This window comes from Herbaspirillum sp., from assembly GCF_017744395.1.
GTDB lineage: Bacteria > Pseudomonadota > Gammaproteobacteria > Burkholderiales > Burkholderiaceae_D > Herbaspirillum.
The window spans coordinates 57672-173014 of record NZ_JAGIBI010000004.1; the positions used below are offsets into that span (position 1 = coordinate 57672).

Below are 115343 nucleotides of genomic sequence, written 5' to 3' on the forward strand. Positions count from 1 at the left end.
TTGCCGGCGCCGGTCACGCCCTTGAGCGACACGTAGTACGAGAAGCCGCTGCTGACCTTGGCCACCTGGCGGATGCGTTCCTCGGTCGAGGTCGGCGCCAGCAGGAAGATCGGGTCCATGCCGTTGGACTGCATCTTCTGGGCGAAGTCTTCGCATTCCTCGGGCGGATAGTCGACCACGATGGTGCCGTCCACCCCCGCCTCTTTCGCCGCGGCGATGAAGGCATCGACGCCGAAGCGTTCGATTGGGTTGGCGTAGCCCATCAGCACCACCGGGGTGTGGCTGTTGGTCTTGCGGAATTCGCGCACGTAGCCCAGCACGTCGCGGGTGCTGACATTGAACTTGAGCGCGCGCTCGCAGGCGCGCTGGATCACCGGGCCTTCGGCCATCGGGTCGGAGAACGGCACGCCCAGTTCGAGGATATCGACGCCGCCGGCCACCAGCGCGTGCATCAGCGGCACGGTCAGTTCCGGCGCCGGGTCGCCGGCGGTGATGAAGGTGATCAGGGCCTTGCGTTTGTGCTCGGCCAGTTTGGAGAAAGTCGGTTGGATGCGGGACATGTTCTGTTCTTTCGTATGGATGGATTGCCTACGTCTCAGCCCTGGCGCTGCTGCACGGTATGCATATCCTTGTCCCCACGGCCGGACAGGTTGGCCAGCACGATCTTGTCCTTGGGCAGCGTGGCCGCCAGCTTGGCGGCGTAGGCCAGCGCGTGGCTGGACTCCAGCGCCGGGATGATCCCTTCGATGCGGCAGCAGGTATTGAACGCCGCCAGCGCCTCTTCGTCGGTGATGCATTCGTAGGTGGCGCGGCCGCTGTCCTTGAGCCATGCGTGTTCCGGCCCCACGCCCGGGTAGTCGAGGCCGGCCGAGACCGAATGGGTCTCGATGATCTGGCCGTTCTCATCCTGCAGCAGGTAGGTGCGGTTGCCGTGCAAGACGCCCGGCGAACCCAGCGTCAGCGAGGCCGAATGGCGGCCGGTATCGAGGCCGTCGCCGGCCGCTTCCACGCCGACCAGCTTGACGTCCTGGTAATCGATATAGGGGTAGAAGATGCCCATGGCGTTGGAGCCGCCGCCCACCGCCGCCACTACGTAGTCGGGCTGGCGCGAGGCGATCTCTGGCATCTGCACGATGCACTCGTTGCCGATCACCGACTGGAAGTCGCGCACCATCATCGGGTACGGATGCGGGCCGGCCACGGTGCCGATGATGTAGAAGGTCGACTCGACGTTGGTGACCCAGTCGCGCATGGCTTCGTTCAAGGCATCCTTGAGCGTCTTGGAGCCCGACTCCACCGGCACCACCTTGGCGCCCAGCAGGTTCATGCGGTACACGTTCTGCAACTGGCGCTTCACGTCCTCGCTGCCCATGTAGACGATGCACTCCATGCCGAAGCGCGCGCAGATGGTGGCGGTGGCCACGCCGTGCTGGCCGGCGCCGGTCTCGGCGATGATGCGCTTCTTGCCCATGCGCTTGGCCAGCAAGGCCTGGCCGATCACGTTGTTGATCTTGTGGGCGCCGGTGTGGTTCAGGTCTTCGCGCTTGAAGTAGATCTGCGCGCCGCCGGCCAGTTCGGACCAGCGCTTGGCGTGGTAGACCGGGCTCGGGCGGCCGACGAAATGCTTCAGTTCGGTATGGAATTCAGCCAGGAACTGCTCGTCGTGCTGGTAGCGCGCATAGGCGTCGCGCAGCTCATGCAGGGCATGGGTCAGCGTCTCGGCCGCGAAGCTGCCGCCGTAGGGACCGAAGTGGCCGCGCGCGTCCGGCAGGTTGTAAGGCGCCGACTGGTGCAGGGCAGCGGGGGAAATGGCTTGACGCTCGGCGAAGTTGCCGAGCGGATTCAGTTCTTTCATGGAAATCCTCGATTCGGGTTACTGGCTACTTGGGGGTAGCATCCGCCAGACGAACGGCATTGATGAAGGCCTCTATCTTGGCGGCATCCTTGATGCCCTTGGCGGCTTCGACGCCACTGCTGATGTCGACTGCGTAAGGGCGAACGCGCAGCACCGCCTCAGTGGCGTTGTGTACGCTCAAGCCACCACTCAAAACGGCCTGAGGCGCGAGTTCTTCTGGAATGAGAGACCAATCGAAAACCTTTCCGCTGCCGCCGTACTGTTCAACCAGGGTGTCGAGCAGCAGCCCGTTGAACAACGGGCTGGCAGAGCGATATTGAAGCGCATATTCTAGCAAATCCGCGGGCTGTGTAGCGCTGCCGATGCGCGCGGCGCGCATGAAGGGGCGCATCACCGCGGCGGCGATCCCGGCGCATTGCTGCGGCGTCTCGTCGCCGTGGAATTGCAACAACGTCAACGGCACCTGCGCCAGCACTTCCCTCACCTCCTCCACGCTCGGGTTGACGAACAGCCCCACCGTGCTGACGAACGGCGGCACCGTCGCGGCCAACGCGGCGGCCTGCTGCGCCGTCACATAGCGCGGGCTCTTGGGATAAAACACGAAGCCGACGGCGTCGGCCCCGCTGGCGACGGCGGCGGCGACGTCTTCCTTGCGGGTCAGGCCGCAGATCTTGATTCGGGTACGGTGGGTCATGGCAATGCCTATTGCATTAATGTCTCAGAGCCAGGGCCAGGAGCGAATCTCCTGCGGCAAGGCCCAAATATCAGGATAGTCGACCCGCGCCAGGTACAGGCCGTCCGGCATGAAGGTCGGCGCCGCCCGGCTGCGGTCGCGCTGCGCCAGCACCTCGGCGATCCACTCCGGCGGCTTGCCGCCGTTGCCGACGAAGATCAGCGAACCGACGATGTTGCGCACCATGTGGTGCAGGAAAGCGTTAGCTTTCAGGGTGAACACGATCATGTCGCCGTGGCGGCGCACCGTGATGCTTTCCATCCGCCGCACCGGCGACTTGGCCTGGCATTCGACCGCGCGGAAGCTGGTGAAGTCGTGCTCGCCGATCAGGTGCTGCGCGGCCTGGTGCATGCGTTCGGCATCCAGCGGGCGGAACGTCCAGCCGGCTTTGCCGGCCAGCAGCGGCGAGCGCACCGGATGGTTGTACAGCGCGTAATGGTAGGTGCGCGCCACCGCCGAAAAGCGCGAATGGAAACCGAATTGCGTCGGCGCATGCCCCCGATCGGCGCCATGCACTTCGGCCGCCTGCCCGGCGGAGGCGGCAATAGCCGCGTCGTCCACGTACGGCAGTTCGCAGGCCCAGCGCACGGCGATGGCCGGCGGCAGGAAGGCGTTGGTGCCGCGCACCCACGAGAACAGGTCGCGCGCGATGGCGGTGTCGAAATGCACCACTTGCTCCAGCGCATGCACGCCGGCATCGGTGCGGCCGGCGCAGGTGGTGGCGATGCGCTGCAGGGTGAAGCGCTCCAGCGCGGCTTCCAACTGGTCCTGCACCGTCATGCGGTGCGGCTGGGTCTGCCAGCCCTGCCATTGCGAGCCGTCGTACTGCACGCCCAGCACCACGCGACGCAGGCCTGCGCCTTGCTGTGCCGCTGTGCCCGATTGTCCTGATGTATCTGTCATTGCCTTGGTCGGTACTGCGCGCATGCCCCCGCGCGGCAGGGTTGCATGGCTGCAAAAAACAAACGGGCACCTCATCGAGGCGCCCGCGAGATGGAGCTATTGTAATTTGTAATCGGCGGGCCGATCAGCCCAGTTGCGACAACATGTCCTTGGCCCGCGCCACCTGCGCGTCGTTGCCGCCGCGCGTGACTTCTTCCAGCAGCTCGCGCGCGCCTTCCTTGTCGCCGATCTCCTGGTAGGCGGCCGCCAGGTCCAGCTTGGTGGTCATCTCCGCCTCGAACGCCGATTCCTCATCCTCTTCCAGCAGGTTCTCCGACGGCTTGGGCTGCGCCGGCGTTTCCGACGGCAGGTCCAGGTCGAGGTCGGACAGGCTCATGGCCGGCTTGTCCGGAACGCTGTCCAGCAAGGCCGAGGCGGAAGCTGCGGCCGGCAGGATCGGTTCGCCGTCATCCGGCTTGGCGCCGTTTTCCAGGTCCAGGTCGAAATCGATATCCTTGCCCAGGTCCACCGCCGGCATCGCCGCCGAAGGCTGGATCTCGGCGCCCTTGAAGTCGCTGAGGTCGAACTCCATCCCCTGCTCCTGCGGCTCGGGCGCGGCCGGTTCCTCCGGCGTGCCGCCATACAGCGGATTGGTCGGATCCAACTCGAGCCCCAGGCTGGCCGCCTTGGCCCATGCCTCGTTCAGGCCGCCGCTCAACTGGTGCAGGTCGAGGGCGACCTTGTTGAAGTTGTCCACGTCCTGGCGCTTGGCGTAGATCTCCAGCAGCTTGGAATGCAGCGCCTGGCGCTCAGGCTGCGTCTGCAAGGCCAGCTTGAGGATATCCTCGGCCTGCTCGTCGCGGCCGTAGGCGATGTACATGTCGGCCTCGGCGATCGGATCGACCGGGCTTTCCTCCTCGGCAGGGGCGGCGGCTTCCGCTGCCGGCGCCTCTTCTACGGCTGCCGGCTCCGGTTCGCTGACAGCCTCGGCAACCGCTGCGGCCGGGGCTGCCGGCGCAGGTTCAGGGGCATCGGGCTCGGGAGCAGGCTCAGGCTCCGCGGCCGCTTCGGCCACAGGTTCATCGGCCTTCTTCTTGCGGCGGCGCACGGCAACCACGCCCAGCGCCGCCACCAGCAGTGCAACTGCCCCGCCGACGCCCGGGAGGGTGTAGGGATTGGCCAATGCGCGGTCGATGAAACTGGGGGTGACGGCCGACTTGATCGCCTCCGGGGACGGGGGCGCGACCGGAGCGGCAGGCGCAGGGGCCGGGGTCGCCGCCGGTTCGGCCGGTTTCTCTTCAGGCTTGGCCGCGGCTTCCGGCGCCGGGGCGGGTGCCGGGGCTGCCTTGGCGGCATCGGCCGCCTTCTGCTGCTCGCCCAGGTCGGCGAGGGTCTTGTTCTTCATCTCCAGCAGTTTCTGGAGATCGCTGACGTTCTTCTCAAGCTCCTTGACGCGGTCATTGGCCTCGGACAAGGCGCGGTCGGCCGCCGCCTTGTCTTCCTCGGCCGCGCCCGCATTGCCGGTGCTGCCCTTGCGGCCGTTGGCGCGCGACAGCTCCAGCCGGTCCTTCGCCGCTGCCGCGCCGGAACGTTCCTCGACGCGGGTGGTGATCTTGCCGCCGCCACTGCGGCGCTCGGCGCCGGGCTTACCGGCCGGCGCGCTCGCGACCTGCGAGGCCAGCTTGTTGCGGTAGGCGTTGAAGTCCTGGGCCTGCGCCACCACCATGCCGTGCGCTTCATTCTGGTCGACCGCCGACGCCGTCGGCTGGTCGGGAATGGCCAGGATCCGACCGGCGCGCAGGCGGTTGATGTTGTTGCCCATGAACGCATCGGGGTTGGCCCGGTACAGCGCGATCAGCATCTGGTCCAGCGAGACATTGGCCGGCTTGTTGCGCGCGGCGATGCCGGCCAGGGTATCCCCTTGCTTGACGCGGTAATCCGCCGCCTTGCCGCCCGCGTTTGCCGCAGCCGCGCCAGGACGCGCCACTTCGCCCGATGCGGTCTGACCTGCCGCGGCAGGAGGCGCGGCCTCGGGGCTGGCCGATGCCGGCGTGGCTTCCGGAGAAGCCTGCTGGCGACGGATCAATTCCTCGGCCAAGGCTGATGGCGCCGGACGCTGGACAATGGTGGTCGCCGGCTCTTCGCCGCTGACCGGAATCGGTGCTCCCGCAGCCGGGGCCGGCGCTGCGGCTGGCGCTGGTGCTGCTGCCGGGGCCGCTGCTGCGGGCGCCGGAGCAGGCGTTGCCGCCGGTGCCGGCGATGGCGCCTCGGCCTTCGCCGCTTCGCCCTTTGCGGACACTTCGCTCTTCGCCGCCGGCGCGCTTGGGGTCAGCGGCGCCACTTGCGCGTTACGCGGCGCCTTGCTGTCGGCCGGATCGAGCAGGAAAGTGTATTCGCGCACCACTCTCGACGTGCCGGCGGAAAGCTCCAGCAACAGGTCGACGAACGGGTCGCTGACCGGCTGGGAAGAACTGATGCGGATGAAATGGCGCCCCTGGCGCTGTTCGACGGCGAAACTCAGCGACGACAGGATGGCGTTGTAATCGACGTTGGCGCGGCTGAAGGCATCGGCCGAGGCCAGCCTGGCGGAAAGCTTGCCCGCCTCTTCGGCGCTCACCGCGGTGACCTCGATCTCGGCCCGCAACGGCTGGCCCAGGGAGGACAGCACCGTCAGCTTGCCCAGACTGGCGGCGTGCGCGCCCAGCGGGATGGCCAGGGCGAGCGCCAGTACGGCGCTGAGTTTCTTGATCTGGGGCAGGGGAAGCTTCGTGTTCGTGTTCACAGGCATGTTTTATATGGCGTAGAAAAACGTTACGCGACAAACCCGTCACGCTTTTATTGCGTTTCCAATCAATCACCATTGGAAACCGTGTTGGGGCATATCCAGCGCCGCGCCAGGCAGACATGAAAACCTTTTGTTGGCTTTCATGAAATGAATTAGACGCTTGACTTTTATCATCAAGCACTTACACCCGCAAGTGTAACCAAGTTCTCAAGATGAGAAAAACCCGCCGGCAGCCACATGAATGACTGCCGGCGGGTTATTGTTGCAGACTGACAACGGTGTAGGCAAGCCTTATTCGTTCAAGGCCCGCCCCACCTCATCAGTTCAGGTTGCCCAGGATGATGCGCAGCATGCGGCGCAGCGGTTCGGCCGCACCCCACAGCAACTGGTCGCCGATCACGAAGGCCGAGATGTATTCCGGGCCCTGGTTCAGCTTGCGCACGCGGCCCACGCCGATTTCCAGGCCGCCGGTGATGGCCGCCGGAGTCAGCTCCTTGACCGTGACCGGACGCTCGTTCGGCACCCATTTCACCCACTGGTTGCCGGCGCGGATGATGGACTCGATCTCCGACAACGGCAGGTCGCGCTTCAGCTTGATGGTCAGCGCCAGGCTGTGGCAGCGCATCGCGCCGATACGCACGCACAGGCCGTCGACCGGAACGATCTTCTCGTTGCCGAGGATCTTGTTGACTTCGGCCTGGCCCTTCCACTCTTCCTTGGACTGGCCGTTTTCCAGCTGCGCGTCGATCCAGGGGATCAGGCCGCCCGCCAGCGGCGCGCCGAAGAACTCGGTCGGCACGTCTTCGCGGATGGTCTTGGCTACCTTGCGGTCGATGTCCAGGATGGCCGACGAGGGCGTCGCCAGTTCATCGGCCACGGCCGCGTTGATCACGCCCATGCCCTTCAACAGCTCGCGCATGTGGTTGGCGCCGCCGCCGGAAGCGGCCTGGTAGGTCATGGAGCTAACCCACTCGACCAGGCCTTCCTTGAACAGGCCGCCCACGCCCATCAGCAGGATGGAGTTGGTGCAGTTGCCGCCGATGTAGTTCTTCACACCCTTGGCCAGCGCGTCCTTGATGACGTTGTTGTTGACCGGGTCCAGCACGATCACCGCGTCATCCTTCATGCGCAGGGTCGACGCCGCATCGATCCAGTAGCCGTCCCAGCCCGCTGCGCGCAGCTTGGGGAAGATCTCGGTGGTGTAGTCGCCGCCCTGCGCGGTAATAATGATGTCGCATTTTTTCAGCTCATCAATGCTGTTGGCGTCTTTCAGCGTCGTTGCCGTTTTGGCGAACGACGGCGCTTTGCCGCCTGCATTCGAGGTCGAGAAAAATACCGGTTCGATGTGATCGAAATCACCCTCGTCCTGCATGCGCTGCATCAGGACCGAACCCACCATTCCACGCCAGCCAACTAAACCAACCAGTTTCATCATCTTTCCCTATTTAGAACTTCCATGGTGATCAACATGAATTGAACATGATGCCGGAATACCCGGCCCCCGGACCCGTTCGCCCCCGCGCTGCGGAGGCCGGGGAGGTCCTTACCCCAAAGCCTTGACCACGGCGTCGCCCATCTGGACGGTGCTTACCTTGGTGGTGCCCGCTTCATAAATATCGGCGGTGCGCAGGCCTTGCGCAAGCACTTTCTTCACCGCGTTCTCGATACGGTCGGCCTGCTCGGCACGGTTCAAGGAGAAACGCAGCATCATCGCGGCCGACAGGATGGTCGCCAGCGGATTGGCGATGCCCTTGCCGGCGATGTCCGGCGCCGAGCCGTGCGAAGGTTCGTACAGGCCCTTGTTGTTGGCGTCCAGCGAGGCCGACGGCAGCATGCCGATCGAGCCGGTCAGCATCGCGGCGGCGTCGGACAGGATGTCGCCGAACATGTTGCCGGTGACGATCACGTCGAAGTTCTTCGGCGCCTTGACCAGTTGCATCGCGGCATTGTCCACGTACATGTGCGACAGCTCGACCTCCGGGTATTCCTTGCCGACTTCGGTCACGATGTCTTTCCAGAACTGGAAGGTTTCCAGCACGTTGGCCTTGTCCACGCTGCACAGGCGCTTGCCGCGCTTGGCCGCGGCCTGGAAGGCGACGTGGGCGATACGGCGGATTTCCGGTTCCGAATAGCGCATTGTATCGAATCCTTCACGGGCGCCCTTGAACGGGCCGTCCGGCGCTTCGCGCATGCCGCGCGGCTGGCCGAAATAGATGTCGCCGTTGAGTTCGCGCACGATCAGGATGTCGAGGTTGGCGACCAGCTCGGGCTTGAGCGAGGAAGCGCCGGTCAGTTCCGGATAGCAGATCGCCGGACGGAAGTTGGCGAACAGCTGCAGGTGCTTGCGCAGGCCCAGGATCGCCTGCTCGGGGCGCAATGCGCGCTCCAGCTTGTCGTACTTCCAGTCGCCCACGGCGCCGAACAGGATGGCGTCGGCTTCCTTGGCCAGCTTGAGCGTGCCGTCCGGCAGCGGGTGGCCGTGCGCCTCATAGCCGGCGCCGCCGACGGGCGCGGTTTCCATCTCGAACTTTTCACCCAGCGAATTCAGGACGCGCACAGCCTGGTCGACGATTTCGGGACCGATGCCGTCACCCGGCAGGATTGCAATCTTCATGGCACTCTCTCTTTCAGGGATGTTCAGGATTATTCAGGGTTATTTGTCCGGGGCATCAACAACAAGGGCGGTCATCTGACCGCCCTTTGCTGGTTGCCACGATCCTCAGATCGTGTTGCTCAGCCAGGGCTGTTCGTGCAGGCGTTTCTCTTCGTAGGCACGAATGGTATCCGCTTTGCGTAGGGTCAGGCCGATGTCGTCGAAACCGTTCAGCAGGCAGTATTTGCGGAATTCGCTGATGTCGAACGGGAAAGCCTGGCTGCCGTTGGTGGTGGTGACGACCTGCTTTTCCAGGTCGATGACCAGGCGATAGCCGGGGAAAGCCTTCACTTCATTGAACAGGTGGTCGATCTGCTGTTCCGACAGCACGATCGGCAACAAGCCGTTCTTGTAGCAGTTGTTGAAGAAGATATCGGCGAAGCTGGGCGCGATCACGGCGCGGAAGCCGTATTGGTCCAGCGCCCATGGCGCGTGTTCGCGCGAGGAGCCGCAGCCGAAGTTCTTGCGCGCCAGCAGGATCGAGGCGCCCTGGTAGCGTTCCTGGTTCAGCACGAAGTCCGGGTTCAGCGGGCGCTTGGAATTGTCCATGCCCGGCTCGCCGTGGTCGAGATAGCGCCATTCGTCGAACAGGTTGGGGCCGAAGCCGCTGCGCTTGATCGACTTCAGGAACTGCTTCGGGATGATCGCATCGGTGTCGACGTTGGCGCGATCCAGGGGCGCAACCAAACCTTCGTGGACGATAAATTTATTCATGGCCTTGAGTCGGCGCGGTAAACGATAAACCGCCGCGCCCTTCCTATTTCCTGTTCGAAAACTGCCGGTCGGCCATCACGGCCGGACCGGTTTCCTGATTACTTCTTGCTGGCGTCCTGCATCTTTTCGCCGACATGCTGCACATCCTTGCCGAAGCCGTCGATGGTATTGCAACCGGCCAGCGAACCCAGCGCGGCGACCAGCAGGAACAGAGTGGAGATTTTTTTCATGGTTTTTTCTCTCAATGACAAGATTACAGGGAACGCACATCCACGAAGTGCCCCGCGATGCCGGCCGCGGCAGCCATCGCCGGACTCACCAGATGGGTACGGCCGCCGGCGCCCTGGCGGCCTTCGAAGTTGCGGTTCGAGGTCGAGGCGCAGCGCTCGCCCGGTTCCAGGCGGTCGGCGTTCATGGCCAGGCACATCGAGCAGCCCGGTTCGCGCCATTCGAAGCCGGCGTCCTTGAAAATCTTGTCCAGGCCTTCGCGCTCGGCCTGCTCCTTGACCAGGCCGGAGCCCGGTACCACCATCGCCAGCTTGACGTTGGAAGCACGGAACTTGCCGCGCACCACCGATGCCGCCTCGCGCAGGTCTTCGATGCGCGAGTTGGTGCAGGAGCCGATGAACACCTTGTCGATGCGGATATCTTCGATCGGCGTGTTGGGCTTCAAGGCCATGTAGGCCAGCGCCTTTTCCATGCCGTCGCGCTTGGTCGGGTCCTTTTCCTTGTCGGGATCCGGCACGCGCGCATCGATCGACACCACCATCTCGGGCGAGGTACCCCAGGTGACTTGCGGCTTGATGTCGGCGGCGTTGAGCTGGACCACCATGTCAAACTTCGCGCCCGGATCGGAATGCAGCGAGCGCCAGTAGGAGACGGCGCGTTCCCAGTGCGGGCCGGCGGGCGAATACGGACGGCCCTTCAGGTAGTTCATCGTGGTGTCGTCGAAGGCCACCATGCCGGCGCGCGCGCCCGCTTCGATGGCCATGTTGCACACCGTCATGCGGCCTTCCATCGACAGCGAGCGGATGGTCGAGCCGGCGAATTCGATGGCGTAGCCGGTGCCGCCGGCGGTGCCGATCTTGCCGATCACGGCCAGCACGATGTCCTTGGCGGTGACGCCGGCCGGCAGCGCGCCGTCGACCTGCACCAGCATGGACTTGGACTTGCGCGCCAGCAGCGTCTGCGTGGCCAGCACGTGCTCCACCTCGGAGGTGCCGATGCCGTGCGCCAGCGCGGCGAAGGCGCCGTGGGTCGAGGTGTGCGAGTCGCCGCAGACCACCGTCATGCCCGGCAGCGTGGCGCCCTGTTCAGGGCCGATCACGTGCACGATGCCCTGGCGCTTGTCGTTCATGCCGAAATACGTCAGGTTGTATTCCTTGGCGTTGCCGTCCAGGGTCTCGACCTGCAGGCGCGAGATGGGGTCGGCAATGCCGTGCGCCCGGTCGGAGGTCGGGACATTGTGGTCCGCCACCATCAGGTTGGCCGAATTACGCCAGGGCTGGCGGCCGGCCAGCTTCAATCCTTCGAAGGCTTGCGGGCTGGTCACCTCGTGAAGCAGATGGCGGTCGATATACAGGATGGCGGTGCCGTCATCTTCCGTATGAACGACATGCGACTCCCAGAGTTTGTCGTAAAGCGTCTTGAGCATGTTGCAGTCCTGCAAAGGGCACTGATCGTTGAAAATAGCATTTGATTATGCCATAAAGCGATAGGTCTTACCCTTCCCCCGGTATTTTTCGGTGCGTCGCAACAACGGCTAATTATGCTACGAAGCAGCAATAAAAACGCAGAAGAAACGGTACCAGTCCGATTTTTTAGTGACTAAGGGCATACGCGGCACAATCGCTCAACGCCCCTTGCGAGCCTGCTGATACAGAGGATCGACGCGTTGCGCGTACACCGTCAGGTCGGCGATGCGATCAGCGCTGGAGGGGTGGGTCGACATGAACTTCATCGGCTCCTCTCCGCCCAGTTTCGACATCTTCTGCCACAGGGTCACCGCCGCCTTGGGATCGTAACCGGCGCGCGCGGCCAGCTCGACGCCGATGCGGTCGGCCTCGGTTTCATTGGCGCGCGAATTGGGCAGCCCCATCAAACCCATATAGGCATATTGGGCGCCCTGCTGGCCGACATCGCCGATGCCCAGCAAGGCCGCGCCGATGGAGATGGCCGAATTGGCCACCGCCTGCTGCGAAGCGCGCTCGCGCGCATGCTCGCGCAAGGCGTGGGCGATCTCGTGCCCCATGACCGCCGCCAGTTCGTCATCGGTGATCTTGAGCTGCTCGATCAGGCCGCTATAGACCGCGATCTTCCCGCCCGGCATGCACCAGGCGTTGGTCTCGTCCGAAGTCAACACGTTGACTTCCCATTTCCATTGCAAGGCATCCGGGCGGAACACGCCGGTCTGCGGAATCAGGCGATTGGCGATGGTTTTCACCCGCTGCGTCTGCGCGGCATTGCGGTTGAGCAGCCCCTTGGCCTTGGCTTGCGCCAGCACCTGCGCGTATTCCTTGCTGGCCGACGCGTCCATTTCCTGCGCCGACACCAGCATCTGCTGCTTGCGGTCGATGCCGACGGCGCCGCCCTGGGTGGTCTGCACCGTTTCGCACGCCACCAGCCCTGCCAGCGCCACGGCCAGCAGACTGTTTTTCAATATTGGTTTGATGAGCGCCATACCCGCCTCCATGAGATTCGATTTTTTGATATCGGCAAGCGATTCACGCCGCGATGATACCGCTTTACCTGAGATTTCAGACGCGCGGTTCGACTGGATGCATGCGCAAATGGTTCGCGCAAAACAAAGCCGGCGGTCGCATGGCGACGGCCGGCTTGTTTCCGCTAAAAAACGCTCAGCGCAATTGCGGCGTATCGACCTTGACGTCGCCGCATTGCGCGCGATGGCGCAGCGCGTGGTCCATCAGCACCAGCGCCAGCATGGCCTCGGCAATGGGCGTGGCGCGGATGCCCACGCAGGGATCGTGGCGGCCGAAGGTTTCTACCGCGATCGGGTTGCCCGTCTTGTCGATCGACGGGCGCGGGGTGCGGATGCTGGAAGTCGGCTTGATGGCGATCGAAGCCGTGATGTCCTGGCCGGTGGAAATGCCGCCCAGCACGCCGCCGGAATTATTGCCGACGAAGCCTTGCGGCGTGAGCGCGTCGCCATGCTCGGAGCCCTTCTGCGCCACCGAACGGAAACCGGCGCCGATCTCCACGCCCTTGACCGCGTTGATGCCCATCAGCGCATAGGCGATCTCGGCATCGAGCTTGTCGTACAGCGGTTCGCCCAGGCCGACCGGCACGTTCTGCGCCACCACGTCGATGCGCGCGCCAATGGAGTCGCCCTCCTTGCGCAAGGCGTCCATGTACTCTTCCAGCTTCGGCACGATGCCGGCATTGGCGGCGAAAAATGCGTTGTTGGGCACATGCTCCCAGGATTCGAACGGGATCGCGATCTCGCCCAGCTGGCTCATGCAGCCCTTGAAGGTAGTGCCGTATTTCTCGAACAGCCACTTCTTGGCGATGGCCGCCGCGCCCACCACCGGCGCCGTCAGGCGCGCCGACGAGCGGCCGCCGCCGCGCGGGTCGCGGATGCCGTACTTGTGCCAGTAGGTGTAGTCGGCGTGGCCGGGGCGGAAGGTATCGAGGATATTGCCGTAGTCCTTGCTGCGCTGGTCCTGGTTGCGGATCAGCAGCGCGATCGGCGTGCCGGTGGTCTTGCCCTCGAACACGCCGGACAGGATCTCGACCGTATCCGGCTCCTGGCGCTGCGTCACATGGCGCGAGGTGCCCGGGCGGCGGCGATCCAGCTCGGGCTGGATGTCGGCCTCGGACAGCGCCATCCCCGGCGGGCAGCCATCGATCACGCAGCCGATGGCCGGGCCGTGGGATTCGCCGAAAGTGGTAACCGTGAAGAGAGTGCCGAAGGTATTGCCGGACATGATGGGATTCGCGCTAGGACTGGGAAAAAGGCGATTTTACCAGTCCGGCGCGCACCTGTTCCTATTTCCACTCGCCGCGCAGCTGCCGCACCTTCTCCTGCAGCAACTCCGGCGTCGCCTGCTCCGCCGGCACCGCCTCGCCCACCACCAGTTCCAGCCGCGAGTACAGCCCGCGCTTGAAGGAGCGCGCGAAGGGATTGCTGGTATCGCGCGAGAGCAAGCTGCCCCACAAGCCGCGCAAAGCCATCGGCAACACCGGCACCGGGGTGCGGGCGAGGATCTTCTGCACGCCGCCGCGGAAGGGATTGATCTCGCCGTCGCTGGTCAGCTTGCCTTCCGGGAAGATGCAGACCAGTTCGCCCTCGTGCAGCGCCTGGGCGATATCCACGAAGGCCTTCTCGGTCAGCCACGGATCCTCCTTGACCGGCGCGATCGGGATCGCGCGGGCGGTACGGAACACCCAGGACAAGACCGGGATCTTGAAGATGCGGTGGTCCATCACGAAACGGATCGGGCGCGGGCTGGCCGCCATAATGACGATGGCGTCGACGTAGCTGACGTGGTTGCATACGATCACGCCGGCGCCTTGTTCGGTGATGGCGTGGCCGTTGGCGATGCGCACGCGGTAGAAGGTATGGATCAGCAGCCAGGCCAAAAAGCGCATCAGGAATTCCGGCACCAGCGAGAAGATATAGATCGCCACCAGCGCATTCAGGACCGCGGTGGCGAGGAATATCTCGGGAATCGTCAGGCCCGCTTTCAGCAGCGCCATCGCCACCAGTGCCGCCACCACCATGAACAGCGCGTTCATGATGTTCATGCCGGCGATGGTGCGAGAAACGTGGGCCGGGTCGCAGCGGGTCTGGATCAGCGCGAACAGCGGCACGATGTAGAGGCCGCCGAAGACGCCGATGCCCAGGCAATCGGCCAGGATGCGCCAGCTCCCGCCCTGCGCCAGGAACCCGGCGACATCAACCGCCGCGCCCGGCGCCGCATAGCCGCGGCTGGCCAGGTATAGCTCCACGCCGAACACCGACAGGCCGATGGAGCCGAACGGCACCAGGCCGATTTCCACCTTGTGGCCGGACAAGCGTTCGCACAGCAGCGAACCGGCGCCGATGCCGACCGAGAACACCGCCAGCAGCAGCACGAACACGCTGTGGTCGCCATGCAGGTAATTCTTGGCGTAGAGCGGGAACTGCGCCAGCACGATGGCGCCGTAGAACCAGAACCAGGAATTGCCCAGCAACGACAGGAATACCGGACGGTTGCGGCGCGAAAAACCGAGGTTGCGCACGGTCTCGGTGAACGGATTCCAGTTGACCTTGAGTTCCGGCGCCGGCGCCGGCGAATGCGGAATGCCCAGGCTGGCCAGCCAGCCGAGCACGGCGATGCCCAGCGTCACCCCGGCCACCAGTTGCAGCCCCCAGGGCTTGTGCACGACCAGCACCGCGCCCAGGATTTCGCCCAGCAGGATGCCGACGAAGGTGCCCATTTCGATCACGCCGTTGCCGCCGATCAGCTCCTCGCGCTTCAACTGCTGCGGCAGGTAAGCGTACTTGACCGGCCCGAAAATGGTCGAGTGGATGCCCATGCCGACCACCGCCGCCACCAGCAGCCAGAGGTGATGGGTCATCCAGCCGTACGCGGCCACGGCCATGATCGCGATTTCCAGCAGCTTGACGAAGCGCGCCACGCGCCCCTTCTCCAGCTTGTCGGCCAACTGCCCGGCGGTGGCCGAGAACAGGAAGAACGGCAGGATGAACAGGCCCGGGATCAGGTTGTTGAGCAGGCCGGTATCCATCCCGGTCCACGACAACGCGTCGTAGGTCAGGATGGTCAGCAGCGCGGTCTTGAAGACGTTGTCGTTGAGCGCCCCCAGGAACTGGGTCCAGAAGAACGGGGCGAAACGCCGCTGGGCCAACAAGGCGAACTGGTTATTCTTTTGCATGGACAAATCGGTGCGTTGATCGGATGGAATGCCGCGGACAATAAAAAAACCGCTCCCGGAGGAACGGTCTTCATGCGGCGCGATGGCCCTGCGCTGCAGGCATCAGTTCTCTTCGTGCTCTGCCGGCCAGTCGCGGATGTAGGCCTTCAGCATCTTGTTCTCGAAGCCTTGCGCATCCAGCACCGCCTTGGCCACGTCGTAGAAGGACATCACGCCCAGCAAGGTGCGCGCTTCCATCACCGGCACATAGCGCGCGTGCTTTTCCAGCATGATGCGGCGCACTTCGTTGAGGTCGGTGTCGGGCGTGACGGTAATGGGCGCATCGTTCATGTGCTTGCGCACGGTCGACGAACCGAGCGAACCGCCGCCTTGGTGCAGCGTCAGCAATACCTCGCGGAAGGTCAGCATGCCGACCAGGTCGCCGTATTCCATCACCACCAGGGAACCGATGTCTTTCTCAGCCATCGCGGCGACCGCCTCCTGAATCGGGGTGTCGGGCGTAACGGTGAACAGGATGTTGCCTTTGACCTTAAGGATTTCAGAGACTTTCATGGTGTCATCCTAAATTTATAGTGTGCTGTTTTGACTGTAGCCGATGGTGCCTGAAAAATCCAATTCATCCAGGCAACATGCAAATGGCTGTGCACGCCCGTGGCGTAATTGACATGGTACGGGCAAGGGCGCGGTTTCGGCAACCGGCAATCGCGCTGCTTTGCAACTATTTCATTGAATCCCGGAGACGCGCTGGCTAAGCTGAAAGCATCGGGACTTAGGGAGATGAACGTGTCCACTGCACTGCCCAAACGGGAATATGCCAGCTTCGCCGATTTCTATCCGACATACCTGAGCGAACACTCGCATCGAGTCAACCGCCAACTGCACTTCCTCGGATCGACGCTGGCCCTGCTGAGTCTGATGCTGCTGCTGGTCACCCACCAATGGTGGTGGCTGCCGGTCGCCGTCCTGTGCGGCTACGGCTTCGCCTGGATCGGCCATTTCATGGTCGAGAAAAACCAGCCGGCCACCTTCCGCCACCCGCTCTACTCGTTCCTCGGCGACTGGACCATGTACTGGCAAATGCTGACCGGGCAGATCTCGTTCTGAACCGTTCAGCGCTCCCACATCTTGCGCCGCTGCTCCAGCGGCACTGGAGCATAGGGCTCGGACGCGACGGCCGCCGCGCGCTCTTGCCGCCCCGCTTCCGGTGCATTGCAATATTCCTCCAGCGACTGGTCGAGCGCGGCATCGGCCGCCGCTTCCACCCGGGATGCCAGCACACCCTCCTCGCCGGTATGGATCAGCACCGACGAGTCGAAGACGAACAGGCGGTACACCTGCGCCAGCTTCAGCACGGCCGGATTGGCGACCAGCGCCCAGCGGTCCATGCCGTCGATGATGCGCTTGTTCCATGAAGCCTTGCGGGAGACTTCCGGCCGGATCGACGCCACCCAGCCCGCTTCTTCCATCTTGCGCAGCAAGTCCTGCAATTCGCCCAGGCCCAGCCGGGTGGCGCGCCTGACTTCGCCCATGTCAACCACGGCGGTCTCTTCGCCCGTACGGGCGAGATACAGGAACTTGAGGATCTTGACCGCATCGATGAATTCCGCCCCCGGCGAGGACACATGCCACCAGCGCTCATAGCGCACCACCGGCAGCGCCGCCGTCAGCAGCGCCCCCAGCAGCGTGATCATCCACATCATGTAGATCCACAGCAGGAAGATCGGCAGCACCGCCACCGCGCCGTACACCATGGTGTAGGTCGGGAACTTGAGGATATACACCGCGAACAGCCGCTTGGCGATTTCCACGCCGATCGCCGCCACCAGGCCGCCGGCCAGCGCGTCGCGCCAGTCCACGGTGCGGTTGGGCACCGTGCTGTAGAGCAGCGTATAGGCCACCGTCGACAGCAGCAGCGACACCAGCGTATAGAAGCTCGCGCCCAGCCAGGGCAGGCTCTTGACCGCGCCGCCGGTGGCGGTGGAGAGGTACGACGTGACGCTGATCGAGACCCCGATCAGCAGCGGCCCCAGCGTGATGATGGCCCAGTACACCAGCACCCGCTGCACCAGCGGGCGCGACTTCTTGACGCGCCAGATCTGGTTGAACACGCTTTCGATGGTCGACATGGTCATGACCGAAGTCAGGATCAGCGCTACCGCGCCCAGCGCCGACAGGCGCGCCGACTTCGAGGCGAACTGGTTGAGGTAGCCGAGGATGGTGTTGGCCACGCCCTTGGGCATCAGGTGTTCGACGAAGTAGGCTTCCAGCGCGGCGCGGAAGGTGGAAAACAGCGGGAAAGCGGTAAACAGCGCCAGCGCGATCGTCAGCATCGGCACTAGCGAGAGGATGGTGGTGAAGGTCAGGCTGCCGGCCACTTGCGGCAGGCGATCCTCGCCCAGCCGGCGGGCGGCGAAGCGGAACAGGTTGAGCAATTGCTGACGGGTCAGGCCACGCATACGGGACAAGGAAAAACGCAAGGGAGACATCAAATCAATTCACTTCAAATGCAAGGAGCGCAAGGAGACCCCGGCGCATGCCTTCTGGTTCCTCCGCTGCCGCATCCCGCCAACCGCGCATGGACAGCGGCTGCCGGGCCGTGCGGGAAGGCACCGAAATTCCGATTATCCCCAATATTTCTTCATTTTCCGAACTTTTAGTGAAAAGTTTTCAGCAGATGGCGCGTCGCATGTTCGACGCGCACACTTTCCACCAGAGCTTGAACGACCGGGAAACGCCACCTCCTCCAGGATGGCAAGCGAAACAAACGGAAATATAATAAGCCGCATGAACACCGCCCATTCCTCCGCCGCTCCCGCCTCTTCCGCCAACGCCACCGTCCTGGTGCTGTACTACTCGCGCCACGGCGCCACCCGCAAACTGGCCGAGCTGATCGCCCAGGGCGTGGAAAGCGTGCCGGGCTGCGATGCGCGCCTGCGCACGGTGCCGGCGGTATCGACGGTGGCCGAAGCGGTGGAGCCGGATGTGCCCGCCAGCGGCGCGCCCTACGTGGAAGCCGCCGACCTGGAACAGTGCGACGGCCTGGCGCTGGGTTCGCCCACGCGTTTCGGCAACATGGCCTCGGCCATGAAATACTTCTGGGACGGCACCGCGCCGCAATGGCTTTCCGGCACGCTGTCGGGCAAGCCGGCCGCGGTCTTCACCTCCACCGGCAGCATGCACGGCGGCCAGGAATCGACCCTGCTGTCGATGATGATTCCCTTGCTGCACCACGGCATGCTGATCCTCGGCCTGCCCTATACGCACCCCGAACTGATGAACACCAAAAGCGGCGGCACCCCTTACGGCGCCAGCCACTGGGCCGGCGTCAACGGCAACCAGCCGCTGTCGGACGACTCGCGCGCCCTGGCCATCGCGCTGGGCAAACGGCTGGCCGAAACCGCCAAACAATTACGGAGACCATCATGAGCAGCCCGCAGGCACCCTATGCACGCTATTTCCATGCTGGCGCCATCGCCAGCCTGATTGCCCTGATCCTGCTGTGCGTGGCGTGGGAACTGGTGCTGGCGCCGCTGCGTCCGGGCGGCTCCTGGATGGTGCTCAAGGTGATCCCCCTGCTGCTGCCGCTACGCGGCGTGCTCAAACGCGACGTCTACACCATGCAATGGTCGTCGATGCTGATCCTGGTCTACCTGGCCGAGGGCCTGGTGCGCGCCACCAGCGACGCCGCGCACATGTCGGTGCTGCTGGGATGGGCCGAAGCCGGACTGTCGTGCGCCTACTTCCTGTGCGCCCTGCTCTACCTGCGCCCGTTCAAAAAGGCCGCCCGGGAAATCGCCCGCCAGGCGATCCGGAAGGCATCCCAATAAGCCACGTCCGCCCGTTTTCCCGCGCCGCCATCGGGCGCGGATTCCATTTGCCCGCACCGCGCCATGAATGAATTCCTGCAAGCCTGCCGCGCCGCCATCGGCGCGGCGCATGTCCTCACCGAAAGCGGCGACACCGCCGGCTACCTGACCGACCAGCGCGGCCGTTTCACCGGCCGCGCGGTAGCGGTATTGCGTCCGGCGAACACCTCCGAGGTGGCCGCCGTCGTCAAGCTGTGCGAGCAATATCGCGTGCCGCTGGTGCCGCAAGGCGGCAACACCGGCCTGGTGCTGGGCAGCGTGCCCGACCAGCAAGGCAACGCCGCGGTGCTGTCATTGAAGCGCCTGAACCGCGTGCGCGCCGTCGATCCGGTCAACAACACCATGACGGTCGAGGCCGGCTGCATCCTGCAGCACGTGCAGCAGGAAGCGGCCGCAGCCGGCCGGCTGTTCCCGCTGTCGCTGGCCGCCGAAGGCAGCTGCACTATCGGCGGCAACCTCTCCACCAACGCCGGCGGCACCGGCGTGCTGCGCTATGGCAATACGCGCGAGCTGTGCCTGGGACTGGAAGTGGTCACGGCGCAAGGCGAGGTGATGAGCAGCCTGCGCGGCCTGCGCAAGGACAACACCGGCTACGACCTGCGCGACCTGTTCATCGGCGCCGAGGGAACGCTGGGCGTGATCACGGCGGCGGTACTCAAGCTGTTCCCGCAGCCGCGCGCGCAAGTCACCGCGCTGGCGGCGCTGAAGACGCCGGCCCAGGCGCTGCAATTGCTGAACCTGGCGCAATCGCAGTGCGGAGCGGCGCTGACCGGCTTCGAGCTGATGTCGGACTTTTGCCTGCAACTGGTGTGCAAGCACTTCCCCGACCAGCGCCTGCCCTTCAGCCAGCGCCACGCCCAATACGTGCTGCTGGAATTGTCGGACAGCGAATCGGAAGAACACGCCCGCGCCATGTTCGAAGCGGTCATCGGCAGCGCGCTGGAACAGGAATTGATCGACGATGCCGTCATCGCCTCATCGATCGCGCAATCGAAAGCGCTGTGGCAATTGCGTGAAAACATTTCGATGGCCCAGGCCCATGAAGGCAAGAACATCAAGCACGACATCTCGGTGCCGATCTCGCGCATCGCCGAATTCATCGATGTCACCGACAGGCTGCTGCAGCAGGCTTCGCCCGCCTGCCGCATGGTGACCTTCGGCCATCTCGGCGACGGCAACCTGCATTACAACGTCTCGCCGCCGGCCGGCATGGCCGATACCGACTTCATCCTGCAACAGCAGGCCATCAACCTGGTGGTGCATGACAGCGTCGACCGCTTCGGCGGCTCCATCTCGGCCGAACACGGGCTGGGCGCGCTCAAGCGCGAAGAAATCACGCGCTACAAGTCGCCGGTCGAACTTAAGCTGATGCGCGCCATCAAAACCGCGCTGGATCCGCACAACCTGATGAATCCGGGCAAGGTCATCTGACCGGCCGCGGCAAGACGACCGGGAGCGGCAGGGAAACAGGCGCGCGCCATCCGTGGCGCGCATTTCCCTTGCTTGCCGCATGCCGCTCCCGATCGGCCTTCCCATGCCCTTGCATCGCTCCCGCCTTTCGCCCACCTTCGCCGCATCGGTAGCGGCGCTGCTGCTGGCCTGCTTCGCGCCGGCCACAGCGGCTGCCATCTACAAATGCACTGATGCCGCCGGCCATTCCGCCTACAGCGACCAGCCTTGCGCCGATGCGCAGGAACTCAAGCCGCCGCCGCTGCCGCTTGTTCCCGCGCTAAAACCGGCGCCGCCTAATTCCAGACAGGCCGAGCAACACACGGTGCCAACGCGCGAACGCCAACAGCCGCGCGCCGAAGCCGCGCAAAAGAAGGCCTGCGCCAAGCTGGCCTTGCGCCGCCGCTGGGCCGAACAGGACCTGCAGCAAGCGCGCAGCCTGCCCCTGCGGCCCAATGACAAGCGGCTGGAAAACGCCCAGCGCAAAGCCCGGCGCGCCGACGAACAATACCGGCTCGAATGCGGCGGCCATGATCCTGACACGGACCTGCCGCGATAAAAATAAAGGGCGGAGGCCAATCCGGCCATCCGCCCCAAGTTCCCCCTCCGGAATTCGTGCGTATGCCTGCGGCGTGCGGCGCTACGGCAACCGCGCCTGTGCGGGCGTGACGTCGATGACATGAGGCGCGGCCTGGATTCTCGAAGCCGCTTCGCCCCGCAGGTTGAATACGCTGACCAGTTGCGACAGCTTGGCAGCCTGCTCCTGCATCGACTGCGCAGCCGCCGCGGCCTGTTCCACCAGGGCGGCATTCTGCTGGGTGTTCTCATCCATTTGCGTAATGGCGCGATTGACTTCCTCGATGCCGGTGCTCTGCTCCTGGCTGGCCGCGGTGATCTCGGCCATCACATCGGTCACGCGGCGCACGCTGGCGACGACTTCGTCCATGGTCTGCCCGGCTTGCGCCACCAGCTGGCTGCCCGTGCCCACCTTCTCCACCGAATCGTCGATCAGGCCCTTGATCTCCTTGGCCGCCGCCGCCGAACGCTGGGCCAGCGAGCGCACTTCCGACGCCACTACCGCGAAGCCGCGGCCCTGTTCGCCGGCGCGCGCCGCTTCCACCGCCGCGTTCAGCGCCAGGATATTGGTCTGGAACGCGATGCCGTCGATCACGCTGATGATGTCGACGATCTTGCGCGAGGAGTCGTTGATCGAAGCCATCGTCTGCACCACCTGGTTGACCACCACGCCGCCCTGCTCGGCCACCTGCGAAGCCGACGCCGCCAGCTGGTTGGCCTGGCGCGCGTTGTCGGCGTTCTGCTTGACGGTGGAAGTCAGCTCTTCCATCGCCGAGGCGGTTTCCTCCAGCGAGCCGGCCTGCTGCTCGGTACGCGCCGACAGGTCGAGGTTGCCGTTGGCGATTTCGGAAGAGGCGGTATTGATCGTCTCGGTGCCGATGCGCACGTTGCTGACGATATTGCGCAAGCTGGAATTCATATCCTGCAGGGCTTGCAGCAACTGGCCGGCCTCATCCTTGCTCTTGACGACGATCTCGGCCGACAAGTCGCCCTGTGCCACCTGGCGCGACACCGTCACGGCGGTATTGAGCGGGCGCGTGATGCCGACCGTCAGGAACCAGGCGCAAGCCACGCCGAAAGCCAGCACCAGCGCCTCCAGCACACCCAGCAATACCGCGCTCTGCTGGGCGATACGTTCATTGCGGACCGCCAGCTCGTCGAGCGCCTTGCGCTGCAGGTTCATCAGCGCCTCCACCCCTTCCTGGTAGGCCTTGGCCGCCGGCAGGTAATCCTTTTCCAGGGCGTTCTTGATCATTTCCTGGTCCGGATTGTCCTTGGCCTTTTCCTTGTAGATCACGTCGCGCGTGGAGAGATATTGCTTGCGCAGGGTGCCGGTGATTTTGGCGAGCAGTTGCTTTTCCTCTTCGCTCGTCACCAGTGCTTCGACCTTCTTCTGCAGTTCGGTGGAGACGCGCGTGGCTTCATCGGTCTCCGGCTTGAAGAACGCCGACAGCGAAGGGTCGCTGCTCTTGGCCACCGCGGTGGCGCGGCGGATGCCGCTGTAGGTATTGCGGTACCAGTCCGAGATGTAGCGTTCCTTGGCGATGGGCTTGTCCATCATCAGCTGGGTCGCATCGGCCAGGGTCTGCAGGCGCCAGATGCCGATGCCGGTGATGGCCACCGACAGGCCGAGGATGATTGCGAAACCCAGCGCCAGGCGCTTGCCTATTTTCATATTGCCGATGATATTCATGGTCTCCTCCATCCTTGGCCGGTAGTTGGTAGTTGCCGGCACGCATCGTTTTCCGTTCTTGCAGCCGCCCGCATGGGCGCAGGCAATCCCGTCCCGGCAAGCGCGGGACTCTCGATGCCATCTTGCATCAAGCCCGTCAAAGCGATCGCTGGAATAACCGGCCGTGCACCCGCCAATTTGGCGGATGCAAAACCCCGCGCGGCAGCGCGGGCTGCGGGGTTGAGGAGTTACATATGGAAGCGGTGGGAAATGCGCTCAGGCCTGGCGCGCGGCAGGCGGCTCCGGCCGGATTGCCTGCAGGAATTGTTCGGGCGGCACCGGGCGCCCCATGAGGTAGCCCTGCAGCGCATCGCACCCGACCGAGGTGAGGAATTCCTGCTGCAGCTCGGTTTCCACCCCTTCGGCCACAATGCGCAAATTCAGCGTGCGGCCCAGCGCCACGATGGCCGAGACGATCGCGGCATCCTCGGTGCCTGCCGACAGGTCGCGTACGAAGCCGCGGTCGATCTTGAGCTCGTTGGCCGGCAGGCGCTTGAGGTACAGCAGGCTGGAATAACCGGTGCCGAAATCGTCGATCGAGATATCCACGCCCAGGTCGGCGATCTTCTGCAGCGTCAGCATGCTCGACGCCGTGTCGTACATGGCGGTCGATTCGGTCACTTCCAGCGTGAGGCAATGCGGCGGCAACTGGTGCTTCTCCAGCACCGAGCGCACCATGTCGACCAGGTGCGGATCGTTGAACTGCAACGATGACAGGTTCACCGACATCTTCCAGTCCAGGTAGCCGAGCGCGCGCCACTCGCTCATCTGGCGGCAGGCTTCGTCGAGCACCCAGGCGCCGATCGGGATGATCAGGCCCGAACGCTCGGCCAGCGCGATGAACTCATCCGGGCTGACCATGCCATGCACCGGATGCTGCCAGCGCAGCAGCGCTTCGGCGCCGATCACGGGGCCATGCGGCGACATGAACTTGGGCTGGTACACCAGGCGGAACTGCTGGCGTTCCAGCGCCACGCGCAAGTCCTGCAGCCATTGCAACTGGTTGTGCGCGTTGGCGTTCATCGACGGTTCGAAGAAGTTGTAGCCGTTACGGCCGCTGCGCTTGGTGTGGTACATCGCGGCATCGGCGTTGATCACCAGGTCATGGCGCGTGTTGCCGTCGTCCGGGTAGATGGCGATGCCGATGCTGGCCGAGACACGCAGCTCGTGCTTTTCCACCATAAAGGGCAGGTTCACCGCCTCGACCAGCTTTTCCGCGACCGGCATGGCGTCGTCCGGCTTGTTCAGCTCCGCCAGGATCACGAATTCGTCGCCGCCCAGGCGCGCCACCGTGTCCTGCGCGCGCACGACGCCGCTCAGGCGTTGCGCCACCTCGACCAGCAGGCGGTCGCCGATATGGTGGCCGAGCGAATCGTTGATGGACTTGAAGCCGTCCAGGTCCATGAACATCAGCGCAAAGCGTCCCTTGTTGCGCGAGGCCTTGTGGATGGCCTGGGTCAGCCGGTCTTCCAGCAGCGTGCGGTTGGGCAGCTTGGTGAGGTGGTCGTGCAGCACCATCTGGGTCAGTTCCTCGTTGGCCTCGGCCAGCGAGCGCGCCAGCTTGGCGGTGCGCGATTCCAGGCGGGCATCCAGCACCGAGGTCAAGAGCGCGATGGTCAGGACCGCCAGCGTCACCACGATGATCAGGATCGCCAGCCAGCCCGGACTGACGCCTTCGCGCGCGGCCAGGCAGACCGAGCCGGCACGGAAGTTGGCGGCGGCCATGCCGGTGTAGTGCATGCCGACGATGGCGATCCCCATGACGACCGAGGCGGCGGCGCGCGCCGCCTTCACATGCGGCGTGTTGCGGCGCAGGCTGAAGGCGATCCACAATGCCGCCCCCGACGCCGCGATGGCGATGGCGAGGGAGGCGATGAACAGCAGCGGATCGTAGTCGATGCCGGGGTTCATGCGCATGGCCGCCATGCCGGTGTAATGCATGCTGGCGATGCCGGTTCCCATGAACAGCGCGCTGCGCAACAGCCGGCGCCACGGCAACTGTGGCCGTGTGGCGATCCACAGCGCGTAGCCGGACACGACGATGGCGATCGCCAGCGACAAGGCGGTAATCCACGGATCGTAGCCGAGCGCGATGGGCAAGCGGAACGCCAGCATGCCAATGAAGTGCATCGACCAGATGCCCAGGCCCATCGCCACGGCGCCGCCGGCCAGCCACAGACGCGCGGCCATGGACTGCAGGCTGTTGGTGGTGTTGATGCGTTCGGCCATATCCAGCGCCGTATATGAGGCGAGGATGGCGACGAACAGCGAAACGGCAACCAGAAGGCTGTCGTAGGATGCGCTTAACATGGCAGTAGGGCGATACGTATCGGAATGTCTGGTTTTCGGGATAACGGCGGCGCCGCCGGCGCCCGGTTTTTCCATCCCGCTGGGGAAGAACCTCCTGCATCACAACAAATCCGGACAAATGCGACGAAAAAGCCTGTACATCGCGTCATTCTGACAAACGCAGGCAATCCCTCCGGAAGATTGCCATTTTAGCAATTTATGGCAATCCGTATATCACCATCAAGCCATCACTGTTCTTTTAACGACAGATATCGCAAGAAACTTTATTCAGGACAACATGCGCTGCCGCCGCTTATGCCACCGGCGTGCGCATCGTCACGAACTCTTCGGCAGAGGTCGGATGGATGCCGATCGTCATGTCGAACTGGGCCTTGGTGGCGCCGCATTGCAAGGCCACGGCAAACCCCTGGATGATCTCGCCGGCTTCGTCGCCGACCATATGCACGCCCAGCACGCGGTCGCTCGCGGCGTCCACCACCAGTTTCATGAAGGTGCGTCCGGTATTGCGCGAGAGCGTGTTTTTCAGCGGCTTGAAGTCGGTCTTGAAGATCTTCACCGCGCCCGCCTGCTTGCGCGCCTGCTCCTCGCTCAGGCCGACGGTGCCGATATTGGGATGGCTGAACACCGCGGTCGGGATATTGCGGTACGACATCACCCGCTCCCCCTGGCCGAACAGGCGCGCTACCACCGCCATCGCCTCGGCCAGCGCCACCGGCGTCAATGCCACGCGGTCGATCACGTCGCCCACGGCGAGGATCGACGGCACGCTGCTCTCGAAATCGTCGTTGACCTTGATGGCGCCGTTCTTCTCCAGCGCCACGCCAACCTTCTCCAGGCCCAGTTTCGCGGTATTGGGCTTGCGCCCGGTGGCGAACAGCACGCATTCGGCCTCCAGCGACTCGCCGTTGGACAGGCGCACGGCCTTGACCGCATGCTCGCCGGCCTGCGCTGCCTGGATGGCGTCGATGTTGGCGTTGAACACCAGCTTGACGCCCTTCTTGGCCATCTCCTCGGCGAGGAAAGCGCCGAGGTCGGCATCCATCGTGCGCAGCAAGCGCTCGCCGCGGTAGACCAGCGTGACCTCGCTGCCCAGGCCATTGAGGATCGAAGCCAGTTCCACCGCGATATAGCCGCCGCCCAGCACCACCGCCCGCTTGGGCAAGGCTTGCAGATGGAAGAAATCATCGGAGGTGATGCCGAACTCCTTGCCCGGGATGTCCGGGCGTTCGGGGTGGCCGCCGGTGGCCACCAGGATATGTTTGGCGGTGAAGCGTCGGCCGTCGACATTGACCGTATGCGCATCCTCCACGGTGGCGAAGCCGCGGTGCAGCGTCACGTTGGCGCCGTCCAGCAGGCGCTTGTAGATATCGTTCAGGTGCGCGATCTCGCGGTCCTTGTTGGCGATCAGCGTGGCCCAGTCGAAGCCGAGCCGGCCATCCAGGCTCCAGCCGTAGCCGGCGGCGTCGGCGAAATCGCCGTGGTAATGCGCGCTGTAGGACATCAGCTTCTTGGGGATGCAGCCGACATTGACGCAGGTGCCGCCCAGGTCGCGGCTCTCGGCAAGGCCCACGCGGGCGCCCGCCTGCCCGGCGAAACGCGCGGCGCGCACGCCGCCGGAACCGCCGCCGATGGTGAACAGGTCGTAATCGTATTGGCTCATTGTTTCTCCATTCGCATGGTTTGCCGGTTGTATTGGCTGCCCCTGAGATGATGCGGGCGGCGCCCACGATTGCAAGGGATCAGTTCCTGCGCGCATCCAGCGCGCGCATCACCAGCAGCACCGGCGCCAGTCCCACGGCCACGATGGACAATGCCGGCAGCGCCGCCTCGCCCAGCCGCTCGTCGCGCGCCAGGTTGTGGGCGATGACGGCCAGCGTATCGGTATCGAAAGGCCGCAGCAACAAGGTCGCCGGCAATTCCTTGACCACATCGACAAACACCATCAGCGCCGCCGTCGCCAGCGAACGCCACAGCAGCGGCACGTGCAGGCGCCAGGCGATAGCGCCGCGGCCGCTGCCCAGGGTGCGCGCCGCCTCGTCCACGCTGGCCGGAATGCGCGTATAGCCGGCTTCCACCGACTGCACCGCGACCGCCGTGAAGCGTACCAGATACGCGTAGACCACGCCCAGCGAAGTGGCGGTCAGCAGCACGCCCATGCCGGACGCCGGCCACAGCGCCTGCAGCCAGGCCACCGGCAGCAGGATGCCGACCGCGATCACCGAACCGGGAATGGCGTAACCCATAGCCGCCAGCCGCGCCACGCCGCGCAGCAGCCATCCCGTGACGCGGGACAAGCCGCCGGCGCGCTGCGCGAAGCCAAGCGACAGCGCCAGTGCGACGGCCGCCAGCGCCGCCACGCCGCCGAAGCGGAAACTGTTCCACACCCAGCCGGCATAACGGGAAAAACTGAACAGCGATGCCGCGCCATCCTCAAAGCCTGTCGCCGCCGTGCGCCCCAGTTCGCCCCACCACAATTGCAGCAGGATCAGCACCGGCAGCACGAAACCGAGCAGCACCGGCAAACCACACACCAGCCAGGCCGCCACCGCCCTGGCGCCATGCAGCTTCGGCAAACGCGCTTCGGCGCCGTCATCGCCGCGCTGCCCGCGGGTACTGGCAAAGCGCATGCGCCGCTGCTCGCGCCGCTCCAGCCACAACAGCACCGCCACGAACAACAGCAGCATCGAGGCGTACTGGGCGGCGGCGATGCGGTCGTCCAGCACCATCCAGGCCTTGTAGATGCCGGTGGTGAACGTGGTCAGGCCGAAGTAGGCGGAAACGCCGTAATCGGCCAGCGTCTCCATCAGCGCCAGCGCGGCGCCGGCCATCAGCGCCGGGCGCGCCAGCGGCAGCGCCACCCGCACGATGCGCTCGCGCAGCGGCGTGCCCAGCATGCGCGCCGCTTCCATCAGGTGCGTGCCGCGCTCGGACAAGGCATTGCGGGCCAGCAGGTAGGCATAGGGATAGAGCGTGAAGACGAACAGGAAGACGGCGCCGGGCAAGCCGCGCACATCGAAGCGCAATCCCGGGAACCAGCCCCGCAGCGTGGTCTGCACCAGGCCGGCGTACTGCAGGAAATCGGTATAGGCATACGCGCAGACATAGGCCGGCATGGCCATCGGCAGCAGCAGCGCCCATGAGAAGAAACGCTTGCCGCGGAACTCGAACAGGCCGACCGCCACCGCCGCCGCCCCGCCCACCAGCACCACGCCCAGCGTCACCATCAGCGCCAGCCAGCCCGAGGTAATGAGATAGCCCGGCAACACGGTCTGCATCTGCTGGCGCAGGCTGTCGATTCCGGCCGCATCCAGGCCGAACCAGGCGCCGAGGATACCGAGGATGGGCAAAGCGATCAGGACTGCTAGCAAACCGATGATGTGCATGGGCCAAGAGGATCAGAAAAGAACTAAAGACAACCGGGAAATACGGCAAAGGATGCATGCCGGCATGCTTCGGCGGAAATTTTTCCGGCCCATGCGCTACACTGCAAGCAAATGCGAATTGTAACCATTTAAGCGAACAAGCCCATGTTTCTGGAAGTCGATCAGGTCTGCATCCGTTATCCGCGCACCCCGGCGCCGGCGGTCGATGCCGTTTCGCTGCAACTGCAGCCGGGCCAACTGGGCGTGTTGCTCGGCCCTTCCGGTAGCGGCAAGACCAGCCTGCTGCGCGCCATCGCCGGTCTGGAGCAGCCGCAATCCGGCAGCATCCGCCTGGACGGCCGCCTGCTGGACGGCCCCGGCCTGCGCATCCCGGCCGAGGAGCGCCGCATCGGCATGGTGTTCCAGGATTTCGCCCTGTTCCCGCACCTGGACATCGCCACCAACGTCGGCTTCGGCCTGCGCGGCATGGCGCGCGCGCAGCGCACGGCGGTAGTCGGCGACATGCTGGCGCTGGTCGGCCTGCCGGATGCGCATAAAAAATTTCCGCACCAGCTCTCCGGCGGCCAGCAGCAGCGCATCGCCCTGGCGCGCGCGCTGGCGCCGCAGCCGCGCTTGCTGCTGCTGGACGAGCCGTTTTCAAGCCTGGATGTGGAATTGCGGGAAAGGCTGGCGCATGATGTGCGCGACATCCTCAAACGTACGCACACTACCGCCCTGATGGTCACGCACGACCAGATGGAAGCTTTCGCCGTGGGCGACGTGGTCGGCGTCATGCAGCACGGCCGCCTTGAGCAATGGGACACGCCCTACTCGCTCTACCACCGTCCCGCCACGCGCTTCGTGGCCGACTTCATCGGCCACGGCGTGCTGATGCAGGGCCGCCTGCGCCGATCCGGGACGGACGGCGGCGTTGAAGTGGAAACCGCAGCCGGATTGCTGCGTTACCAGGATGATCCGTCGGCCAACCCGCCCGGCTCAACCGGCATGGAAACCGCGAACGCCATCGCCCCCGGGCCGGCGGCCATCGATGTATTGCTGCGCGCCGACGATGTGATGCATGACGATGCATCGCCCTTCAAGGCGCAGGTATTGCGCAAATCATTTCGCGGCGCGGAATTCCTCTACACGCTGCAACTGGAGAACGGCCAGCAATTACTGTCGCTGGTGCCCTCGCACCATGACCACGGCATCGGCGAGTGGATCGGCATCCGCCTCGATGTCAGGCACCTGGTCGCCTTCCCGGCCGGCGCCTGATCCAGCGCCAGGGTGACGGCTGGCCGCCAAACCGGTCATGGCGGCAACGACGACGGCGCGGCCGCCATCGTCCATCACCAGCCAGTCGAGCGCGCGGCGCATCAGCCGCGTGCCTTGGACAGCACCAGCAGCCAGCGGCGGAACAGCAGGATTTCAACATGGCCGGGCTCGATGCCGGCGCTGCATTCGATGACGGGATTGACGCGATAACGCCGCACATAGGTGTCGCGGCAGGCGAAGATTTCGCGGCGGCCGATGCGCAGGCTGAACGACGACGGTGTGGAGGAAGCGACGGCGAAGCGTGCGTCTGAAGCAAGATCGAAGTGTGTCATGGCAGTGAGTCCCCTTCTTGTCTGTAAGAGACTTCACTGTAGCACAATTACTGTATAAATACACAGTATTTTTCATACAGTGGTTTTGGCGCGACGGCCCACTATACAACAAAGCCGCCCGCAGGCGGCTTTGACCCGGAGGAACGTGGTTTTCAGGCCACGCCATGCTCCAGGCGCGAGCGCACGAAACCGATATGCTCGCGCAGCACATAGAACTGGTCGGCGAAGGCCAGCGGCATCTTCATGCGGTTGACCGCCGCCTCGATCTCGTCGAGGCGTTTGAGCATCTCGGCCTGCTGCTCCTGCGTCTCGCGTGAAATGCCGCGCTCCAGCGCGATCAGTTCGCCATACCAGTGGTAGATGCGCGAACGGATGCGCCAGCCGTACAGCATCGGCACCAGGCGGATGCCGGGAATCAGCAGCAGGATCACCGGCAGCAGGATCACCACCGCGCGGTCGACCAGGCTGGCCAGCCAGAACGGCAGCGTGCGGTAGAAGAAGGTCTTGCCCGACTTGTAGTAACGCGCGGCGTCGCTGCTGATCGCATATTCATGCTCCAGAGGCGCCGGGAACTCGCCCGCCTTCTGCATCACGTTGGCCTTGCCGTGCACCTCGTGCGCCGCCTCGATCAGCAGGTCGGACAAGGCCGGATGCAGGTCGTCGCGCGCCACCAGCTCGGCCGTCGGCGCCACCAGCTGGGTATCGCGCGCGGGCAGGTTGTGCGCCAGGTCGAACACGCCCATCGGCATCTTCAGCAGATTGAGGTAACGGAAGCGCCGCACATAGGCCTCGGCCTGCGAGAAATCCATCAGCCGGATGCCGGGCGCGCGCAGCAGCTTGCCCAGGGTTCCCACCGACACCGAATCCCCCATCAGGAAAGCCGCGTCGATCTTGCCGGAAGTCAGCGCCTGGGCCGCTTCGTCGCCGCCGATGTACAGCAGCTCGGTACTGCCGCCCGGCTCCACGCCGTTGGCCTTGAGCAGCGTCGTGGCCAGCACGCTGGAACCGCTGCCCTGGCCGCCGATGGCGATGCGCTTGCCGGCCAGTTCCGACAGCTGGCGCAACGGCGGCGCCGGCCTACCGTCCTCGCGCGGCGGCGGGTTGCGGTAATAAATGGTGACCGGCACATAGGAAATGCTGCCCAGCGACACCAGCGACGCCAGCTCATCGGCGCTCACCGCGCTGGCCAGGCCGCCCTGGACGAATCCCACGTCCACATCCTGCGACGGATCGGCCAGCCGCTTGAGGTTGTCCATCGAACCGCCGGTCTCCACCAGCTTGAGCTTGATGCCGTCGCGCGCCAGGATGTCGCGGTAGCGTTCGGCCACGCGCCAGAAGTTGCTGTCCCTGGGTCCGGCCGCGATGCTGATGTCGGACGGCGGCGCCGGCCTGATCAGCCAGATCACCAGCCAGGCGCCGATCAGGATCAGCAGGAGGAAGGGACCGAAACTGACGGCCAGGTCGCGCCAGGAGATGGCGACGAAGCGCGCCCGGATGCGTGTGGCGGAGGGCTTGTAGGCGGAGAGTTTTTTGTCTTTGAGCATGCGCCCTATTTTAGGGCCTCTTTGGTGGGAATTGCCACGTACAAGTGCGCATCCGCCCTGGCGCCATGCCGCTCAATACGTCTTGTACGGCAAAAACTTACCCGACAGCACCACATTGACACGGTCGCCGTTGGGGTCGGCCTGGCGCTGGATATCCATCTTGAAGTCGATCGCGCTCATGATGCCGTCGCCGAATTCCTCATGGATCAGCTCCTTGATGGTGCTGCCGTAGACGCTGACGATCTCGTACCAGCGGTAGATCAGCGGATCGGTCGGCACCGGCGTGGGCAGCGAGCCCTTGTACGGCACCACCTGCAGCCACAGGGTTTCCTCGTCGGTCAGCGCGAACAGTTCCTGCGCGACGGCCGCCTGCCTGGCCGTCAACGTCATCTGGCCGAGCATGGCGGCGGTCGTCCATTCCTTGCTCTGGCCGATGCTCTCGGCGATCTGGGCCCAGCTCATCTTGTTGTTGACCTTGGCGGCGATGATCTTCTGGGTGACTTGGTGGCGGTCCATACTCTCTCTCCTCAAGTTGGATGACGAAAAATAACGGGCAACGACACAGGCGCCCCGGTTCGTCATTGAGCAAGGGATATGCCAAGCCGGATGCAAAAAGGGCTGCCCGCAGGCAGCCCCTTCCTTACCGGGTGCAAGCCATCATCACGGCATGTACTGCCCGCCGTTGACCTCGATGATCTGCCCCGTCACATAGCCCGACATCTGCTCCGAAGCCAGGTACAGGAAAGCCCCGCTGCATTCGTCCGGATCGCCGATGCGGCCCATGGGAATGGTCTTGCGGAAGGCTTCCAGCTGTTCCGGCGTGGTGAAGCGCTCCTGGAACGGCGTCATGATCACGCCCGGCGCCACCGCGTTGACGCGGATCTTGTCGGCCAGCAGTTCCTTGGCCATGCCGCGCGTGATGGTGCTGACGAAGCCCTTGGAGGCCGCATAGATCAGCGCGCCCGGGCCGCCGCCGTGGCGCGCCGCGACCGAGGTGACGTTGATGATGTTGCCGCCGCCCTGGCGCCGCATGACCGGGATCACGGCGCGCGTGAAGGCCACCACCGAGCGGGCGTTAATGTTGACGATGTCGTCGAACAATTCGTCGGTCACCTTTTCCAGCGGCTCGCGCTTGACCAGGCTGCCGGCATTGTTGATCAGCACATCGATGCGGCCAAGCTGTTCGACCGCGCTGGCCACCGCCTTGTTGATGGCATTGCTGTCACGCACGTCGGCGCCAATGGTGATGGCTTTGCTGCCGGTTTCGCGCACGTCGGCGGCGACCAGTTCGGCCTCCTGGGCCGAGCTGTTGTAATGGACCACGACGTGGGCGCCGCGGGCGCCGAAGGCGCGGGCTGCGGCAGCGCCGATACCGGTGCTTGCGCCGCTGATGAAAACGACTTTTCCTGCCAGATCCAGCATGATGTTCTCCTGTATGTATGAAACGCTATCGGTCGTTCATGCTCCGGCTCGATAGTGGGCGGCCCTGCGCCCTGCCGGTATCGCTTGTTCTGTGGTCTTGCGGGCATGCGGCAAGCCTGCCGCCATGGCACTGCCGCGCCGCCATTGTGGAGTGCCGCCCGAAGGCGGCAATGGCGGCGCTTCAAGCATCGGTCAGTCGTGCACCGATTCGTCCTTCTTCAACGCGGCGCCGCGATAGGCATCGCGCACACGCAGCAGGTGGTTGCGCATGGCATCGGCCGCCTTTTGCGGGTCGCGCGCCTTGAGCGCATCGAGGATCGCGCGATGGTCCTGCAGGCTGCGCTCCAGCGTGGCCGGAATGCGCGAGGTGATGGTGCGGCTTTTCTTGCCCAGCATGTAGAGGCTGCCGGCGATGCTTTGCAGGAAAGGGTTGTCGCAGGCTTCGATGATGGCTTCGTGGAACTCCACATCGGCGGCGGCGAAGGCGGCCGGGTCGGACAACAGGCGCGCCTCATCCTCGACGTTGCCCACCAGGCGCGCCAGCTCTGCCTCGCCGATATGGGTGGCGGCCAGTGCGGCCACGCCGGTTTCAATGATCAGACGCGCGTCGAACAGCGCTTCCAGCGTGCCGGGGTTGAGGTCGATGATCATTTCCAGCGGTTCCAGCAGCTCGCGCGTTTCCAGCGAACTGACGAAGGTGCCCTCGCCCTGGCGGATGCGCAGCAGGCCCAGCAGCGCCAGGCCGCGGATCGCCTCGCGCACGGCCGGCCGGCCCACGCCCAGCATGGCTGCCAGCTCGCGCTCGGGCGGCAGTTGCTGGTCGGGTTTCAGCAGGCCGCTGCGGATCATGGTCAGCAAGCGCTGCGCGACTTGCTCGGAAATCGATTTCTGGACGATGGGATCGAATGACATGCTGTCGGAATAAAGGTAAGACCAATGGCTGTGGAGGATAGGTACCCGGCGATGAAGTGTCAAGCGATGGGAATGGCTGCTGCGATGCGGGAAGCCGGCGAGATCGGGCACAGGCTCTTAAAAAACGAAACGGGCCCTCCGGCCCGTTTCTTCAAAAGCGCTGCAAAAGCCTATCCGTATGCGCCCCTTCAGCCGCCATGGCTGGCCTTGGCCATACCGGCATGCTGGCGCGTCTGGCGGCTCAGCATCAGCGTCACCACCGCCGAGACCGCCAGCGTGGCCGCCACTACATACAGGCCGGCGGTGTAGCCGCCGGTCGCGTTCTTGAGCCAGCCGATGGCGAACGGCCCGACGAAACCGCCCAGGTTGCCCAGCGAATTGATCATCGCGATCCCCGCCGCCGCGCCGGCGCCGGAGAGGAAGGTGCTCGGCATCGCCCACAGCGGCGCCTTGGCCGAGCTGATGCCGATGTTGACCACCACCAGCGATAGCACCACGAACAGCGCACTGGTCGCATTGCCGGCCAGCAGGAAGCCGACGCAAGCCAGCGCGCACGGAATCACCACGTGCCAGGTGCGTTCGCCGCTGCGGTCGGAATGGCGCGCCCACAGCACCATGGCGACCACCGCCACCACGCTGGGCACGCCCGCCAGCAAACCGGTTTGGAACGGCGTGAAACCAAATTCGCGGATCATCAGCGGCGCCCACAAACCCAGTGTATACAGACCTGCCGAGGTGCCGAAGTAGATCAATGCCAGCGCCAGCACGCGCATATCCTTCAGCGCGCTCAAGGCGCTGGCGGTATGGCCGTGGCCGCCCTTCTTCGCATCTGCTTCGGCCTTCAGCCGCGCCACCAGCCAAGCGCGCTCATCGTCGGCCAACCATTGGGCCTGCTCTGGTTTGTCGGTCAGGAATTTCAGCACCACGAAGCCCAGTACCACAGCCGGCGCGGCTTCGATGATGTAGAGCATCTGCCAGTCGGCCAGTCCGAACACAGACGGCAACTGCATGATCGCGCCCGACAGCGGCGAACCCAGCGCCACCGAGATCGGCGCCGCGGCCATGAACCAGGCGGCCGCTACCGCGCGCTGCTTGGTCGGGAACCACAGCGAGAGATACAGGATGATGCCGGGGAAGAAACCGGCCTCGGCCACGCCCAGCAAAAAGCGCAGCACATAGAAGCTGGTGGGGCCGACGGCGAACGCGGAGACTGCCGAGATGATGCCCCAGGTGACCATCACGCGGGCGATCCAGATGCGCACGCCGACCTTGTGCAAGATCAGGTTGGACGGCACTTCGAACAGGAAGTAGCCGATGAAGAACAGCCCGCCGCCCAGGCCGAAGGCGGTCGGCGACAGGCCCAACGCCTTGTTCATGGTGATCGCCGCGAAGCCGACATTGACGCGGTCGAGGAAGCTGATGAAGTACAGCAGCATCACGAACGGGATGATGCGCCACATGAGTTTGCGGGATACGCGTGTTTCGATATCGATGTGATCGGTGTTCATTGTCTCCTCCTTGGAGAGGTTGGGTCCGGGTTGTAAAACAGGTGTCTTATGGCTGGCCGCGTCGGTCGCTGCCAATTTTTCTTTTCCGGTACTGCGGAATATCGTTCGCGGCATTCCCCTCAGGCGATCTGCGCCAGTTGCAGCAGGTTGGTGGTGCCGGGCGTGCCGAAGGGCATGCCGGCCGAGATCACCACGGTCTGGCCGCTCTTGCCGAAGCCTTCCGCACTGACCGTGCGGCAAGCCAGCCCGCCGATTTCGGCGGCGTCCACCACTTCATGGCACAGCACCGGATGCACGCCCCAGGCCAGCGCCAGGCGACGCGCGATGGCGCGGCTGGGCGTCATGCCGAGAATGGGCAGGCCGGGCCGCTCGCGCGCCATGCGCAGCGCCGAATAGCCGGAGGTGGTGTAGGCCACGGTGGCGGCCGCGTCCAGCAAACCGGCGACATGGCGCATGGCGTAGCCGATGGCGTCGGAAAATTCCGCGCGCGGGGCCGAGTGCGAAGCGGCGATGGTTTCGCGGTAATACGGATCGCTTTCGGTACGGCCGATGATCAGGTCCATGGTGCGTACCGCCTCCACCGGCCAGGCGCCGCTGGCCGACTCGGCCGACAGCATCACGGCATCGGCGCCGTCGTAGACGGCAGTGGCGACGTCCGACGCTTCGGCCCGAGTGGGCACTGGCGCCGTGACCATCGATTCCAGCATCTGCGTGGCCACGATCACCGGCTTGCCGGCGCGGCGACAGGCGCGCACGATGCGCTTTTGCAGCGCCGGCACCTGCTCGGCCGGCAGCTCCACGCCAAGGTCGCCGCGCGCCACCATGACGGCGTCGGATTCGGCCACGATCTCATCGAGCAGGCCGATCGCGGCCGGCTTCTCCAGCTTGGCCACGATGGCCGCGCGCGGGCCGGCGATGGCGCGCACTTCGCGGATATCTTCCGGGCGCTGCACGAAGGACAGCGCCACCCAGTCCACGCCCAGTTCCAGCCCGAACTCCAGGTCGCGCCTGTCCTTGTCGGTCATGGCCGACACCGGCAGCACCACGTCGGGCACGTTCACGCCCTTGCGTTCGGACAGCAGGCCGCCGATCTCCACCATGGTCTCGGCGAAATCGGGGCCGCAGCGTTGCACCTTCAGGCGGATGCGGCCGTCGTCCAGCAGCAGGCAGGTATCGGGCTTGAGCGCCGCGAAGATTTCCGGATGCGGCAGCGCCACGCGCCGGACATCGCCCGGCGTGGCGCTATCGAGGTCGAGGCGGAAGGCGGCGCCTTCCTCCAGCCGCACCGGCCCGGCGGCGAAGGTGGCGATGCGCAGCTTGGGGCCTTGCAGGTCGAGCAGCACGCCGATCGGGCGCTGCGCCTGTTCTTCGATGTCGCGGATCAGTTGCAGGCGGCGGCGATGGTCTTCGTGGCTGCCGTGGCTGAAGTTCAGGCGAAACACATCCACTCCGGCCGCGAACAAGGCGGCGATGGTGGCGCGCTCGCTGCTGGCGGGGCCCAGCGTGGCGACTATCTTGGCGTTACGGTGTCGGCGCATGCGGCGCTCCTTGTTGTTGTGACGGAGGGAACGGCGCGCCGATGTAGACGGCGCGAAAATCGTTGACATTGGTCAGCGTGGGGCCGGTGACGACCGAGTCCCCCAACACCTGGAAAAAGCCGTGGGCGTCGTTGTTCTCCAGGCAGGTCTGCGGCGGCCGGCCGACGCCGCGGGCGCGCGCCAGCGTATCGGGATGCAGCAGCGCGCCGGCGATTTCCTCGCGGCCGTCGACGCCGTCGGTATCGCCCGCCAAGGCATGCACGCGCGCTTCGCCATTGAGGGCGATGCCCATGGACAGCAGGAATTCGACATTGCGCCCGCCGCGGCCGCTGCCGCGCACGGTCACCGTGGTCTCCCCGCCCGACAGCAGCACGCAGGGCGCGGTGAACGGCTGGCCGCCGCGCGCTACCTGGCGGGCGACGGCAGCCATCACCTTGCCGACCTCACGCGCCTCGCCTTCGATGGCGTCCGACAGGATGTGGGCCGCCACACCGTGCCGCGCGGCGAAAGCGGCGGCGGCTTCCAGCGCCATTTGCGGCGTAGCGATCAGGTGCGTCTCCACCCGCGCCAGGCGCGGATCGCCGGCCTTGGACGATTCGGCGCTGCCGTCGGCCAGCATGGCGCGCGCCTGCGGCGGCAAGGCGATACCGTAGCGCTCGACGATGGCCAGCGCGTCGGCGCAGGTCGTCGGGTCGGCCACGGTCGGGCCGGAAGCGATGTCGTGCAGGCCATCGGCCGGCACGTCGGAAATCAGCAGGTTCAGCACGCGCGCCGGATGGCAGGCCGCGGCCAGGCGGCCGCCCTTGATGGCCGACAGGTGGCGGCGCACGCAATTCATTTCGGAGATGGAGGCGCCACTGTCGAGCAGCGCCTGGTTGATGCCTTGCTTGTCGGCCAGCGTCAGGCCGGCGATCGGCAAGGGCAGCAAGGCCGAGCCGCCGCCCGAGACCAGGCACACCACCAGGTCGTCCGGCGTAAGGCCGCCGACCAATTGCAGCATGCGCCCGGCGGCGGCCAGGCCGTTCTGGTCGGGCACCGGATGCGCGGCTTCGATAATCTCGATGCGCTCGCATGGCACGGCATAACCATAGCGCGTCACCACCAGGCCCTCCAGCGGACCCGGCCAGTGCTGTTCAAACGCGCGCGCCATCGCGGCCGAAGCCTTGCCGGCGCCGATCACGACCAGGCGTCCGCGCGGCGGCGCGGGTAGGAATTGGGGAATGCGCACAGCCGGCTGGGCGATGGCGATGGCGGCGTCGAACATGCCTTTCAACAGGCGGTCGATGCCATCGCGACCGGACAGGTCGGCGCACTGTGCGGGGGCAGCAGGCATGGGGTCTCCGGCAGGTGGCGGGGTCATGGCCCCGTCTTGGATGTCTTGTCTTGAATACGGCAAAAAACCTCCCCCGCGGCGCCGTTCGTACCGGCGCCGGTGGTCTTCTGCCAGCGGGGAAAGATGACGGCCGGACAAGGCCCGGCCGCCAAGTCAGGCTCAGGCCGCCTTTTGCACTTGCGCAGCCTTGGCGACGAAGGCACACACGGCCTCGGTCACCTGCGCGGTAGTCGCACGGCCGCCCAGGTCGCCTGTATGCAGCGCCGGATCGGCGGTGACCGCCTCGACTGCGCGCATCACTTGCGCGGCGGCTTCATGCTCGCCCAGGTGTTCCAGCATCATCACCACCGACCAGAAGGTGCCGACCGGATTGGCCAGTCCCTTGCCCATGATGTCGAAGGCCGAACCGTGGATCGGCTCGAACATCGACGGATAGCGGCGCTCGGGATCGATGTTGCCGGTGGGCGCGATGCCCAGGCTGCCGGCCAGCGCCGCGGCCAGGTCGGACAGGATGTCGGCGTGCAGGTTGGTGGCGACGATGGTGTCCAGCGTGGCGGGACGGTTGACCATGCGCGCGGTGGCGGCGTCGACCAGCTCCTTGTCCCACTTCACGTCCGGGAACTCCTTGGAGATCTGCACGGCGATCTCGTCCCACATCACCATCGCGTGGCGCTGGGCGTTGCTCTTGGTGATCACGGTCAGCAGCTTGCGCGGACGCGACTGCGCCAGCCTGAAGGCGAAGCGCATGATGCGCTCGACGCCGGCGCGGGTCATCATCGAGACGTCGGTCGCGGCTTCGATCGGATGGCCCTGGTGCACGCGGCCGCCGACGCCGGCGTATTCGCCTTCGGAGTTCTCGCGCACGATGACCCAGTTCAGGTCTTCCAGCTGGCAGCGCTTCAGCGGCGCGTCGATGCCCGGCAGGATGCGCGTCGGGCGCACGTTGGCGTACTGGTCGAAGCCCTGGCAGATCTTCAGGCGCAGGCCCCACAGCGTGATGTGGTCGGGAATGTGCGGGTCGCCGGCCGAGCCGAACAGGATGGCATCCTTGTTGCGCAGCGCGTCCAGGCCGTCGGCCGGCATCATGGCGCCGGTCTTGCGGTAGTAGTCGCCGCCCCAGTCGAAGTCTTCGAACTCGAAGGCGAACTTGCTGGTGGTGGCGGCCAGCGCCTCCAGCAGCTTGCGGCCTGCGGGAACCACTTCCTTGCCGATGCCGTCGCCCGGGATGGTTGCGATGCGGTATGTCTTCATGTCGTCTCCAGCCTTTCGGTAAATGTGTTGGTGAGCGCACTCTACCGATGTTTTCCGACAAGAACCGGTGCTAAACTCAAAGCATCATTAACTTTAAATTAAAGATGACGCCATGCAGGACACCGTCCTCCCCGCCGACCTGCGCTTCTTCTCGGTGCTGGCAATGGCCGGCAGCCTGTCGGCCGCGGCGCGCGAACTGGGGCTGACCACGGCGGCCGTCAGCAAGCACCTGGCGCAGATGGAAAGCCGCGCCGGCGTGCCGCTGGTCAACCGCACCACGCGCCGCATGACCTTGACGCCCGAGGGCGAGCTTTACCTGGAGCATGCGCGCCGCATCCTCGACGAGATCGATGAATTGTCGGAATTGCTGGGCAGTTCCAAGCGCCGCCCGGAAGGCCTGCTGCGCGTCAACGCCACGCTCGGCTTCGGACGCAGCCATGTGGCGCCGGTGATCTCCAGATTCGTCAGCGAATACCCGCAGGTATCGGTGCAATTGCAGCTGTCGGTGATGCCGCCGCCGCTGACCGACGACAGCTTCGACGTCTGCATCCGCTTCGGCGAACCGCCCGACACGCGCGTGGTGGCCCGCCGGCTGGCGGCCAATGCGCGCCTGTTGTGTGCCGCGCCGGGCTACCTCATGAAACGCGGCACGCCGGTCACCCCGCACGATTTGGCCAAGCACAATTGCGTGGGCATCCGCCAGGGCGACGAAGCCTATGGCGTATGGCGGCTGTCGACCGGCACGGGAGCCGCGCACAAGACCGAGACGGTGAAGATCCGCGGCAACCTCACCACCAACGACGGCGAAATCGCCGTGAAATGGGCATTGGACGGCCACGGCATCCTGATGCGCGCCGAGTGGGACATCCGCCCCTATCTCGACGACGGGCGGCTGGTGCAGGTGCTGCCGGGATGGCAGACGCCCAATGCCGATATCTTCGCGGTGTATTCGCAGCGGCACCAGATGTCGAACCGGATTCGGAGTTTTGTTGATTTCATTGCGCGGGAGCTGGCTGGGATTTCACCGAAATGATGAAATAGTGCACATCCGACTTAATGGCTTTCAACTTCGATGTGGAAGGAGCCCATGCGTATAACAGTCACAATCGATGATGACCTCTACAAAGAGGCTCTTGAACTGGCAAATCCTTCGACCAGTAAAAGTGAACTCGTCCGCGAAGCTATCAAAACCTTCGTACGCATTCAAACCGAAAAACGTTTAATCGCCTTGGGCAAAACGATACCCGGCATGCAAGATATTCCGCGCCGTCGCGGATAATGCCATTCGGTTAAGCAGATATCTATCTCCGTCGCCCTGACGAAAGTCAGGGTCCAGTGTCGTTCAACGGACATTGAGACGCTGCGAAAGACACTGGTTTCCGGCTTTCGCCGGAACGACGATTTTCGGATTTATAGGTTGGCTGAACGACATTACACTGCAGCAGGTAGTCTCATTGATCGTTTTTTCTCCTCACCCCTCATTCTGCTTCATTCCCTAGGCGCAAAGAACCTGTGATTTTCCTGCTGCAATATCTGTTCAAGCCACACGTCTTTTATACTTGCACCCTGGCAGCGATGAATGCCGCAGCCCCTCACACAAACACCCTCCCGCACTAATGGAAATCGTCTTCACCGTTTTAATCCTACTGCTCGCCGTCGCCGTCTCCGGCGTGGCCGCGCGCCTGGTTCCATTCAAATTGCCGCTGCCGTTGTTCCAGATCGGGCTGGGCGCGGTGCTGGCCTTGCCGCTGTTCGGACTGAAAATCAGTTTCGATCCGGAACTGTTCCTGCTGCTGTTCATCCCGCCGCTGCTGTTTACCGACGGCTGGCGCATGCCCAAGCGCGAATTCTTCCGGCTGAGCCAACCGATCCTGGCGCTGGCGCTGGGACTGGTGCTGTTTACCGTGATCGGCGTGGGCTATTTCATCCACTGGATGATCCCGGTCATTTCCCTGCCCTCGGCCTTCGCGCTGGCGGCGGTGCTCTCGCCCACCGATGCGGTGGCGGTATCGTCGATCATTGGCAAGGGACGCCTGCCGGCTTCGATGCAGCACGTGCTGGAAGGCGAGGCGCTGATGAACGACGCGTCCGGCCTGGTGGCGTTCAAGTTCGCCGTCGCCGCGGTGATGACCGGCACCTTCTCGCTGCTGGACGCCAGCCTGAGTTTCGTCCTGATCTCGGTGGGCGGCATCGCCGTCGGCCTGATCGTCGCCTGGGGCTTCGGCCTGGTACGCCGCAAGATCATCGAATGGGCCGGCGACGAGCCCGGCATCCAGGTCGTGCTGCTGATGCTGATCCCGTTCACGTCCTACATCTTCGCCGAACACTTCGGCCTGTCCGGCATCCTCGGCGCGGTCGCGGCCGGCATGCTGATGCCCTATATCGAAACCGCCGGCGGCGAGTCGGCCGCGACCCGCATGCAGGGGCGCAGCATCATGACCATGCTGGAATTCGTCTTCAACGGCATGTCGTTCCTGCTGCTGGGACTGCAGTTGCCCGGCATCGTCAGCCTGGCCCATGCCGACGCCAAGACCGCCGGCAACGTGCCGGTGTGGTACCTGTTCGCCTACATCCTCGCCATCACCGTGGCGCTGATCGTGCTGCGCTTCCTCTGGGTGTGGATCAACCTGCGCATGCGCCGCTTCGCCGACGCGGTGCGCGGCCAGAGCGGGCGCAATCGCAAGTTCGACCTGCGCCTGATCGGCATCACCGCGCTGTCGGGCGTGCGCGGCGCGATCACGCTAGCCGGCGTGATGTCGCTCCCGCTGCTGCTCAAGGAACACACGCCCTTTCCGGCGCGCGACCTGCTGATCTTCCTGGCCACCGGCGTGATCGTCTGCTCGCTGCTGTTCGGCAGCTTCCTGCTGCCGTGGATGCTGAAGGACCTGCAGCTGGATGCCGAAGCCAAGCGCCGCCGCACGGAAGAAATGAACGCGCGCATGCGCCTGTCGGAAGCGGCGGTGCGCCGCATCGAAGAGGCCCAGGAACGCATCGGCCATGGCCTGGACGAGGCCGACCTGGCGCTGCTGACCGAAGTCAGCGGCAGCCTGCTGGCGACCTACCGCATGCGCATGAATGCCGAGAGCGATTCGGAAGAAACCCATCGCGCCGCCAACCGCTTCAAGCAGTTCGAACGCGAACTGCGGCTGGAAGCGATCCGCGCCGAACGCCTGGAAGTGCACTACCTGCGCGCCGAGCAGCGCATCAACGACGAAACCTTCCTGATGCTGATCAACCAGATCGACATGGCCGAGACCTGGCTGCTGGGTTCGCTCAACGCGTCGAACTGAGGCACTCGGCCGCCTCAAATGCAAAAGCCCGCGACGGCATCGCCGTGCGGGCTTTGTTCATTCAGGATAAGCGAATAGGTTCAGGCTACCGTATTGACCGTGGTGCCGATGATCTCGCCGTTGGAGTTGCGCGAGATCTGTTCGCGGCGGTTGCGCTGTTCGAGTTCGGCCTCGGCGCGTTTCTGGTCGGCCTGGATTTGTTCCTGGCGCTGCTGCTCGGCCTTTTGCGCCATGCGCGCCTCATCGGCCTTGCGCACCGCCGCCGGGTCGGTGACCGGCGAGGTGGTGGATGTGGTGGTGCCGGAACTGGGTACGATGGAAAGATCGACGGACACGTTAGCCTCCTGTTGCTGTCGCCAATGTTCGGTACAGGCCATCATGGTACGCCCATTGCCGGGCGCTGCCACACGGGAAATGCACACGCCGTCAAAAAAACCGCGATAGCGACACAGCCTGTTATACGGGAAGCAAGCAAATCGGGGCGAAAGATGCCAAAAGGCAAAAAGATCTTGCCGCGCAGGCAAGTATGGCCAGGCCGAGGACTCAGTGGCAATCCGGCACGTTCTGATCCAGATACACCTCGAAGGCCACATTGCCGGCCCATTTTTTCCGAACAGCGGCCCAGAAGGCATCGTCCCAGCGCCCTGCCGCCCGCCTGAGCGCAGCCAGATCGACGGCATCGGCGCCGCGTACCTTCAGCACCAGTGCCTGGCGGCTCACCGGAGCCAACTGCGCCGAGAATTTCTTCCATTCGGGCAGCTTCAGCAATTCCTTCATCATGCTGTCGTCATGCACGGCCGCATCGCATTGGCCGGTGCGCACCGCCAGCAGCGAATCGGCTGGCGCGCGCATCACCTTCTCGACGGCGCCATAGCGCGCGGCCAGCGTGCCGGTGTACGGGGAACCTTCGGAGACGCATACGCTGCGCCCCTTGAGGTCTTCCCATTTGCGGATGGTGGTGTCGGTGCGCATGATGGCCATGCCGCCGGCGCGGTAGCCGGTAGGAATGACGATGCTGTCGGCATCGCCGGCCTGCCCTTCATCGGCCAGCGCCAGCACCACATCGGCGCGGATGCCGGAAGCGTTTTTCAGGTAAGCGGATTTGAGCTTGAACTGCGCGGCGAGATCGTCGGCCAGCACGGTATCGACGCTCTCGGGTGTGCGGAACTTCATGCCGCCCTTATAGGCCGGCGGCACATAATCCAGCCCCACGCGCAGGGCGCCACCCTGCCTGGCCGCATCGAGCACGCCCGCCTGCGTGCTGCCGCAAGCCAGCAGTAGGAGCGGAAGGAACAGGCGAACGAGCTTCATGGTTTCAGGTTCAGACGTATTGGTAGCGCAGCAGGCGATGCTTCAGCTTTTCCAGGATCACTTGGTCGATCAGCGCGGCGAGAATGGCGATGGTCAGGATATTGGCCATCACGCCGACCATGTCCGCGGTCTCGCCGGAATACGCCAGCGTGCGGCCCAGCCCCTTGCCGAAGCCGACCAGCATCTCAGCCGAGATCAGCGCGCGCCAGGCATTTCCGAAGGCAAGCTGGGCGCCGGTGATCAGTTCCGGCATCACCGCCGGCAGGTAGACCCGGCGCAGCATGCCCAGGCGCGAAGCTCCCATCACGCGCGCGGCCGACACGTGCACCTGCTGCACGCTCTCGGTGGCGTTCATCACCGACAGCGCGGCCGGGAAGAAGGCGGCGATCGCCACCACCACCACCATCGGCAGATTGCCGAAACCCATCAGGATCAAAAACAGCGGCACCCAAGCAATCGACGGGATCGACTGCAGGATCACGATGGCCGACTTCAGCACCTCGCGGAAGAAGAACAGCACCGCGCCCAGCAGGCCGAAACCGATGCCGAACAGCAGCGCCGAGCCATAGCCAAGCCCCAGCCGGTACAGGCTGCCGTACAACGCCAGCCGGAAATTATTGGACTGCACCTCTTCCCACAAGCGCGCCACCACCGACGGCACGCCCGGCATCAGGAACGACGGCAGCGACCACGCGGCGATCTGCCACATCAACAGGATGAAAGCGATCGCCAGCACCATGGCGAGTTTCTTGCGGAGACCGGTAACGCGACGCTGAGAGCTCATAACGACTTGGAAAAGACGATGGCCGGAAACCTCCGGCCAAGGAAAATTGAAACCTGGATGATACGCGGCGATGTCGCCACCGCCGCGCGAGACATTACAGCTTGCGGGCGTTCTGCCACGACAGGTCGGTAATGGTATTGACGTCGAACGGCTTGCCGTCGCGCGTCTTCAAGGCGCCCTGTTCCTGCAGGATGTTGGAGATTTCCTGCATGCGGTCCTGGTCCTTCTTGGAAATCTTGGGGGTGAAGGTCTGGCTCTTGATGGCGTCGCGGATCACGTCTTCGCGCAGCATTTCGCCGTGCTTGAGCGTCTTCAGGGTCGGCTCGGCGATGAAATAGCCGGCGATCAGCTTGGAGGCTTCGGCGGGCTTCTTCTGCAGCAGCGTGATGGCGTCGCGCTGGGCATCGAGCGACTTCCAGACGGCATCGCGCCGCTTCTTCAGCGTCTCGCCCGAGGTGATCACCACCATGCAGGGGAACGGCCAGACTTCGCCGATCTCATAGATCTGCTTGACCGGCGCGATCAGCTGCGCGATGCGCGCCTGCGGCTCGAACAGGAAGGCGGCGTCGACGCGCTTGCCCACCAGCGACTGCACCGCCACCTGCGGCGACACGCCCATCACGTTGACGTCGTCCGGCTTGACGCCGGCATCCTTGAGCACCACGCCCTTCAACACGGTGTCGGCGGTGCTGCCTTCGGCTTGCGAGGCCAGGGTCTTGCCCTTCAAGTCCGCGACCTTCTTGATGCCCGAATCTTCACGCGCCACCAGCGCGTGGTAGCCCAGCTGCGCGCCGCCCACCACCTTCAGGTCGGCGCCCTTGGAGGCCCAGGCCACGGCGTTGGAGAAGCCGAACACGCCGCTGTCCAACTGGCCGCCGACGATGGCCTTGACCAGGTCGGTGCCGGACTTGAACTCGATCAGTTCCACATCCAGGCCGTACTTCTTGTACAGGCCGGCTTCATAGGCGGCCATCGCCTGCGCGTCGTCCATCACGCGCAAGTAGCCGATCTTGAATTTTTCCAGCGCCAGGGCGTTGTTGGCGAATGCCAGCGCGGCCAGCGCAGGTACCAGGATGCGTGCGAGTTTCATACTCCAACCCCTTCCAGTGTTTTTGAAAAATCGTCCTGTTCGGCATGGATACCGAGCAGGCAAAGGATCTCGCGGCGGATGGCCGCGAATTCGGACAGGTCGTGCGTCTTTTCGTGATGCACGAGATTGAATTCCTTGAGCACCTTGGCCGGGCGCGGGCTGAACACGAAGATGCGGTCGGCCAGGAACAGCGCCTCGTCGACATCATGGGTGACCAGCAGCACGGTCGGGCCTTGCTGGCGGATCAGGTCGCGCAGCGCGTCCTGCAGGGTCATGCGGGTGAGCGCGTCGAGCGCGCCGAACGGTTCGTCCAGCAGCAGGGCCTTGGGTTGCGAGATGAAGGCGCGCGCCAGGGCCGCGCGCTGGCGCATGCCGCCCGAGACCTGGTGCGGGTAATACGACTCGAAGCCCTTGAGCTTGACGTTCTCCAGCCACACGCGCGCCTGCTCGGCCGCCTTTTTCTTGTCGACCTGCTGGAACTCCAGCGCCAGCGCCACGTTCTGCTCCAGTGTGAGCCACGGATACAGGGCGTTTTCCTGGAACATCAGGGTACGTTCCGGATGCGGCGCCTTGATCTCCCGGCCGTCGCCGGTGACCGAGCCGGAACTGGCCTTTTCCAGTCCGGCGGCGATGTGCAGCAAGGTCGACTTGCCGCAACCGGACGGACCGACCAGCGCGACCAGTTCGCCCGAGGCGATCTCGCGGCTGAATTCCTCGATCACATGCAGGTCGCCGAAACGCTTGGCGACGTTGTTGAAAGATAGCTTCATGTCGTCCGGCGGCAGCAAAGGCCGCCCGTTGTGGATTTGGGTAGGAGAAAGGAGGAAGGCTGGCGATGGCCTGTGCCGGTATGGATGCGCTTGCGGCCTGTTGCCGTCTTGTCTTGCGCGCGGGCAAATCCTCCCTTTTATTTCTGCTTGGCACTCTACTGTTGCCCGCAATACAAGACAACTACTTTAAATTCTTATGCTTATTCGATTTTTGAATAAGAAAGCACCTCAAATTGCATAAAGAAGAAGAGATGATTCAAAGCAACTTTCCCCGCACTTCCGCCAGCAGGGCATGGACATCCGGATAACGCAGCCGCACACCCAGTTCCTGCTTGAGCCTGCGGTTGTCCAACCGGCGCGACTCCGACATGAACGACAGCATCATCGGCGAGACGCTGCGTTCCAGCTCGGCGCGCGGCAGGCGCGGCGGGCGCGCCAGGCCGAGCGCGTCGGCGGCGGCGTCGAAGTAGTCGGCCATCTTCAGTTCGGTATCGTCCACCGCGTGGTAAATGCGGTTGGGAGAACCACGCAGCAGCGCCGCCACGGCCGCGCGCGCCAGGTCTTCGGCGTGGATATGGTTGGTGTAGACGTCATCGGCCGCGGCCAGCGCCGGGGTGCCCTTTTGCAGGCGCTCGGCCGGCAGCCGGTCGGCCGCATAGATGCCGGGCACGCGCAGGATGGACAGGCGCGAACCGCTGCGCCGGGCCCAGGCGCGCAGCACGTTTTCCGCATCCGCGCGGCGCGCCGCGCGCGCGTTCTGCGGATGGCGGCGACGCGTCTCGTCGAAACGCGCCCCGCCGCAATCGCCGTAGACGCCGGTGGTGCTGATATAAACCAGGCGCGCGCGCTCGGGTAAAATGGCGGCCAAATTGCGGGTACGGCGGTCTTTGCGGCCTTCCGACTGCGGTGGCGCCAGGTGCACGATGGCCGGCGCCAGGCGCGCCAGACGGCCCAGCGTATGCGGCCGGTCGAGGTCGGCCACGACGGGAATGGCGCCGGCGGCGCGCAGTTCGGCGCAGCGCTGCGGGTTGCTGGTGACCGCCAGCACGCGGTAACGCGGCAGCAGCAGCGGCAGCATGCGCAGCCCGACGTCACCGCAACCCAGCAGCAGTACCCGCGGCAAGCCCAGTTTTTTCACGGTATTCAACCTTTATCAGTCCAGAACAGAAGCGCAATTGTATGAGTTTCCAAGTCACAGTCCAGCCAAGCGGCCGCCAATTCACCTGCGATGAAGGCGAAACCATCCTCAACGCGGCCATCCGCGCAGGCGTCGGCCTGCCCTACGGCTGCAAGAACGGCGCCTGCAGTTCCTGCAAGGGCAAGCTGGTTGCCGGCCAGGTCGAGCACGGCCCGCACCAGGAGCGCGCGCTGTCGGCCAATGATGAAAGGCTGGGCTTTTCGCTGTTCTGCTGCGCCAAGCCGCAGTCCGATGTGACCATCGAGGCGCGCGAAGTGGCCGGTGTGGGCGAGTTCCCGATCCGCAAGCTGCCGGTGCGCGTGGCCGCGCTGGAAAAGAAGGCCGACGACGTCATCGTGCTGTCGCTGCAATTGCCGGCCAACGACCGCCTGCAATACAAGGCCGGGCAGTACGTCGAATTCCTGCTGCGCGACGGCAAGCGCCGCAGCTACAGCATGGCCAACGCGCCGCACAAGGATGAGCACATGAGCCTGCACATCCGCCACCTGCCGGGCGGCCTGTTCACCGACCAGGTGTTTTCCACGATGAAGGAACGCGACATCCTGCGCATCGAAGGCCCGCTGGGCACCTTCTTCTTGCGCGAGGATTCCGACAAGCCCATCGTGCTGCTGGCCTCGGGCACCGGCTTCGCGCCGATCAAGGCGATCGTCGAGCAACTGGAGCACGCCGGCTCGCAGCGCCCGGTCACGCTGTACTGGGGCGGTCGCCGCCCGCAGGACCTGTACATGAATGAGCTGTGCGAAGCATGGGCGCGCTCCCTGCCCGCCTTCTCCTATGTGCCGGTGGTCTCCGACGCGCAGCCGGAAGACAACTGGAACGGCCGTACCGGCTTCGTCCACCAGTCGGTCATGGCCGACTTCCCGGACCTGTCCGGCCACCAGGTCTACGCCTGCGGCGCCCCGATCGTGGTGGAATCGGCCAAGCGCGATTTCGTGGCCCAGTGCAAGCTGCCGGAAGACGAGTTCTATGCCGACTCCTTCACTTCCGAAGCCGACCTGGCCAGCAGCGCGCCCGCTGCCGTCTAAGTAAGCAGGGGTGTCACGCCGCCGTCATGCGCATTTGCGATCATGGCGACAGTCGGTGCAGTGCAAGAAGTCGCGGCAGGCGGCGCAAATGCAACGCTTGCCGGATTCAGGCAAAATGACGGGCAATTCTTTTTGACGCTGTGCGCAAAACGTCCTAATATTGACCGCATGATCGCCAACGCCACATTTTTACGACGTCGCAGCCAACCGCAAAGAGGTTTGCTGCTGTGCGCGTGAAATGAAACGACTCGCGAAGCCACAGGCGAACCCTGTGGCTTTTTTTTATCCGCCATTCCGGGTTGCTGTGCGCTTTTCACCGTTCCTTTCAGGCCGGTCTGTCCCGCACCATCCCTATCCACCCATACTTGCAGGAGCCCTTTGATGGAATACAAAGATTTCGACAGCAACAAGCTGATGTACGTCACCAACCGTCCCGACCTGGTCTTCACCGAAGGTAACGGCATGTGGCTGACCGACCACAAGGGCAAGCGCTACCTCGATTACCTGCAGGGCTGGGCGGTCAACGCGCTGGGCCATTCGCCGCAATGCATCCAGGATGCGCTGGTGGCGCAGTCGAAGAAGCTGCTCAACCCCTCGCCCGCGTTCTACAACGCGCCGTCGATCGAGCTGGCCAACCTGCTGACCGCGAACTCGGTATTCGACCGCGTGTTCTTCGCCAACAGCGGCGCCGAAGCCAACGAAGGCGCCATCAAGCTGGCGCGCAAATGGGGCAAGAAGAACCCGGCCACCAACGGCGACGCCCGTTTCGAGATCATCACCTTCAAGCACAGCTTCCACGGCCGCACCATCGCCACCATGTCGGCCAGCGGCAAGGACGGCTGGGACACCATGTTCGCGCCGCAGGTGCCGGGCTTCCCCAAGGCCACGCTCAACGACCTGGCCAGCGTCGAGCGCCTGATCACCAAGCACACCGTGGCCGTGATGCTGGAACCGGTGCAAGGCGAAGGCGGCGTGATCCCCGCCACCCGCGAATTCATGCAAGGCCTGCGCCGCCTGACCAAGCAGGCCAACCTGCTCCTGATCGTCGATGAAGTGCAAAGCGGCATGGGCCGCACCGGCGAACTGTTCGGCTACCAGCTCTCGGGCATCGAGCCGGACATCATGACGCTGGGCAAGGGCATCGGCGGCGGCGTGCCGCTGGCGGCGCTGCTGGCGCGCGAAGAGATCGCCTGCTTCGAAGCCGGCGAACAGGGCGGCACCTACAACGGCAACCCGCTGATGACGGCGGTGGGCGTGGCGGTGATCAAGGAACTGTTGAAGCCCGGCTTCCTGGAAACCGTGCGCGAGCGCGGCCAGTACCTGCGCGACCGTTCGCTGGCGCTGTCGGAGAAGTACGGCTTCGAAGGCGAACGCGGCGAAGGCCTGCTGCGCGCGCTGCAACTGGGCCGCGACATCGGCCCGCAGATCGTCGAAGCCGCGCGCGACATGGAGCCGGTCGGCCTGCTGCTCAATTCGCCGCGCCCCAACCTGCTGCGCTTCATGCCCTCGCTCAACGTCAGCAAGGACGAAATCGACCAGATGTTCTCCATGCTGGAAGACGTGCTGGCAAAGGTGGGGCAGTAACCGATGGCGGCGCGTCGCTTACCGGAAATGCTGGATGCGGCGGCTTTGCCGCTGGCGCCTGCGGCCCCGGTCGCGGCGCGCCCTCTCGGCGCTATCGCGGCGCTGTGCGCGGCCCTGCTGCTGGCCGCGTGCGGCACAACTCCGCTCCAATCCCCTGAGGAACGCGGCCCGGCTGCGAACATGCAGGCGCTGCCGGCCACCGAAACCGGCAACGAAGTCGCCATCTACGCCCTCTCGCTGATCGACACCGGCTACCGCTTCGGCGGCAAGAATCCTTCGGCTGGCCTGGATTGCAGCGGCATGGTGAGCTACATCTTCGGGCAGGCGGCCAACTACAAGATCAGCGGCAGCGCCGCCGACATCGCCCGCAAGGGCCGCCAGATCGACGCCAGCCAATTGCGCGCCGGCGACCTGGTGTTCTTCAACACCATGAACAAGCCGTTCTCGCACGTGGGCATCTACCTCGGCGACGGCCGTTTCGTGCATGCGCCCTCGACCAACGGCCGGGTGCATATCACGCGGATGGACAATCCCTACTTCGCCAAACGCTTCGAGATGGCGCGCAGCTATTTCAACTGATCACCGCGCTCCCTTGCGGATGCAATGAACAGGATCAGGCTGGCAGCTTGCGCGCAACGCGTGTACGCGGCTTGGCCGCGGCGCCGGCTTTGGTCTTAGTGTTGGCGGCGACCTTGGCGACCACCGCCTTCGCTGCCGCCTTGTCCGCCGCGCGCGTGCGTCCTGGCGCCTTGCCGGCGGTCTTGGCGTCTCCCGCTTCGGCGGCGGCGCGCTTTTCCTGGCTGCCATATTGCGCCGTCAGGTTGGCGCTGTAGCGCACGAACGAGATATCCATGTGTCGCCGCATCGCCTCGCGCGCCTGCTCGGGGTCGCGCGCATGCAGGGCCTTCATCACCCGCGAATGTTCCTCGATCGCCTCGTACCACACCACCTTGCTGTCGAAGTGGCTGTGCAGCCGCTTGAACAACGGCCCCAGGCGCGCATCGAACAGCTGCGTCACCAGCCCCACCAGCACGCTGTTGCCGGTGGCTTCGGCCACGCGGATATGGAACAGGCGGTCGGCCTGCAAGGGATTGATGCCGGCATTGGTGTGCTCTATCATCAGCTGGAACGCTTGCTCGATGGCTTCGATCTGCTCCGTGCTGGCATTGGCGGCGGCGGCGTAGGCCACTTCGCCTTCGATCATCTCTCGCGCGCGGATCAGCTCCAGCGGCCCCTCCTCGCTGGAAAGGTCGATCTGTCCCTCGCGCTGCGTGGACTGCGGCGGGCAGACATAGATGCCCGAGCCCATGTGCACTTCGATATAGCCTTCGACCTCCAGCGCGATCAGCGCCTCCCTCAGCGAAGGCCGGCTCACGCCGAGCTGCACCGCCAAGTCGCGTTCGGACGGCAAGCGCGAGCCGACCGGGAATTCGCCGCCGACGATCAGCTTGCGCAACTGGTCGCTGATCTGCCGGTAGAGCCGCTGCGGCTCAATCGCTTCTATGGGCATGGATGATGGGTCCGATCAAGTTTTTATGCGCCGGCAAGTCGCATGCGGCAACAATGCGATTTACCTGGCTTCTTTATAGCGCCGGATTGTATCTCAGGCCCGGCAGGCCTCCGCCATACCGGGCCGTCCGCGCTCAGCCCAATGCCGCCGGGAAAGCCAGGCCGTAAGGCGCGGCCGCGTCGCGCAGCATGGGCGCGATGGTCGGATGCAGCACCACGCCCTCTTGCAGTTGTCGCTCGCGCCGCTGCATGCCGCGGTCGCCCGGCATGCGCACCTGCTCCACGCCGGGGCGCGGCGGATTGCCGCGGCAAGAGGCGGCGATATGGTCCATCTGCCGCAGGAAGCCGTCCTTGCCGCCGAACGCCGACGGGTCGTACAGCGACATGAACACGGTCGCGCCCCAGCCCGCCGGCGGATCGGCGCGGCCGAAACCGGACAGCCCGCCGGTCAGCGCCTCGATCAGCACCGCCAGGCCGAAGCCCTTGTGGCCGGCCGACAGGCCGCCCAGCGGCAGGATGGTGCCCGGCGGATCCTCGGCCAGCACGGCGGGGTCGCGGCTGGGATTGCCGTGGCCGTCGATCAGCCACTCTTCCTCGAACTGCTTGCCGGCCTTGTGCAGGCGGTTGCTCATGCCGTTGGTGGTGATCGAGGCCGAAATGTCGATCAGGAACGGCGTGCCCGAAGTCGGGATGCCGGCGGCGATCGGGTTGGGCGTGAACACCGCGCGCGTGCCGCCGAACGGCGCCACGCTCTGCACCGCCGGGTCGGAACTGGCCAGGATCATCATGAAGCCCTCCTGCGTGGCGCGCAGCAGGTAGGCCGCCAGGCAGGCGATGTGGTGGCTGTGGTGGATGGTCAATGAAGCCGAACCATAGTCGCGCGCCTTGGGGATCAGCGCATCGATACCCTGGTGCACCAGCCACGGCCCCGGCAGGCGGCGGCCGTCCCAGGCCAGCGCGGCGGCGCGCTCGGACAGCACTTCCGGCTGGCCGCTCTTGGCCATCGCGCCCTTTTCCAGCTCCTTCACATACGGCGCCAGCAGCGCCAGGCCGTGGGTATCGTGGCCCAGCAGGTCGCCGTCGACCAGTGTCGCGGCCACGCTGTCGGCCTTGGGGCCTTCCAGCCCGGCCTTTTGCAGCAGGTCGCTGGCGAAACGCGTCAGTTCGGCGGCGGAAAAACGTTCGGGTGAAGCCATTGCAACAACCATCCTTTCATGGGGGTAGATAAAAACGGAGTTCCGGCCTGACGGTCAACGCCGATTTCCTGCTTACGTATCGCTGCGCGTACCTGTATTGGAATTCCGATGGGCTGTCTCTTGCGTGCAGGGCCTGATTCCCTGCCGCCTTTGCTTTGTATTGTCTGTTTGGTCATTTCATGCCGCCGTACTTTGCTGTACGATGGGGTCACTACCAAGAGGTAATGTGGTCAGACCAGCTGGATTAGAATTTCATATCCAATAGCGAGTGTCAAGGATGAATCTTACGCATCAAAACAATTCATCCATCTCGCGCCGCAGCAAATCCAGGGACTGCTGCGCTCCTCGCAAAGCCTTGTCCAGCGTGCCTTCTAGGGCTGCAGCGGAGGATCTGCGATGCTGCACCGGCACAGCGCCGGATGCGAGCCGCCCCCATCTCCCAAAATCGCCATTTTGATTTGGTATTACCACTTGACCAAACAAAGAATGCTGAAATAGACTCGCTGCCAATCGAACAAGTCACGCCGCATGCTGCGGCCATCTGCAACGTCGGGGAGACGGCGCAGGGCCACAGATGCAGGAACGGACGGCACCAGGACCCAGCCGCGGCGGCAACGCAGGCGGCACCAGGCAAGGGAGACATATCTTGGCATACGCAGCAATGCGCGCGAACGGCAAGCTACACGGCGGATGGCCCCATGCCGCCGCGGCCGTATTGCCGTTCACCACGCGCTCCCAGCGCGCGTTGCGCCGGGCCTCCTCTTTCGGCTCGCTGCTGGCATTCCTGCTGATCGACTTTTCCCGCTATTTCTTTGACCAGGGCGACAGTTAACCCGCCCCGCCGCACGGCGCATGCATGCGCCGGCGCCATGGAACAGCACCGGAGCGCGCCGCCGCGCGCACGGTATTTTGATGTTGCACGGGCAGCGCCTGGCTAGAGAAGCCGGCGTACCCACCCTCAGGGAATCCCACATGACTGACGATACCAAGAAACTCACCCGCCGCAGCCAGGCCTGGTTCGGCCGCCAGGACCGCGACGGTTTCATCTACCGCTCCTGGGTCAAGAACCGCGGCATCCCGCACGACCAGTTCGACGGCCGTCCGGTGATCGGCATCTGCAACACCTATTCCGAACTGACCCCTTGCAACTCGCACTTCCGCGCCCTGGCCGAACAGGTCAAGATCGGCATCTGGGAAGCCGGCGGCTTCCCGCTGGAATTCCCGGTGATGTCGCTGGGTGAGACCCTGCTGCGTCCGACCGCCATGCTCTATCGCAACCTGGCCTCGATGGACGTGGAAGAGTCGATCCGCGCCAACCCGCTGGACGGCGTGGTGCTGCTGATGGGCTGCGACAAGACCACTCCCGCCCTGCTGATGGGCGCCGCTTCGGTGGACGTGCCGACCATCGGCGTGTCCGGCGGCCCGATGCTGTCCGGTAAATACCGCGGCCGCGAACTGGGTTCGGGCACCGGCGTGTGGCAGATGTCGGAAGACGTGCGCGGCGGCAAGATGACGCAGGAAGAATTCTTCGAGGCCGAAAGCTGCATGCACCGCTCGCACGGCCACTGCATGACCATGGGCACCGCCTCCACCATGGCCAGCATGGTCGAAGCGCTGGGCGTGGGCCTGCCGCACAACGCCGCCATCCCCGCCGTGGATGCGCGCCGCAACGTGCTGGCGCGCAATGCCGGCCGCCGCATCGTCGAGATGGTCAAGGAAGACCTGGTGCTGTCCAAGATCCTGACCCGCGCCGCCTTCGAGAACGCCATCCGCGTCAACGCCGCCATCGGCGGCTCCACCAACGCGGTGATCCACCTGCTGGCCATCGCCGGCCGCATCGGCATCAAGCTGGACCTGAAGGACTGGGACGACATCGGCCAGAAGCTGCCGTGCCTGCTGGATCTGCAGCCGTCGGGCAAATTCCTGATGGAAGACTTCTACTACGCCGGCGGCCTGCCGGCGGTGATCCGCCAGCTGGAAAGCGTGATCGACAAGAGCGCGCTGACCGCCAACGGCAACACGCTGTGGGACAACTGCAAGGACGCGCCGAACTGGAACGAGGAAGTGATCCGCTCCTTCGACAAGCCGTTCAAGGAAGCCGCCGGCATCGCCATCCTCAAGGGCAACCTGGCCCCGGACGGCGCCGTGATCAAGCCCTCGGCCGCCACCCCGGCGCTGCTGAAGCATCGCGGCCGCGCCGTCGTGTTCGAGAACAGCGACGACCTGCACAAGCGCATCGACGACGAGAACCTGGACGTCGACGAAACCTGCGTGCTGGTGCTGAAGAACTGCGGCCCCAAGGGCTACCCGGGCATGGCCGAGGCCGGCAACATGCCGCTGCCGCCGAAGATTTTGCGCAAGGGCATCACCGACATGGTGCGCGTGTCCGACGCCCGCATGAGCGGCACCGCCTACGGCACCGTGGTGCTGCACGTGTCGCCGGAAGCGGCCGCCGGCGGCCCGCTGACGCTGGTGCAGAACGGCGACTTCATCGAGCTGGACGTGGAAGCGCGCAAGCTGCACCTGGACGTGTCTGACGAGGAACTGGAACGCCGCCGCGCCGCCTGGAAGAAGCCGGAAGCGCCGGCCAACCGCGGCTGGGTCAAACTGTACGTGGACCACGTGCAGCAGGCCAACCTCGGCGCCGACCTCGACTTCCTGGTCGGCAAGAGCGGCGCCTACGTGCCCAAGGATAACCACTAAGCAAGCGGCAACACCGCGGGCGCCTGGCGCCCGCGCACACATCAAACACCCTTTGGATAAACGGCCGGATCGGAAGCACCTGGAATAAAAACGGAAACAAACCCAAGCCGCTGCGGACAGAGCCACAGGCCGACGCAACCGGCAAGGAAACAGCTACAGAAGTAATTGCATCAAGGTGGGACCGAGACAGCCATCATGGAGACGAAGCAATGAAAGTACTGATCACCGACTACGATTTCCCCGACGTCGACCTGGAGCTGGCGCTGTACAAGGCTGCCGGCGTCGAGGTGGTAACCGCGCAATGCCGCACCGAGGAGGAAGTCATCGCCGCCTCCGAAGGATGCCAGGGCCTGCTGGTGCAATATGCGCCGGTCAACGCCAAGGTATTCGCGGCGCGCCCTGAAATCCGCATCGCCAGCCGCTACGGCGCCGGCTTCGACACCATCAATACCGAAGACGCCGCCAAGTACGGCGTGTGGGTCGGCAACTCGCCCGACTACGGCGTGGGCGAAGTCGCCACGCACGCGCTGGCCATGGCGCTGGATTTGATCCGCAACATCACCGTCTACGACCGTGCCGTGAAGGCCGGCGAGTGGCACTACACCACCGCCGGCATCATCCCGCGCGCATCCGAAATGACGCTGGGCATCGTCGGCCTGGGCCGCATCGGCAAGCGCATGGCGCACATCAGCCGCAACGTGTTCAAGCGCGTGATCGCCTACGACCCGCACATCATCGACGGCGACTTCCCCGCCTACGTCGAACGCGTGGGCCGCGAAGACCTGTTCAGGCAAGCCGACGTGGTCTCGCTGCATACGCCGCTCAACGACGAGACCCGCGGCATGATCGACGCCTCGGTGCTGAAGCTGCTCAAGCCGCACAGCTACCTGGTCAACACGGCGCGCGGCGGCCTGGTCAACATCGACGACCTGCTGGCGGCGCTCGATTCGAACCAGCTCAAGGGCGCGGCGCTGGACGTGCTGCCGGTGGAGCCGCCGCAGACCGCCGCGGCTATCGTCCAGCACAAGCGTGTGCTATTGTCGCCGCACGCGGCGTTCTACTCCGACGTCGCCGCGCGCGAACTGCGCCGCAAGGCAGCCCAGAACCTGATCGACTGGGACCGTACCGGACGGCCATCCTATGTGGTCGTCGAAGGCAAAAAAGACAACAAAAAGTAGCAAGGGACAACTCCCGCGCATCAGGCACGTCAGGCGCGGGAGATCGCCAAAAACGCCGGCGGCAAGGCACCGCCGCCGGCGCGAGTGTAAAGGGGACGCTTCAGATCCCCGCATGCCGCCACAGGCAAGATGGCATACCGGCCGGCATTTCCAAGAATAGAAGAAAGTCGCCCCGGGCATTCTCACCAGAACACCCGAGCGCCGAAAACCAGGATACACACGAGGAGCAATTGCATGGCATCAGTACAGATTCGCGCTGTCAAGAAACAGTTCGGCAGCACCCAGATCATCCGTGGCGTCGACATCGACATCGAAGACGGCCAGTTCGCCGTGCTGGTCGGCCCGTCCGGCTGCGGCAAGTCCACCCTGCTGCGCATGCTGGCGGGGCTGGAGGAAATCAGCGGCGGCGAGATCCTGATCGGCGGCACGGTCGTCAACAACGTGCAGCCCAAGGACCGCGACATCGCGATGGTGTTCCAGAACTATGCGCTCTACCCGCACATGACGGTGCGCGACAACATGGCGTTTTCGCTGGCGCTGGCCCGGAAGGAAAAGTCCTTCATCGAGGAGCGCGTCAAGAAAGCCGCCGACATCCTCGGCCTGAACCAGCTGCTGGACCGCTATCCGCGCCAGCTCTCCGGCGGCCAGCGCCAGCGCGTGGCGATGGGCCGCGCCATCGTGCGCGATCCGCAGGTGTTCCTGTTCGACGAACCGCTGTCCAACCTGGACGCCAAGCTGCGCGTGCAGATGCGCACCGAGATCAAGGAACTGCACCAGCGCCTCAAGACCACTTCGGTCTACGTCACCCACGACCAGATCGAGGCGATGACCATGGCCGACCAGATCGTCGTCATGCGCGACGGCCTGGTGGAGCAGCGCGGCCGTCCGCTGGAACTGTACGACCACCCTTCCAACCAGTTCGTGGCCGGCTTCATCGGCTCGCCGGCGATGAACTTCATCCCCGGCACGCTGCGCCTGTCGGCCGACCGCGCCGAGGTTGAATTCTCCGACGGCACCCGCCTGCCGGCGCCCTACGGCCGCCAGCTCCAGGGCAGCGAGGGCCAGCGCGTGGTCTATGGCGTACGTCCCGAGCACCTCTCCATCGGCGCGGCCGGCGACGGCATCGCCACCAAGGTCATCGTGGTCGAGCCGACCGGCGCCGACACCGAGGTCTACACCCGCTTCTGCGACACCAGCCTGACCTCGATCTTCCGTGAACGCCACAACTTCGGCGCCGGCGACACCATCCACCTGGTGCCGGACCATACCCGCACGCACCTGTTCGACGCCGAGTCCGGCAAGACGCTGGCGCGCGCCTGATTCATGCTTTTCGCGCCGGGCCATGCGCCCGGCATCGCAGTTACTAGGCAACAAGAAGAAGCACCTGCAGCAACAAGAGAAATCCGCACAAGCGGTCCATTCCACTTTCAACCGAAGGAGTAGGAGACATGAGCAAGCTGACAAGACGCGATTTCCTGGTAAGCAGCGCCGCCGCGGCAGCCGCATCGGGCATGGGCATGAATGCCTTTGCCGCGCCGGCGGGGGCAGCCGCGGCCGACAGCATCAAGTACCCGATCGAACAAGGCGCTTCCCTGCGCGTGCTGCGCTGGAAGCGTTTCGTCCAGGGCGATGAAGACCTGTGGAACGCCAACGTCAAGAAATTCACCGAACTGACCGGCGTGGCCGTGCGGGTCGACAACGAAGGCTGGGAAGACGTGCGCCCGAAGGCGGCCGTCGCCGCCAACGTGGGCAGCGGCCCGGACATCGTGCTGGGCTGGTTCGACGACCCGCAGCAATACCCGACCAAGCTGATCGACATGACCGACCTGGCCGATTCGCTGGGCAAGCGCTACGGCGGCTGGTACGACGTCTGCCGCAAGTACGGCACCAAGGACGGCAAGTGGATCGCCCTGCCGCTGGGCGTGATCGGCAACGCGCTGGTCTACCGCGAAAGCCATATCAAGGCTGCCGGTTTCGACACCATGCCCAAGGACACCGCCGGCTTCCTGAAGCTGTGCCAGGCGCTCAAGGCCAAGGGCACCCCGGCCGGTTTCGCGCTGGGCAAGGCGGTCGGCGACGCCAACAACTGGGCGCACTGGCTGCTGTGGTCGCACGGCGGCAAGCTGGTCGACAAGAGCGGCAAGGTCGCGATCAACTCGCCTGAAACCAAGGCGGCGCTGGAATACGCCAAGCAACTGTACGCGACCTTCGTGCCCGGCACGCTGTCGTGGCAGGATCCGTCCAACAACAAGGCCTACCTGGACGGCCAGATCAGCCTGACCGCCAACGGCATCTCGGTCTACTACGCGGCCAAGAACTCGCCCGATCCGAAGCTGCAGGAGATCGGCAAGGATACCCTGCACGCGCACTTCCCCATCGGTCCGGCGGGCAAACCCACCGAACTGATGCAGGTCACCCAGATGATGGTATTCAAGCACACCAAGTATCCCAACGCGGCCAAGGCTTTCACCCAGTTCATGCTCGAGCCGGACCAGTACAACCCGTGGATGAAGGCGGCCATCGGCTATGTCAGCCAGCCGCTCAAGGCCTACGAAAAGAACCCGATCTGGACCGAGGACCCGAAGGCCACCGTGTACCGCGATTCGGCATCGCTGATGCTGGACCACGGCCACGACGGCCCGCTGGGCCAGGCGTCGGCGGCTTGCATGGCCGACTATGTGGTGGTGGACATGGTGGCCGAAGCGGCCAGCGGTTCCAAGACCGTCCAGCAGGCCATCGACCGCGCGGCGGAACGCGCCAAGCGCTACTACAAGGCTTGATGCAATGACCCCGGCGCGGGCCGCATCGCGGTACGCGGCTCGCGCCGGAGATGATCTCGGACGGTTCCCTTAGAAAAACTAGGGCGAATGGGCAGGTTGTCAGGGCTTGCCGGCCTCATCCGGATCATCCGCGACACAAAGAAAAACAGTCCGCCGCGCGGCTTGCCGCGCGGCGACTCAACCGAGGCGAATTATGCTATCCCGTTTCCTGAATAACCGTAACGTACTGGGCACGCTGTTCATGGCCCCGGCCGTGATCCTGCTGGTGGTGTTCCTGACCTACCCGCTGGGACTGGGCGTGTGGCTGGGCTTCACCGATACCAAGATCGGCGGCGAAGGCAACTTCATCGGCCTGGACAACTACTCCTTCCTGCTCGGCGACTCGCTGGCGCAGCTGTCGCTGTTCAACACCGTGTTCTACACCGTCAGCGCCAGCATCCTGAAGTTCGCGCTGGGCCTGTGGCTGGCCATCCTGCTCAACAAGAACGTGCCGCTGAAGACCTTCTTCCGCGCCATCGTCCTGCTGCCCTGGATCGTGCCCACCGCCCTCTCGGCGCTGGCCTTCTGGTGGCTGTACGACGCGCAGTTCTCCGTTATCAGCTGGGCGCTGACCAAGATGGGCCTGATCGACCACTACATCGACTTCCTCGGCGACCCGTGGAACGCGCGCTGGTCGACCGTGTTCGCCAACGTCTGGCGCGGCATACCGTTCGTGGCGATTTCGCTGCTGGCCGGCCTGCAGACCATCTCGCCCTCGCTGTATGAAGCGGCGGCCATCGACGGCGCCACGCCGTGGCAGCAGTTCCGCCACGTCACGCTGCCGCTGTTGACCCCGATCATCGCGGTGGTGATGACCTTCTCGGTGCTGTTCACCTTCACCGACTTCCAGCTGATCTACGTGCTGACCCGCGGCGGCCCGCTGAACGCAACGCACCTGATGGCGACGCTGTCGTTCCAGCGCGCGATCCCCGGCGGCGCGCTGGGCGAAGGCGCTGCGCTGGCAACCTACATGATCCCGTTCCTGCTGGCAGCGATCATGTTCTCGTACTTCGGCCTGCAACGCCGCGGCTGGCAACAAGGAGGTGACAAATAATGGCCAAGAAAAAAGACGACCAGATGGAAACCCAGGGAATGGACTACCTGCAGTCCACCCCGCGCCGCTGGGTGACGATCTACATCCCGCTGCTGATCTTCCTGTTCGTGCTGCTGTTCCCGTTCTACTGGATGGTGATCACCGCGGTCAAACCGGATAACGAACTGCTGTCCCAGACCGGCAATCCGTTCTGGGTGATCGCGCCGACCCTGGCGCACTTCAAGAAGCTGCTGTTCGATACCCAGTACCCGGCCTGGCTGCTGAACACAGTGATCGTCTCGGTAGTGTCGACCTTCGCCTCGCTGGCGGCCAGCGTGTTCGCCGCCTATGCGATCGAACGCCTGCGCTTCCAGGGCTCCAAGCAGGTCGGCCTGGGCATCTTCCTGGCCTACCTGATCCCGCCCTCGATCCTGTTCATCCCGCTGGCGGCGATCGTGTTCAAGCTGGGCCTGTTCGATACGCGCTGGGCGCTGATCCTGACCTATCCGACCTTCCTGATCCCGTTCTGCACCTGGCTGCTGATGGGCTACTTCCGCTCGATCCCGTATGAGCTGGAAGAGTGCGCGCTGATCGACGGCGCCACGCGCTGGGAGATCCTGGTCAAGATCATCCTGCCGCTGGCGGTGCCGGGCCTGATCTCGGCCGGCATCTTCGCCTTCACGCTGTCGTGGAACGAGTTCATCTACGCGCTGACCTTCATCTCCTCCTCGGAAGTGAAGACGGTGCCGGTGGGTATCGTCACCGAGCTGGTGGAAGGCGACGTCTACCACTGGGGCGCGCTGATGGCGGGCGCATTGCTGGGCTCGCTGCCGGTGGCGGTGGTGTACTCGTTCTTCGTGGAGTACTACGTGTCGGGCATGACGGGGGCGGTGAAGGAGTAGCATCCGCTTCCCCTCTTCATCCGAAGAAAAACCCCACGTCCGCAAGGGCGTGGGGTTTTGTTTTTGTGGCCATTTTTTGCGGCGAAAGACACCGGATCCCGGCCTTCGCCGGGACGACGTTGTTATATGAGACGACGCTTAGTTATCGCTCCCGTCGTCCTGGCGAAAGTCAGGACCTGGCGTCGTTCAGCGCCTCTTATTCCTGCCCATGAAAAATGCGGCCTCCCCTTTCGGAAAGGCCGCATCCTCGTCGCACTCCCGCAGGCGGCATAGCGCCCGCGGGAAAACGCGCCTTACTGCTTGGCGACAGTACCGCTCGCCTCCGCCGCCTGCTTCGGCAGCTCCTTGCGCACCTTGGCGACATCGCCGGCCGTCACCGCCGGAGCGTTGTTGCCCCAGCTGCTGCGGATGAAAGTGACGATTTCGGCCACTTCCTGGTCCGACAGGCGGCTGCCGAAGGCCGGCATCGCGAACTGCGTAGGCGCCTTGTGGGTCCACGGCATCTCGCCGCCCGCCAGCACGATCTTGATCAGCGAAGCCGGGTTTTCGGCGTTCACCGTCGCGCTCTGCGCCAGGGTCGGGAAGGTTTCCGTCCAGCCCTTGCCGCTGCTGCGGTGGCAGGCCGCGCAGTTGTTCAGGAAGCCCATCGCGCCCGGGCTCTGGTCGGAGCCCTTGCGCAGCGCCTGGTGCGTCTTGTCGTCGTAGGCCAGCGCCGGCACCCCATCCTTGACCGGCTTGAGCGACTTGAGGTACTTGGCCATCGCCATCAAGTCGTCGTCGGTCATGTGCTGGGTGCTGTTGGCGACCACGTCGGCCATGCCGCCAAAGGCTGCGGAATGGCTGTTGCGGCCGGTCTTCAGGAACATGGCGATATCCTGCTCGCTCCAGTTGCCCAGGCCGTCGCGCGCGTCGCCGCGCAGGTTGTTGGCCAGGTAGCCTTCGACCACGCCGCCCGACAGGAACTGCGTGCTGTCGTCGGTCAGCGCCTTCTCCTGCATGCCGATGCCGCGCGGCGTGTGGCAGGCGCCGCAGTGCCCCAGCCCTTCGGTCAGGTACTTGCCGCGCGCGAGCGGGCTGTTGTCGTCGGCGCCGTCAACCGCAACGGCCGGCGCGAACACCTTGCGCCAGATCGACAGCGGCCAGCGCATCGACAACGGCCAGACGATGTCGACGCCGCGATTGGGCGTCGGATCGGCCTGCACGCCGTTCATGAAGTAGGCGTACAGCGCCTTGACGTCGGCCGGCTTGACCTTGGCGTAGGACGGATACGGCATGGCCGGGTACAGCGACGCGCCATCCTTGCGGATGCCATGGCGCAGGGCCTTGTCGAAATCATCCTCGCTGTAGTTGCCGATGCCGTGTTCCTTGTCGGGCGTGATGTTGGACGAGTACACGGTGCCGATCGGCGTAGGCATCGCCAGGCCGCCGGCGAAGGGCTTGCCGCCCTTGGCGGTGTGGCAGGCCACGCAGTCGCCCGCTTTCGCAAGATATTCGCCGCGCTGGAGCAACTGCTGATCCGGCGCGGTGTCCTTGGCGAATGCCGTTACCGCGGACAGCGCCATGATTGCCGCGCAAGCGGCGATGAAATGGTTCTTGATCATGGTCGTTATCCTTATGCCTGCACCAGCGGGCCGGGGTTTTTCAGATACTGCTCGCGGATCGCCTTGGCGGAGTGGTACGCCAGCGCCGTGACCAGGCCGGTCGGGTTGTAGCCCATGTTCTGCGGGAACGCCGAAGCGCCGTAGACGAACACGTTGGGCACGTCCCAGCTTTGCAGGTACTTGTTGACCACGCTGTTCTTGGGCGTGGTGCCCATGATCGCGCCGCCGGTCAGGTGCGTCGACTGGTACACGCGGGTATCCCAGTTGGAGCCGGTCTTGCGCACCGCCTTGACCACCTTCTCCGGATTCATCGCCTGGCCGACCTTTTCCATCTGGTCGGCGATGTAGGTCAGCATCTTGCCTTCGTTTTCCTTCCAGTTCAGCGTCAGGCGCAGCAGCGGCTGGCCGTTGGCGTCCTTGTAGGTCGGATCGAGCGACAGGTAGCAATCGCGGTAGGACATCACCGAACCGGAGATGCCGATGGTGAGCGTGCGCTGGTAGGCATCCTGCACGCTGGCCTTCCATTCCGAACCCCAGTTGGGCACCTTCTCGCCCGGCATGGTGCCGGCCTGCTTGATCGGGCGGCCGCCGTAGCGCACGTGGCGGATCGATGCGCCACCGATGAAGCCCAGCGGGCCGTGGTCGAACTGGTCGGCGTTGAGGTCGTCCATGCCGACGCCGCCGGCGCCGGTGCCGATGAACGGGTTGAACTGGGTGCCCTTGGGCATGATCACGTTGATGCCGCCGTTGTACTGGTAGGCGAAGTTCTTGCCCACCACGCCTTCGCCGGTGACCGGATCGTACGGCTGGCCGATGCCCGACAGCAGCAGCAGGCGCACGTTGTGGGTCTGGAACGCGGTCAGCAGCACCAGGTCGGCCGGTTGCTCGACTTCGCGGCCCTGGGCGTCGATATAGGTAACGCCGGTGGCGCGCTTGCCCGATGCATCCAGGTTGACCTTGATCACCTGCGCCTTGGTGCGCAGCTCGAAGTTCTTGCGCTTCAGCAGCACCGGCAGGATGGTGGTCTGCGGCGAAGCCTTGGAGTACATGTAGCAGCCGTAGTTTTCACAGAAGCCGCAGTAGTTGCAGGGGCCGATGCGCACGCCGTAGGGGTTGGTGAACGGCTCGGAGGCGTTGGCTGCGGGCGTCGGGTACGGGTGGTAGCCGACCTCGCGCATGGCCTTCTCGACCAGCGAGGCGCTGTACTGGTATTGCAGCGGCTTGGTCGGGAACTCGTCGCTGCGCTCGCCTTCCAGCGGATTGCCGCCTTCGACGATCTTGCCCTTGAGGTTGCCGGCCTTGCCCGACACCGCCATCACCTTTTCCGAGAAGTCGTAGAACGGCTCCAGTTCCTTGTAGGTGACGCCGTGATCCTGGATGGTCATGTCTTCCGGGATGAATTTCTTGCCGTACTTCTGCTCGTGGTGGCTGCGCATTTCCAGCTCTTCGGGCAGGTTGCGGTACATCATGCCGTTCCAGTGGAAGCCCGCGCCGCCCACGCCGTCGCCCAGCAGGAAGGAACCGTGCTGGCGGTAAGGCACCGCGACGTCGGCCACGCCGTAGCGGATGGTCACGGTTTCACGCGAGAGATCCTGGAACAGCGCGCCGCGCACCGAGTACTTCAGCTCGTCGACCGCCTTCGGATAGGGCGTGTCGGTATTGGTGTCGCGCATGTCGCCGCGTTCCAGCGCCAGCACGTTCAGGCCGGCTTCGGTCAGTTCCATCCCCATGATGGAACCGGTCCAGCCCAGGCCCACCATCACTACATCTACTTTGTCTTTTTTGATAGCCATGATCAGCCCTTTTCTCCCAGAATCGACACGGGGCCGTATGGATATTTCACGTTGTACTGGTCGACCCAGTCCAGGTAGTCGGCGCGCGCGCCGGGGAAGCCGACCATCTTCCAGCCCCCCATCTTCTGGTTGCCGCCGTACATCGGATCGGCGAAATAGCCTTCCTTGGTATTGCCCAGCATGAAGCCGAAGAAGGTCTTGGCCGGCACCGATTCGAACTGGATCTTGCCGCCTTCCATCTGTTTCAGGACCTCGAGCTGCTTGGCCTTGTCCAGTTCGGCAAACACCTTGCCCAGGTTCTTGGTACACCAGTCGTTGCAGGCGGCGATGCCCTGGCGGTAGATGTCGCGCGGCACCAGCGAGAGCTGGTAGCCCAGTTCGGGCACGCTGTCCGGATGGAACGGGCCCTGCATGTACCACAGCTTGCCGGCGCCGTAGGGCGTTTCCATCTGGCGGTCGATGAACTCGGGCACGCCGGTCTCGATCGCGCCGGCGCCGTACTGGTCGGAAGGGATCAGGTGGTCGACCGCGGCATTGATGAATGCCCATTCGGCCGCGTTGAAGAAGGTCGGGGTATAAGCGCGCGGCTTGCCCGGTTCGGAGTTGTCGGCGATGGCCGGCTGGCTGACTGCGACTGCGGTGGCGCCGCCCAGCGTGCTCGCTGCCGGGACGATGGCCAGTACCTGACGCAGAAAGCGCCGCCTGGGCTCTTTATCTTGTGACATGACTATCCTTTGGACTGTGGTTGAGTGGGAAGAGAGGTGCAGGGCACTCCGCCATGGGCAAACGCCGGGACGAACGGATCCCGGCGGCTGCCGATGGCAGTTGCCTCTTGTGGCGCCGCAGCGCCGGCCGGTAAGGACGGAACTGCGGCGTGGTTTTATTGGCGCTCGTGGCACCGCGCGAAAAACTGTGCGCTCGGCTTGCTGTATTCATCATGAACATCCATGAAAACAACTGGCTGGAAAAGCAAGGAAGCCGGCTAAGGTCCTGCGGCCGGCTTCGGCATCAATACTTTTAAGCGAACAGCTCGCCGAAGAAATTCTTCAGCGCCACCGAGGCACGCCCGGCGGTCTGGCGGTGATAAAAGAAACCCGGGGCGTTGGCCTCCGGATCGGTGAATGAATGTCCGGCCTGGCCGTAGTTGACCAGTTGCCAGTCGACGTTGGCGGCGCTCATCTCATCGATGAAGCCGTTGACCCGCTCGCGCGGAACCGACGGGTCCTGCACGCCGTGCAGCACCAGCACCGCGCCCCTGATCTTGCTGGTCTCGGGCGCCGGCGTATCCAGGGCGCCGTGCAGCGACACGGTGCCGCGCACATCGGCGCCGGAACGCGCCAGCTCCAATGCCGCGGTGCCGCCGAAGCAGAAGCCGCAGGCGCCGAACTTGTCCGCGGCGATGCGGATTTTCTGCTGGCCGCGGAAAACCTCCAGCGCGGCATTCATGCGCTTGCGCAGCTCGGCGCGGTCTTTCTTGAGCGGGGTGATGGCGGCTACCGCTTCATCGGGATTGGCCGGGCGCAGATGCGTGCCGAACACGTCCGCCACGAACACGGCATGCCCCGCGCCGACGGTGGCGGCGGCGATTTCCAGCGCCTGCTGGCGCATGCCGAAGTAGTTGGGGACGGCCAGTATGCCCGTCGTGGGAGGCGCGGCCTTGTTGAACAGGAGGACGCTTTCGTATTCGACGCCATCGGCCGAATGGGGGATCACTTCAATAGCGAGGTCGGCAGCGGCAATACCGAATTTCTCGGCGATCGCGGCTACATTCCAGGGCTGGGGCATGCGTAGCTCCTTGTATAGCAGTGGCCTGCGGCAGAACCGAGGCTCGGAGGAAACTTATTGATTTATTGGCGCGGCAACAAACAACAACGCAAAAGAGCCGAACTCCCTTGCGCATAGCTTGCTATGTTCGCACAAACAATGCAACTCTGCAGGATGTCATACCAGTTTCCCCGAGGAAAAGGCGATGGCATTCCATCCATTTCCCCGGCCAGCCCTGCCGGCGCTGGCGCTTGCCCGTATTCAAACTGCGAGCAGGCTATGCCTGCCCGTGCCGCATGAAGGTTCTGCGGATCGTGCAAAAGGAGTGATTGGGAAAATCGGCGAAGCGAACGCCTCGCGACGAAAAAAAAGAAGGCCCCGGATACGGCAGCGTTAGCGCCGGTTGTCCCGGTCCACCGGGTAAAGGATGGAATACAGGCTCAAGGATTGCGGCTGGCCGCGATGCGAACCGGTGGTGAGGTCGCCCGAGTCGTTCAGGTAGTCGACCAGCTTGCGATAAAGCTTCGCGAAGTATTTCATGGCATCCCCCTTCTCGATATCTGGATTGCTGCGCCCGCCGCTCCGCTTTTCCATCTAAATTATTTATAAAATTTATTCTATGCCCGCTCCGCGCCTCCGTCCATCAGGAAATTCCCTGATTCCATAAAACAGTCCCATTGTTGCAAGAACCCATCACTTCCCGTTTGCCGTGCCGGAATTGGCCAGCAGCCAGCGCCGGAAGGCCTGCATCGCCGGCGTTTCCTGTTTCGATTTCAGGCGCGTGAGCCAATAGGCGCCGGCGCCGATTGAGGTATCGAATGGGCAGACCAGGCGTCCCTGCTGCAATTCCCGCTCGAACATCAGCACCGGCAGCAAGGCCACGCCGGCCTGCTGCGCAGCCGCCTCGGCCATGGTCAGCGAAGAGTCGAAGATGAAACCGCGTATCGGCGGGCAGGCCGCGCCTGCGGCTGCAAACCACTCGCTCCATTCGTCGCTGCGGTAGGAGCGCAACAAGGTTTCCCCTGCCAGGTCGGCCGGACGGCGCAGGCGGGCGGCGATCCCAGGCGCGCACATCGGCGCCAGCGGCGCGCTGAACAAACGTTCGGCATCGGTCCCGTGCCACGCGCCATCGCCGAACCGGATCGCGTAATCCAGGCCTTCGCCGGCCAGGTCGACACGGTTGTTGTTGGTCAGCAGCCGCAGGTCGACGAAGGGATAGGTATGCTGGAATTCGCGCAGGCGCGGCATCAGCCAGCCGACCGCGAAGGTGCCGACCACGCCCAGCGTCAGCACTTCGCGCTTGCGGCCGTTCTCGAACTGCGCCAGCACGGTGCCGATACGGCCGAATGATTCCGCCAGCACCGGCAGCAGCGCCTGCCCTTCGTCGGTCAGCGCCAGGCCGCGCGGCAGGCGGCGAAACAGCGCGACGCCGAGGCGGTCTTCCAGGTTCTTGACCTGCATGCTGACTGCGGTCTGGGTGACGTTCAATTCATCGGCCGCGCGCGTGAAACTCAGCTGGCGGGCCGAGGCCTCGAAGGCGCGCAACGCATTCAGCGGTAGATACATGACTCCTCCTTGACCAAGTTTTTCTGATGCCAGATGCCAATTATCATGAATTGCGGCTGTTTTCACCACTCCCTATCATCATGGCTCGCTTCGCCACAACACCAAGGAGAATTCATGCTGAACAGACGTAGTTTCCTCACTTTGGCCAGCCTGGCGGCCAGCGGCTGGGCCGCCAAAGCCTTGGCAACGCAAGGAGAAAACGCAAGTAAAACTGATGGATCGAACACATTCGTCCAAAAGATGGCGAAGATGGAAAGCAGCGTCGGCGGCCGTCTCGGGGTCGCCATCATGGACACCGCCCAAGGCCGCCGCTGGGGATATCGGGCCGACGAATGCTTCCCGATGTGCAGCACCTTCAAGTTCCTGGCCGCGGCGGCGGTCCTGAAGCGCGTCGACCAGGGCGCCGAACGCCTGGAACGTCGCATCGTCTACCGCAAGCAAGACCTGGTGCCCTATTCGCCCACCACCGGCAAGCACGCCGGCGGCAACGGCCTGTCGATGTCGCAGCTCTGCGAAGCGGCCATGACGCTCTCCGACAATACCGCCGCCAACCTGATGCTGGAAAGCCTTGGCGGCCCGGCCGGCCTGACCTCCTTCATCCGCTCGCTGGGCGACGGCCTGACCCGGCTGGACCGCAACGAACCCACATTGAACGAATCCACTCCCGGCGATCCGCGCGACACGACGACACCGGATGCCATGGTGGACGACCTGCGCAAGATCGTGCTGGGCAACGCCCTCAATCCGGCCTCGCGCACGCTGATTACGCAATGGCTGCTGGACAACCAGACCGGTGGAAAGCGCGTCCGGGCCGGATTGCCCCAAGGCTGGAAAGTGGGCGACAAGACCGGCACCGGCGCGCACGGCAGCACCAACACCGTGGGCGTGATCTGGACGCCCAAAGGCGCGCCGCTGTTGTTCGCGGTCTACCTCACCGAAACCGATGCCGACGAAGCCAGGCGCAGCGGCGTGCATGCGGCGGTGGGCAAGCTGATCGCGCAGGAAATCGCCTGATCCCTTCTTCCTCTATCCGATCCGGTCGCATGCGTTCACGGCCGGATTTTTATTGTTAATGATTATCATTTATAATTCATGATTTGATCGATTCCATTCAAACCCATCTTGCCGCGCGATTCGTCTTCGCCCTCGCTGATCTCGGCCCTGGTGCATCACTACGATGAACTGGTCGACCACCTGCGCCGCCGTTTCGGCGACCGCGGGTTCGCGCACGATGTGATGCAGGATGTGTGCGTGCAATTGCTGGAGCAGCCGCCCAAGGCCGCGATCCATACCCCTTTCGCCTTTTTGCGCCGCGTTTCCACCCACCTGGCGATCGACCGCTACCGGGTCGAGGCTGGCCGGCGCGCCTGGGTAGAACCGATGGCCGAGTTGCCGGAACACGATGCCGGCAGCGCCACCCAGGAAGACCTGGTGGCGGCGCACCAAGACCTTGACGCGCTGGTCGATGTTATCGAGAATCTGCCTCCGCGCTGCCGCGAGGTGTTCGTCATGCACAAGATCCACCAGATCCCGCAGGCCGAAGTCGCACAGCGCCTCAACATTTCGCGGCAGATGGTGGAGAAGCATCTGAAGGCCGGCATGGCCGCCTGCCGCGGCAAATTGCAGTCGCCGGAAAGAACCTGATGGGCATCGAGCACGACGACATCGCCTCCTCCGAGGCCGAAAACGCCATCGCGCGGCATCGCACCGCGCTGCAAGAGCGCTTCCCGCTGCCCGCTCTTGCGGCACGCCCCAGCCGGCGCAAGAAAAAGACCGCAACGCTCGCCGCCATCGCGCTGGCGGCCGTCTCGGCCGCCGTACTGTGGGCCGACCCGGCCTACCGCACCGACCGCCTGGCCAGCGCCGGCGGCGAACGCGCGACCGCCGTGCTGGCCGATGGCAGCACCCTCACCCTGAACACCGGTACCGAATTGCAGGTCGCCTGGCACCTGCGCTCGCGCCGCGTCACGCTGGAACGCGGCCAGGCGCTGTTCGACGTCAGCCATGCGCGCTGGCGCCCGTTCAGCGTGGCCGCGGGCGACACCCGGGTAACGGTGGTGGGCACCATGTTCGAGGTCTGGCGCCTGCCGCAATCGGTGCGCGTCACCGTACTGCGCGGCAAAGTGCGGGTGGAGAACGACGCCTCGGCCGGGCAGCCTGCTTATCTGACGGCGAACCAACAGGTCGAGTCCGCCGGCGCCGGCTTGTCGCCGGTGGCGCAGGTCGATGCCGGCGCGCGCACCGCCTGGAAGGACGGCAAGCTGGTATTCGACCGCACGCCGCTGGCCGATGCGCTGGCCGAACTGCGGCGCTACACCCGCGCGCGCATCGCCGCCCCCGATCCGCAAGCGGCCTCGCTGCTGGTCTCGGGCGTATTCGACACGGCGCGTGCCGATGCCATCCTGGATTTGCTGCCGGGTATCCTGCCGGTCACGCTCACGCGCAACGAGCAAGGTGAAGTACTGGTGCGCAAGCGGATCGAAAAAGACAAATAAAAATAATTCTTATTCTTGGTTGGGTAAACTTCCCGTCCATTCGGCTGACTTCTTGAAACCAATTTCAAGGAGGATTCCGTGTCACGCCTTACCCGCCGTTCCGGCTCATCATCGCCCCGCCTGCTCAAGCTCAACGCCGTGGCCGCCGCCATGCTGCTGGCCGCCGCTTCCTACGCGCAAAGCGCCAGGGTCAACGTCGACATCCCGGCCGAGCCGCTGGACCAGGCCCTGAACACCCTGGCGCGCCAGACCGGCATCCAGATCCTGTTCGCCAGCGAAACCGCGCGCCGGCATGCTGCGCCGGCGCTCAAGGGCAGCTACACTGCGCGCGAGGCACTGGAACGGCTGCTTTCCGGCAGCGGCCTGGCAGTGCGCGAACAAGCCGACAAGACCTATACCGTACAACCCGAGGACGCCGTACGCGGCGACGCTGCCCTGCCTACCGTGACCGTCAGCGGCCAAGCGCCGGAAAGCGCCTGGGGCCCGGTCAACGGCTACGTCGCCACGCGCACCGCCAGCGCCACCAAGACCGATACCCCGCTGCTGGAAACGCCGCAGTCGATCAGCGTCATCTCGCGCGAGCGCTACGAAGCCCAGGGCGCGCAAAGCATCAACGAGGCGCTGCGCTACAGCGCCGGCGTCTCCAGCTACGGCACCGGCACGCGCTCGGACTGGTACACCGTGGTGCGCGGCTTCGAGCCCAACATCTATCTCGACGGCCTGGCGCTGCCGACCACCATCAACCTCGCCAGCTGGCGCGTCGATCCCTACCTGCTGGAACGCATCGAAGTGCTGCGCGGCCCCGCTTCCGTGCTGTACGGGCAGGGCCAGCCGGGCGGCACCGTCAACATGGTGTCCAAGCTGCCCACCGCCACGCCGCTGCGCGAGATCGAAGTCCAGTTCGGCAGCCACGCGCGACGCCAACTGGCCGGCGACTTCTCCGGCGCCATCGACGAGGACGGCAAGCTGCTGTACCGCTTCACCGGCCTGGTGCGCGACAGCAAGCTGCCGTTCGGCCCGTTCAAGGACCAGCGCCTGCTGCTGGCGCCGTCGCTGACCATCAAGCCGTCCAGCGACACCTCGCTCACACTGCAGGCGACCTACCTGCGCGACCGCACCAATTCCTCGGACAATTTCCTGCCGGCGTCCGGCACCATCCTGCCCAATCCCAACGGCCGCATCTCCAGCACGCTGTTCACCGGCTCGCCCGACTTCGACCGCTACGAGAAGGAACAATGGTCGCTCGGCTACCTGTTCGAGCATCGCTTCGACGACACCTGGACGGTGCGCCAGAACCTGCGCTACAGCCATCTGACGCTGCAGGACTACATGACCTTCGGCGTCGGCCTGGATGCCGCCGACGCGAGCCAAAGCACGATGCTGCGCTATGCCGGCATCGCCAGGCCGGACTACGGTCGCTTCACGCTGGACAACCAGGTGCAGGCCAAATTCAAGACCGGCGACGTGGCGCATACCGCGCTGGCCGGCGTCGACTACCAGCGCCAGCGCAAGAACAACTGGGAGCTCTACGCGCTGACTTCCAGCTTCAACCTCTACCATCCGACCTACACCGCCTTCGACTGGTCGATCTTCAACGGCGGCACGCCCGAGAACACGCTGTCCATCCTTGAACAAACCGGCCTGTACGCGCAGGACCAGGCCAAGTTCGGCGAGCGCTGGGTGCTGACCGCCGGCCTGCGCCGCGACTGGGCCAAGAGCAGCACCGACGACCTCGTGGCCAATACCGGCACCTCGCAAAAGGACAGCGCCACCACCGGCCGCATCGGCCTGGTCTACCTGGCTGGCAACGGCCTGGCGCCGTTCGTGAGCTATTCGACCTCATTCATGCCCGAGCTCGGCACCGACCGCTTCAACAACCCGTTCAAACCGACCAAGGGCAAGCAGGTGGAAGCCGGCGTTAAATATCAGCCCAGCGGCAAGACCTCGGTCACCGCGTCGGTATTCGAAATCAAACAACAAAACGTCACCACGCTCGACCTCAGCGATCCGGCCGGCACGCACAGCGTGCAGACCAGCGAGGTGCGTTCGCGCGGCTTCGAACTGGAAGCGGTGGCCGACATCGGCCGCAGCCTGAAGGCGGTGGCCAGCTATACCTACCTGGACGTCAAGAACACCAGCACCAACGACGCCACCGCGCTGGACAAGACCCCGGTCGACATCCCGCGCCCGCGCCACCTGGCCTCGCTGTGGCTGGACTACACGCTGCGCGGCGGACAATTCTCCGGGCTGGGCTTCGGCGGCGGCGTGCGCTACGTCGGCAACTCGCCGGGCGCGGCGGACAACTCGCTGAACGTGCCGGGCTACACGGTGTTCGACGCCGCACTGCACTACGACCTGAGCAAATGGCGCCTGTCGCTGACCGCCAGCAACCTGCTCAACAAGGAATATATTTCCGGCTGCTACGACACCACCCGCTGCATCTACGGCAACGGCCGCGCGGTGCTGGCGACGGCGCGCTACAACTGGTAGGCATGGCGCGCATGCGACGGCCGCAGACGGCCATGCCATAATGCGCGGCAAGGATGAAGGCCGCCGGCCTTGCCGCTTTGCCAAGGAGCACCGATGTCCGTCCACAGCATCAGCCTCACCACGCTGGCCCTGTTTTCTTTAGTCGCGCTGGCCACCATCGCCACGCCCGGCCCGACCGTCTTGCTGGCCTTGTCCAACGGCGCGCGCCTGGGCGTGCGGCGCGCCTTGCCGGGCATGCTCGGCGCGGTGGCATCGGATTGCGTGCTGGTGGGATCGGTGGCGGTCGGCCTGGGCGCGCTGCTGGCGGCCTCGGAATTCTGGTTCTCGGTGGTGAAGTGGATAGGCGCGGCCTACCTCGCCTGGATCGGCCTGCGCATGCTGCGCTCCGGCGGAATGGATCTTGCCGTGGAGGCCGGCGATCCGCAGGCCGGCCCGCGCAAGGTGTTCATGAAATCGTTCCTGGTGGCGGTGACCAACCCCAAGGGCTACCTGTTCTGCTCGGCCCTGCTGCCGCAATTCATCGACAGCGGCGCGCCCCTGGCCTTGCAGTACCTGGCCTTGTGCGCGATATTCTGCACCATCGATTTCGCCATCATGTTCGTCTATGCCGTGGTCGGCGCGCGCGCCATCCGCCTGCTGCGCCGGCGCGCCCTGCTGTGGATGGACCGCACTTGCGGCGCGATCCTGCTGGCGCTGGCCGGGTCGCTGGCGCTCTACCGCCGCAGCGGCAGCTGAAAAACCTCAATCCCCGAAGCTGAAGGCCACTGCGCCTATCCCTTCCAGCACTGCTTCCACCTTCATGCCGGGGCGCGCATATTGCACGCCGGTGCATGAGCCGGTGGTGACGATCTGCCCCTTCTTCCACGGCATGCCGCGCCGCGCGCAATGGCGCGCCAGCCAGGCCAGCATGGGCCACAGGTCACCGGCGGGATTGCCGCCGGTCATGCGCGCAACTTCCTTTCCATCCAGCGCCAGACTGGCGCCAATGGTGCGCAAGTCGGGGGCGATCGCCGGCATCGGCAGCGGCGTGCCAAGCACCAGCGCGCCGTGGCTTTGCAAATCGGCCATCGCGGCCCAAGGGTTGCCGCAAGGCGGCTGGCCCAGCCGGGTTTCCACCACTTCGATGGCCGGCAGCACGGCGTCGAACACCTCAAGCAATTCTTCGCGCGACGGCAAGGCGTCCCCCGGGTCGTAGTCGCGCCCGACGCGCAACGCCAGTTCCGCTTCCAGTCCGCGTATCCGCCACTGCGGGCCGGACAATTCGGCGCCCGCCGCCAGCAGGCCGGAAGCCGGCAACGGCGAACAGGCCGGTTCCGAGCCGTCGCCTTTGCTGCCGACCTTCCAGCCGCCCACCGGCCCCAGGCGCGCAAGCTGGGCATCCTGCACCGCATAGGCGGTGGCGGCGTCCCCCACCGCCAGCCGGCGCCAGTCCAGCAAGGCCCCGCTGGCGCGGGCATCGAGCAAAAGTTGGGTTGCGGCGTGGTTATTCATCATGCTTCCTCCGGACGGCTGGGTTGTGGCGGCAGCGCGCATTGTACGTGGATACGTGGACATGCCGCGTACGGCAGCATGGCAGGGTGGCAATAAAATGCGGCCGCCAGCAAGCCGGCGCCAAGTTGCCGATAATGGCAAAACGACGCTTGACTTAGAGCGCGCTCCAACAAATAGACTGCCTCCCATGACAACTTCCATGACCATTGCCCAGGCTGCCGCCGCTACCGGACTTTCCGTGCATACGCTGCGCTATTACGAGCGCATCGGCCTGCTCGACCCGGTCGAACGGCGCGACAACACGCACCGGCGCTATACGCAGGAAGACCTGGACTGGATCGGCTTCCTGCTCAAGCTCAAGAGCACCGGTCTGCCGGTGCGCGGGATGCTGCGTTATGCCGAGTTGCGGCGCCAGGGCAATACATTGGAAAGTGTCGCGGAGCGGAAAGCGATCCTGCAAGCCCATACGCTTTCCGTACAACACACGCTGGCCGAACTGCAAAGCAACCTGGCCGTGCTGCACTGGAAGATCGACCTGTACGGCGAAATCGAAAAAGAAGCCGCCGCCCAGGCCGGCCGTCGTACAGCCGATCGCAACGATGCAGCCCCCGCCGCGCAGCCTGCCAGCGCCCATCAAGAAAGGACGGCAACATGACAGCGCAAGTGACTTCCCTCCCCCTCCCATCCGGATCGACCGTCGGCACCCGCCGCCTGGGTCCCGACGGCCCGCTGGTGTCCGCCATCGGCCTGGGCTGCATGGGCATGAGCGATTTCTACACATCCAATCGCGACGACGCCCAGTCCCTGTCCACCATCGACCGCGCGCTGGAGCTGGGCGTGAACCTGCTCGACACGGCCGACATGTACGGCCCATACACCAATGAAGAACTGGTCGGCCGCGCCATCAAGGGCCGCCGCGACAAGTTCTTCATCGCCACCAAGTTCGGCTTCGTGCGCGATCCCAACGATGCCTCGGTGCGCGGCCTCAACGGCAGCCCGGCCTACATCCGGCAGGCGATCGAAGGCAGCCTCAAGCGCCTGGGCGTGGAGACCATCGACCTCTACTACCAGCACCGCATCGATCCCAACACCCCGATCGAGGACAGCATGGGTGTGCTGTCCGATCTGGTGAAGGCCGGCAAGATCCGCTACATCGGCTTGTCCGAAGCCTCGTCGGCCACCATCGAACGCGCGCACCGGGTGCATCCGGTCACCGCCTTGCAGAGCGAATACTCGCTGTGGACACGCGATCCGGAACAGGATGCGCTGGCCACCTGCCGCAGGCTGGGCATCGGTTTCGTCGCTTACAGTCCCTTGGGACGCGGCTTCCTGACCGGGGCCATCACCAAGTTCGAGGACCTGGCCGAAGACGACTTCCGCCGTACCAACCCGCGTTTCCAGGGCGAGAATTTCGCCAGGAACATGGCGCTGGTGGACAAGGTGAAGCAACTGGCGCAAGAGCACGGCTGCACGCCCGGCCAATTCGCGCTGGCCTGGGTGATGGCGCAGGACCCGCACATCGTGCCGATCCCCGGCACCAAGCGCATCCGCTATCTGGAAGAGAATGCCGGCGCTATCGGCGTGACGCTGAGCCAGCAGGACTTGCAGCAGCTGGATGCCTTGTTCCCGCCGGGAGCGGCCGCGGGCGCGCGGTATACCGAGGCCGTCATGAAGATGCTCAACGGCTGACGAGGCAAACGGCAAAATGAAAAACGCCCGGCATGGCCGGGCGTTTTTTCTGCTGCAGCAAAGCGCTGTTACTTCTTGCGCTGCGGCGGCAAGTCGGTGCAATGCCCTTCCGCCACTTCCGCCGCCATGCCGAGCGATTCGCCCAGCGTCGGGTGCGGGTGGATGGTCTTGCCGATGTCGACCGCGTCGGCGCCCATCTCGATGGCCAGCGCCACTTCGCCGATCATGTCGCCGGCGTGCGTGCCGACGATGCCGCCGCCGATCACGCGATGCGTCTCGGCATCGAACAGCAGCTTGGTGAAGCCCTCGGCGCGGCCGTTGGCCACGGCTCGACCGGAAGCGGCCCACGGGAAGTGGCCCTTTTCGATCTTGATGCCCTTGGCCTTGGCTTCGTCTTCGGTGATGCCGACCCATGCCACTTCCGGATCGGTGTAGGCCACCGACGGGATCACGCTGGCGTCGAAGAAGCTCTTCTCGCCGGCGATCACCTCAGCGGCGACGTGGCCTTCATGCACCGCCTTGTGCGCCAGCATCGGCTGGCCCACCAGGTCGCCGATGGCGAAGATGTGCGGCACGTTGGTGCGCATCTGCTTGTCGACCGGGATGAAGCCGCGGTCGCCGACGATCACGCCGGCCTTGTCGGCCGAGATCTTCTTGCCGTTGGGGCTGCGGCCCACGGCCACCAGCACCAGGTCGTACAGTTGCGGCTCGGGCGCCTTGGCGCCGGCTTCGGCGGCCTCGAAGGTGACCTTGATGCCTTCCTTCAACGCTTCCACCGCCACGGTCTTGGTCTTGACCATGATGTTGTCGAAGCGCTTCTCGTTGAACTTCTGCCAGACCTTGACCATGTCGCGGTCGGCGCCTTGCATCAGGCCGTCCATCATCTCGACCACGTCGATACGCGCGCCCAGCGTGGAGTACACGGTCGCCATTTCCAGGCCGATGATGCCGCCGCCGATGACCAGCATGCGCTTGGGCACCTGGCGCAGTTCCAGCGCGCCGGTGGAGTCGACGATGCGCGGGTCCTGCGGCACGAACGGCAGGTTCACCACGGAAGAACCGGCGGCGATGATGGCGTGCTTGAACTGCACCACCTGCTTGCTGCCGTCGCCGGCGGTGACTTCGATATGGTTGGGGCCGGCGAACTGGCCTTCACCGCGCACCACGTTAACCTTGCGCGCCTTGGCCATGCCGGCCAGGCCGCCGGTCATGTTGCCGATGACCTTTTCCTTGTAGCCACGCAGCTTGTCGATGTCGATTTCCGGCTTGGCGAACGTCACGCCGTGCGAGGCCATCGCCGCGGTTTCGTCGATCACGGCGGCCACGTGCAGCAGCGCCTTGGACGGGATGCAACCGACGTTCAGGCAGACGCCGCCCAGGGTGGCGTCGCGCTCGACGATCACGGTGTTCAGGCCCAGGTCGGCCGCGCGGAACGCCGCCGAGTAGCCGCCGGGACCGCCGCCCAGCACCATTACGTCGCACTGGACGTCGGCGCTGCCGCCGAAGCTGGCGGCCGCCGGTGCGGTCGCGGGAGCGGCCGGGGCTGCTGCCGGAGCAGCGGCAGGCGCCGGAGCGGCTGCGGGTGCGGGCGCCGCGGCAGCGCCGGAAGCTTCCACCATCAGCAACACCGAACCTTCGGCGACCTTGTCGCCGACCTTGACCTTGACTTCCTTGACCACACCCGCCGTCGACGACGGGATTTCCATGCTGGCCTTGTCGGACTCGACGGTGACCAGCGACTGCTCGACCTTGATCGTGTCGCCGACCTTGACCATCACTTCGATGACTTCGACTTCCTTGAAGTCCCCGATATCGGGGACCTTGACTTCAGAGAGACTCATTGTCTTGGCTCCGTTATGTTCTGTTTCGCTGCGCGCCGCCGCTGGGGCGGCGCATCGACTTGATTAGAGCAAGGACTTGCGCAGGTCGCTCAGCACGTCGGCCAGGTAGGCCGAGAAGCGTGCGCCCATTGCGCCGTCGATGACGCGGTGGTCGTACGACAGCGAAGTCGGCATCATCAGGCGCGGCACGAACTGCTTGCCGTCCCACACCGGCTTGGTGACCGACTTGGACAGGCCCAGGATCGCCACTTCCGGCGCGTTGATGATGGGCGTAAAGGCGGTGCCGCCGATGCCGCCCAGCGACGAGATGGTGAAGGTCGCGCCCTGCATGTCGGCCGGCTTGAGCTTGCCTTCGCGCGCCTGGGCCGACAGCTCGCCCATTTCGATGGCGATCTGGCTCACGCTCTTCTGGTCGGCGTTCTTGATCACCGGCACCACCAGGCCATTGGGCGTGTCCGCCGCGAAGCCGATGTTGTAGAACTGCTTGAGGATCAGGTTTTCGCCCTTGGCGTCCAGCGAGGAGTTGAAGGCCGGGAATTTCTTCAGCGCCGAAACGCTGGCCTTGATCACGAACGCCAGCATGGTCAGCTTGACCGGCGACTTGGCCTTGGCGTAGGCGGCGTTGGAAGAGACGCGGAATTCTTCCAGCTCGGTGACGTCGGCTTCGTCGAACTGCGTGACGTGCGGGATCATCACCCAGTTGCGGTGCAGGTTGGGGCCGCTGATCTTCTTGATGCGCGACAGCGGCTGCAGCTCGGTGGCGCCGAACTTGGAGAAATCCAGCGACGGCCATGGCAGCAGGTCCAGGCCGGCGCCGCTGCCGTTCTTGCCGGGAGCCGCGGCGACCTGGGTCGAACCGGCCATCACGCCCTTGACGAAGTTCTGCACGTCGATTTGCTGGATGCGGCCCTTGGGACCGGTAGCCGGCACGCGCGCCAGGTCCACACCCAGTTCGCGCGCGAATTTGCGCACGGACGGCGAGGCGTGGGCCTTGCCGCCGCTGCTGGTGGCCGATGCGGTGGCGATCGCCGCCACCGGCGCGGCTGCCGCAGCCGCGGCCGGAGCTGCCGCCGGTGCGGGGGCCGCAGCGGCAGGCGCGGGCGCTGCCGCCGGAGCGGCCGCGGCCGGCGCGCCGCCGGTGGTTTCCAGTGTGGCGATGATGCTGCCCTTGGCGACCTTGTCGCCCAGCTTGACCTTCAGCGCCTTGATCACGCCGGCGTGGCTGGACGGGATTTCCATGCTGGCCTTGTCGGACTCGACGGTCAGCAGCGATTGCTCGGCCTTGACGGTGTCGCCCACCTTGACCATCAGTTCGATGACTTCGACTTCCTTGAAGTCGCCGATGTCGGGCACTTCGATTTCAACCAGACCGCCTGCCGCGGCCGGTGCGGGCGCGGCTGCAGGAGCCGGCGCGGGGGCCGAAGCCTGTGCCGCGGCGGGAGCTGCGGCCGCGGCCTGCGGCGCCGCAGCGGCGGCAGCGCCGGCGCCCTCGACGATCAGCAGCAGCGAGCCTTCGGCGACCTTGTCGCCGACCTTGACCTTGATTTCCTTGACCACGCCGGCCTGGCTGGAGGGGATCTCCATGCTGGCCTTGTCGGATTCGACGGTAATCAGCGACTGGTCGACCTTGATCGTGTCGCCTACCTTGACCATCACCTCAATGACTTCGACTTCCTTGAAATCGCCGATGTCCGGGACTTTTACTTCGACTTGACTCATCTGTTGCGCTCCGTTTGTTCTGTATCCGCGTGTTGAAGGTCTTGCAGCCTGCAGGCAGAGTATGTCACGACAGGCTGCCAACCTTCACTGCTTTCATCCGTTTTGGTTCAACGCATCCGCGACGCATCCCCGCGGTCAGTCTGGCTGAGGCGGGGATGGTCGGGTCGGTCGGGACTTACTGGGTCACCGGGTTCGGTTTTTCCGGATTGATGCCGTACTTGGCGATCGCTTCGGCGACGACGGAAGGCTTGATCTTGCCTTCATCGGCCAGCGACTTCAGTGCCGCCACGGTCACGTAGTGACGGTCCACTTCGAAGAACTCGCGCAGCTTGGCGCGGGTGTCCGAACGGCCGTAGCCGTCGGTGCCCAGCACCTTGTAGGAGCGGCCCTTCGGCACGAAAGCGCGGACCTGTTCGGCATAGGTGCGCATGTAGTCGGTCGAGACCACGATCGGGCCGTCGGTGCCTTCCAGCGATTGCTCGAAGTAGCTCTTCTTGGCGGTTTCGGCCGGGTGCAGCATGTTCCAGCGTTCCACGTCATGGCCGTCGCGGGCCAGCAGCGTGAACGACGGCGCGGACCAGACGTCGGCGTCGACCTTCCAGTCGTCGCGCAGCAGGTCGGCGGCGGCGATGACTTCGCGCAGGATGGTGCCCGAACCCAGCAGTTGCACGCGCAGCTTGTTCTTCTTGCCGCCTTCGTTCAGCAGGTACAGGCCCTTGAGGATGCCCTCTTCCTGGCCCGGCTTGAGGCCCGGATGCGCGTAGTTCTCGTTCATCACGGTGATGTAGTAGAACACGTCTTCCTGGTTGGCCACCATGCGGCGCAGGCCGTCATGGATGATCACCGCGACTTCGTGGGCGAAGGTCGGGTCGTAGGGGATGCAGTTCGGGATCGCCGAGGCGAACACGTGGCTGTGGCCGTCTTCGTGCTGCAGGCCTTCGCCGTTCAGGGTGGTGCGGCCGGCGGTGCCGCCCATCAGGAAGCCGCGCGCGCGCATGTCGCCTGCCGCCCATGCCAGGTCGCCGATACGCTGCAGGCCGAACATCGAGTAGTAGGTGAAGAACGGGATCATCACGCGGTTGTTGGTCGAGTACGAGGTCGCCGCGGCGATCCACGAGCTCATGCCGCCCGCTTCGTTGATGCCTTCCTGCAGGATCTGGCCGGCCTTGTCTTCGCGGTAGTACATCACCTGGTCCTTGTCGACCGGTTCGTACAGCTGGCCGACCTGGCTGAAGATGCCGATCTGGCGGAACAGGCCTTCCATGCCGAAGGTACGCGATTCGTCGACCATGATCGGCACCACGCGCGGTCCCAGGTTGGGGTCGCGCAGCAGCGCGGTCAGCACGCGCGAGTAGGCGGCGGTGGTGGAGATTTCACGGCCTTCTGCGGTCGGTTCCAGCATCGCCTGGAAGGCGGACAGCTCGGGCACCGGCAGCTTCTCGTCGGCTTGCGGGCGACGCTGCGGCAGGTAGCCGCCCAGGGCCTTGCGGCGCTCGTGCAGGTACTGCATTTCAGGCGCGTCGTCGGCCGGCTTGAAGAACGGGATGTTGGGCAGCTCGGCGTCCGAGATCGGCAGCTGGAAGCGGTCGCGCATGGCGCGGATGGCTTCGTCGTCCAGCTTCTTGGTGTTGTGCGCGGTGTTGCGCGCTTCGCCGGCCTTGCCGAAGCCGTAGCCCTTGATCGACTTGGCCAGGATCACGGTCGGCTGGTCCTTGGATTCCTGCGCGACCTTGAAGGCGGCGTAGATCTTGTGCGGGTCGTGGCCGCCGCGGGTCAGGCGCCAGATGTCGTCGTCGGACATCTTGCTGACCATTTCCAGCAGCTTGGGATGCTTGCCGAAGAAGTGCTTGCGCACGTAGGCGCCGTCCTTGGCCTTGTAGTTCTGGTACTCGCCGTCGACGGTTTCCATCATCACCTTTTGCAGGATGCCGTCCTTGTCCTTGGCCAGCAGCTCGTCCCAGCCGCTGCCCCAGATGACCTTGACCACGTTCCAGCCGGCGCCGCGGAAGTCGGATTCCAGTTCCTGGATGATCTTGCCGTTGCCGCGCACCGGACCGTCCAGGCGCTGCAGGTTGCAGTTGACCACGATGACCAGGTTGTTCAGCTTTTCACGGCCGGCCATGCCGATGGCGCCCATCGATTCCGGCTCGTCCATCTCGCCGTCGCCGCAGAAGGCCCAGACCTTGCGGTTTTCGGTGTCGGCGATGCCGCGCGCGTGCAGGTATTTCAGGAAGCGCGCCTGGTAGATCGCCATCAAGGGGCCCAGGCCCATCGACACGGTCGGGAATTGCCAGAATTCCGGCATCAGCTTCGGGTGCGGGTAGGAAGACAGGCCATGGCCGTCGGCTTCGCGGCGGAAGTGGATCAGCTGGTCTTCGGTCAGGCGGCCTTCCAGGAAGGCGCGCGCGTAGATGCCGGGCGAGGAGTGGCCCTGGATGTACAGCAGGTCGCCGCCGTGGTTTTCGGTCGGGGCGTGCCAGAAGTGGTTGAAGCCGATGCCCAGCATGTTGGCCAGCGAGGCGAACGAGGACAGGTGGCCGCCCAGGTCGCCGTCGACGCGGTTGGCCTTGACCACCATGGCCATGGCGTTCCAGCGCATCCACGAGCGCAGGCGCTCTTCATATTCGAGGTTGCCGGGGCAGTGCTCGCCCTGGTCGGCGGGAATGGTGTTGACGTAGGCGGTATTGCTGGAAAACGGGATATAAGCGCCGCGGCGGCGGGCCAGGTCGACCATGCGCTCCATCAGGTAGTGGGCACGATCCGGACCTTCCTTCTCGATCACGGCTTCGAGGGCGTCGAGCCACTCCTGGGTTTCCATCACATCTGGATCATTGGCGGCCTGCGCCAGGACTTGGTCGATTTGGGCTGACATGTCATGTCTCCTGTTTGTTGAAGATCCGGCCGGTCCATTGGACTGGCCGGGTCGGTAGGTTCATTCAGTACAAATAGTCGCCGGCGATGATGCGCGGAAAACCAAGCCTACAGCGCTAATGTACGGTTTTCCAGCCTTGAGGACGACGCATTTTATCAGGGAATTTTCTATTTTCAAATTGCGATAATTGATCTCATAATTCGAAATATTGCTGCAAAGCGGCACAAACAGGGGCTTTCCGGCCACCGTATTTTTACGGTCAGCACGATAATCGGTTTGTTTTCGCCGTGTTTGCATTGCCGCAAAATGGCTCCGAGGGACAGGTTTCCGGCGACGGGCAGGCACAACAGCCCGGCGGATCGGGCAAAAAAAGATGTCGGCAAAAGATAAATTTTTCAGCCGAAACCGGACGTCCACCATCGGCGAAATGCCGTATCGGCGCGATGACGACCGCATATCCCATATAAGGATATGTATATAGAAAGGCAGTGGAATATGGGCCGGCGAAACGGCCGGCCCCGGAAGCTCAGACGCTGATATTGCCCAGCGTGCTGGCGCGGTAGGCGGCGACGAAGGTATCGAAGTCGCCGGTCTGGGTACGCTCGATCTCGCGCTGGGCATCCAGCGAAGCCTGGGCGATGGCGGTGAAGTCGGCGACCTGCGCCGCGTCCAGCGGCCGGGCCAGCATCTGCTCGGCCTGCGCCGTGCTGTTTTGCAGGGCCCAGCCGGGGAAGGAATTGCCGGCCGCGCGGATCTCGCGCAATACGCGCGCCGATGGCGTGGCATCGGGATCGGCCAGCTTGGCGCGCTGGGCCGCCATGCTGTCGCGGTGGGCGTTGCCGCCGGCCTGCCGGTCCAGCAGTTCGGCCACCGGCGCCATGCGCTCCAGCAATTGCTCGCCCCACTCCCGCAGGCCGATGGCGCGGCCCTTGAACTGCAGCTGCAGGCCGGGCTGGCGCCCTTGCTTGACGGTGGCCATGAAGTTGGCGCGGTTTTCCGTGCCCTCCTGGTCCGAGGTCAGGCAACTGTCGTCGAAGGCCAGGAAATGCAGGAACACGTCGAGGAAACGCGCCGCCTGCAGGTTGATGCCGAGCGGATCGAACGGATCGATGTCCATGCAGCGCACTTCCACATATTGCACGCCGCGCGCCGACAAGGCCTGCACCGGGCGCTCGCCGCTGTAGATGACGCGCTTGGGGCGGATCGACGAATAGAACTCGTTTTCGATCTGCAGGATATTGGTGTTGATCTGCACCCACTCGCCATCGCGCTTGGTGCCGATCGCCTCGTACGGCGGATACGGCTCGCTGACCGCGTGCGCCAGGCTGCGGATATAAGCCGGCAGGTTGTTGTAATGCGGCGTGATGTTGGCCTGGGCATTGTTCTGGTAGCCCAGGTCGCTCATGCGCAGGCTGGTGCCGTAGGGCAGGTAGAGCGTGTCGTCGGACAGCGTCGCCAGCTGGTGCTGCGGGCGGCCGCGCAGGAAATTGGTCGCCAGCGCCGGCGAAGCGCCGAACAGGTACATCAGCAGCCAGCTGTAGCGGCGGAAATTGCGGATCAGGGCGATATAGCGCTCGGACTGGTAGTCGCGCCGCGAGACCGAGGCGTCGACCTCCTTGTCGTTCTCGCGCAGCACATCCCACACGCCTTCGTTGAGCGAGAAGTTGTAATGGATGCCGGCGATGCATTGCATGGTTCGGCCGTAACGCAGCGCAAGGCCGCGGCGGTAGACGTGCTTCAACATGCCGATGTGCGAGCTGCCGTACCAGGCGATGGGAATCTCGTCCTCCGGCGGCAGCACGCAGGGCATCGAAGCGTTCCACAGGATCTCGCCGCCCAGCCTGGCGTAGGCGAAGCGGTGGATCTCGTCCAGCCGCTGCAGGGCCGTGGCGATGTCCTGCTCGGCGGGCGTGATGAACTCCAGCAGCGACTCGGAATAATCGGTGGTGATCAGGTCGTTGGTCAGCGCCGAACCCAGCGCCGGCGGGTGCGGCGTATGCGCCAGCTGCCCGTGGCGGTCGACCCGCAGCGTTTCGCGTTCCACGCCGCGCAAGCCCTGGCCGAGCAGCGCGATATGTTGCGGGCTGGCGAGCTGTTGCAGGCGTTGGTTCAGCAAATCGGTCATGCGGGCGTCCTTCGGAAATGGTGTCGTTGCGCTTTGGTTGCCGGAGCATAACCGAAATTGAAATTCCCCGTCGGGGACGGGGCAAAATGCCCGCATGGTGGAATACAGGGCATTTTTATTGAAAAAACGACAATTAAGCTCCCCTGCCTGCGGTCGTCGCCCGGCCGCGCTCGTTTTATAATGTTGGGTTTTCATCGCTCCCGGCGCCGTCCGGGCGCTTTCGCCACCGCTCCTGCCTCTATATATCTGCCATGCCAGCTCAACTGATCGACGGAAACCTGCTCTCCCAACAACTGCGCGCCGACGTCGCCAAACGCGCCGCCGCCCTGACCGCCAAAGGCAAGCAGCCCGGCCTGGCGGTGATCCTGGTCGGCGACAACCCGGCTTCCCAGGTCTATGTGCGCAACAAGGTCAAGGCCTGCGAAGACAACGGCCTGTACTCCGTGATGGAGAAATACGATGCCGCCATGACCGAAGCCGACCTGCTGGCGCGCATCGACGCCCTGAACCAGGACCCGAAGATCAACGGCATCCTGGTGCAGTTGCCGCTGCCGGCCCACATCGACGCGCACAAGGTGATCGAAGCCATCGCTCCCGAAAAGGACGTGGACGGTTTCCACATCAGCAACGCCGGCCTCCTGATGACCGGCCAGCCGCTGTTCCGCCCCTGCACCCCGTACGGCGTGATGAAGATGCTGGAGTCGATCAACTATCCGGTGCGCGGCGCCAACGCCGTCGTGGTGGGGGCCTCCAACATCGTCGGCAAGCCGCAGGCGATGCTGCTCTTGCAAGCGGGCGCAACCGTCACCATCTGCAACTCCAAGACCCGTGACCTCGGCGCGCATACCCGCAACGCCGACATCCTGGTGGTGGCCACCGGCAAGCGCAACATCGTCACCGCCGACATGGTCAAGCCGGGCGCCGTGGTGCTGGACGTCGGCATGAACCGCGACGACAACGGCAAGCTGTGCGGCGACGTCGACTTCGCCAACGTGAAGGAAGTCGCCGGCTACATCACCCCGGTGCCGGGCGGCGTCGGCCCGATGACCATCACCATGCTGCTGGTCAACACGATCGAAGCCGCCGAACGCACCTGATATTGAACTGAATAGAGAAGACTCCATGACCACCGACATCGCCGCCAATCCCCTGCTCGACTTTTCGGGCTACGCCCAGTTCGACGCCATCAAGCCGGAACACGTCACGCCCGCGCTGGACAAGCTGCTGGCCGACGCCGGCCGCCTGGTGACCGAACTGGAAGCGCCGATGGCGGAGGTCACCTGGGACAACTTCGTCGAACCGCTGGAATCCGCCACCGAAAAGCTGGGCCGCGCCTGGAGCGTGGTCGGCCACCTGAACTCGGTGATGGATACGCCGGCGCTGCGCGCCACCTACAACGAGAACCAGCCGCGCCTGGTGGAATTCTGGACCGGCCTGGGCCAGAACCTGGCCTTGTTCGAGAAGTACAAGGCGCTGCAGGCCAGTCCGGCCTTCGCCTCGCTGTCGGCCGCGCGCCGCAAGGTGGTGGACAACGCGGTGCGCGACTTCCGCCTGTCCGGCGCCGAACTGCCCGACGACAAGAAAGAACGCTTTGCCGCCATCCAGGAAAAGCAGGCGGCGCTGACCACCCGCTTCTCCGAGAACGTGCTGGACGCCACCAACGACTTCGGCCTGTTCGTGGAAGACGAAGCCGAACTCGCCGGCCTGCCGGACGACGTCAAGCAGGCCGCGCGCGCTGCCGCCGAGAAGGACGGCAAGCCGGGCTTCAAGTTCACGCTGCACTTCCCCTCCTACTTTCCGGTGCTGCAATACGCGGACAACCGCGCGCTGCGCGAGAAGATCTACCGCGCCAACGCCACCAAGGCGTCCGAACTGGGCGCCAAGCCGGAATGGGACAACAGCGCCAACATCGACGCCATCCTGAAACTGCGCAAGGAAGAAGCGCAATTGCTGGGCTACGCCAACTTCGCCGAAGTCTCGCTGGTGGCCAAGATGGCGCAATCGCCGGCGGAAGTCATCGCCTTCCTCGAAGACCTAGGCCGCCGCGCCCGCCCCTTCGGCGAAAAGGACTACGCCGAGCTGAAGGCCTTCGCCAAGGAAAAGCTGGGTCTGGACACGCTGGAAGCCTGGGACAGCACCTATGCTTCCGAAAAGCTGCGCGAGCAGCGCTACGCCTTCTCGGAACAGGAAGTGAAGCAGTACTTCCCCGAACACAAGGTGGTGGGCGGCCTGTTCCAGGTCGCGCAGCAACTGTTCGGCGTGACCATCAAGCCCGACACCGCGCCGGTCTGGCACAAGGACGTGAAGTTCTTCCGCATCGAACGCGACGGCCAGCTGGTCGGTCAGTTCTACCTCGACCTCTATGCGCGCAGCGGCAAGCGCGGCGGCGCCTGGATGGACGACGCCCGCGCGCGCCGCCTGACCGCCAGCGGCGTGCAGACCCCGATCGCCTACCTGGTGTGCAACTTCACCGAACCGGCGGTGGTCGATGGCGTGGCCAAGCCGGCGCTGTTCACCCACGACGAGGTGATCACGCTGTTCCACGAGTTCGGCCACGGCCTGCACCACATGCTGACGCAAGTCGATGAAGTCGGCGTGTCCGGCATCTCCGGCGTGGAATGGGATGCTGTCGAGCTGCCGTCGCAGTTCATGGAAAACTTCTGCTGGGAATGGGATGTGCTGCAACACCTCTCGGCCCATGCCGACACCGGCGCGCCGCTGCCGCGCGCGCTGTACGACAAGATGATCGCCGCCAAGAACTTCCAGTCCGGCCTGCAGATGCTGCGCCAGGTGGAATTCTCGCTGTTCGACATGCTGATCCACTATGAATATGAAGTGGGCGGCGGCAAGACCGTGCAGCAGTTGCTCAACGAACTGCGCGACCGCATCGCCGTGATCCGTCCGCCTGAGTTCAACCGCTTCCAGCATTCGTTCTCGCACATCTTCGCCGGCGGCTATGCGGCGGGCTATTACAGCTACAAGTGGGCCGAAGTGCTGTCGGCCGACGCCTACAGCGCCTTCGAAGAAGCCGCCGCCGGCGGCGGCAACGTGGTGTCGATCGAAACCGGCCGCCGCTTCCAGCAGGAAATCCTGGCGGTGGGCGGCTCGCGCCCGGCGATCGAATCGTTCAAGGCCTTCCGCGGCCGCGAACCGCGTATCGACGCGCTGCTGCGCCACAGCGGCATGGCAGCCTGATCCAAGGCTCGCGCCTGCAACCCCGACGGCCTGCCCCTTGGCAGGCCGTTTTTCCATACGCGCATGGCAGCGCCAGCCGCGAACCACTATACTTCCGCCATGACCCGCATCGACTTCCATAGCAACGTCCCACACAAGCTCGCCTATGCCTGCCGCCTGGTACGCAAGGCGCGCGGCGCCGGTACCCAGATCGTGCTGCGCGTGCGCGACGGCCGCGAACTGCAGCAGCTCGACCAGGCGCTGTGGACCTTTTCCGAGCAGGACTTCCTGCCGCACGTGGCCGCCGGCGATCCGCTGGCCGCACAAACCCCGATCATCCTGACCGCCAGCGACGATATCGAGTTGCCGCATCACCAGGTGCTGATCAACCTGTCGGGCGAAACGCCGGTCCATTTCGCCCGTTTCGAGCGCATGCTGGAAATCGTTTCCGCCGACGACGCCGACCGAGCCGCCGGCCGCGAGCGCTACCGTTTCTACAAGGAACGCGGCTATCCGCTGTCCCACTTCGTGGCCGCCTGAACACCATGAATCACGACGACAACGGCATCCCCCTCCTGACCGAGGTCATCCCGATGGTGCCGCCGCCCGCTGCCGCCCCCCAGGCGCCGTCGCCGTCCGAAACGGCCATCCCGGCCGCCGAACAATATCGCCAATGGCAGCAGGAAATCAGCGAAAACGTCCTGCAAACCCTGCTGGAACAAGCGGATTCCGTGCTGCAACAACATCTGCAAGACCAGATGGCGGTGGTGCTGGACAATATCTCCGATATCCTGACGCAGCGCGTCAAGGAAAGCCTGCGCCAGGCGCTGACGGAAACCGTGACCCGTGCGGTCGCCGAAGAGATGGCCCGCTTCTCATCTTCAAAAAAATAAATATTTATATTTTTTTCTTTGTTTTTTGAATAAAAAAATCCTCATTGCTTAATATGAGAGAAAAAAATTCTCCAGTATTGAACACATCGGCAATCCGGAAATTCTTACAATGCTGCTATTCGCCGGCAGCGGGCATCATCGCGCGCCGGATCACGCATCAACCGGGAGAGTGAGATGAAAGTCATCGTATTGGGGGCAGGCATTATCGGAACCGCTTCGGCATGGTTCCTGACGAAAGAAGGCTATGACGTCACCGTCATCGAACGCCAGCCCGGCGCGGCGCAGGAAACCAGCTTCGCCAACGGCTGCCAGATTTCGGTCTCGCACGCCGAACCCTGGGCCAACCCGTCGGCCCCGATGAAGGTGCTCAAGTGGCTGGGCAAGGAAGACGCCCCGCTGCTGTACCGCTTCCGCCCCGAATGGCTGCAATGGAAATGGGCCGTGAACTTCCTGCGCGAATGCACCGCCGCCCGCACCGATGAAAACATCCGCAACATCGTCGCCCTGTGCGAATACAGCCGCCAGACCCTGCAGGCGGTGCGCGCCGAAACCGGCATCCAGTACGACCACCTGACCCGCGGCATCCTGCACTTCTATACCGAGGAAAAGGAATTCCAGGAATCGCTGCCGGCCGCCAAGCTGATGCGCGACCTGGGCTGCCCGCGCGAATCGATCGGCGCCGACGAAGTGGTGAAGATCGAACCGGCGCTAGCCTCGATCCGCAACAAGATCGTCGGCGGCGATTTCACTGCCACCGATGAGTCGGGCGACGTCTACAAGCTGACCACGGGCCTGGCCAAGAAGGCCGAGGAAGCCGGCGCGCAGTTCCGCTTCTCGACCACCATCACCCGCCTGATCACTGAAGGCGCAGGCGCCTCGGCGCGCGTGACCGGCGTGGAAATCATCAACCCGGACGGCCGCCATGAAGTCCTGAAGGCCGACGCCTTCGTGGTCGCCATGGGCAGCTTCTCGCAGCCGCTGGTCAAGCCGCTGGGCATCGACCTGCTGCTCTATCCAGGCAAGGGCTACTCGGCCACCTACAAGGTCACCAACCCGGACGCCGCGCCCACCGTCTCGCTCACCGACGACGGCTACAAGCTGGTGGTCTCGCGCCTGGGCGACCGCCTGCGCGTGGCCGGCACCTGCGAACTGAACGGCTACACCCGCGAGCTCAACACCACCCGCTGCGAAGCCATCACCCGCCGCACCCGCGAGCTGTTCCCGGACGGCTGCGACTACGACAACCCGGTCTACTGGACCGGCCTGCGTCCGCTCACGCCCTCCAATGTCCCGTACGTCGGCAAGACCAAGTTCAGCAACCTGTACCTGAACACCGGCCACGGCACCCTGGGCTGGACCATGGGCTGCGGCTCCGGCCGCGCCATCGCCGAGATCGTCGCCGGCCGCGTGCCGGAAATCGACTTCGCCTTCACCGGCCTGCCGCGCTGGAACCGTGCCCGCCCCGCCGTGCAGCAAGCCGCCTGACAAGACGAACCGTTTCATCCTTCACTGTTGTTGTCCCTCGCGGACCGGGTTTCCCGGTCCGCTTTTTTATTGCCGGCTTGATTTCCCTCATACAAGCCCGCCCGGCGCGCCCAAAGCCGCAGGAACGCTTACATTTGCTGGCATCCCCTTGGTGTAGAATCGTTGCCTTGCTCCGCGCTGCGCGGACTATGCCCGGGAACCGGTTCTGCGCCTTCTGGCGCTTTCTGCGGTTGATTCCCCCCGATCCGACGCCATCTGGCAGATATCTTTCGCGTCGTCGGCCAACACCGGCCAACGGCCTGCAACACACAAGAGGACCATGCAATGAAGTGGGTAATCGTCTTTATTTACCTGTTTTCGATCTTTTTCATCCATTTCCGCGGACGCGTGCGGCTGCCCTTCCTGCGCCAGTTCTTCGACCACTCGTCGATCATGTCGCCGATCAACGTGTTCATGTACGCCTTCTCGCGCGTTCCGGCCGTGCCTTATCCGGCCGTGCGCGAATTCAAGGAACTGGCGATCATCGACGAGAATTGGGAAACCATCCGCGACGAAGCCGTGGCGCTGCAGAATCTGGCCAAGATCAAGGCCGCCGAAAAGAATGACGACGCCGGCTTCAACTCTTTCTTCAAGGCCGGCTGGAAGCGCTTTTACCTGAAGTGGTACAACGCCAGCCACCCTTCTGCCGAGAAATTCTGCCCCAAGACCGTCGAGATCCTACGCCGCATCCCCTGCGTGAAAGCCGCGATGTTCGCCGAACTGGCGCCCGGCGGCACGCTCAATCCGCACCGCGACCCCTATGCCGGCTCGCTGCGCTACCACCTCGGCCTGGTCACGCCCAACGACGACCGCTGCTTCATCGAAGTCGACGGCCAGCGTTATAGCTGGCGCGACGGCCAGAGCGTGGTGTTCGACGAGACCTTCATCCACTGGGCGCAGAATGGCGCCGAGACGAACCGTATCATCCTGTTCTGCGACGTCGAACGCCCGCTGCGCTACCGCTGGGCCGAAGCCATCAACGGCTTCCTGGGCCGCACCATGATGACCGCCGCCGCCTCGCCCAACGAGACCGGCGACCAGACCGGGCGCGTCAACAAGCTGTTCCGCTTCGTCTGGCTGGCCGGCCAGTACCGCCGCCGCTTCAAGAACTGGAACAAGACGGTCTACCGCATCACCAAGTTCGCCCTGATCGTCGCGGTTGCCTTGCTGATCATCTACGCCTGAGCGCACACGGCACGCAAAACCGAAAACAATATAAAAAAATCGCCGGCATCGACCGGCGATTTTTTTTACCCCTTTTTTACTGCGCCTGGTTCGCGCTTCCGCTCCCTGCGCACCCCGAAAATAAAAATCCTCTCCAATCATCACAGGAGCGTGGTCCGGGCATATCTACCCGCCCTCCTCTCACACCCTGGGCGCATTAACGAAAATCAAAAAACTATCAAATAGGTGCGTAACTATGTCTCACATCAGGACAAAATTTCCAGCCGGAAATGAATTGAATATTTTCGATTTCAAACTGTAGAAACTACTTCATCCCATTGCATGCGAACGTGTAAAATCATCCCGCTTCCTTGCTTGCTTCATGGCGTAATTCCTGCATAAGTGCTGCTACATTGCGCGAATGGCGAAGCACGACATCCGAGTACCGACCATACATCAAGAATAATGGGCTCATGCAGGACATCGACGACGAGATGAAGAAACCGCTGCTCAAGCATCTGGTAGAGATCACCGCCCATCGGGAGCATTCCCGCCTGGCGCTCTCCGTCATCTCCGCCCTGTACCAGCTCACCGATGTGCAAGAGATCCGCATGCTTGACATCTTCAACATGCGCGACGCGTATTACGTCCAGGAAAAGATGGTGATCCGCAACGGCGAGATCCACACCATCGACGAGCACACCACCGACGATCCCAAGGAACCGCTGTCGAACTACCCGGCGATGATGGCCTGCATCCGCAGCCATCTCCCCGAATACGCCGAAACCGCCGACGACGGCGCGCACCTCCTCTGGCTGCCGGTATGGCTGCACGGCAAAATGAATTCCTGCCTCGCAATCCGCAGCGACAGCGCCCTTGATCAGTCGAAGCTGGATGTCATTCGGGGCATCTTCCATGTCTACTGCAATTACCAGAGCCTGCTCGACTACAGCGAGCGCGATGCCTTGACCGGCCTGTTCAACCGCAAGACCTTCGACGAGCAATTCACCAAGTACGCTTTCGCCATCGCCCCGCACGAGTCGCATTCGCTGGAGAAGAACGAGCGCCGCCACGACGACGCGGGCGAGGCCAAGGGCCATTGGCTGGCGGTGGTCGACATCGACCACTTCAAGCAGGTCAACGACCGCTACGGCCACCTGTACGGCGATGAAGTGCTGATCCTGGTGGCCAACATCCTGCGCGCTTCCTTCCGCAGCCACGACCGTATCTTCCGCTTCGGCGGCGAGGAATTCGTCATCCTGCTGCGTTCGACCACCCTGTCGGATGCGCGCAAGATCTTCGACCGTTTCCGCCAGAACGTCCAGGAATACGATTTCCCGCAGGTCGGCAAGGTCACGGTCAGCCTCGGCTTCGTCGGCATTTCGCGCGAAACCCCGGTGGTCATCCTCGGCCACGCCGACCAGTCGCTGTACCACGCCAAGGAAAACGGCCGCAACCGCATCTGCTTCTACGAAGAACTGGTGAACTCGGGCGTGCTCAATTCCGGCATCACCACCAACGACACCGTCGAATTCTTCTGACGCCTGCTCCGGCAAACGCATCCCGGGCCGCCTTCAAGGCGGCTTTTTCTTGTCCGCCCGCGCCCGCTCCTGCTCGCCAATGCCATCGCTGTATTCGGCCAGTTTCCTGCTGCACTGCGCAACCCGAGGCGCTCCCGGCTCGCATCTTCCGGTTCATGCGTTTGGCGCATCCACCCATGTTTTAAAAGCATGAGACATCGCAATCCGGCTTTCGTATGATCGCTGCGTTCCGCAACATGCAAGCGGGGCCGGCCGTTTCGACGGGCCATCAAAACAACGAGAGCGAGCCGCGAAACGGACTTACCAACCGTCACCAGGAGACTTCAAATGCAGCAGGCAAAATTCAAACAAATCGGCACTGTCATGATCATGGCGGCGGCTTTCGCCGCCATGAGCGTATCGGCGCAGGCGCAGGAAAAGAAACCCAACGTCGTGGTCATCGGCACCGGCGGCACCATCGCCGGCGCGGGCGCTTCCAGCGTCAACACCGCTGCCTACCAATCGGCCGTGGTGCCGGTCGACAAGATCATCGCCGCCGTGCCGGAAGTGTCCAAGATCGCCAACGTGCGCGGCGAACAGATTTTCCAGATCGGCAGCGAAAGCTTCAATGACGAACGCCTGCTGAAACTGGGCAAGCGCGTCTCCGAACTGCTCAAGCAAAGCGATGTGGACGGCGTGGTGATCACCCACGGCACCGACACCATCGAAGAGACCGCCTACTTCCTCAACCTGGTGTTGAAGAGCGAGAAGCCGGTGGTGGTGGTCGGCTCGATGCGCCCGGGTACCGCGCTGGGCGCCGACGGCGCGCTGAACCTGTATGACGCGGTGCTGGTCGCCAGCAGCAAGGAAGCCGCCGGCAAGGGTACGCTGGTGGTGATGAACGACGAGATCCACTCCGGCCGCGACGTCACCAAGAGCAACTCGTTCAAGGTCGAGACCTTCCGCTCGCCCTATGGCCCGCTGGGCTACGTGGTCGAAAACAAGCTGACCTTCTACCGCCTGCCGGCCCGTCCGCACACCACCCAGACCGAATTCGACATCGACAAGATCAGCAGCCTGCCGCGCGTGGACATCGCCTACAACTACGGCAACGTCAGCCGCGCCGCCTATGACGCCTTCGTCAACGCCGGCGCCAAGGCCATCATCCATGACGGCACCGGCAACGGCAGCGTGGCCGAGCAGATCGTGCCGGTGCTGCAGGAAATCCGCGGCAAGGGCGTGCAGGTCATCCGCGCCACCCGCACCGGCAGCGGCGTCGTGATCCGCAACGGCGAACAGCCTGACGACAAGTACGACTGGGTCGTCACCGACGACCAGAATCCCCAGAAGGCTCGCATCCTGGCCGAACTGGCGCTGACCAAGACCAACGACTCCAAGGAACTGCAAAAGATCATGTGGAAGTACTGATCGGCATTCCCTGGCGCCAACCGGCACAGACCGGGCACAGACCGGAAAGAGTTGTGTTGCAAAAACTGAGTTCTGCTCAGTCCCCTCTTGGCCCCGCTTCGGCGGGGCTTTTTTCATCCGCGGCGCGCGTGCCGTCCCGGCGTTGGCAGCCTGCCAAGGCTTCCTCCACGGCAATGGAAATGTCCTCTCCCGGCCCCGGAACATTCCCTCTTCCAGCGCAGTCTCATCAGACTTCACCAAGAGGAGAACGCCATGGACAAACGGCTTGCCTTGCTGACAAGCATCGCCGAACTGAAGAGCTCCCACGACGAAGCTGCCATGATGCTGTCGCACATCATGCTCAACGCCATCCGCTCCGCCAGGCATGAGGATGGCGGCCCGCCGCTGAAGTCGGTACGCCAGTACCGCAAGGCCATCAAGGAACTGAAGATACGTTGCCTGCAGGTGGAAATGATCCTGGCCGAAATGGAGATCCCCCAGCACGTCCATTGACGGCATGGCAGGCCGCGAGCGCCTCTTATCCAATCCTTCTCCGCTACATCCGGGGCGGCCTGCGCGCATGCGCGATGCGTGGTATAACTATCCTCCTCGCAGGCATGGCCCCATCCACAAGCAACTGGCCGGCCCGCCCATCAACAAGACACCGCCAGAGCTGTTGCCATCACCATCATTCTTGCCCGCCGTGCAAGCCGCAACCGCCGGCGGCGGCATCCCTGAAACTCCTGAACAACGAGGACCGCACATGTATAAGGACGTACAGCTTTTCATCAACGGCGAATGGACCGCCAGCGTTTCCGGACGCACCATTGACGTCGTCAACCCCGCCACCGAAGAAGTCATCGGCAAGATCGCCCACGCCGGTCGCGAAGACCTCGACCGCGCCCTGGCATCGGCCCAGCAAGGCTTCGAAGTGTGGCGCAACACCTCCGCCTTCGAACGCTCCAAGATCATGCGCCGCGCCGCCAACCTCCTGCGCGAACGCGTCGACGAGATCGCCCGCCTGATGACGCTGGAGCAAGGCAAGCCGCTGGCCGAAGCCAAGATGGAAACCCTGGGCGCGGCCGACACCATCGACTGGTTCGCCGAGGAAGCCCGCCGCACCTACGGCCGCCTGGTGCCGGCCCGCGTGCCTGGCGCCTACCAGATGGTGATCAAGGAGCCGGTCGGCCCGGTGGCCGCCTTCACGCCCTGGAACTTCCCGCTCAACCAGGTGGTGCGCAAGCTGTCGGCGGCGTTGGCCGCGGGCTGCTCGATCATCGTCAAGGCGCCGGAAGAGACCCCCGCTTCCCCGGCCGAACTGATCCGCGCCTACGCCGATGCGGGCGTGCCGGCCGGCGTCATCAACCTGGTCTACGGCGTGCCGGCTGAAATCTCGGAATACCTGATCCCGCATCCGGTGATCAAGAAGATCTCCTTCACCGGCTCCACCCCGGTCGGCAAGCAACTGGCGGCGCTGGCCGGCCTGCACATGAAGCGCGCCACCATGGAACTGGGCGGCCACGCCCCGGCCATGGTGTTCGACGATGCCGACATCGACACCGCCGCCAAGCTGCTGGCCGCTTCCAAGTTCCGCAACGCCGGCCAGGTGTGCGTCTCGCCGACCCGTTTCCTGGTGCAGAAGAACGTGTTCAACGCCTTCGTCGACAAGTTCGTCACCTATGCCGAACAACTGAAGGTCGGCAACGGCATGGACGCCGGCACCACCATGGGTCCGGTGGCCAACAAGCGCCGCATCCCGGCGCTGGAATCGCTGATCGACGACGCCGTATCCCAGGGCGCGCAACTGCGCACCGGCGGCAAGCGCATCGACGGCCGCGGCTACTTCTTCCAGCCCACCGTGCTGACCAACATCCCGCTGTCGGCCCGCGTGATGAACGAGGAACCGTTCGGCCCGCTGGCGCTGATCAATCCGTTCGACACGCTCGACGAAGTGATCGCCGAAGCCAACCGCCTGCCCTTCGGCCTGGCCGCCTACGCCTTCGCCAAGTCGGCGCAGACCAAGCACGCGCTGGCCGCGCGCGTGGAAAGCGGCATGCTGACCATCAACCACCTTGGCCTGGCCCTGCCCGAACTGCCGTTCGGCGGCATCAAGGACAGCGGCTACGGTTCCGAAGGCGGCACCGAGGCGATCGAGGCCTATATCAATACCAAGCTGGTGACCCAGCTGGATGTCTGATCGGGTCGGATGAAATGAAAATGGCGAACCGGAATTTCCGGTTCGCCATTTTTTTATCTGCGGCTCAATTCACCGTCGTCCTGACGAAAGTCAGGACCCAGCGTCGTTCGCCGCATCACGCCAACTCCGGTTAATCGCCACGGACGACACTGGATCCCGGCCTGCGCCGGGATGACGAAAAATTGAAATGAGGATTTATTCTTCGCCCGACGGCGGCACCAAAATATCCCGGCTGCCGTTGCGCGACATGGCCGACAGCACCCCGGCCGTTTCCATCTGCTCCACCAGGCGCGCGGCGCGGTTGTAGCCGATGCGGAACTGGCGCTGCACCGAAGAGATGGAAGCGCGGCGCGACTTCAGCACGAAGGCCACCGCCTCGTCATACAGCGGATCGGATTCGGGATCCGGCATGTCGTTGCCGAACATGTCTCCCTGCGCGGCATCCTCCACCACAGGCGGCGCCAGGATCTCTTCGATATAGCGCGGCTCGCCGAACGACTTCAGGTATTCCACCACGCGGTGCACCTCCTCGTCGGAGACGAAGGCGCCATGCACGCGCTGCGGATAGCCCGAACCCGGCGGCAGGAACAGCATGTCGCCATGCCCCAGCAGCGACTCGGCGCCCATCTGGTCGAGCACGGTGCGCGAGTCGATCTTGCTGGATACCTGGAACGCCACCCGGGTCGGGATATTGGCCTTGATCAGGCCGGTGATCACATCCACCGAAGGCCGCTGCGTAGCCAGGATCAGGTGGATGCCGGCGGCGCGCGCCTTTTGCGCCAGGCGGGCGATCAGCTCTTCCACCTTCTTGCCGACCACCATCATCAGGTCCGCCAATTCGTCGATGACGATCACGATGGTGGGCAGCTTGTCCAGCGGCTCGGGCGCGTCCGGCGTCAGGCTGAAGGGGTTAGGAATCTTCTCGCCGCGCGCGTGGGCGTCGGCGATCTTCTGGTTGTAGCCGGCCAGGTTGCGCACGCCCAGCTTGGACATCTTCTTGTAGCGGCGCTCCATCTCGTCCACCGCCCAGTTCAGCGCATGCGCGGCTTCGCGCATGTCGGTCACCACCGGCGCCAGCAGGTGCGGGATGCCTTCGTAGATCGACAGCTCCAGCATCTTGGGGTCGATCATGATCATGCGCACTTCTTCCGGCGTGGCCTTGTACAGCAGCGACAGGATCATGGCATTGATCGCCACCGACTTGCCGGAACCGGTGGTGCCGGCCACCAGCATGTGCGGCGCGCGCGCCAGGTCGGTGACCACCGGCGTGCCGGTGATGTCCTTGCCCATGGCCAGCGTCAGCAGCGAGGCCGACTTGCGGTAGGCCTGCGAATGCACGATCTCGGACAGCTTGATCATCTGCCGGCGCGCATTGGGCAGCTCCAGGCCCATGCAGGTCTTGCCGGGGATGGTCTCGACCACGCGGATCGAGGTCAGGCCCAGCGCGCGCGCCAGGTCCTTCATCAGGTTCACCACCTGCGCCCCGCGCACGCCCTGCGCCGGTTCGACTTCAAAACGCGTGATCACCGGGCCGGCTTCGGCGCCCAGCACCGCCACCGGCACCTTGAATTCCTTCAGGCGCTGCTCGATCAGGCGGCCGGTTTCTTCCAGTTGTTCGGCATCGACTTCGATGGCGGCGTCCGGTACCACGTCCAGTAAATCCAGCGCGGGCAAGGGAATCTCCACCTGCGGCTCGGAGGCTTCATATTCGGTGTAAGCGGCAACGGGCTGCGCAACCGGCGCCGGCTCGGGATTGCGCACCGTAAACGGCGGCGCTTGTACTGCGGTTTGAGGCGGCGCGCTGAAAACCGGGCTCGGCGGCGCCGGCACAGCCTGCGGCTCTTCATCGAACAGCGACATGAAAGGATCTTCGGCCTGCGCCGCAACCGGCATGGCCGGGATCGGTACAGGTGCAGGTTCCACCGGCTCAGGCTCGGGATCGAACCATTGCGCCGCGTACGGTTCGGCAAGCGGCGCCGGGCTTGCTTGCTGCATTGGATCCGGCGCTTCGACAGGCTCAGGAACCGGCAGCGATGGCGCAACGGCAGGCGCAACCTCAGCCACCGTATCCTCAACCTTGGCCTCAACCGGCCCGGCGGCAACTTGCCCCGCCGCTTCCTGCAGCGAGCGCATCAGGCGGGTAGGAATGGCATCGGCGCGCTCGGCAGGCGCCTGCGGTTCCTGCGCCTGCCGGGCCGCGCGGCCCACGCTGCTGATACGGATGCTGCGGGTCGGCACCGGCACGGAGGTCTGGCCTTGCGCTCCGCGTGCGATCGACGGCGGGATATGCTGCGTCGGCGGCATCGGATTGGCCGCGCGCGACAAGCTCGCATTGGCCGCCGCGCTAGCGGCGGTAATGGCGCTGCTGGCGGCGGCGCGCGCCAGCATGGCGTCGGTCGGGCGCAAGGTTTCGAACGCGGCCCATTCTGACTCCGGACGGGCACGCGCATCCTGCGCATCCGGTTTGAGCGCCGGCCATCTGCCACCGCCCGCGGGGCTGTCCTGCGGCGGCGTGAAACGGCGCTGCGGGGCATTGCGGTTCAGCGACGACAAGGGCACTTGCCAGTCCTCGCGCCCGGCGGCGCCGATGGTCGCACCGGCCGCACCTGCTGCGCGCGATACACCGGCGGGACGGGCCGGCGGCATGCGCCGCTCGGCGCCCTGCTTTGCCGTACTGCCATACCGGAGCGCGGCCAGGCGGTTGCGTTCGCTTTCGATGCTGCCGCGCCGCGGCGGCGCCAGGTCGAGTTCGGGATGGTCGTCGCGGCCGGCCTTCCTGGCCGCGCCGAACAATGCGCCGAACAGCCATTTCAATCCCAGCGCCGCCAGCGCCAGCATCAGCACCACCGCGATCACCTTGTTGAACTTGCCGGCCAGCGCGCCCATCAGGGCGAAGCCGAACAGGTCGGCGCCAGCGCCCTCGTCGGCGGTATCGAACTGCGCGCGGATGAGCGACTCGATGGCGCTGCTGCCGCACAGCAGCAGCAAGGTGCCGAGCCAGACACGGATCGCACCGCGTCCGCCGAGAATGGATTTGCGCGCCAGCGCGGACACTACCGACCTCAACAGCAGCGGTAATATCCACAACACCGACCAGCCAAACCATTTGATGAAAATCATGCTATTCCCAAACTGAACCCGGCAGGCGTCTGGCCTGAACCGGCATCTTGATTCCAGATTCGCGGCCGCTCAGACATCGGCCGCCAGCGAGTGTAAACCATCCTGCCGTTCGCATTCCCTCAATGCTTGCGGCCGTGGCAATGGCAGCCCACCACATGGTCGTCGACCATGCCGATACCCTGCATATAGGCATAGATGATGGTGGAGCCGACGAACTTGAAGCCGCGCTTGGACAAGTCTTTCGAAATCCGGTCCGACAGCGGCGTCTTGGCCGGGCATTCGCCCAGCGCCTTCCATTTGTTGCGGATCGGCTTGCCGCCGACGAAATCCCACAGGTACGGGTCCAGCCCGCCCACCTCTTCCTGCAGCCGCAGGTAGCTGTTGGCGTTGGTGATCGCCGCCGCCACCTTCAGGCGGTTGCGGATGATGCCGGGGTTGGCCAGCAGCTCGGCCACCTTGCGCTCGTCGTAGCGGGCGATCTTGCGGGCGTCCCAGTTGTCGAAGGCGACGCGGTAGCTGGCGCGCTTGTTGAGCACGGTTTCCCACGACAGGCCGGCCTGCGCGCCTTCCAGGTTGAGCATTTCGAACAGCCGGGTCTCGTCGTGGCAGGGCACGCCCCATTCCTCGTCGTGGTAGCTCACGTACAAGGGATTGTTCATGTTGACCCAGGCGCAGCGTGTTGTCATGTTCCCCTCTTCTTTCAAACTGGCCACAGCGGCGGCTCGTCCATCAGCGCGATCTGCTCGCGCAGTTCCAGGATGCGGTCCTGCCAGTAGCGTTGCGTGTTGAACCACGGGAAGGCCGCCGGAAACGCCGGGTCGTCCCAGCGCCGCGCCAGCCAGGCCGAATAATGGATCAGGCGCAAGGTGCGCAGCGCCTCGATCAGGTACAGCTCGCGCGCCTCGAACTCGCAGAAGCTCTCGTAACCCGCCAGCAGGTCGGACAGCTGGCGCACCATGTCGCCGCGCTCGCCCGAGAGCAGCATCCACAGGTCCTGCACCGCCGGGCCGCTGCGGCTGTCGTCGAAGTCGACGAAGTGCGGGCCGGCGTCGGTCCACAGCACATTGCCTACATGGCAGTCGCCATGCAGGCGCAATGACTTCACTTCGCCGGCGCGGTCGAAACAGCGGCGCACGCCATCCAGCGCATGGTCGACGGTGCTCAGCCAGGAAGCCTTCAGTTCATCCGGGATGAAGCCGTTGGCCAGCAGCCAGTCGCGCGGTTCCTCACCGAAGCTGGCGATGTCCAGCGCCGGGCGCTCGGCGAAGGGCTGCTGCATGCCCACCGCATGGATGCGGCCGATGAAGCGGCCCATCCATTCCAGCGTGTCGGGATTGTCCAGTTCGGGCGCGCGTCCGCCGTGGCGGCGAAATACCGCGAAACGGAAGCCCGCGTGGCGATGCAGGGTCGCGCCGTTTTCCAGCGCCAGCGCCGGCACTACCGGGATTTCCTCATCGGCCAGTTGTTGCGAGAAAGTATGCTCTTCCAGTATCTGCGCATCGCTCCAGCGCAGCGGCCGGTAGAACTTGGCCACCAGCGGCGGCCCCTCTTCCATGCCGACCTGGTAGACGCGGTTTTCGTAGCTGTTCAGGGCCAGCAAGCGGCCATCGCCGCGCAGTCCGACGCTGTCGAGGGCATCGAGTACCGTGTCGGGCGAAAGCGTGGCGAAGGAAGTGACGTCGGGGATATTGCCGGTGGATTCGTTCATCCGGCTATTGTACTGGCGAGGCGGCGATCCTCGCATGCCAAAGATGCCTTCCGGACAGTAGACAAACCGACAATGCTCGCACCGCTGGCCGAATGGAATTACACTGGGCGCCTGAATCTCAGTAATTTGCACACCACAGGAAGCCATGCACCTCGACCAACCCCTTTCCGACCAAGAGTTCGACGAACTCGACGACTTCCTCCTGTCCGACCGCTGCGCCGACGACGTCATGACCATGGACACCCTGCACGGCTACCTGACCGCGCTGGCGATCGGCCCGCAGGAAGTATTGATGGCCGAATGGCTGCCGCGCGTGTGGGGCAGCCGCCCGGAAGACACGCCCAAGTTCAAGTCCGGCAAGGAAGCCGAGCGCATCACCAGCCTGATCGCGCGCACCATGAACGAGATCGCCGTCACCTTCGAGGTGGCGCCCAAGGAATACGAACCGCTGTTCTGCGAGCGCGAGCATGAAGGCAAGCCGTTGCTGGACGCCGAAGCCTGGGCCTGGGGTTTCTGGGAAGGCATCCAGCTGCGCGCCGAGCAATGGGACGAGATCTTCCATTCCGACCTGGCGCCGCTGATGCGCCCGATCTACCTGCTGGGCTCGGATGAGTTGGAGGAAGAGGAAACCAAGCTGGTCGACGATCCGGTCAAGACCCACAAGCTGGCCATCGAGATCGAATCGGCCATCCCGCACATCCACCGCTACTGGGCGCCCAAGCGCAAGTCGGCGGTGGAGCAGGTACAGCGCGACGCGCCCAAGGTCGGCCGCAACGATCCCTGCCCTTGCGGCAGCGGGAAGAAATATAAGAAGTGCTGCGGGGCGGATGGCCAGGAGTAAGACTGCCTCATCATTATCGTCGCAAGCCAAAAGAAAACGGCGCGCCAGTTCATGCTGGCGCGCCGTTTTGCATGGAAGGGGCTGCGCGATCAGGCCGGCAACACGCCCATCTTCTTCAACGCCTGACGTACGATCTGCTCGCGCTTGGGCAAGTCGCCCATGCGGTTGGGCGTATCGATATTGAGTGCGAAGAACACCGGGCCTTCCTCGCGTTCCACCCAGCCCACCCACCAGCCGATCTTGCCGCTCCAGCCGGATTTGGCGCGCAGGATCCAGTCCTTCCCGGCTTCGTTCACCATCACATCCTTGACTATCAGCTGGTGCTCGACCTTGAAAGGCAATTCATTGCGATACAGGCGGCGCAGGAAGGCGATCTGCTCATTGGCTGAAATGGCCAGTTGGCCATCCACCCAGAACGGTTCGGGGCCGTCGGCCGATGCATTGCCGTACGGGATCTTGCGCATGTAGGCGACTTCGCGCTCCTTGCCGATGTCGGCGGCGAAACGCTCGAATACCCAGACCGCCGAATAGCGCATGGCCGAGCGCAAATCCTGGTCGCGGTTCCATGCCGGGACGGAACGCTTCACGCCATCCCACGGGATCACCTGGAATTCGTCGCGCAGCACGCCGGCATCGAGCGCGATCAGGCTGTGCGGCACCTTGAAGGTGGAGGCCGGCACGAAGCGCTGCGCTGCGCGCTCCGGCGCATGGACCAGCATGCGCTCCTTGCCGCCGCGCAGGTCCGCCACGACCAGGGTGCCCGGCACGCCCGCTTCGGCGAAATAGGCGGACCAGTTCTCGCCCGCCTCCTTGTCCGCGGGCGCCGCGGCCCTTGCGAGTCCCGGCATGGCGCCGGCAACAACGGCCGCTTGCAGGAATAGACGTCGGCTGGTTTGCATGGATTTCCTTTCATCATGTTGAACGCATCGGGCGGCTCCCGCCTTCGCATGCGGGCCGCCCAATATGAAACGCCCCGGCTCAAGCCGGGGCGCCACATGTAGAACAGGTCATTCAGTCCAAGTTCATTCCTGGATGAAATGTTCGCGATAATATTTCAATTCTTCGATCGATTCGACGATATCGGCCAAGGCCGTGTGCATCTGGCGCTTCTTGAAACCGGTGGCGATTTCCGGCTTCCAGCGCTTGCACAGTTCCTTCAGGGTGGAGACGTCCAGGTTGCGGTAGTGGAAGAATTCCTCCAGCTTGGGCATGCCGCGCACCATGAAGCGGCGGTCCTGGCAAATCGAGTTGCCGCACATGGGCGACTTCCCGGCCGGCACGTACTTCTTGAGGAATTCGATCAGTTGCTTCTCGGCCTCGGCCTCGGTCACGGTCGAGGCCTTGACGCGCTCGATCAAGCCGGAGCGGCCGTGGGTGCCCTTGTTCCAGGCGTCCATGCCGTCCAGCACTTCGTCGGACTGGTGGATCGCCAGCACCGGGCCTTCGCCCAGCACGTTCAGTTCGGAGTCGGTGACCACTACCGCCACTTCGATGATGCGATCGTTGTCCGGGTCCAGGCCGGTCATTTCCATGTCCACCCAGACCAGGTTCATCTCGTTGGGGCGGACCGGTGCGGCCAGGGCTTGCCCGGCGTCGGGGGCGGCTTGTGACATAATTCTTCCTTATTGATAGAACGGTTAATCCCCGCCATTTTCGCACAGGGCAAGCATGTCTTCACTTACGTTTTCGGTTTTGTTCGTGGCCTTCCTGGCCGTCAGCCTGGTCTTGCGCTTCTGGCTGGCCTCGCGCCATGTCCGGCACATCCTGGCGCACCGCGCCGCGGTGCCGGCCGAGTTCGCCGAGAAAATCCCGCTGGCGGCGCACCAGAAAGCCGCCGACTATACCGTCGCGCGCACCCGCTTCGGCCTGGTGACGCTGGCGGTCAACGCGGCGGTGCTGATCGGCTTCACGCTGCTGGGCGGGCTGCAATGGCTCTCCGGCACTATCCTTGGCTGGACCGGCGGCCCGGACATGTGGTACCAGGTCGGCCTGGTGGCAGCCTTCGGCATCATCTCCGGCCTGGTCGACCTGCCCTTCGACTACTATCGCCAGTTCCACCTCGAAACCCGCTTCGGCTTCAACAAGATGACGCGCGGCCTGTTCTTCAGCGACCTGGTCAAGCAATCGCTGATCGGCGCAGCCATCGGCCTGCCGCTGCTGTGGGTGGTGCTGACGCTGATGGAAAAAGCCGGCGCGCTGTGGTGGTTCTATACTTGGGTCGTGCTGTGCGCGTTCCAGTTGCTGATGCTGGTGATCTACCCCAGCTTCATCGCCCCGCTGTTCAACAAGTTCACCGCGCTGGAAGACGACAGCTTGCGCAGCCGCATCGAGGGCCTGATGCAACGCGTCGGTTTCGCCTCCAAGGGCTTGTTCGTGATGGACGGTTCCAAGCGCAGCGCGCACGGCAACGCCTATTTCTCCGGCTTCGGTTCGGGCAAGCGCATCGTCTTCTTCGACACGCTGCTGGCGCGCCTGGCGCCGCAGGAGATCGAAGCGGTGCTGGCGCACGAACTGGGCCATTTCAAGCTCAGGCACATCGTCAAGCGCGTGACCGTGATGTTCGCCATCTCGCTGGGCTTTTTGGCGCTGCTGGGCTACCTCAAGGGCCAGGTGTGGTTCTACACCGGGCTGGGCGTGAACCCGCTGCTGTTCGGCAGCAACGATGCGATGGCGCTGATCCTGTTCATGCTGGCGCTGCCGATCTTCACCTTCCTGCTGTCGCCGCTGTCGTCGCTGACCTCGCGCAAACATGAGTTCGAAGCCGATGCCTTCGCCGCCCAGCACACCAATGCTCAGGATCTGGTCTCGGCGCTGGTCAAGCTGTACGAAGACAACGCCTCGACCCTGACACCCGATCCGCTGCACTCGGCCTTCTACGATTCGCATCCGCCGGCCTCGCTGCGCATCGGCCGCCTGAACCTGGCGCAAGGCGCTGCAGGCCACTAATCAACATGTTCCGGCTGCACATCCGCGCGACCGGAACCAAGGAGAACCTCATGAGCATCACCGTAAACGAACTCGCAGCCCGCCGCTGCGCCCACCAGACCGACGCGCTGGACGCAACCGCCATCCAGGCCCACCTGGCCGCCCTGCCCGGCTGGAAAATCGATGGCGGCAAACTGGCCCGCACCTTCGACTTCAAGGACTATTACCAGACCCTGGCCTTCGTCAACGCGATCGCCTGGGTGATCCACGCCGAAGACCACCATCCCGACCTGGCGGTCAGCTACAACCGCTGCGGCGTGAAGTTCGACACGCACAGCGTCAACAACGGCAAAGGCGGCCTGTCGGTCAACGACTTCATCTGCGCCGCCAAGGTGGACGCGGTGTTCGCCCAGCGCGCCGCTTCCTGATGGCTTCGAAGAAACTCCATGCCGGTGCTCATCTGCCGCGCCAGGCAGCCGGCGCACTGGAAGCCGGCCTGGTGATTGCCGCCCACGGGCGGCATTATCTTGTCCAGGCCGGCGAGCAGAAGCTGCAATGCGTCACGCGCGGCAAGAAGAGCGACGTGGCCGTCGGCGACCGTATCCGCTTCGCCCGCACCTCGCCCGACCAGGGCGTGGTGGAAGCCATCGACGAGCGCAAGACGCTGCTGTACCGTTCCGACCAGTACAAGTCCAAGCTGCTGGCGGCCAACGTCACGCAATTGTTCATCGTGGTGGCGACCGAACCCAGCTTCTCGGACGACCTGGTGTCGCGCTCGCTGGTGGCGGCCGAATCGGCCGGCGTGGCCGCCCACCTGATCCTGAACAAGACCGATATCGAAGAAGCGCTGCCGAAGACGCGCGAGCGGCTGCAAGTCTATGCGCGGCTCGGCTACCCGGTGCACGAAGTCTCGGCCAAGGCGCAGCCGGAGGCGACGCGCGCCGCCTTCATGCCGCTGCTGCAAGGCCAGAGCACCATCCTGATCGGCCAGTCCGGCATGGGCAAGTCTTCGCTGATCAACCTGATCGTGCCCGATGCCGACATCGCCGTGCGCGAAATCTCGGCGGCGCTGGACACCGGCAAGCACACCACCACCTTCACCCGGCTGTACCGGATGGATGACGAGACCAGCATCATCGACTCGCCCGGTTTCCAGGAATTCGGCCTGTACCAGTTGAGCGAAGGCATGCTGGAGCGCGCCTTCCGCGACTTCACCCCGCACCTGGGGAAATGCCGTTTCTACAACTGCCACCATCTGAACGAACCCGGCTGCGCGGTGCTGGAAGCGGTGCAATCCGGCGAGATCGCGCCGATGCGGCACCAGTTGTATGCGCAGCTGGTGCATGAGTCGTCGCAGACCTTGTATTAGGGAAAATCGTCCGTCCGGCCTTGACAAACAGAGAAGGTTTCTCAAGAGCAACTTCGCCGGGTATCTTTTTGCCCTAAATCCCTTATAATCTAAGGAGTTATAACGATCGGCGGCAGGCGCCACGCTAGCCGCCGTTTTCATTTATGGCAATCAAACACTACCTCAAGTTTTCCGACTTTACGCTTGATGAATACGAATACGTGATCGAACGTTCTCGTGTGATCAAACGTAAGTTCAAGAATTACGAACCCCACCACACGCTGGCCGACCGCACGCTGGTCATGGTGTTCGAAAAGAACTCGACCCGTACCCGCCTTTCCTTCGAAGCAGGCATGCACCAGATGGGCGGCGCGGCGATCTACCTGAACACGCGCGACAGCCAGCTCGGCCGCGGCGAACCGGTGGAAGACGCGGCGCAGGTGATGTCGCGCATGTGCGACGTGATCATGATCCGCACCTTCGGCCAGGAAATCATCGAGCGCTTCGCCGCCCATTCGCGCGTGCCGGTGATCAACGGCCTGACCAACGAGCAGCACCCCTGCCAGGTGCTGGCCGACGTGTTCACCTATATCGAGCACCGCGGCTCCATCAAGGACAAGATCGTGGCCTGGGTGGGCGACGCCAACAACATGCTGTACTCGTGGCTGCAGGCGGCCGAGGTGTTCGGCTTCCACGTCAACGTCTCGACCCCCAAGGGCTACGACATCGACCCGGCGCAAGTCACGCCCGGCAACAAGAACTACACCTTCTTCGCCAACCCGGCCGACGCCTGCCAGGACGCCGACCTGGTCACCACCGACGTGTGGACCAGCATGGGCTACGAAGCGGAAAACGCCGCCCGCCTGAAGGCCTTCGACGGCTGGATCGTGGACGGCCCCAAGATGGCGCGCGCCCGCAAGGATGCGCTGTTCATGCACTGCCTGCCGGCCCACCGCGGCGAGGAAGTCGCCGCCGAGGTGATCGACGGCCCGCAATCGGTGGTCTGGGACGAAGCGGAAAACCGCCTGCACGTCCAGAAGGCCCTGCTCGAATACCTGGTGCACGGCAAGCTCGACTGAGCCGCCGGCATCGCCAACCAGTCATATCAACACTCTCGCAACCGCCTAGATCATGTCCAACATCCTGCAATCCGTTCCGGTCAAACAAAAAGTCGGCATCGCCTTCTCCGGCGGCCTCGACACCAGCGCCGCGCTGACCTGGATGCGCCAGAAAGGCGCCGTCCCCTACGCCTACACCGCCAACCTGGGCCAGCCGGACGAGCCGGACTACGACGCCATCCCCAAGAAGGCGATGCAATACGGCGCCGAACTGGCGCGCCTGATCGACTGCCGCGAGCAACTGGCCAATGAGGGTATCGCCGCGCTGCAAAGCGGCGCCTTCCACATCTCCACCGCCGGCGTGACCTACTTCAACACCACCCCGCTGGGCCGCGCCGTGACCGGCACCATGTTGGTGGCCGCGATGCGCGAAGACAACGTCGACATCTGGGGCGACGGCAGCACCTTCAAGGGCAACGACATCGAGCGCTTCTACCGCTACGGCCTGCTGGTCAACCCCAACCTGAAGATCTACAAGCCCTGGCTGGACAACACCTTCATCGAGGAACTGGGCGGCCGCAAGGAAATGTCCGAGTTCATGATCAAGTCCGGCTTCGACTACAAGATGTCGGTGGAAAAGGCCTACTCGACCGACTCCAACATGCTGGGCGCGACCCACGAAGCGAAGGACCTGGAGTTCCTCAACAGCGGCATCAAGATCGTACAGCCGATCATGGGCGTGGCGTTCTGGCGCGACGACGTCGAAGTCAAGGCCGAGACCGTCACCGTGCGCTTCGAGGAAGGCCGCCCGGTCGCCCTGAACGGCAAGACCTTCGCCAACATGACCGACCTGATCCTGGAAGCCAACCGCATCGGCGGCCGCCACGGCCTGGGCATGAGCGACCAGATCGAAAACCGCATCATCGAAGCCAAGAGCCGCGGCATCTATGAAGCCCCGGGCCTGGCGCTGCTGTTCATCGCCTACGAGCGCCTGATCACCGGCATCCACAACGAAGACACCATCGAGCAGTACCGCGACAACGGCCGCAAGCTGGGCCGCCTGCTGTACCAGGGCCGCTGGTTCGACTCGCAGGCCATCATGCTGCGCGAAACCGCCCAGCGCTGGGTGGCGCGCGCCATCACCGGCGAAGTCACCATCGAACTGCGCCGCGGCAACGACTACTCGATCCTCAATACCGAGTCGCCCAACCTGACCTACCAGCCGGAACGCCTGACCATGGAAAAGGGCGAAGGCGCCTTCACCCCGAGCGACCGTATCGGCCAGTTGACCATGCGCAACCTGGACATCACCGATACCCGCCAGAAGCTGGCGATCTACCAGAGCACCGGCCTGCTGGAAACCAGCACCGCCGTCTCGCTGCCGCTGCTGGACAAGGATTCGAAGTAATCGCCCGCAACCGAAAAGACCAGAAAGAATTTTGATGAGCACCCAATTCGACAACGTCACCGTCCTGAAAAAAGGCAACGTCTACTTCGACGGCAAGTGCGTCTCGCACACCGTGTTGCTGGCCGACGGCACCAAGAAAACCCTGGGCGTGATCCTGCCCTCCTCGCTGACCTTCAACACCGGCGCGCCGGAAATCATGGAGATCAACGGCGGCAGCTGCCGCGTGCGCCTGAAAGGCGAAGAAGCGTGGAACACCTACGCCGCCGGCACCCAGTTCAGCGTACCGGGCAACTCCAGCTTCGACATCGAAGTGACCGAGACGCTGGATTACGTCTGCCACTTCGGCTGATCTGCCGCTGCAGCGCTCATGCAATAAAAAACGCCGGTTTCGACCGGCGTTTTTTATTGCTCCAAGAAATGCGACACATCAGATGAACACCGGCTCCGGCTCCAGCGCCACGCCGAACTTCAGCATCACATCATCCTGGATCGCCCGCGCCAGCCGCGCCACATCCGCCCCGCTGGCGCCGCCACGATTGACCAGCACCAGCGCCTGCTTCTCGTACACTCCGGCCGCGCCCAGCGACTTGCCCTTCCAGCCGCACTGGTCGATCAGCCAGCCCGCGGCCAGCTTGTAGCTGCCGTCGTCCTGGCGATAGCTGACCAGATTGGCATGCTGCGCGACCAGGGCATCGCGCTGCTGCGCGCTGACGATGGGGTTCTTGAAGAAGCTGCCGGCATTGCCGATCTGCGCCGGATCGGGCAGCTTGCGGGTGCGGATGGCGATGACGGCATCGGCGATGTCGCGCGCAGTCGGCGCGGCGATCTGCTTATCGGCCAATGCCTGCGCCACGTCGGCGTAATTGGCGTTGGCTTGCCAATGCTTGGGCAATGCGAAGGTGACATCCAGCACCACGGCGCGGTCGCGCAGTTCGTGCTTGAACACGCTGTCGCGATAGCCGAAGCGACAGGCTACGCCGTCCAGCACGATCGATTCCCCGGTGGAGAAATCGAAAGCGGTCAGCGCATGGAAACGGTCCTTGACCTCGACGCCATAGGCGCCGATGTTCTGGATCGGCGCGGCGCCCACGCTGCCGGGAATCAGCGACAGGTTCTCAAGACCGCCCAATCCTTGAGCCAGCGTCCATTGCACGAAACCGTGCCAGTTCTCGCCGGCGGCCGCGCGCACATAGGTGAATTCGTCGTCCTCGCCCACGACGGCGATGCCGCGGCCGCGCATGTGCAGCACCAGCCCGGCGAAGTCGCGCGTGAGCAGCAGGTTGCTGCCGCCGCCCAGCACCAGGCGCGGCAAGGCGGCCAGTTCGGCGTTGGCGCGCACGGCGCGCAAGGTGTCGGCGGCATCCACGGCCAGGTAGGCTTGCGCGCGGGCATCGATGCCGAAGGTATTGAGGGCGCGCAGAGAAAAATCGCGCTGTACGGGTATCGGGAACATAAGGGCTGGATTATAGCCGCTGCCGGACAGTGCCTGTCAGCGCACAGGCCATAGCCCTGTGGCCGCCAGTCCGTTAAAATCTCGTTCGTAATGCCGGAGCCCCTCCGGCCGCAAGTACAAGGATATAGCCATGCCCTCTTTTGATACCGTCTGCGAAGCCAATCTGGTCGAAGTCAAGAATGCCGTCGAACAGGCCAACAAGGAAATCTCCACCCGTTTCGACTTCAAGGGCACCGACGCCCGCGTCGAGCAAAAGGAGCGCGAACTGACCGCCTATGCCGATTCGGAATTCCAGCTCAGCCAGGTGCGCGACGTGCTGACCAACAAGATGACCAAGCGCAACGTCGACGTGCGCTTCCTGGACGAAGGCAAGATCGAGAAGATCGGCGGCGACAAGGTCAAGCAGGTGATCAAGGTCAAGAACGGCATCGAGAGCGACGACGCCAAGAAGATCGTGCGCGTCATCAAGGACAGCAAGATGAAGGTGCAGGCCAGCATCCAGGGCGATGCCGTGCGCGTGGCCGGCGCCAAGCGCGACGACCTGCAGGCCGCCATGGCCCTGTTGCGCAAGGAAGTGAAGGATATTCCGCTGGAGTTCAACAACTTCCGCGACTAAGCGGCTGCAATACGCTCACAACGACAACGCCGGCTGATGCCGGCGTTGTCGTTTCAGGCCAAGCTGCTGCGGGCGGCGCTACGCTTATTGCCCTCCGGCCATCATGGCGCGGGCTCCCTCGTGAATCTCTTCGGAAGTCAGATCGCGCACATGGGTGGCGATCGACCATTTGTGGCCGAACGGATCGGTCAGTACCCCGTAACGGTCGCCCCAGAACATGTCGGCCGGCGGCATGACAACCTGCGCGCCGGCCGCCACGGCCTGGGCGAAGACGGCATCCGCATCTTCCACATACAAGTGGATGGCGACCGGCGAACCACCCAGGGTCTTCGGCCCCAGGCTCTTGCACTCCGGCATTTCATCGACCAGCATCAGATAAGAGTCGCCGATGCTGATCTGCGCGTGCATCAGCCGCCCCTCGGGGCCTGGCAAACGGCCCCTCTCCACGGCGCCGAAGGCTTTCTTGTAGAACTCGATGGCGTCGGCGGCGCCGGCACAGACCAGGTGCGGCGTGATGGTATGCATGCCTTCGGGGATGGGTTTGACCTTGGATTGTACGGACATGTTCAGTCTCCTTGTATCGGTGGAAAAAGGGAAAGAGCAGAATGGCCCTGCATTCTTGCACCTGTGTGGGACAAAACCAAGCTGATCCTCCGTCTAATTTTTCCATCCGCATCCACAAATAGACGATAAATACATCAAACATCCCCCTTCCTCGCATAACAACCGGCAATACCAGTATCTTGACCGGAATAAGGCAAGCTGCGGCGCCTTATTTTTTCGGAGGGAAATATGCGGATAAATAGGAAAAGAATACTGTTCGGCCACTTGCATCATGGACCGTTGCGCTCCCACGCCATGCTGGCGCTCACGCGCATGAGCACCGGCCTGTTCTTCGCCATTTCCGGGTTCTACAAGCTGTTCACGCAAAACGGCTACGAGCGCATGGCCGCCACCATGTTGGAAGCCGGTATTCCCTTCCCTCTGATTAGCGCCTATTGGGTCGCCGCCTGCGAACTGCTCTTCGGCATCCTGTTGCTGGCAGGCCTGATGAGCAGGCTGTCAGCCCTCGTCTTCACCGTCATCTGCCTGGTCGCCACGGCAACCGACGGCATCCATCGCATTCCCCAGGGCATCGGCGCATGGGAATGGCTGGACTGGCTGCTCTACCTGCCGGAAGTGCTGTACCTGTTCTTGCTGGGATTCATCCTGCTGCTCGGCATCGACGGCTTCAGCCTGGATCGGATTATCTTGCGCCGATGCCGGAGCGCCATCGGCAAGACATAAAAAAACGCCGCGCCGGAATTCATCCGGCACGGCGTTCGATTGGCTGGTCCGGCGCTCAGGCGGCGTCGCGCTCGCCCACCAGGCGGCGTTGCCTGACCGAGTCGGCCAGGCCCTGCAGCACTTGCAGGCTTTCTTCCCAGTTGATGCAGCCATCGGTGATGGACTGGCCGTAGGTCAGTTCCTTGCCCGGCACCAGGTCCTGGCGGCCGGCCACCAGGTGCGACTCCACCATCACACCGACGATTCGGGTGTCGCCCGCGGCGACCTGGCGGCCGATGTCGGCGCACACCGGGATCTGGTTTTCCGGCTTCTTGGAGCTGTTGGCGTGCGAGGCGTCGATCATCAGGCGCGCCGCCAGGCCGCTCTTGGCGATGTCCTGGCAAGCCGCTTCCACGCTGGCGGCATCGTAGTTGGGCGCCTTGCCGCCGCGCAGGATGATATGGCAATCCTCGTTGCCGGCGGTGGAGACGATGGCCGAGTGGCCGCCCTTGGTCACCGACAGGAAGTGGTGCGGCTGCGAGGCGGCCTTGATGGCGTCGACCGCGATCTTGACGTTGCCGTCGGTGCCGTTCTTGAAGCCGACCGGGCACGACAGGCCGGAAGCCAGTTCGCGGTGCACCTGCGACTCGGTGGTACGGGCGCCGATGGCGCCCCAGCTGATCAGGTCGGCGATGTATTGCGGGCTGATCACGTCCAGGAATTCGGTGCCGGCAGGCAGGCCCAGTTCGTTGATGTTGAGCAGCAGTTCGCGCGCGGTACGCAGGCCGTCGTTGATGCGGAAGCTGTTGTCCATGTACGGGTCGTTGATCAGGCCCTTCCAGCCGACGGTGGTGCGCGGCTTCTCGAAGTAGACGCGCATGACGATTTCCAGTTCGTTCTTGTGGCGCTCGCGCTCGACCACCAGGCGGCGCGCGTACTCCATCGCTGCCTTGGGATCGTGGATAGAGCACGGGCCGATGACGACCATCAGGCGGTCGTCCTGGCCGTGCAGGATGCGATGCAATGCGGTACGCGCTTCAGCCGTGGTGCTCTCGACCTTTTCGGTGCAGGCAAACTCGCGGATCAAATGCGAAGGAGGAAGCAGTTCTTTCATTTCTCGGATGCGAAGATCGTCAGTGCGCGGCATTTTTTCTCCTGGATTGCTTGAGCTTGGTTAGCTGTGGATCGTCTGAATATCGACTAAAAAAAAACCGCCATCACTGGCGGTTTTTTAGGAAATTCGGTTTTGTCTTTTTACGAACGCTTACCGCTTTTCACCGCCGTGGGGCTGGAATAGCTAAAGTAAAAATAAAAGTAAGCGTGGAAGAAAGACATCTTTGGCTGCATGGATAAATTGAAGCAGTCCCCATAGTGCTACAAATCACAGGCTTTGGCAAGCGAGTCCTTCGACACGAGAAAACCATCGATTCATGCACAAATCAACCAAAAATATGGCAGTTTTTGAAAAATAAATCGTACAACCGATAAAAACAAGCCAATAAAAACAATAAAAAATCATTGCCGATGCAAGCATTTCTACACAACCATGGCAGCCGGATGTGTCGCGGCGATGCAAAAAATCCTGAAAATTCCGCATCGGCAGCACGATTCGCGCGGTACCTGGCGCGCAAAAAACAAAGCCGCCGGGTCGCCCCGGCGGCTTTGGCGGAACTACGGTGAAACGCTCAGGCAGTGCCGCCGACGGTCACGCCATCCAGGCGCAGCGTCGGCTGGCCGACACCCACCGGCACGCTCTGGCCTTCCTTGCCGCACACGCCCACGCCCGAATCCAGGCGCATGTCGTTGCCGATCAGCGAGACGCGGTTGAGCACGTCGGGGCCGTTGCCGATCAGGGTGGCGCCCTTGACCGGATAGGTCACCTTGCCGTTTTCGATCATGTAGGCTTCGCTGGCCGAGAACACGAACTTGCCGTTGGTGATGTCGACCTGGCCGCCG

The 115343-nt window shown here is 64.3% G+C and carries 104 protein-coding genes (2 of these 104 cut by a window edge); 47 read left to right on the forward strand and 57 right to left on the reverse strand.

The genetic code is table 11. The features are described 5' to 3' along the window. The 14 genes from trpA to J7548_RS12845 form a co-directional block, all read right to left on the reverse strand. Positions 1-560 carry the 5' portion of a tryptophan synthase subunit alpha gene (gene trpA / locus J7548_RS12780; protein ID WP_290974991.1) on the reverse strand. It extends 238 nt beyond the left edge of the window, so the window shows 560 of its 798 coding nt (coding positions 1-560); the start codon lies at positions 558-560; its stop codon lies beyond the left edge, outside the window. 35 nt (positions 561-595) lie between these two features. Continuing rightward, the gene (gene trpB, locus J7548_RS12785; protein ID WP_290974992.1) at positions 596-1855 is read right to left on the reverse strand and encodes a tryptophan synthase subunit beta; all 1260 of its coding nucleotides are present in this window, start codon (positions 1853-1855) and stop codon (positions 596-598) included. A 25-nt stretch (positions 1856-1880) separates the two neighbouring features. Beyond that, positions 1881-2549, reverse strand: a complete 669-nt coding sequence (locus tag J7548_RS12790) for a phosphoribosylanthranilate isomerase (RefSeq protein WP_290974993.1) — start codon at positions 2547-2549, stop codon at positions 1881-1883. A 24-nt stretch (positions 2550-2573) separates the two neighbouring features. After that, a complete protein-coding gene (locus J7548_RS12795) occupies positions 2574-3491 on the reverse strand; it encodes a tRNA pseudouridine synthase A (RefSeq protein ID WP_290974994.1) in 918 nt (305 codons plus the stop codon). 124 nt (positions 3492-3615) lie between these two features. Then, positions 3616-6258: a FimV/HubP family polar landmark protein gene (locus J7548_RS12800; RefSeq protein ID WP_290974995.1), complete on the reverse strand. Its 2643-nt coding sequence runs from the start codon at positions 6256-6258 to the stop codon at positions 3616-3618. 316 nt (positions 6259-6574) lie between these two features. After that, the gene (gene asd, locus J7548_RS12805; protein ID WP_290975160.1) at positions 6575-7687 is read right to left on the reverse strand and encodes an aspartate-semialdehyde dehydrogenase; all 1113 of its coding nucleotides are present in this window, start codon (positions 7685-7687) and stop codon (positions 6575-6577) included. Between the two features lie 111 nt (positions 7688-7798). After that, positions 7799-8869: a 3-isopropylmalate dehydrogenase gene (leuB, locus tag J7548_RS12810; protein WP_290974996.1), complete on the reverse strand. Its 1071-nt coding sequence runs from the start codon at positions 8867-8869 to the stop codon at positions 7799-7801. A 105-nt stretch (positions 8870-8974) separates the two neighbouring features. Further along, positions 8975-9622, reverse strand: coding sequence for a 3-isopropylmalate dehydratase small subunit (leuD, locus tag J7548_RS12815; RefSeq protein ID WP_290974997.1), 648 nt, complete (start codon positions 9620-9622; stop codon positions 8975-8977). 98 nt (positions 9623-9720) lie between these two features. Further along, a complete protein-coding gene (locus tag J7548_RS12820; protein WP_290974998.1) occupies positions 9721-9852 on the reverse strand; it encodes an entericidin A/B family lipoprotein in 132 nt (43 codons plus the stop codon). Positions 9853-9875: 23 nt separating this feature from the next. Beyond that, positions 9876-11276 (reverse strand): 3-isopropylmalate dehydratase large subunit, encoded by a 1401-nt coding sequence (leuC, locus tag J7548_RS12825; RefSeq protein ID WP_290974999.1) that lies wholly within the window; start codon positions 11274-11276, stop codon positions 9876-9878. Between the two features lie 198 nt (positions 11277-11474). Further along, positions 11475-12302, reverse strand: coding sequence for a M48 family metallopeptidase (locus J7548_RS12830; RefSeq protein ID WP_290975000.1), 828 nt, complete (start codon positions 12300-12302; stop codon positions 11475-11477). 175 nt (positions 12303-12477) lie between these two features. Further along, complete coding sequence (gene aroC, locus J7548_RS12835) at positions 12478-13566, reverse strand: chorismate synthase (RefSeq protein ID WP_290975001.1); 1089 nt, start codon at positions 13564-13566, stop codon at positions 12478-12480. 61 nt (positions 13567-13627) lie between these two features. Then, positions 13628-15517: an MFS transporter gene (locus J7548_RS12840; protein ID WP_290975002.1), complete on the reverse strand. Its 1890-nt coding sequence runs from the start codon at positions 15515-15517 to the stop codon at positions 13628-13630. Between the two features lie 102 nt (positions 15518-15619). After that, a complete protein-coding gene (locus J7548_RS12845; protein WP_290975003.1) occupies positions 15620-16069 on the reverse strand; it encodes a CBS domain-containing protein in 450 nt (149 codons plus the stop codon). 225 nt (positions 16070-16294) lie between these two features. On the opposite strand from J7548_RS12845, the gene J7548_RS12850 reads away from it, so the two are divergent. Further along, the gene (locus tag J7548_RS12850) at positions 16295-16621 is read left to right on the forward strand and encodes a DUF962 domain-containing protein (RefSeq protein ID WP_290975004.1); all 327 of its coding nucleotides are present in this window, start codon (positions 16295-16297) and stop codon (positions 16619-16621) included. Positions 16622-16626: 5 nt separating this feature from the next. Here J7548_RS12850 and J7548_RS12855 read toward each other — a convergent pair whose 3' ends face one another. Continuing rightward, on the reverse strand, positions 16627-17973 hold the full coding sequence (locus J7548_RS12855) for a YihY family inner membrane protein (RefSeq protein WP_290975161.1): 1347 nt from the start codon (positions 17971-17973) through the stop codon (positions 16627-16629). 77 nt (positions 17974-18050) lie between these two features. Between J7548_RS12855 and J7548_RS12860 the strand changes: the two genes are divergently transcribed. From J7548_RS12860 to J7548_RS12880, 5 genes are all read left to right on the forward strand, one after another. Then, the gene (locus J7548_RS12860) at positions 18051-18293 is read left to right on the forward strand and encodes a hypothetical protein (RefSeq protein ID WP_290975005.1); all 243 of its coding nucleotides are present in this window, start codon (positions 18051-18053) and stop codon (positions 18291-18293) included. An 8-nt stretch (positions 18294-18301) separates the two neighbouring features. After that, positions 18302-18943 carry an NAD(P)H:quinone oxidoreductase gene (gene wrbA, locus J7548_RS12865; protein WP_290975006.1) on the forward strand — a complete coding sequence of 214 codons (642 nt, stop codon included), beginning with the start codon at positions 18302-18304 and terminating at the stop codon, positions 18941-18943. Continuing rightward, positions 18940-19344, forward strand: coding sequence for a DUF2069 domain-containing protein (locus J7548_RS12870; RefSeq protein ID WP_290975007.1), 405 nt, complete (start codon positions 18940-18942; stop codon positions 19342-19344). The genes wrbA and J7548_RS12870 overlap by 4 nt, the downstream gene beginning before the upstream one ends. Positions 19345-19407: 63 nt before the next feature. Then, positions 19408-20814 (forward strand): FAD-binding oxidoreductase, encoded by a 1407-nt coding sequence (locus J7548_RS12875; RefSeq protein ID WP_290975008.1) that lies wholly within the window; start codon positions 19408-19410, stop codon positions 20812-20814. 103 nt (positions 20815-20917) lie between these two features. Beyond that, positions 20918-21391 (forward strand): DUF4124 domain-containing protein, encoded by a 474-nt coding sequence (locus J7548_RS12880; RefSeq protein WP_290975009.1) that lies wholly within the window; start codon positions 20918-20920, stop codon positions 21389-21391. 81 nt (positions 21392-21472) lie between these two features. Here the strand turns inward: J7548_RS12880 and J7548_RS12885 are convergent, their stop codons facing one another. The 4 genes from J7548_RS12885 to J7548_RS12900 all read right to left on the reverse strand — a co-directional run bounded on the left by J7548_RS12885 (position 21473) and on the right by J7548_RS12900 (position 28833). Continuing rightward, positions 21473-23101, reverse strand: a complete 1629-nt coding sequence (locus tag J7548_RS12885) for a methyl-accepting chemotaxis protein (protein WP_290975010.1) — start codon at positions 23099-23101, stop codon at positions 21473-21475. A gap of 255 nt (positions 23102-23356) precedes the next feature. After that, the gene (locus tag J7548_RS12890) at positions 23357-25450 is read right to left on the reverse strand and encodes an EAL domain-containing protein (RefSeq protein WP_290975011.1); all 2094 of its coding nucleotides are present in this window, start codon (positions 25448-25450) and stop codon (positions 23357-23359) included. A 292-nt stretch (positions 25451-25742) separates the two neighbouring features. Beyond that, positions 25743-27110, reverse strand: a complete 1368-nt coding sequence (gene gorA, locus J7548_RS12895; RefSeq protein WP_290975012.1) for a glutathione-disulfide reductase — start codon at positions 27108-27110, stop codon at positions 25743-25745. Positions 27111-27189: 79 nt separating this feature from the next. Further along, complete coding sequence (locus tag J7548_RS12900; protein WP_290975013.1) at positions 27190-28833, reverse strand: iron ABC transporter permease; 1644 nt, start codon at positions 28831-28833, stop codon at positions 27190-27192. A gap of 144 nt (positions 28834-28977) precedes the next feature. On the opposite strand from J7548_RS12900, the gene J7548_RS12905 reads away from it, so the two are divergent. Continuing rightward, complete coding sequence (locus tag J7548_RS12905; protein WP_290975014.1) at positions 28978-30087, forward strand: ABC transporter ATP-binding protein; 1110 nt, start codon at positions 28978-28980, stop codon at positions 30085-30087. A 101-nt stretch (positions 30088-30188) separates the two neighbouring features. Here J7548_RS12905 and J7548_RS12910 read toward each other — a convergent pair whose 3' ends face one another. From J7548_RS12910 to J7548_RS12950, 9 genes are all read right to left on the reverse strand, one after another. Then, complete coding sequence (locus tag J7548_RS12910) at positions 30189-30419, reverse strand: hypothetical protein (protein ID WP_290975015.1); 231 nt, start codon at positions 30417-30419, stop codon at positions 30189-30191. A gap of 152 nt (positions 30420-30571) precedes the next feature. After that, on the reverse strand, positions 30572-31963 hold the full coding sequence (locus tag J7548_RS12915) for a TAXI family TRAP transporter solute-binding subunit (RefSeq protein WP_290975016.1): 1392 nt from the start codon (positions 31961-31963) through the stop codon (positions 30572-30574). 72 nt (positions 31964-32035) lie between these two features. Beyond that, complete coding sequence (gene cynS / locus J7548_RS12920) at positions 32036-32479, reverse strand: cyanase (RefSeq protein WP_290975017.1); 444 nt, start codon at positions 32477-32479, stop codon at positions 32036-32038. A 144-nt stretch (positions 32480-32623) separates the two neighbouring features. Then, positions 32624-33385, reverse strand: coding sequence for a glucose 1-dehydrogenase (locus tag J7548_RS12925; RefSeq protein WP_290975018.1), 762 nt, complete (start codon positions 33383-33385; stop codon positions 32624-32626). A gap of 192 nt (positions 33386-33577) precedes the next feature. Beyond that, entirely contained in the window at positions 33578-34297 is a 720-nt protein-coding gene (locus J7548_RS12930) for a FadR/GntR family transcriptional regulator (RefSeq protein WP_290975019.1), read from the reverse strand. A gap of 188 nt (positions 34298-34485) precedes the next feature. After that, on the reverse strand, positions 34486-35805 hold the full coding sequence (locus J7548_RS12935) for an MFS transporter (RefSeq protein WP_290975020.1): 1320 nt from the start codon (positions 35803-35805) through the stop codon (positions 34486-34488). A gap of 119 nt (positions 35806-35924) precedes the next feature. After that, the gene (pyk, locus tag J7548_RS12940) at positions 35925-37343 is read right to left on the reverse strand and encodes a pyruvate kinase (RefSeq protein ID WP_290975021.1); all 1419 of its coding nucleotides are present in this window, start codon (positions 37341-37343) and stop codon (positions 35925-35927) included. Then, a complete protein-coding gene (locus tag J7548_RS12945; RefSeq protein WP_290975022.1) occupies positions 37327-38676 on the reverse strand; it encodes a glycerate kinase in 1350 nt (449 codons plus the stop codon). The genes pyk and J7548_RS12945 overlap by 17 nt, the downstream gene beginning before the upstream one ends. Positions 38677-38835: 159 nt before the next feature. Next, positions 38836-39927 carry a tartrate dehydrogenase gene (locus J7548_RS12950; RefSeq protein WP_290975023.1) on the reverse strand — a complete coding sequence of 364 codons (1092 nt, stop codon included), beginning with the start codon at positions 39925-39927 and terminating at the stop codon, positions 38836-38838. Positions 39928-40039: 112 nt separating this feature from the next. Between J7548_RS12950 and J7548_RS12955 the strand changes: the two genes are divergently transcribed. The 3 genes from J7548_RS12955 (at position 40040) to J7548_RS12965 (ending at position 43217) form a co-directional block, all read left to right on the forward strand. Then, on the forward strand, positions 40040-40960 hold the full coding sequence (locus J7548_RS12955) for a LysR family transcriptional regulator (protein ID WP_290975024.1): 921 nt from the start codon (positions 40040-40042) through the stop codon (positions 40958-40960). Positions 40961-41014: 54 nt separating this feature from the next. After that, positions 41015-41206 (forward strand): type II toxin-antitoxin system VapB family antitoxin, encoded by a 192-nt coding sequence (locus tag J7548_RS12960; protein WP_290975025.1) that lies wholly within the window; start codon positions 41015-41017, stop codon positions 41204-41206. Between the two features lie 337 nt (positions 41207-41543). After that, a complete protein-coding gene (locus tag J7548_RS12965; RefSeq protein ID WP_290975026.1) occupies positions 41544-43217 on the forward strand; it encodes a Na+/H+ antiporter in 1674 nt (557 codons plus the stop codon). A gap of 80 nt (positions 43218-43297) precedes the next feature. On the opposite strand, the gene J7548_RS12970 is transcribed toward J7548_RS12965, so the two are convergent. From J7548_RS12970 to J7548_RS12995, 6 genes are all read right to left on the reverse strand, one after another. Continuing rightward, positions 43298-43552, reverse strand: coding sequence for a hypothetical protein (locus J7548_RS12970; protein WP_290975027.1), 255 nt, complete (start codon positions 43550-43552; stop codon positions 43298-43300). A gap of 208 nt (positions 43553-43760) precedes the next feature. Next, entirely contained in the window at positions 43761-44528 is a 768-nt protein-coding gene (locus J7548_RS12975) for a transporter substrate-binding domain-containing protein (RefSeq protein WP_290975028.1), read from the reverse strand. A 10-nt stretch (positions 44529-44538) separates the two neighbouring features. Then, on the reverse strand, positions 44539-45312 hold the full coding sequence (locus J7548_RS12980; protein WP_290975029.1) for an ABC transporter permease: 774 nt from the start codon (positions 45310-45312) through the stop codon (positions 44539-44541). Positions 45313-45406: 94 nt separating this feature from the next. Then, on the reverse strand, positions 45407-46402 hold the full coding sequence (locus tag J7548_RS12985; protein WP_290975030.1) for an ABC transporter substrate-binding protein: 996 nt from the start codon (positions 46400-46402) through the stop codon (positions 45407-45409). Next, on the reverse strand, positions 46399-47172 hold the full coding sequence (locus J7548_RS12990; protein ID WP_290975031.1) for an ABC transporter ATP-binding protein: 774 nt from the start codon (positions 47170-47172) through the stop codon (positions 46399-46401). The genes J7548_RS12985 and J7548_RS12990 overlap by 4 nt, the downstream gene beginning before the upstream one ends. Positions 47173-47428: 256 nt before the next feature. Beyond that, the gene (locus J7548_RS12995) at positions 47429-48310 is read right to left on the reverse strand and encodes an NAD(P)H-binding protein (RefSeq protein WP_290975162.1); all 882 of its coding nucleotides are present in this window, start codon (positions 48308-48310) and stop codon (positions 47429-47431) included. A gap of 41 nt (positions 48311-48351) precedes the next feature. Between J7548_RS12995 and J7548_RS13000 the strand changes: the two genes are divergently transcribed. The 4 genes from J7548_RS13000 (at position 48352) to J7548_RS13015 (ending at position 51558) form a co-directional block, all read left to right on the forward strand. Beyond that, complete coding sequence (locus J7548_RS13000) at positions 48352-49395, forward strand: CDP-6-deoxy-delta-3,4-glucoseen reductase (RefSeq protein ID WP_290975032.1); 1044 nt, start codon at positions 48352-48354, stop codon at positions 49393-49395. A gap of 42 nt (positions 49396-49437) precedes the next feature. Beyond that, complete coding sequence (locus J7548_RS13005; protein WP_290975033.1) at positions 49438-49632, forward strand: hypothetical protein; 195 nt, start codon at positions 49438-49440, stop codon at positions 49630-49632. 144 nt (positions 49633-49776) lie between these two features. Then, entirely contained in the window at positions 49777-50979 is a 1203-nt protein-coding gene (locus tag J7548_RS13010; protein WP_290975034.1) for an acetylornithine transaminase, read from the forward strand. 27 nt (positions 50980-51006) lie between these two features. Next, entirely contained in the window at positions 51007-51558 is a 552-nt protein-coding gene (locus J7548_RS13015) for a C40 family peptidase (RefSeq protein WP_290975163.1), read from the forward strand. Positions 51559-51592: 34 nt separating this feature from the next. Here the strand turns inward: J7548_RS13015 and J7548_RS13020 are convergent, their stop codons facing one another. Beyond that, a complete protein-coding gene (locus tag J7548_RS13020) occupies positions 51593-52489 on the reverse strand; it encodes a FadR/GntR family transcriptional regulator (RefSeq protein ID WP_290975035.1) in 897 nt (298 codons plus the stop codon). Between the two features lie 133 nt (positions 52490-52622). Continuing rightward, the gene (locus J7548_RS13025) at positions 52623-53684 is read right to left on the reverse strand and encodes an Ldh family oxidoreductase (RefSeq protein ID WP_290975036.1); all 1062 of its coding nucleotides are present in this window, start codon (positions 53682-53684) and stop codon (positions 52623-52625) included. A gap of 646 nt (positions 53685-54330) precedes the next feature. Here J7548_RS13025 and J7548_RS13030 point away from each other — a divergent pair. The 7 genes from J7548_RS13030 to J7548_RS13060 all read left to right on the forward strand — a co-directional run bounded on the left by J7548_RS13030 (position 54331) and on the right by J7548_RS13060 (position 62319). Next, on the forward strand, positions 54331-54516 hold the full coding sequence (locus J7548_RS13030) for a hypothetical protein (protein WP_290975037.1): 186 nt from the start codon (positions 54331-54333) through the stop codon (positions 54514-54516). A 140-nt stretch (positions 54517-54656) separates the two neighbouring features. Next, positions 54657-56387: an IlvD/Edd family dehydratase gene (locus J7548_RS13035; protein WP_290975038.1), complete on the forward strand. Its 1731-nt coding sequence runs from the start codon at positions 54657-54659 to the stop codon at positions 56385-56387. A 209-nt stretch (positions 56388-56596) separates the two neighbouring features. Beyond that, positions 56597-57565: a C-terminal binding protein gene (locus J7548_RS13040; protein WP_290975039.1), complete on the forward strand. Its 969-nt coding sequence runs from the start codon at positions 56597-56599 to the stop codon at positions 57563-57565. Positions 57566-57799: 234 nt separating this feature from the next. After that, the gene (gene ugpC / locus J7548_RS13045) at positions 57800-58885 is read left to right on the forward strand and encodes a sn-glycerol-3-phosphate ABC transporter ATP-binding protein UgpC (protein ID WP_290975040.1); all 1086 of its coding nucleotides are present in this window, start codon (positions 57800-57802) and stop codon (positions 58883-58885) included. A gap of 128 nt (positions 58886-59013) precedes the next feature. Beyond that, positions 59014-60345, forward strand: coding sequence for an extracellular solute-binding protein (locus J7548_RS13050; RefSeq protein ID WP_290975041.1), 1332 nt, complete (start codon positions 59014-59016; stop codon positions 60343-60345). Positions 60346-60538: 193 nt separating this feature from the next. After that, positions 60539-61438, forward strand: a complete 900-nt coding sequence (locus J7548_RS13055) for a sugar ABC transporter permease (RefSeq protein ID WP_290975042.1) — start codon at positions 60539-60541, stop codon at positions 61436-61438. Further along, positions 61438-62319, forward strand: a complete 882-nt coding sequence (locus J7548_RS13060) for a carbohydrate ABC transporter permease (RefSeq protein WP_290975043.1) — start codon at positions 61438-61440, stop codon at positions 62317-62319. The genes J7548_RS13055 and J7548_RS13060 overlap by 1 nt, the downstream gene beginning before the upstream one ends. Before the next feature lie 293 nt (positions 62320-62612). Here J7548_RS13060 and J7548_RS13065 read toward each other — a convergent pair whose 3' ends face one another. The 6 genes from J7548_RS13065 to J7548_RS13090 all read right to left on the reverse strand — a co-directional run bounded on the left by J7548_RS13065 (position 62613) and on the right by J7548_RS13090 (position 69043). Next, positions 62613-63920, reverse strand: coding sequence for a cytochrome c (locus J7548_RS13065; RefSeq protein ID WP_290975044.1), 1308 nt, complete (start codon positions 63918-63920; stop codon positions 62613-62615). An 11-nt stretch (positions 63921-63931) separates the two neighbouring features. Then, complete coding sequence (locus J7548_RS13070; RefSeq protein ID WP_290975045.1) at positions 63932-65713, reverse strand: GMC family oxidoreductase; 1782 nt, start codon at positions 65711-65713, stop codon at positions 63932-63934. Between the two features lie 2 nt (positions 65714-65715). Further along, entirely contained in the window at positions 65716-66438 is a 723-nt protein-coding gene (locus tag J7548_RS13075) for a gluconate 2-dehydrogenase subunit 3 family protein (RefSeq protein ID WP_290975046.1), read from the reverse strand. A gap of 292 nt (positions 66439-66730) precedes the next feature. Continuing rightward, positions 66731-67498: a dienelactone hydrolase family protein gene (locus tag J7548_RS13080; protein WP_290975047.1), complete on the reverse strand. Its 768-nt coding sequence runs from the start codon at positions 67496-67498 to the stop codon at positions 66731-66733. Between the two features lie 372 nt (positions 67499-67870). After that, positions 67871-68017, reverse strand: coding sequence for a hypothetical protein (locus J7548_RS13085; protein WP_290975048.1), 147 nt, complete (start codon positions 68015-68017; stop codon positions 67871-67873). A gap of 153 nt (positions 68018-68170) precedes the next feature. Next, complete coding sequence (locus J7548_RS13090; protein WP_290975049.1) at positions 68171-69043, reverse strand: LysR family transcriptional regulator; 873 nt, start codon at positions 69041-69043, stop codon at positions 68171-68173. Positions 69044-69157: 114 nt separating this feature from the next. Between J7548_RS13090 and bla the strand changes: the two genes are divergently transcribed. From bla to J7548_RS13115, 5 genes are all read left to right on the forward strand, one after another. Next, positions 69158-70057, forward strand: a complete 900-nt coding sequence (bla, locus tag J7548_RS13095) for a class A beta-lactamase (RefSeq protein WP_290975050.1) — start codon at positions 69158-69160, stop codon at positions 70055-70057. A 108-nt stretch (positions 70058-70165) separates the two neighbouring features. Next, positions 70166-70687, forward strand: a complete 522-nt coding sequence (locus J7548_RS13100) for an RNA polymerase sigma factor (protein ID WP_290975051.1) — start codon at positions 70166-70168, stop codon at positions 70685-70687. Continuing rightward, positions 70687-71538: a FecR domain-containing protein gene (locus J7548_RS13105; protein ID WP_290975052.1), complete on the forward strand. Its 852-nt coding sequence runs from the start codon at positions 70687-70689 to the stop codon at positions 71536-71538. Before J7548_RS13100 ends, J7548_RS13105 begins: the two co-directional genes overlap by 1 nt. A 78-nt stretch (positions 71539-71616) precedes the next feature. Beyond that, entirely contained in the window at positions 71617-74028 is a 2412-nt protein-coding gene (locus J7548_RS13110) for a TonB-dependent siderophore receptor (RefSeq protein ID WP_366005427.1), read from the forward strand. Positions 74029-74136: 108 nt separating this feature from the next. Beyond that, positions 74137-74763 (forward strand): LysE family translocator, encoded by a 627-nt coding sequence (locus J7548_RS13115; RefSeq protein WP_290975165.1) that lies wholly within the window; start codon positions 74137-74139, stop codon positions 74761-74763. A gap of 6 nt (positions 74764-74769) precedes the next feature. Here the strand turns inward: J7548_RS13115 and J7548_RS13120 are convergent, their stop codons facing one another. Further along, positions 74770-75522: a fumarylacetoacetate hydrolase family protein gene (locus tag J7548_RS13120; RefSeq protein WP_290975053.1), complete on the reverse strand. Its 753-nt coding sequence runs from the start codon at positions 75520-75522 to the stop codon at positions 74770-74772. A 184-nt stretch (positions 75523-75706) separates the two neighbouring features. Between J7548_RS13120 and J7548_RS13125 the strand changes: the two genes are divergently transcribed. Both J7548_RS13125 and J7548_RS13130 read left to right on the forward strand, forming a co-directional pair. Beyond that, on the forward strand, positions 75707-76174 hold the full coding sequence (locus J7548_RS13125; RefSeq protein ID WP_290975054.1) for a MerR family transcriptional regulator: 468 nt from the start codon (positions 75707-75709) through the stop codon (positions 76172-76174). Beyond that, entirely contained in the window at positions 76171-77208 is a 1038-nt protein-coding gene (locus J7548_RS13130) for an aldo/keto reductase (RefSeq protein WP_290975055.1), read from the forward strand. Before J7548_RS13125 ends, J7548_RS13130 begins: the two co-directional genes overlap by 4 nt. Before the next feature lie 68 nt (positions 77209-77276). On the opposite strand, the gene lpdA is transcribed toward J7548_RS13130, so the two are convergent. The 5 genes from lpdA to gshA all read right to left on the reverse strand — a co-directional run bounded on the left by lpdA (position 77277) and on the right by gshA (position 85765). Then, positions 77277-79049, reverse strand: coding sequence for a dihydrolipoyl dehydrogenase (gene lpdA / locus J7548_RS13135; protein WP_290975056.1), 1773 nt, complete (start codon positions 79047-79049; stop codon positions 77277-77279). Positions 79050-79112: 63 nt separating this feature from the next. Then, positions 79113-80768 (reverse strand): dihydrolipoyllysine-residue acetyltransferase, encoded by a 1656-nt coding sequence (aceF, locus tag J7548_RS13140; RefSeq protein ID WP_290975057.1) that lies wholly within the window; start codon positions 80766-80768, stop codon positions 79113-79115. Positions 80769-80943: 175 nt separating this feature from the next. Then, a complete protein-coding gene (gene aceE / locus J7548_RS13145) occupies positions 80944-83640 on the reverse strand; it encodes a pyruvate dehydrogenase (acetyl-transferring), homodimeric type (protein WP_290975058.1) in 2697 nt (898 codons plus the stop codon). Between the two features lie 60 nt (positions 83641-83700). Then, positions 83701-84060, reverse strand: a complete 360-nt coding sequence (locus tag J7548_RS13150; protein ID WP_290975059.1) for a hypothetical protein — start codon at positions 84058-84060, stop codon at positions 83701-83703. A 106-nt stretch (positions 84061-84166) separates the two neighbouring features. Further along, a complete protein-coding gene (gene gshA, locus J7548_RS13155; protein WP_290975060.1) occupies positions 84167-85765 on the reverse strand; it encodes a glutamate--cysteine ligase in 1599 nt (532 codons plus the stop codon). A gap of 251 nt (positions 85766-86016) precedes the next feature. Here gshA and folD point away from each other — a divergent pair, with 251 nt between their 5' ends. The 10 genes from folD to J7548_RS13205 all read left to right on the forward strand — a co-directional run bounded on the left by folD (position 86017) and on the right by J7548_RS13205 (position 97644). Further along, on the forward strand, positions 86017-86862 hold the full coding sequence (gene folD, locus J7548_RS13160; protein ID WP_290975061.1) for a bifunctional methylenetetrahydrofolate dehydrogenase/methenyltetrahydrofolate cyclohydrolase FolD: 846 nt from the start codon (positions 86017-86019) through the stop codon (positions 86860-86862). 25 nt (positions 86863-86887) lie between these two features. Next, positions 86888-88960, forward strand: coding sequence for a M3 family metallopeptidase (locus J7548_RS13165; protein ID WP_290975062.1), 2073 nt, complete (start codon positions 86888-86890; stop codon positions 88958-88960). A gap of 99 nt (positions 88961-89059) precedes the next feature. Beyond that, positions 89060-89479 (forward strand): DNA polymerase III subunit chi, encoded by a 420-nt coding sequence (locus J7548_RS13170; RefSeq protein WP_290975166.1) that lies wholly within the window; start codon positions 89060-89062, stop codon positions 89477-89479. Positions 89480-89484: 5 nt separating this feature from the next. Next, on the forward strand, positions 89485-89832 hold the full coding sequence (locus J7548_RS13175) for a hypothetical protein (protein ID WP_290975063.1): 348 nt from the start codon (positions 89485-89487) through the stop codon (positions 89830-89832). A 174-nt stretch (positions 89833-90006) separates the two neighbouring features. After that, positions 90007-91317, forward strand: a complete 1311-nt coding sequence (locus J7548_RS13180; RefSeq protein ID WP_290975064.1) for a D-amino acid dehydrogenase — start codon at positions 90007-90009, stop codon at positions 91315-91317. Positions 91318-91641: 324 nt separating this feature from the next. Beyond that, on the forward strand, positions 91642-92541 hold the full coding sequence (gene lpxO / locus J7548_RS13185; RefSeq protein WP_290975065.1) for a lipid A hydroxylase LpxO: 900 nt from the start codon (positions 91642-91644) through the stop codon (positions 92539-92541). Positions 92542-92993: 452 nt separating this feature from the next. Beyond that, a complete protein-coding gene (locus J7548_RS13190; protein WP_290975066.1) occupies positions 92994-94061 on the forward strand; it encodes a GGDEF domain-containing protein in 1068 nt (355 codons plus the stop codon). A 327-nt stretch (positions 94062-94388) separates the two neighbouring features. Beyond that, entirely contained in the window at positions 94389-95468 is a 1080-nt protein-coding gene (locus tag J7548_RS13195) for an asparaginase (RefSeq protein ID WP_290975067.1), read from the forward strand. A 252-nt stretch (positions 95469-95720) separates the two neighbouring features. Then, on the forward strand, positions 95721-95960 hold the full coding sequence (locus J7548_RS13200) for a hypothetical protein (RefSeq protein WP_290975068.1): 240 nt from the start codon (positions 95721-95723) through the stop codon (positions 95958-95960). A 250-nt stretch (positions 95961-96210) separates the two neighbouring features. Further along, the gene (locus tag J7548_RS13205; protein ID WP_290975069.1) at positions 96211-97644 is read left to right on the forward strand and encodes an NAD-dependent succinate-semialdehyde dehydrogenase; all 1434 of its coding nucleotides are present in this window, start codon (positions 96211-96213) and stop codon (positions 97642-97644) included. A gap of 195 nt (positions 97645-97839) precedes the next feature. On the opposite strand, the gene J7548_RS13210 is transcribed toward J7548_RS13205, so the two are convergent. The 3 genes from J7548_RS13210 to J7548_RS13220 form a co-directional block, all read right to left on the reverse strand. Then, entirely contained in the window at positions 97840-100764 is a 2925-nt protein-coding gene (locus J7548_RS13210; RefSeq protein WP_290975070.1) for a DNA translocase FtsK 4TM domain-containing protein, read from the reverse strand. Between the two features lie 119 nt (positions 100765-100883). Next, entirely contained in the window at positions 100884-101450 is a 567-nt protein-coding gene (locus tag J7548_RS13215; protein ID WP_290975071.1) for a DNA-3-methyladenine glycosylase I, read from the reverse strand. Positions 101451-101464: 14 nt separating this feature from the next. After that, positions 101465-102472, reverse strand: a complete 1008-nt coding sequence (locus J7548_RS13220; protein ID WP_290975072.1) for a serine/threonine protein kinase — start codon at positions 102470-102472, stop codon at positions 101465-101467. 145 nt (positions 102473-102617) lie between these two features. On the opposite strand from J7548_RS13220, the gene J7548_RS13225 reads away from it, so the two are divergent. Beyond that, a complete protein-coding gene (locus tag J7548_RS13225) occupies positions 102618-103313 on the forward strand; it encodes a UPF0149 family protein (protein WP_290975073.1) in 696 nt (231 codons plus the stop codon). A gap of 89 nt (positions 103314-103402) precedes the next feature. Here J7548_RS13225 and blaOXA read toward each other — a convergent pair whose 3' ends face one another. Both blaOXA and orn read right to left on the reverse strand, forming a co-directional pair. Then, positions 103403-104161, reverse strand: a complete 759-nt coding sequence (blaOXA, locus tag J7548_RS13230; RefSeq protein WP_366005469.1) for a class D beta-lactamase — start codon at positions 104159-104161, stop codon at positions 103403-103405. Positions 104162-104335: 174 nt separating this feature from the next. Then, positions 104336-104926, reverse strand: coding sequence for an oligoribonuclease (gene orn / locus J7548_RS13235; protein ID WP_290975075.1), 591 nt, complete (start codon positions 104924-104926; stop codon positions 104336-104338). 55 nt (positions 104927-104981) lie between these two features. Here orn and J7548_RS13240 point away from each other — a divergent pair, with 55 nt between their 5' ends. The 6 genes from J7548_RS13240 to J7548_RS13265 all read left to right on the forward strand — a co-directional run bounded on the left by J7548_RS13240 (position 104982) and on the right by J7548_RS13265 (position 110401). Beyond that, the gene (locus J7548_RS13240; RefSeq protein WP_290975076.1) at positions 104982-106259 is read left to right on the forward strand and encodes a M48 family metallopeptidase; all 1278 of its coding nucleotides are present in this window, start codon (positions 104982-104984) and stop codon (positions 106257-106259) included. Positions 106260-106309: 50 nt separating this feature from the next. Continuing rightward, complete coding sequence (locus J7548_RS13245; protein ID WP_290975077.1) at positions 106310-106666, forward strand: 4a-hydroxytetrahydrobiopterin dehydratase; 357 nt, start codon at positions 106310-106312, stop codon at positions 106664-106666. Next, positions 106666-107607 carry a ribosome small subunit-dependent GTPase A gene (rsgA, locus tag J7548_RS13250; protein WP_290975078.1) on the forward strand — a complete coding sequence of 314 codons (942 nt, stop codon included), beginning with the start codon at positions 106666-106668 and terminating at the stop codon, positions 107605-107607. Before J7548_RS13245 ends, rsgA begins: the two co-directional genes overlap by 1 nt. 143 nt (positions 107608-107750) lie before the next feature. After that, positions 107751-108665: an ornithine carbamoyltransferase gene (gene argF, locus J7548_RS13255; protein ID WP_290975079.1), complete on the forward strand. Its 915-nt coding sequence runs from the start codon at positions 107751-107753 to the stop codon at positions 108663-108665. A gap of 52 nt (positions 108666-108717) precedes the next feature. Beyond that, positions 108718-110052 carry an argininosuccinate synthase gene (argG, locus tag J7548_RS13260; RefSeq protein WP_290975080.1) on the forward strand — a complete coding sequence of 445 codons (1335 nt, stop codon included), beginning with the start codon at positions 108718-108720 and terminating at the stop codon, positions 110050-110052. 34 nt (positions 110053-110086) lie between these two features. After that, positions 110087-110401: a pyrimidine/purine nucleoside phosphorylase gene (locus J7548_RS13265; RefSeq protein WP_290975081.1), complete on the forward strand. Its 315-nt coding sequence runs from the start codon at positions 110087-110089 to the stop codon at positions 110399-110401. A gap of 78 nt (positions 110402-110479) precedes the next feature. Here the strand turns inward: J7548_RS13265 and murB are convergent, their stop codons facing one another. Continuing rightward, positions 110480-111505 (reverse strand): UDP-N-acetylmuramate dehydrogenase, encoded by a 1026-nt coding sequence (murB, locus tag J7548_RS13270; RefSeq protein WP_290975082.1) that lies wholly within the window; start codon positions 111503-111505, stop codon positions 110480-110482. Between the two features lie 130 nt (positions 111506-111635). Here murB and J7548_RS13275 point away from each other — a divergent pair, with 130 nt between their 5' ends. Then, positions 111636-112121 carry a YajQ family cyclic di-GMP-binding protein gene (locus J7548_RS13275; RefSeq protein ID WP_290975083.1) on the forward strand — a complete coding sequence of 162 codons (486 nt, stop codon included), beginning with the start codon at positions 111636-111638 and terminating at the stop codon, positions 112119-112121. Between the two features lie 84 nt (positions 112122-112205). On the opposite strand, the gene J7548_RS13280 is transcribed toward J7548_RS13275, so the two are convergent. Next, positions 112206-112685, reverse strand: a complete 480-nt coding sequence (locus J7548_RS13280) for a VOC family protein (RefSeq protein ID WP_290975084.1) — start codon at positions 112683-112685, stop codon at positions 112206-112208. 294 nt (positions 112686-112979) lie between these two features. Between J7548_RS13280 and J7548_RS13285 the strand changes: the two genes are divergently transcribed. Then, positions 112980-113408 carry a DoxX family protein gene (locus J7548_RS13285; protein ID WP_290975167.1) on the forward strand — a complete coding sequence of 143 codons (429 nt, stop codon included), beginning with the start codon at positions 112980-112982 and terminating at the stop codon, positions 113406-113408. A 55-nt stretch (positions 113409-113463) separates the two neighbouring features. On the opposite strand, the gene aroG is transcribed toward J7548_RS13285, so the two are convergent. Next, positions 113464-114534, reverse strand: a complete 1071-nt coding sequence (gene aroG, locus J7548_RS13290; protein WP_290975085.1) for a 3-deoxy-7-phosphoheptulonate synthase AroG — start codon at positions 114532-114534, stop codon at positions 113464-113466. 538 nt (positions 114535-115072) lie between these two features. Further along, positions 115073-115343, reverse strand: the end of a protein-coding gene (gene tldD / locus J7548_RS13295; protein WP_290975086.1) for a metalloprotease TldD. The gene runs 1190 nt beyond the window's last position; only the last 271 of its 1461 coding nucleotides appear in the window; the start codon falls outside the window, past its right edge; it ends in the stop codon at positions 115073-115075.

Coding starts and splice junctions, on each gene's coding strand:
- J7548_RS12875 (WP_290975008.1), top strand. CDS start 19,408: ATGAATGAATTCCTGCAAGCCTGCCGCGCCGCCATCGGCGCGGCGCAT.
- J7548_RS12855 (WP_290975161.1), bottom strand. CDS start 17,973: ATGCGTGGCCTGACCCGTCAGCAATTGCTCAACCTGTTCCGCTTCGCC.
- J7548_RS13205 (WP_290975069.1), top strand. CDS start 96,211: ATGTATAAGGACGTACAGCTTTTCATCAACGGCGAATGGACCGCCAGC.
- J7548_RS13225 (WP_290975073.1), top strand. CDS start 102,618: ATGCACCTCGACCAACCCCTTTCCGACCAAGAGTTCGACGAACTCGAC.
- gshA (WP_290975060.1), bottom strand. CDS start 85,765: ATGACCGATTTGCTGAACCAACGCCTGCAACAGCTCGCCAGCCCGCAA.
- J7548_RS12820 (WP_290974998.1), bottom strand. CDS start 9,852: ATGAAAAAAATCTCCACTCTGTTCCTGCTGGTCGCCGCGCTGGGTTCG.
- J7548_RS12980 (WP_290975029.1), bottom strand. CDS start 45,312: ATGAGCTCTCAGCGTCGCGTTACCGGTCTCCGCAAGAAACTCGCCATG.
- J7548_RS12950 (WP_290975023.1), bottom strand. CDS start 39,927: ATGAAGACATACCGCATCGCAACCATCCCGGGCGACGGCATCGGCAAG.
- J7548_RS13070 (WP_290975045.1), bottom strand. CDS start 65,713: ATGGCTATCAAAAAAGACAAAGTAGATGTAGTGATGGTGGGCCTGGGC.
- bla (WP_290975050.1), top strand. CDS start 69,158: ATGCTGAACAGACGTAGTTTCCTCACTTTGGCCAGCCTGGCGGCCAGC.
- aceF (WP_290975057.1), bottom strand. CDS start 80,768: ATGAGTCAAGTCGAAGTAAAAGTCCCGGACATCGGCGATTTCAAGGAA.
- J7548_RS13220 (WP_290975072.1), bottom strand. CDS start 102,472: ATGAACGAATCCACCGGCAATATCCCCGACGTCACTTCCTTCGCCACG.
- leuD (WP_290974997.1), bottom strand. CDS start 9,622: ATGAATAAATTTATCGTCCACGAAGGTTTGGTTGCGCCCCTGGATCGC.
- J7548_RS13125 (WP_290975054.1), top strand. CDS start 75,707: ATGACAACTTCCATGACCATTGCCCAGGCTGCCGCCGCTACCGGACTT.
- pyk (WP_290975021.1), bottom strand. CDS start 37,343: ATGCGCCGACACCGTAACGCCAAGATAGTCGCCACGCTGGGCCCCGCC.
- J7548_RS13060 (WP_290975043.1), top strand. CDS start 61,438: ATGGCCAAGAAAAAAGACGACCAGATGGAAACCCAGGGAATGGACTAC.
- J7548_RS13195 (WP_290975067.1), top strand. CDS start 94,389: ATGCAGCAGGCAAAATTCAAACAAATCGGCACTGTCATGATCATGGCG.
- asd (WP_290975160.1), bottom strand. CDS start 7,687: ATGAAACTGGTTGGTTTAGTTGGCTGGCGTGGAATGGTGGGTTCGGTC.
- J7548_RS12905 (WP_290975014.1), top strand. CDS start 28,978: ATGTTTCTGGAAGTCGATCAGGTCTGCATCCGTTATCCGCGCACCCCG.
- J7548_RS12925 (WP_290975018.1), bottom strand. CDS start 33,385: ATGCTGGATCTGGCAGGAAAAGTCGTTTTCATCAGCGGCGCAAGCACC.
- J7548_RS13090 (WP_290975049.1), bottom strand. CDS start 69,043: ATGTATCTACCGCTGAATGCGTTGCGCGCCTTCGAGGCCTCGGCCCGC.
- J7548_RS13035 (WP_290975038.1), top strand. CDS start 54,657: ATGACTGACGATACCAAGAAACTCACCCGCCGCAGCCAGGCCTGGTTC.
- J7548_RS12975 (WP_290975028.1), bottom strand. CDS start 44,528: ATGAAGCTCGTTCGCCTGTTCCTTCCGCTCCTACTGCTGGCTTGCGGC.
- J7548_RS12860 (WP_290975005.1), top strand. CDS start 18,051: ATGCCTTCTGGTTCCTCCGCTGCCGCATCCCGCCAACCGCGCATGGAC.
- J7548_RS13015 (WP_290975163.1), top strand. CDS start 51,007: ATGCTGGATGCGGCGGCTTTGCCGCTGGCGCCTGCGGCCCCGGTCGCG.
- J7548_RS12790 (WP_290974993.1), bottom strand. CDS start 2,549: ATGACCCACCGTACCCGAATCAAGATCTGCGGCCTGACCCGCAAGGAA.
- J7548_RS13240 (WP_290975076.1), top strand. CDS start 104,982: ATGTCTTCACTTACGTTTTCGGTTTTGTTCGTGGCCTTCCTGGCCGTC.
- aceE (WP_290975058.1), bottom strand. CDS start 83,640: ATGTCAGCCCAAATCGACCAAGTCCTGGCGCAGGCCGCCAATGATCCA.
- leuB (WP_290974996.1), bottom strand. CDS start 8,869: ATGAAGATTGCAATCCTGCCGGGTGACGGCATCGGTCCCGAAATCGTC.
- rsgA (WP_290975078.1), top strand. CDS start 106,666: ATGGCTTCGAAGAAACTCCATGCCGGTGCTCATCTGCCGCGCCAGGCA.
- J7548_RS13245 (WP_290975077.1), top strand. CDS start 106,310: ATGAGCATCACCGTAAACGAACTCGCAGCCCGCCGCTGCGCCCACCAG.
- J7548_RS12800 (WP_290974995.1), bottom strand. CDS start 6,258: ATGCCTGTGAACACGAACACGAAGCTTCCCCTGCCCCAGATCAAGAAA.
- J7548_RS12965 (WP_290975026.1), top strand. CDS start 41,544: ATGGAAATCGTCTTCACCGTTTTAATCCTACTGCTCGCCGTCGCCGTC.
- ugpC (WP_290975040.1), top strand. CDS start 57,800: ATGGCATCAGTACAGATTCGCGCTGTCAAGAAACAGTTCGGCAGCACC.
- cynS (WP_290975017.1), bottom strand. CDS start 32,479: ATGGACCGCCACCAAGTCACCCAGAAGATCATCGCCGCCAAGGTCAAC.
- J7548_RS12885 (WP_290975010.1), bottom strand. CDS start 23,101: ATGAATATCATCGGCAATATGAAAATAGGCAAGCGCCTGGCGCTGGGT.
- J7548_RS13175 (WP_290975063.1), top strand. CDS start 89,485: ATGAATCACGACGACAACGGCATCCCCCTCCTGACCGAGGTCATCCCG.
- trpB (WP_290974992.1), bottom strand. CDS start 1,855: ATGAAAGAACTGAATCCGCTCGGCAACTTCGCCGAGCGTCAAGCCATT.
- J7548_RS12830 (WP_290975000.1), bottom strand. CDS start 12,302: ATGGCGCTCATCAAACCAATATTGAAAAACAGTCTGCTGGCCGTGGCG.
- wrbA (WP_290975006.1), top strand. CDS start 18,302: ATGAACACCGCCCATTCCTCCGCCGCTCCCGCCTCTTCCGCCAACGCC.
- J7548_RS12840 (WP_290975002.1), bottom strand. CDS start 15,517: ATGCAAAAGAATAACCAGTTCGCCTTGTTGGCCCAGCGGCGTTTCGCC.
- J7548_RS12890 (WP_290975011.1), bottom strand. CDS start 25,450: ATGTTAAGCGCATCCTACGACAGCCTTCTGGTTGCCGTTTCGCTGTTC.
- J7548_RS13085 (WP_290975048.1), bottom strand. CDS start 68,017: ATGAAATACTTCGCGAAGCTTTATCGCAAGCTGGTCGACTACCTGAAC.
- J7548_RS13170 (WP_290975166.1), top strand. CDS start 89,060: ATGACCCGCATCGACTTCCATAGCAACGTCCCACACAAGCTCGCCTAT.
- J7548_RS13055 (WP_290975042.1), top strand. CDS start 60,539: ATGCTATCCCGTTTCCTGAATAACCGTAACGTACTGGGCACGCTGTTC.
- J7548_RS13105 (WP_290975052.1), top strand. CDS start 70,687: ATGGGCATCGAGCACGACGACATCGCCTCCTCCGAGGCCGAAAACGCC.
- aroC (WP_290975001.1), bottom strand. CDS start 13,566: ATGTCCGGCAATACCTTCGGCACTCTCTTCACGGTTACCACTTTCGGC.
- J7548_RS13005 (WP_290975033.1), top strand. CDS start 49,438: ATGGCGACAGTCGGTGCAGTGCAAGAAGTCGCGGCAGGCGGCGCAAAT.
- J7548_RS13190 (WP_290975066.1), top strand. CDS start 92,994: ATGCAGGACATCGACGACGAGATGAAGAAACCGCTGCTCAAGCATCTG.
- J7548_RS12930 (WP_290975019.1), bottom strand. CDS start 34,297: ATGTCATTCGATCCCATCGTCCAGAAATCGATTTCCGAGCAAGTCGCG.
- J7548_RS12935 (WP_290975020.1), bottom strand. CDS start 35,805: ATGAACACCGATCACATCGATATCGAAACACGCGTATCCCGCAAACTC.
- argF (WP_290975079.1), top strand. CDS start 107,751: ATGGCAATCAAACACTACCTCAAGTTTTCCGACTTTACGCTTGATGAA.
- J7548_RS13200 (WP_290975068.1), top strand. CDS start 95,721: ATGGACAAACGGCTTGCCTTGCTGACAAGCATCGCCGAACTGAAGAGC.
- J7548_RS13020 (WP_290975035.1), bottom strand. CDS start 52,489: ATGCCCATAGAAGCGATTGAGCCGCAGCGGCTCTACCGGCAGATCAGC.
- J7548_RS12985 (WP_290975030.1), bottom strand. CDS start 46,402: ATGAAACTCGCACGCATCCTGGTACCTGCGCTGGCCGCGCTGGCATTC.
- J7548_RS12910 (WP_290975015.1), bottom strand. CDS start 30,419: ATGACACACTTCGATCTTGCTTCAGACGCACGCTTCGCCGTCGCTTCC.
- lpxO (WP_290975065.1), top strand. CDS start 91,642: ATGAAGTGGGTAATCGTCTTTATTTACCTGTTTTCGATCTTTTTCATC.
- aroG (WP_290975085.1), bottom strand. CDS start 114,534: ATGCCGCGCACTGACGATCTTCGCATCCGAGAAATGAAAGAACTGCTT.
- J7548_RS12795 (WP_290974994.1), bottom strand. CDS start 3,491: ATGACAGATACATCAGGACAATCGGGCACAGCGGCACAGCAAGGCGCA.
- leuC (WP_290974999.1), bottom strand. CDS start 11,276: ATGCTCAAGACGCTTTACGACAAACTCTGGGAGTCGCATGTCGTTCAT.
- J7548_RS12990 (WP_290975031.1), bottom strand. CDS start 47,172: ATGAAGCTATCTTTCAACAACGTCGCCAAGCGTTTCGGCGACCTGCAT.
- murB (WP_290975082.1), bottom strand. CDS start 111,505: ATGTTCCCGATACCCGTACAGCGCGATTTTTCTCTGCGCGCCCTCAAT.
- J7548_RS12850 (WP_290975004.1), top strand. CDS start 16,295: ATGAACGTGTCCACTGCACTGCCCAAACGGGAATATGCCAGCTTCGCC.
- J7548_RS13275 (WP_290975083.1), top strand. CDS start 111,636: ATGCCCTCTTTTGATACCGTCTGCGAAGCCAATCTGGTCGAAGTCAAG.
- J7548_RS12900 (WP_290975013.1), bottom strand. CDS start 28,833: ATGCACATCATCGGTTTGCTAGCAGTCCTGATCGCTTTGCCCATCCTC.
- J7548_RS13285 (WP_290975167.1), top strand. CDS start 112,980: ATGCTGGCGCTCACGCGCATGAGCACCGGCCTGTTCTTCGCCATTTCC.
- J7548_RS12880 (WP_290975009.1), top strand. CDS start 20,918: ATGCCCTTGCATCGCTCCCGCCTTTCGCCCACCTTCGCCGCATCGGTA.
- gorA (WP_290975012.1), bottom strand. CDS start 27,110: ATGAGCCAATACGATTACGACCTGTTCACCATCGGCGGCGGTTCCGGC.
- J7548_RS13130 (WP_290975055.1), top strand. CDS start 76,171: ATGACAGCGCAAGTGACTTCCCTCCCCCTCCCATCCGGATCGACCGTC.
- J7548_RS13150 (WP_290975059.1), bottom strand. CDS start 84,060: ATGGTGGACGTCCGGTTTCGGCTGAAAAATTTATCTTTTGCCGACATC.
- J7548_RS13265 (WP_290975081.1), top strand. CDS start 110,087: ATGAGCACCCAATTCGACAACGTCACCGTCCTGAAAAAAGGCAACGTC.
- J7548_RS13215 (WP_290975071.1), bottom strand. CDS start 101,450: ATGACAACACGCTGCGCCTGGGTCAACATGAACAATCCCTTGTACGTG.
- J7548_RS12960 (WP_290975025.1), top strand. CDS start 41,015: ATGCGTATAACAGTCACAATCGATGATGACCTCTACAAAGAGGCTCTT.
- J7548_RS13000 (WP_290975032.1), top strand. CDS start 48,352: ATGAGTTTCCAAGTCACAGTCCAGCCAAGCGGCCGCCAATTCACCTGC.
- J7548_RS12955 (WP_290975024.1), top strand. CDS start 40,040: ATGCAGGACACCGTCCTCCCCGCCGACCTGCGCTTCTTCTCGGTGCTG.
- J7548_RS13075 (WP_290975046.1), bottom strand. CDS start 66,438: ATGTCACAAGATAAAGAGCCCAGGCGGCGCTTTCTGCGTCAGGTACTG.
- J7548_RS13080 (WP_290975047.1), bottom strand. CDS start 67,498: ATGCCCCAGCCCTGGAATGTAGCCGCGATCGCCGAGAAATTCGGTATT.
- J7548_RS13210 (WP_290975070.1), bottom strand. CDS start 100,764: ATGATTTTCATCAAATGGTTTGGCTGGTCGGTGTTGTGGATATTACCG.
- J7548_RS12845 (WP_290975003.1), bottom strand. CDS start 16,069: ATGAAAGTCTCTGAAATCCTTAAGGTCAAAGGCAACATCCTGTTCACC.
- J7548_RS13040 (WP_290975039.1), top strand. CDS start 56,597: ATGAAAGTACTGATCACCGACTACGATTTCCCCGACGTCGACCTGGAG.
- lpdA (WP_290975056.1), bottom strand. CDS start 79,049: ATGAGTCTCTCTGAAGTCAAGGTCCCCGATATCGGGGACTTCAAGGAA.
- J7548_RS12915 (WP_290975016.1), bottom strand. CDS start 31,963: ATGCTCAAAGACAAAAAACTCTCCGCCTACAAGCCCTCCGCCACACGC.
- J7548_RS13180 (WP_290975064.1), top strand. CDS start 90,007: ATGAAAGTCATCGTATTGGGGGCAGGCATTATCGGAACCGCTTCGGCA.
- J7548_RS13280 (WP_290975084.1), bottom strand. CDS start 112,685: ATGTCCGTACAATCCAAGGTCAAACCCATCCCCGAAGGCATGCATACC.
- J7548_RS12945 (WP_290975022.1), bottom strand. CDS start 38,676: ATGCCTGCTGCCCCCGCACAGTGCGCCGACCTGTCCGGTCGCGATGGC.
- J7548_RS13025 (WP_290975036.1), bottom strand. CDS start 53,684: ATGGCTTCACCCGAACGTTTTTCCGCCGCCGAACTGACGCGTTTCGCC.
- blaOXA (WP_366005469.1), bottom strand. CDS start 104,161: ATGCCGGGACTCGCAAGGGCCGCGGCGCCCGCGGACAAGGAGGCGGGC.
- J7548_RS13050 (WP_290975041.1), top strand. CDS start 59,014: ATGAGCAAGCTGACAAGACGCGATTTCCTGGTAAGCAGCGCCGCCGCG.
- J7548_RS13065 (WP_290975044.1), bottom strand. CDS start 63,920: ATGATCAAGAACCATTTCATCGCCGCTTGCGCGGCAATCATGGCGCTG.
- J7548_RS12870 (WP_290975007.1), top strand. CDS start 18,940: ATGAGCAGCCCGCAGGCACCCTATGCACGCTATTTCCATGCTGGCGCC.
- J7548_RS13120 (WP_290975053.1), bottom strand. CDS start 75,522: ATGATGAATAACCACGCCGCAACCCAACTTTTGCTCGATGCCCGCGCC.
- argG (WP_290975080.1), top strand. CDS start 108,718: ATGTCCAACATCCTGCAATCCGTTCCGGTCAAACAAAAAGTCGGCATC.
- J7548_RS13165 (WP_290975062.1), top strand. CDS start 86,888: ATGACCACCGACATCGCCGCCAATCCCCTGCTCGACTTTTCGGGCTAC.
- J7548_RS13010 (WP_290975034.1), top strand. CDS start 49,777: ATGGAATACAAAGATTTCGACAGCAACAAGCTGATGTACGTCACCAAC.
- folD (WP_290975061.1), top strand. CDS start 86,017: ATGCCAGCTCAACTGATCGACGGAAACCTGCTCTCCCAACAACTGCGC.
- orn (WP_290975075.1), bottom strand. CDS start 104,926: ATGTCACAAGCCGCCCCCGACGCCGGGCAAGCCCTGGCCGCACCGGTC.